The following is a 113690-nucleotide window of genomic DNA, read 5'->3' on the forward strand; positions in this document are numbered from 1 at the left end:
TTCTCCTATCGCACGCCTGCGGACGAGGCGCGTATGTTCATTGCAGCCAATCGCGCGCGGAAAGCAATGAACCGCCTTGATGATTTCTATGCGGCGCTGGCTGCGGGCGACGAGGACGCGCTGGAGATAAACCGTCTCGTCACCGAAGCTGGCCTTTCAGTCTCGCGAAGCATGTCGGTCGTTGCTCGAAAGCCCGGCGAAATCACGTTCACTTCATCGATTGCGACAGCCCTTCGGCGGCACGGTGATCAGGTGGTATCCGCGGCCCTGACGTCAATGGCCGAGGCATTCTCAGGTACCATGGTCGCCCAAGGGTCGTCAGTTTTCAACGCACTCATTCTTCTATTTGCCGAACCTCCAAAGGGATTTGATCCCGACGCGCTGGCGCCGGCGCTGCGCCGGGTGGATTCGGGTGGCTTCCGAAATATCATCCGTGATTTGCAAGGAAGCGAAGAGCGAGCCGTGGCGCTGCGAATTGCTATCGAAGCCGCAATGCTGTGTGAGCCGATCGTCGAAGCAGCATAGTCATAGGCAGGCGGCGTTTCGACGTCGCCTGCTTCATTCATCGACGGGAGGTAGTGCCCTCAGTTTTTGGCTTTCATCGTAGCGCTCTTCATCATCATGGACACCGGCCTGGCGTCTACTCGCAGCGATGCCCCCGCCAATATCGATCCCATCGTGCAGCGTAGCCATCACGGACCATCGCGCACGATATATCACCTGATTGCGGCGAGACGCAGAACGCAGCCGTTCGGTTACCGCCAGCGCCACCGGCAGATCGGCAGCGCATCGTTGGGCCCCTTACGGTGATATGGCCCGTCGAGCGCGTTCCCGTCGCCTTGCCTACCAAGCTGGCGAGATGATCCCGTGCCGCGCGCGGATCGGCGGCTGGGCACGGATGGCCGGGGCTGCACGATCCATCCATTTCACGCGCTGCGATTCCGGACAGCCGGATATGTGGCCCCTCGGCGCACCATACGGGCCCGTCGCCATCCCAAACGGCGGTCGGCGTGCAATTGAACGATTGACCGGCAGGCACGATGGAAGCGGCGAATAAGGTAGCGATAATCATAATTGGGAGACGCCTCAGCCAGCATGCGGAAGGTTGATTAAGATCGGAGCGAAGGTGCTCGATTGGATATTGGCGTCTAGCGGCAGGAGCAAGTATAGGCGACTCACTCTAGGGGGAGCAGATCATGAAAAAGTTAGTAGCGGTGGCTGCGGCTATCGCCGTTGTAGTGAGCGCACCGGCGGTGGCGCGTAAGAAGCCCGATGAGCCGACCGATCCGAATATGCTTACGCAGGGCATGGTTCAGATGACGCTTCGCGTAGGAACCACGACGCAGGCCGAGATTATCGAGACCTTCGGCGCGCCAAATATCACGACGATGGATGCAAGCGGCAATCAAATGTGGGTCTATGACCGGCATGCCACCGTCACCACCGATAGCTCGGGTGGGTTCTCGATCGGCATTTTGGCCGGGGGCGGGAGCGACGTTGGCGTTGGCGGCGGTCTCGGATTCGGCAAGCGCAAATCCAAGTCGACGACCTCAAGCCGAACCATGACGCTGGTCATCAAGTTTGATGGCCGGGGTGTCGTGTCAGACTTCAAGAGCCGTTCCAGCTCATTTTGATCAGGACCACGAACATGAAGAAAATTGCAATTCTCGCTGCCGGCGCGATGCTCGCGTTTGGCTCGGCTCCCGCGATGGCGAAAGACAAGATCGAGCTTTCGCCTCTCCAACTTCAAGCGATGCAGACGAAAGAATTTGAAGCCGCAAAGGAACCCGTCTTCGCATCGGTCATGTCGGTGCTCCAGGATGCCGGGTATCGCATCGAGAACGCGGACCTTGCGACTGGCTTGATCACCGGCATCGGTTCGTCAAAGGGCAAGATGGTTTACAGCCTATGGTCGGGGTTCGGTAAGTCGAAGAAGACACCGATTGTTTCGACCTATATCGAGCAAATGGGACCGATGACCCGCGTTCGCCTGAACTTCGTCATGGCTAAGGTGAAATCGTCGCTCTACGGCTCGCAGCCTCAGGACGAAGAACCGATCTTGGAAGCGGAAGTCTATCAGGACGCGTTCAATAAGATCGACCAGGCCCTTTTTATCCGGGCGAGCATGATGCAACCGGCTGCGCCAACTCAGCCTGAGCCAGTGCCAACCGCCACGCCTGCTGCGACCACTGCCGCGGTTCCGGCTGAGCCCACGCCGCCACAATAACGCGTCGAACGCCGCCAGTTCACAAGCTGGCGGCGTTCGCGTCTTCGATCGACCGCCTCAGACCTTCTGGCGTGACCCACCACAACGCGGCGAGCTTTTCGATTTCGTCGCCCGTAGGTTCTGCGTCATCGTTCAGTTCCTCAATCCGCGCGCGCGTGATGCCTGCCTTGCGCGTGATCGTCTCCCATGGCGTGCACATTTGCCCGAGCCATGCGTCCATCCAATGATCGCCATCCGCTATAGTTCTCGCGACCGGATGCTCGGGGGAGTAGTCGACCACCTGCTTTTCGACCGGGCGCTCGCCCTTTCGGTAGACCATATCAGGTGCTCGCGGAGAACAGGATGGCAAAGCCGACGTTGGCAGGATCGAGGCGAGAGATTTCTGCCGCAGCCGCATCCTTGGCGGCGTCGTGGGCATTGAGTGCGTGCAAGGTGGCGCCGTGCTCCCTGAAATGCTCGTCGGTGCGCTCGTCGGGCCCCAGCCCTTCCGCGAGTAGCAAATCGACAGCGGCAGCCTGCACCGCTTCCCGAGCCGAGATGCCTTCGCGGGAAAACACGGCATTGGCCTCCGAGATCGCAGCATCGCGCGCCTCTGGCGTCAATTTGTCCTGACCGTAGATCGTGAGGCCGCTCATCGTTCAATCCTCGTATAGCCGCGCGCGAACGTCCGAGGCCATTGTATCGGCCGTCGTGGCGCGGGTCAGCAATTCCGGGTTACCGGTCTTCGCAGCTCTATCCCGGTACCGGCGAGCGCGGTCCTCGATGAAGTCCGCTATACGGTCGGCATCGGGCTTTCCATTGTGTCCCGGCGTCACGCGTGCACCTGGTTGGGCTGGAACGAGATGATGCTGCCCGGCTGGATCGCGCCCAATTTCCGGGCAGCATTGAGCACGTCGAAAACCCGCTTGTTCGCGCGGACGTGGGTCGGGTCGATATTGAAGCGCTTATAATCTTCCGCCCGGAGCTGCTGCACGTCGATGCCGGACTCGCCCAAAATGCGATAGCGATGTGTGAGATTGTCCAGATCGGCCGCGGTGACGCCGTGCTTTTCAAGCACGCCCTCGACCTCCTCGCGGGCCTTGTCGACCGCCGCTTGGCTGACACCTTTCGCAACAAGTTTGAAGCCGCGAAAGCTGATCGCTTGCACGTCCATTTTCATTCTCCGACTCGATTCTCGATTGCACAAATGTTCCACCAATGTTCTCATTTGTCGAGTCATGAGTCGAGAGCTAGCGAACCCCATCGGCGACCTGTTCGATGCCGCCGTCCGGCATCGGACCATCAAGGCGTCGTGCCAATGCGGAAACGTCGGTATCTTCGATCCGCACGCGCTCTGGTTCCTGTTCGAGCGGAAGGGATGGAGCGACAAGCTACCCGCGGTGCGCAAGCGGATGCGCTGCCTGCAATGCTACTATGCGAAGCGAAAGCGCTCGCTCGCGATGCTGGAACTAACTTCCGAGGATCACACGCGACAATTGCCGATGCCAGACATTATCGAATGGAAGCGTCAGCTCAGGCGGCGCAGGTAGCCGGGCGAGCGTGCGCCATATGTCGATCAGCGAGATTGACGACGGGCTCAACTTCATGCCGGCTAACCGGTGTCGATTTGTCCACAGCAGTGGCCGGCAGCCAATATAGGAACCGCCGCACCAAAACCCCGACGATCGGCGCGCGCAATGAGTCGAAAAATAGCGCCGCGACGAAGAAGCGAACAAAGCGATCTTCCTGCTCCTTGTTCAGCTCGGAAAAGATCGATCCGCTACCGCGCTTACGCGACTTGCTCCGGAACAGCAGGGCAAAAAAGAAAGCCACAGTCAGCCACCCCGACCCGATGGCCTTTAGGATAAACTCGACCATGTCTCCCGCTCGCGGTGGTAGGTTGCGATCTTCCAGGAGAACGTGAGCGCTTTGCTCAACGAGAGGCCACACCGAATGGGCCCTTCTGAGCAGCTTCGTGTTGAACCGCAAATAGGCGGCGAAGATGAAGGGCGCGGCCAAAAGGGCTACGCCAATGAGTATGATCATTGCACCAACCCCGTCATCATTTTCCACGAGGGCGATTTTGACGCCCAGCAGCTAATTTTCTCTTACCTTCATTCATTCTGGCATCGAGCTTGCGCTTCTCTGTGCGACCGTCAATGTATGCCTTCAACGGTCCGTTTGGCAAGCAACAAAGGACTAAGGCAATGGTTGCCATAACGAACAGAAATACAAATGGGTACGCCTTCGCGGCCTGCAATAGGCCGATAAGAAAGTTCCCAGCCTTTTCGGCCTTTTCTAGTGATTCGGTCGCCCCCATTTGATTCGTCAATACAGAGATAGCCAGAGGTGCCAAGCCTCTACATGATAACGGATCACGCCATTTTGGAACCATTGACTCTGAGTGGCGGACCGTCATCATCTCCCGATGTGCAACCTCTACACCAACAAAACGGCGGTGCAGGAGATGGCGAACCTATTCGGAACGCCCGCCACCTACGGCTCCAACGCGCCTGAGGAAGTCTACCCGGGCTATCCTGGCATGATCGTTCGCGAGCACGAAGGCGCACGCGTCCTGCAATCCATGACATGGGGCTTCCCCGTCCGCCTCAAGGGCATGAAGCCGACCAGCAAGCCGAAGCCGGTCAACAACGCGCGCGATGACAAGTTGCTGACACCGTTCTGGAAGCACTGGTTCACGACACCGGCACACCGCTGCCTCATCCCGTTCACGGCGTTTGCCGAGGCCGAGGGGCCGAAGGGCAAGATGACGCGAACGTGGATCAGCGTCGACGATCAACCGACCGCGGCATGGGCGGGACTGTGGCGGCCGACCGACGAATGGGGCGACTGCTATACAGGCGTCATGGTGAATGCGACCGAGGAGCTATTCGACATTCACGACCGGATGCCGGTGATCCTGCATCCTGACGAGCACGATGCTTGGCTGAACTGTCCGGCAGAAGATGCCATAGCGCTGGTGCGCAAATACCCCGCGAGCAGACTCGTTGTCGATCGGACAGACGATCCGTGGTTTAAGCGGGCGGCGAAACCCGTTGAAGGGCCGACGCTCATTTGATGCCGCGACTTTGGCCTGATCCGCGCGACAATTCGCCCGAACCCAAATTCTTCCTCTGGGCCGTCGTGGTTAGCGGGATCGGCTATTATTTGCTGAGTTGGTGGCCGCGCTGAAGTGATTGCGAACGGCGGTGCACCAAAAACCCCGCCGCACCGAGGAGGAGCGACGGGGCTATCCTCGGGTCGCAAGAGGACGGCGCGCGAGTAGCAAGCTGTGGTCGAACTGCAACCCACTCCGATCGCGGCCTAAACTAAATTTGGGGCCGGACGGCGAGGTTAAGGGTCAAACCTTCCTGGAGATGACCAGTTTTGGCGCATCGGTGCAGCGCGCGCAGGCGCCGCGGTATCGTTGATACAATGGTGTTTCTTCCAAAGTGCCGGTCACTGCTTGCACCTGTTGGCGGCGGGCGAGGCCCAACGATTCCTGCAAGCAGTCATCGCACCAAGGGGCTGGCGTCGCGTCGATAAGCTCAATGATACGTCGGGCAATAGCTGTCATAATTTGGACCAATCGTTTGAACCGCAAGGGGAGCAGGCAGTGCCTACCCATCGCAAGCGCACCCCGGCGGCTGATGGCAGTTCTTATCCTTCGCAATGCAGCTATTCCCGCAGGCCTTCCCCTTGCTGCATGTCTTGCAGCACGCGAATGCCTGAGCCGATCCGCATAGCGGCGCATCGGCTGCTATCGGCACTACCAACAGCGCGATCGCTGCGAGCAAATGTTTCATGATGCCCTCCCCCGAGAAAGACGGGTGTAGCAGGAATAGGATCTAGAGGCGAATCTGAGCGCACTGGCTAGCCCGTCGTTGGTCATCGCGACGGTTCACAAGAAAGGGCTCCGACTTTGCAACCGAAGCCCTTCCGGCATTTAGCTCCCAGCGTCTCGGGGTCTCAAGAGACGCCGGTGGCGCATGGGAGAATATGCAGATCCCGTCTGGGGTCAACGAGCAGTTGGGTGGCCCCGCCGTCTGGGTCGATGGGACGGCGGGGTCGCCGACTCAATAACCATTGGCGGTAAAGGATGGGTGAAACTCTCAAATCGAGAGCAGTTCCGCTTGCTTCTCTGCCCCCCGTGATCGACACTTTTCCCACTGGTCGGCCGGGCGAATTGGGACGTCACGGCCTTAGGGCGGAAGCTTGAGACTACCCGCCCGCCAGTCGTAAATGTGAGCAGCCAGATCGCTCCAACGGTATCAGCTCACCAAACCTGCGAACTGCTCAGGGGCTCCAACCGAGATATGATCTCCAAACGGCGGATGTGAATAATCGATCAGATGATCCCCGCGTCTGGAATCGTGAATGCGAAACATTACCACCGTGAACCTCTCGACGCGGCTAAACACGGTTCGGTAAGCCGCTGCGATATACAGATGCGTCGCTGTGACTTTCTGCGGTTCACCGTCATGGTCGCACGACACGCGAGGGGTGAAGGGTCTATCCGGGAAAAGATCGCACTCCACCCAATCGATCCTTCCCGACAGAAACTGGGCAACGGTTTCGTCGATGTGGGCTTTGGGATCATCGCCAAATGCCAAGCCCGCGAAATATCGAAACCGCACTGCGGGCGTGGAGCCCATGTTCACAAATGCGACTTTGAAAACAAACCGGGGTGAACCGTTTTGCATCCGAAATCCGATCGGCTCAATGTTGTCTATCGCCACCCAAGCGCGACTTTGCGCTTCCATACTTTGGCGAGCGATCCCGTTGGCTCGATACGCGAGAAACAGCGCCACCAAGACGCCGGCGAAACTCAGGCCGCTAATTCCAGCCGCAAACGCTGACCATCTCACTCCTTCCGCTGCAGCATCTGCCGCCTTCCATTGAGCGCAAAGATCCGAAGATCTAACTTCTCTGCCCGCGGCGCAGCCACGGTCCGGTGTGCTGACGGCTGGGGCAATCGGAGAAGGAGAACCGATCCTTTCGGCTATGGTTCTCGCCGGTTCCGGGGCGGTTGGCGCCTTTGCAGCGAGTGCGAAAGACGCAAAGGCTGTAAGAATTGCAATCCGTCGTTTCTGCATAACTCCCCCCGACTAACGTTTTTGCGGCTGGCCAATCGCGATCTGATTTACAGAGTCGATCCCTCCCGGTGGTGCTGGAATGTCCAGTGTTTCCATGGTCAGTTTGGCGACGCCGCGGTCCAGAAGACGGAAAATGTGGTGCATCCGATCGTGAGGAAAAATCACAACTTGGCCGGGCCTGAAATATTCACCCAGCACTTCGAGACGTTTGTGGGACGCGCCACTCAGGACCCCGCCGTCATGGATTATCGCATGGCGCAGAAGTCGCAAATCACCAGCAATGGGTAGAAAGATTTCGTTCTTTTCTACACCGAGCGACAAGGCCAGCTCATGACGCGTCACGTAGTCCCAATAGGTGAAAACGAATATGATGATCGCTTGGCATATCTGCTGTTCATTGCTGCCGTTGCGGGAGTTGGCTTCGAGAAATTCCTTTGACAGCCGGGTGGTCTGCACCACGACATCCGGCGCTGTCGGATCCTTAACCGAGGTGTGAACGATCGATGGCACGCCCTTGCTGTCGAGCTTGCGTCGCGCGGTCTTCAAAACCTTCGAGACTTGAATGCTGATCTCCCGGTGGTTCGATTGATACGCCGCGCACGCATCGGTGTAGGCTCCCTTCTGCATCCGAAGGAAATCCTGAAACTTCTGCACCGCTGCAAGAAACGCCTTATTCTCTAGGCCCAAGCTGCCGCCCCCTTTGCGGCTTCATCTCATATCATTGAACTAACTCAAAGCCCTCCGGGATCGGTGCCATTTCAAATCCTGACGGAATTGGAGGATTCTTGACCTCACCGCCGCGAAGCAGTTCTCGCGCGATGGCCCGCGACGCCTTGGCCGTCTTGTCCAATTCGTCTTGCTTGCCTTCCTGATCCAGCTGCGACCACGACGGTTCGGCCAGAAGCATAGCGATCTCATCCCGCAAGACAGGACCGGCGAGCGCCTGATAGCGGTTATATTCCGCATCGGAGAGCTTCTGTCCGCCGACCTTCCGGCCCAGCTTTCCAACCTTCAGATTATCGGCAAGCAGCGCTGCCACGATGGGATCGTTGGTTTCTTTCGACGCCCAGATGGGCGAGAGAAAATCCGGCCCGACGCCGCCCTGGCTAACGATCGGCTGACCCCACATGTCGCGACGCGGAAGAAGATCATCGGACATGCCGGGAATGCGCGACTGGATATAGCTCATGGTGTCGGGAGCCTCGCGCATCGTCGGGTCCATCCACCGCGCGACCTGCGAAACCCCGGTCGGGACAGCAAGCGAACCAGCAAGCCGCTTCACGAACGTGCCGCCGCTGCGCTCTGGATCGTTGAGGGCTTCCATCATGTCCGACACGCCCGACAGCCACGTCTTGTTCGACAGGTTGCCAAGGATGCTGGCGACAATGAGGCCCGCGCCTTCCTCGCGCTCGGTTTCCGTCATCCCGTCGCCCAGCGTCGCCATATCAGCCGCGGCGCCAATGGTAAGCGCGAAGGGATCGAGCCGCTTGTAGCTGTAATAGGTGTCGCCAAGCTTCACGCTATATTCCTGCCAGCCCGACGCCCGAAGCTGGCGCAGACGGTTTTGATCGGACGGTGGCGAGCCGGTGATAAGCCCATTCACGGCCATCTCCGCAAAGGCCGCACCGAACCCGGAGCCGACCATAACCCGCGCAATCGCCAAGTCGCGCTTTGGCCCGCCCGCTGCAAAATCCTTCCGCCATTCCTTGAGCAGCGGGGCGGCAGGGGAGCGCTCGGCAGCAAACTTGAACAGGTTTGTCGGCGTGCGGACGAACGGCAGAATAAGCTTGAGGACGGGGGCGGCTTGTGTGGCGCGGGAGACAGGACCGGCAATTTCCCCCAGCGGGCGCTGGAACGTCACGTAGCGCCCATAATCCAACGCGGATTCGATCATGTCATCAGTCGGGTTCGCGAAAAGCTCAGCCGAACGAGCGCGCAGCGCATCGCCCTTCAATCCTTCTGCGTGCGCCTTCCTCATCGCAAGCCCGGTCAACTCCATGCGCCGCGCCATGCCTTTGAACAGCTCGTCTTCTGCGGTCAGCAAGCGCGTGGGCGTGCGGATAATCTCGCCCTTGAGGCCACTAATTGCCTTTTGCCCCTGATCCTCGACCTTGGACACGAAATCGGACGCCTCGCCCGTCCGCAGCGCGCGGGCAAATTCGCGCGCGCCTTCCTTGGCACCCTGCAACATGCCGACAGCGCGCGAGCCGACTTCCGAGAAAGTGACGCTATCAACGGCATCGCGGCTGGCGACGCGTCGGGCGGCACCCATCCCGGCAGCCACCGCATGTTCGGGAATCTGTGCAACGCTGGTCAGCGTGTTGCTGAGCATGTTGACGACATGCGTCTGCGGACCTGAGAGGAGCGAGTTGATCCACAGTTCGACCAGCTTGTCGCGGAACCGGGGCTTGCTCGCTTTCTCGATAAAGCGGTTTAGGTTCGCCGGGTCGGCTTCCAGATCGATGATGGCGTTCGCTGCGTCTTTCAGGCGGGACTTGCCGCCACCAGAGTTGACCAATTCCGAAAGCACACGGCCGGGAACATCACGGCTATCAGCCGCCATGCGGAAAGCCGACAGCGCGCGGCCTGCTTCTGCGGTAGCGCCCGCCACCTGTTCCTGAATAGCCGTATGGCGAACGAGGGCTTTGCGAAATGCCGCCAGCAGTTCGTCGCCCGGTTCATCACCCGCCCGCTGGATGCGGCGAGCCATGTTGACCAGCTCGCTTGCGGACTTCCCAAGGATGGCACGCGCTGCATAGGCTTCTTCGGCGTTGAACGCCTGCCCCTTGCGCCGGGTTAGCAAATCATCGGCGCTCATTCCCAAATCTTGGGCCAGTGCGCGCGTCTCGGCCTGTGAAATCTGCCCACGCCTGGCGGCATCGAATCCGCCCGCGATATTCTCCGCGATCTTGAGCGCCTGCCCGATGTCCTGGGGGGTGTCGAGTTTGTCGATGCGGACGTTGCCCACCTTCGACACGACAGCGTTATTCCAGTCGTCATAGGCCGTTGCCGGGGGAGTGTTTGCGATTATGTCGTCTAGGGTGGCCGGCTGCCCCATATCCTCTGCCAGAGGTGCGCCTTCCTGCCGTGCGCGCTCGACGGCAAGCCGCTGGTCGCGGGCCGCGTTGAACGCGTCAATCTCGGCAAAGTCATCGGGCCGGAACGTGCGATTGACCCCCCGGTAGGTATCGCCGAGCGCGGTCACAAATTCATCAACCGACGGGCGCGTGGCGTAATCCGGGAAATAGCCCGCTTCCCATGCCCGCTGCGCCATTTCGTCCAGCGTGGCGCCGCTTTCGTCATTGAGCAGTGGGCCTAGGCGATTCTCGCCTCCGGCAAAGTCATCGCCCCGGCGCGGCGCGTTCGACAGGCCAGCGGCTTTCAGCTCACCCCGGAAGTCGGCAACGCCGCCCTCAGAGCGCACATAGGCCACCAGATCGAGCGGGCCGCGACGATTGAGCATGTTGTCGGGATTGGCGCGCGAGGGGAATTGACGGGCTTCCAGAACAGCCCGTTCGTTCGGTGCGCGGACCTCAGGGTAAAGCCCGTCATTCGCCGCCGCAAATTCGTCGAGAGACTGGATTTCATTCGCGGGACGCGGCAGCACGTCGCCGGGGACAACCCTCGCCGTCGCGGCGTTAATCATCGCCTCTGTCGGGCCATCCATCATGCGCGTGGCCCGCGAGGCATTCACGTCGATGGTATCGGGGATGCGCGGGGACGATAGCGACGGCATAGCGTCCTCTGCGTCCATATTGGCGACTGAGGGGCGATCAAGGACGAAGCCGTCGGGGATCGGAGGCAGCGAATCATCAACCGGCACCGGTGCAGGCTCACCCAGCTTGGGGAGCGTCACCGGCTCGGCGGCTGCGGTTGGGGCGGGAGCGTTCGACAGGGATTCGGCGATAATCTGACTGGCCGATGGTTTCCCCGTCCGCCGCGACAGGAGGTCTCGCACCACCGGCGACGCGACATCTATCCCCTTGCCGAGCGTCCCGCCCACGACCGCGCCGCCCAAGGCATTCAGGGGGACATTTGCAAGTCGCTGGCCTAGCGTCCCATCGCCCGAACCGAAGCCGTAGATTGCGCCCTCAGCGGCGCCAGCCCTCGCCAACCCCGCAGCACCGCGCACACCTCCGCCGAACGGCAGGGCAAAGCCGCTGGCAAGCTGACCGCCAGCCCGCACATAAGGATGATTGGTTTCGTCGTAATCGATGATGGCGCGATTCTGGCGCAGGTTGTTTTCGTAAATGTCGCCGAACGACCGATCGCTGTTGAAGATGCTTTCGCGGTAAGGTGTCATGCCGAGCGCATCCGGCACGGCGCCCATTTCATCGAGAAAGCCCAAGGGATCGCCAAAGCCGCGCAAGCCAGCCCCTAAACGGCCATCGCCGGGATCAATGAGCGGCAGCGGGATCGGGGCGCTACCGCCCGTCCTGCGGGCCTCGAAGAAGGCCGACACGTCGCGAGGGTCGAACGTCATGCCGTTCACTTCCGCGAATTGTGCGAGGCTTTCCGGCGTGGCGTCAGGCGATGACAGGAGCGCGCCATAAGCTTCCTGCACTTCGGGCCGCATCCCGGCGAAAGCGTTCTGCTTCTTGAAATCTGCGAGGGTGGCGGCGTCCCAGCTGGAATAGTCGATATTGCCGATACGCTGACCCGAACGAATCGCTTCGATAAACTCCTGGTCGGCAACTTCCGATGCTTCGCGTCCTTTGGCTTTCCAATAGGCGTCAAGGTCAGCCTGGCTGAAATTGGGATCGCCCGACTTGTTGGCAAGGAAGCCGAAAAAATCGCGTTCCTCTGCGTCGGTGAGACGCTGAAATTCGGGCCGCAGTTCCGGCAGATCGCTGGTAAAGACCGCCTGTTCGTCGGGACCGATTTTCAGGTTCCAGCGGTCGGCCTTCCGGTGAACGTCCGGCGCCAGATATTGCGTGGCGTGCGCGCCCTGATTGTTCAGGCGGCCGAGCCGTTCCGCCTCCAGATATTCAGCACGGCGCTGCGGATCGTCGCCGAGATAGTCAGGTGCGGCGAGCCCCTGACCCTGCCAGAGCAGCGGCAGCACATTATCGAAGCCGCTATTCTCGGTGACGACGACCGGACGCCCGAATGTCTGTTTGCCAATGCCGCGCACGTCCGTCTGCGGGGTGATGAACCGGTCGAGCGCATTGGTGGAAAGCTGTCCAATCGGCACCGTGCCGCCATCGGGGCGATACCCGAGCTGATCGCTTTCGAAGGCGTCATAGCCATAGAGGCGAGCATTCGGGCCGCCCTGCAAGCGCAGCGTATCGCCGTCCACGACGCCGCCCGACGCGATGAAATCCATCAGGTCGCGCTTGGGGTCGGGCTCGTCCAGTTCCCAGCCGGGAGGAATCGGAGGACGGCTGTCGCTCACTGAACCGGCACCCACTGACCATTGCGCAGCGTCATCTTCTCGCCAGTCTTGGGGTTGCGGATCACCTGACCGCCGGCTGTGCCGCCGCTCCGAGGCTTCCCGGTGCGACGATAATAGGTGTCGAGCGCCTGCTGCTCGCCAGCCGTGAGCGGTTGACCCTGCGAGACCTTGCCCAAGATCGGGGCGATGACGCCTGCGATCGTCGGCTTACCCCTGCCTCCACGACTGCCGCCGGACGGCCGGGGGTTTGCCTGCAAATAGGTTGGTGTCTGACGAAGCTGGAGGCGGTTCTTCTGGCGCTCACCCTCCATCGACAGGCGGTTTTGCTGCCGCAAGTTTTCGAGGAACTGCCGACCATCGTTAGCGGTCGGGCCAGCCGTGCGCAGGACGTAATCCGCCATGGCGTCGTTATACTCGTCGGTCCCCGGCTCGAATCCCATCTGATCGGCATAGAGCTGGAAATCCTCGGGCGCGTCGTAAAGCACCTGGCTTTCGCCGCTCACCGGGTTGTAGCTCACCCGATCCTCGCCCGACATGAAGAACTGCGGTTTGCTCTGCTCAAATTCCTGCTGCCAGAGCCGATCGGCAAACGAGCGGATATTCTGATCAAGGTAGGGATTCGTCAGCGCCTCAATGATCGCGTCGCTCGGTCGATACATCTGCGTCGGCACCGCTCCATTCTGCGGACGCGCCATTAGAGCGCGGGCGATCTGGTTTTCCTGCTCTGTCCCGGTAATCAGGGCCGCGGCAACAGGATCGACAGCCACCGTCTCGCGCCACGCTTCGGGCGGCGGCGGGGCTTGATCGATCGAGGGTGGCACATCAGGCAGCATCGCCGAACCCGAAGGAGCGACGGAACTAGGCGGGATATCGACAGGAGCGATACCTGAACTAGCGGCCGGCTGGCCGTAACCCGGCTCGGACGGTGGTTGCGTCAGAAGCTCCGCGATCCGCCTGCCATCTGCGGCGTTGGCATCTGCGGCTTTTTGCGCCTTTCGATCCCGCAATGCTCCCAGCACGTTGTCAGCAACGCGGCCAAGCCCCTGCGACCAATGCTGCACCGGTGAGTAATCGGATTGCATCTGACGGGCGGCGAGCGCGCGCTCGCGGGCAATATCTTCCGGCGTCATGCGCCGACCGCCTTGGCCCCAGATGAACGGCTGCTCAGGCGGACGCGCCATCTCGGCCAAAATGTCAGGGTGGATTGCCATTAGAACGCCTTTCCTCGGAGACCGAAAAGCCCCCCGCCTGAAATTGGGGCGGGGTCTGAATTGAACCGTGCTTGCGCCGCGAGCGCCTGTGCCATGCGCGCGCCGTCCGCAGCGTTCGCCTCCGCCGCGCGGTTCGCGTTCCTCATCTCCAGCGCACCGTTGATGTTGCCCGCCACGCGAGCGAGGCCCTGCCACGGCGATTGAATTGGGCTATAATCCCCCTGCATCATGCCCGTGGCTCGCTTGCGCTGGGCGGCGATGTCCTCAGGCGTCATGCGCTGACCGCCGGCACCCCAAGTGAATGCCGCAGGCTGAGCTGCGGCTGGCTGGGTCAGAAGCGTAGCGATGTCAGGCGTGGCGGCAGGTAGACCGTAGGGCAGCATCTCAGTGGATCCTCACGCTATCGACGGCGGCATTGCCGTCAGATTGAGCGGCAAGCTGCCGGTCCTCTTCCATGACCCGCTCCATGACGGAGGCGGGCATGGCGGCTGCAATTCGTTGAAAGCACTGGTCGGCAACTTCATGGCCGGTCGACGCAACGCGCTTGTAAAGGCCGACACCCTCGATGAGGCGGACCTGCGCGAGCGGAAGAACGCCGGTCAGTTCGTAGAGGTCCGACGACCGGATCAACGCATCTGCCAAGTCCAGTGCGTCCTCAAGATCGCCGTGGCTCGCAGCGAGGCGCGCCATCATGACCTCACATTCGGCACTGCCGGTAAGCTCAAACAGCAACGACGCATCGCCACCCGCTATGACAAAACCCTGCTCTCGTTCGAGAGCTTCCTCAACCTCGCCGCAACGCGCCTATGGCTGAAGTCTTTTGTCAACACGACCTAGCGCGTCCACCATTTCCTTCGATCGCGTCAAGATGGCTCCTCGCCGACTTTGGACGGCGTGTTGGCGTCTTTCGGCCAGAAGCGCAGAATGAGATGCATCGGGTAATATCCGGCCCCCCCCCCGCCGCGGATCATCGCTGCCGGTGCCGAACGATATGGTCGACTACCGGCCCCGCGGTAAAGCCGTGAACCATGGTCGAAAGCAGGATCGTGAGCGCGATCGTCGCCCAAAGCGGCCCCTCGTTCACCAGTTCCAGATGGCTTGCAGCATAGCCGAGGTAGTAAATGGAGCCGATGCCCCGCACCCCGTAGAAGGCGATCACGAGCCGTTCGGCCTGGGGTAATCCGGTCCGGAGCAAGCTGACCCAGCCGGCCAACGGCCGCACAACGAACAGGAGGCCGAGCGCGATCGCGGCATGCGCCCAGTCGAGTTCGACGAACAAGCGGGGAAAGGTCGCGCCGATCAGCATGAGGAGCAGCGCCGTAAGCGCAAGCTCGATCGCTTCGTTGAAGCCATGGAGTTGGCCGTGAAACGCATGCTCGGCCTCGACGCGGCGTAGCACGACCCCGGCAACGAAACAGGCGATGAAGCCGTAGCCTTCGGCAAGTTCGGTCATGCCATAACAGAGCAGCACGCCTGCGATAGCCAAAAGCCCGGACGCCGTGTCGGCGAGAACATTGCCGCGCGGGATCACGAACAGGACGCGTCCCAACACCCAGCCAACGGCAGCACCCGCTGCACAGCCCACCGCGATGCGATACAAGACGTCCAGCAACAGCCATTCGCCCAGCATGGCGGCCGAGAAGCCCGTCGTCCCCGCCAGCAAACCCAGATAGACGAAGGGGAAAGCGAGGCCATCGTTGAGTCCTGCTTCGGTCGTGAGAGTAAAGCGCACCGGATGCTCGCCCCCTTCGGTGGGCGGTCCCACCTGCACTTCGCCCGCGAGCACCGGGTCGGTCGGGGCCAGTACTGCACCGAGAAGGAGTGCGCCCGCCAGTGTCATGCCGGCAAAGGCGAAACCCATGAAAGCGACAGCCGCTATGGTGATCGGCATCGCGATTGCCAGAAGCCGGATCGTCGGCCGCCATCGCCGATAGTCGGTGACATTGTCGATTCGGATGCCGGTCCCGAACAAGGCGACGATAACGGCAAGTTCGCTGGCGAGTTCCCAGAAAAGCGGTGCCTGCCGTGGATCGAGCGCCTGCGATATACCGGGGAATATCCAGTGGATTGCGATGCCGAACAGGATAAGTAACGCCGATGCCGCAGGCTCGCGTCCGGACAGGAAGCGCGGGAGCCAGAATGCGGCGATCATAACCGCGCCGACAAGCGCCATTCCGAGATGATAGCTGCTGAAATCAAAGAAGGGTTGGTCTTTCATCCGTCCTGCAATGTTGTCGTGGAGCAAAGGAAACGCTGCGGCGTCTGCCACCGTTCCCCTGAGCCCGCCCGTCCCTAAGCGGACGACTTTAAGCCGTGCGCGCCGACGCGATCGATGATGTGCACGACGAAACTCGGCAGACCGCGCGTGATTGCGCTGGCAGACAAAAGGAAGAGGCCGAGGCGACGCATGTCACCTCGGCCTCTCCCCACGGGAATCGCTTCTGATCGGGTCGCGTGATCAGAAGGCGATGCGCGCAGTGACCCTTGCACCATGGGCGTTGCGGTCCGATGCCAGCGTGCCTGTGTAGGCAGCACCGAGCCGGAACAAACCGGAGGTGAATTCGAAACCCGCTTCGACCTCGGCCGAATTTTTGGGGATCACGGTGCCGAGGATTTCGAACGCCGGTCCGCCGGCCGTAAAGCGCGACACGATCGGCGCGCCGCGGTCGCCCGATGCACGGTTCCATGCGGCCGAGACATAGGGCTGGAAGCCCGGTTTGCCCGCATTGAACTGCGCCCGCGCGCCAAGGCTGAAGAAGGTCGTCTTCTGATCGGCCTTGCCGACCGTCAGCGCCGCATTGCCGCCGGTTTCGGCAAAGGCATCGCTGCCGGTGTCGACATGCGCCAGCCGGGCAAAGGGCGTCACCGCCATGTTGCCTGTGACGAAGTCGTAACCGATTTCGCCGAAGATCTGCAGCGTATCAGCGTCGCGCTTCGATGTCAGCGTCTGCGCCAGCGGCGCGCCCGCGATGCCGCGGCTGGTGTCGATATCGTGCCAGGCATAGCTGACCCCCACGGTTCCGCGCAGCCCCTCGCCGCCGCCATAGGTGGCGTGCGCGGCAAGATATTTGCTGTCGACCTCGGCCCGGTCATTCCGGCCGTCGAACCGGAAGTCCGAACTGCCGATCCCTGCCGAAAGCGCCGCGGCGAAGCCGTTGCCGCCGATGCCGACCCCTGCGATCAGACCCTTGTGATCGGTATCCATCGCGAAATTGCCGCGATTGGCGTCGAAATCGCCCCAGCTGCCAAAGGCCGAGCCCCAGACGAAGGCGCCGCCTTCTGCGGGAGCCTTCATCCCCATCAGGCTGTTCCGCAAGTGCCGGCTGTCGTCGGTCAGGCCGCTGAGCGAACTGGCGAGGATTTCGCCCGACAGGTCGCCAAAGCTCGCCTGCGCGGTCGCGGCATTCTGCACCAGAACCGCTTCGTAAAGCGGGTTGTCGACCCCGAGCGCCTGGACCGCGGTCGCAACGCTCGTCTGATTGAAGCCGATCGCGATGTCGGCAAAATCGATGTCGTTGCGATAAAGCGACAGCGTCACCGAATTCATGCTGTAACGCAGCAGCGGATCGAGGAAGGCAAGGTCGCTCGTCACCGTCCCGAAGGTGCCGGTGATGCCGCCCGCGCCGGTCAGGATCACATAGTCGGTCCGCCCGTTATATTCGCCATTTTCGGCTAGAACGGCAACGCTGGCCGTGCTGTCGATCGTCACCGCACCGGTGGCGTCGAGGCGGTCGGCTTCGCCCGCGGCGTTGACTTCGACCTCATAGGTCGAACCGGCGGCAAATGCGAGGTTGCCATTAACCGTCAGCTGGCCGATCGAGTTGCCCGGCGCAAGCGTACCCCCGTCGCCGACCGTCGTCGAGCCCACGCTGCCGTTGCCGCCGAGCGTCCCGCCGCTGTTAACCGTAACCGGCGAGACGATCGAACCGTTGACTGCCAGCGTACCGCCGTTGACCGCGGTCGGGCCGGTATAGCTGCTGTCGCCGGTCAGGTTGAGCGTCCCCTCGCCTTCCTTGACCAGGCTGCCGCCACCCGAAATATCGCCGCCGAATTCGGTGTTTCCGCTCTGCGCCACGGTCAACTGGTTGTCGCCGATAACGACGCTCGCTCCCTCGTCGCCTTCGAGCCCGCCGATGGTCTGGTCGTTGCCCGTAATGTCGAGCGTGCCGCCTTCGCCGAGGTCGAAATTGGTCTCCGGGTCGATGATCCCGCCGATCCGCACCGATCCGCCGAGGATGTTCGTCACACCCTGAAAGGCATAATCGCCCATGAACGCCAGGACGCCGTCGCCCTTCTTGTCGAGCGTACCGCTGCCCGAAAAGGCGCCAAGGAAATCATAGTCATCGGACCGGTTGAAAACGAACCGGCCGTCGTTGACGATATTGCCCGCGAAGCTGCCCTCGGTCCCGCCGGCGCCCAGCTCGAAAAAGCCATCGCCCTCGGTCTTCACGTCGCCCTGAAGCACGCCGGTCAGCACCAGCCCGCCGTTGGAAATGACCGTGCCGCCGGTATGCGCGATATTCGCGGTATCGACGGTGAACACGGCATCGCCGATCAGTTGCAACTGCCCGGCCCCGTCGATCGTCAGTTCATCGAGCGCCGAGACGGTTTCGTCGGTGCCGAAATTGAGCACGAGCAGGCCGTCGGTCCGCACTGTCGAAGTGAGGATCGGCGACGAGGTGTCCCCGCCGCCAAGATCGACTTCGTTGACCTGGAGCGCGCCGCCCTCGGCGACCGCGACATTGCCGAATTCGCCGACGAAGCCGGAGGTCGACCAATAGCCGGCGGCGACATTCAGCGTCTCGAAACCGCTGGCCGCCGTAAGCTGCTGCGCCTCGGTCAGTTCGAGGATGTCGCCGTCGAGCGTAAGCGTATCGACGCCGTCGCCCGCATCGACAAGACCCGATATGCTGCTGCCTGTCTTCAGCGTCACCATGTCATCGAACGCGCCGAACAGCGCCGCGACGCCGTTGCCGCCGGTGATGGTGCCGCTGTTGACGAGGCTGGTCGCCGCCGCAGTCGATTCGATACCTGTTCCGGCGCTCTGGATCGTGCCGGCATTGATCAGGTCGAGCGTGCCTTCACCGCTGGCGAAGACGCCATAGGCCTCACCTTCGATCACCCCGCTCGCGCTGTTGTTGATCGTCACGTCGCCGAGGGTGCCGTGGAACACGCCGGCCCCCGCCACGCTGGTGATCGTCCCGCTGTTGTCGAGCGTCGCGGTCGAAAGATCGCTACCGAAACCGACGCCATAGCCGTTGAGGCCGTCGTCGCGGGTGCCGGTGATGGTGCCGCTGTTGACGAGGCTGGCGGTCAGTCCGCTGCGATCCTCGCCCGGGTCGGTGTTGATCGCGGTGCCCTGGATGAACATGCCGCCATCGACGCCGGTGATGTCACCGCCATTCTCGACCGCGCCGCCGCCCGAGAGGATGATCCCGAAACGCGTCCCGCTAATGTCGCCGCCTTCGGCGTTGACGACCGAGGCGCCGAAATCCTCCTTCGCCTGATCGGTGAAGGCATACATCGAGATGCCGTCGGAGAAGGTGGTGCCTTCGCCGCGGATCGATCCGCTGTTGGTGACGGTGCCGCCCCCGATCAGGCGCACGCCGTCGTTCCCCTCGCCCAGGATCGTGCCGCTGTTGGTCACCTGGGTGCCGATGGCGAGACCGACGAGCGTGCCGGCTTCCTCGTCGAACAGCGACGCGGTGGTGATACCCGCGCTCGCTCCCGAAATGGTGCCGCTGTTGGTCACGCTCGATGCCGCGGTGCCGATAGTGATCCCGGCGTCGGGCGGTGCGGCGAAGCCGTCATAGGTGCCGTTACCGCGGATGGTGCCCGCATTATCGACCGTCAGCGTGCCGCCCGCGCCGCTGTATATGCCCGATGTGGCGCCGGTGATGACCCCGCCGTCTTCATTGGTCACGCTGAGGTCGGCGAGCGAGCCGTGGCTGACGCCCTCGGCGAATTCGCTGCTGATCGTGCCGCTGTTGACCAGCGTTGCGGTCGACATGTCGCTGCCGAAACCAACACCATAGCCTTCGGTGCCGGTGCCGCCGAAATCGCCGAGTCCGGTAATCGTTCCGCGGTTGACGATGCTCGCGGTCAGCCCGCTGCGCTCCTCGTTCGGATCGGTGTTGAGCGCGGTGCCCTGGACATAGACGCCGCCCGAGGCGCCAAGGATTTCGCCGTCGTTCACGACATCGCCGCCGCCCGACAGGATGACGCCGAAGCGGACGCCGATGATCCGCCCCTCGGTCTCGTTGGTGACGAGCGCGCTATAATCCTCGTTCGCCTGGTCGGTGTAGGCGAACATCGACACGCCATCGGCAAAGGCGTCGATCTGGCCGCCGATCTCGCCGCTGTTCGTCACGCTGCCGCCGCCGATCAGGCGCACGCCATCGTCGTTATATCCGTAAATGGTGCCGCTGTTGACCACAGTGGTGCCGGTCGCGAGGCCCTGAAGCTGGCCGGTCGCGGGATTGAAATAATTGGCGGTCGTGATGCCGAAACGATTACCGGTGATGCTGCCGCTGTTGACGACCGAGCTGGGCCCGCCCGAAATGGTGACGCCCGCGTCGGGCGGCGCGTCGAAGCCCGGATTGACCCCGTCGCCATGAATGGTGCCTGCGTTGGTGAGGTCGAGCCCGCCGAGTTCGGCATGAACGCCCGACGCGGCGCCGGTGATCGTGCCGTCTTCAGCGTTTTCGATCACCGTCGTGCCATTGTTTATCGATGCATACACGCCGTCGCCGGCCGCGCCGGCGATCGCGCCGCTGTTGGCAACCGAGAAGCTTTCCAGATTGCCGAAACCGACGATCCCGTCACCCGCGAGGCCGTTGATCGTACCGCTGTTCGTGATCGCCCCGGTCAAGGGGGCTTCGCCATTCTGGATCAACACACCCAAGCCGTTGCCGTCGATCGCACCGGCATTGTCCACCGTGCCACCCGACGACAAAGCGACACCGGCGCGCACGCCGGTGATCTGCCCCTCGGCGCTGTTCGTGACGCTCGACACATAGGTAGCCGGATCCTGCCCGTCATAGGCGTACATGTTGACGCCGTCGGATTGGGCGTTGTTGAGGCCGCTGATCACGCCGCTGTTGACCACCGCGCCGCCGCCGACGAGCCGGACGCCATCATTATTGTTGCCCAAGATCGTGCCGCTGTTGGTCACCGCGGTGTTGGCTGCAATGAACGCCCCGGGACCCTGCGGCGTCGCCGGCTGCGCATTGGTGACGATCCCGAACTGCCCGCCGCGGATCGTCCCGCTGTTTGTGATCGCGGCATCGGCGGTCAGGATGTTGATCCCGTTCTGCGAATCGCTGCGGATCGTGCCTGCATTGTCGACCGTCAGCTTGCTGATCGCCGCCTGGATGCCATTGCCGCCCGATGCGATTTCGGCGCCTTCGCCATTGTTGACGATCAGTTCGCCGTTCGACTGTCCCAGGATCGCCCCGGCGGCCCCGTTGATGATACCTTCATTGTTGATCGTTGTCGTTTCCAGCGCGCCGCCCGCGAGCACACCGAAAAAGCCGAGGACGACGCCCTCGTTGTTCAACGTCGCGCTCCGCCCGGTCTGTTCGGGCGTCGCGCCCATGACGATCCCGAAGGGAACCTGGGCGCCGGGAATGGCCGGGTTGAACTGGCCGGTGGCCTGGATCCTGCCGCCTTCGTTGTTGATCGTTCCGCCGCCCTGCAAAACGACGCCAAAGGTCTGCCCCTCGATGATCCCCGTATCGATATTTGTGACCGTGCCAACGCCGGTGGCGTCCGCCGCGATGGCGTCGGGGAATTCGGTAATAACGACGCCGATCCCGTTGATTCCGCTGCCCGGCGCGCCGTTGAAGCCCTGGATCAGGCCGTCATTGTTTGTGACGCTGCCACCACCGGCCAGCGCGACGCCGTTGCCCGCGTCGCCGCGGATTATGCCCGTGTTGACGACCGTCGTGTTCGCCGCGCGGGGTTCGGGCGGCAATTCGTCGTCATTTTCATCCTCGCTGAAAAAATAGGACGTGGCGATACCGTTGGAACCGCCCGTGATGTCGCCGCTGTTGGTCACGCTCGATCCTGGCTGGGAGATGACGATCCCGCCGCTGGGCCGGCTTTCGATGCTGCCGATGCTGGTGCCGTTGCCCCGAATCTCGCCCGCATTGTCGACCGTTACCGGACCATTGTCGGCGTAGATGCCGATATCGCTCCCCCCGACTTCCTCGTCCTCGCCGACCACGACTTCCAGCAGCTCGGGCTGGTCGTTGTGGATGCCAAAGGCTTCCTGGGCGCCGGCGGACGAAATCACCTGTCCGATTGACAGACCGACGATCGCACTCGTGGCGAGCAGGCGAGATTTCGAAATGCGTGACATGATCTTTCCCCTTGACGTAGCAGGCAAGGCAAGAGGTTCGCCGGAGAGCCATCAGGCTCTCCGACTGGTCCACCCCGCCTTAGAAATTATGCGCCCCTCAAGCCCATCGGGTTCGATCACCCCCGGCTTTGTGCGCGATGACTAGAAGGAGGCGCGGCGTAGCGTCTACCCAATGTTTTTTAGGGTGATTTTGCGACAGGGCGTTGCTGCCCCCCTTGCGCACAGGCGCCCGGGACCGTTACGGAAGACGATCACCGGGGGGTGGGTCGCAAAATATGATGGGCGCGCGGAAGCGCACGCCCGCCGGGTGCTCGATGGCGCACCTGCTCCCCGCGCGGCGCGGGGTGCTGATGAAATTTTTATACGCGATTCTTGGCCTCCTGGTCCTTCTCGCCGCGCAAGCGGCGCGGGCGGAGGCGGGACAATTGCCGGTACTTGAGCTGCGGGCGCACGAAGACGCCCCGCCGCTCGCGCCTTTCGTGCGATTCGCCAAGCGCCCCGGCGAGACGCGCGCGCCTCAGCTAACCAGAATACTGGCCGGTCCATTGCAACGCATCGAGGGTCCGACGATTCATTTCGGACCGCCGGGCACCCGGACCGTCGTCCTGCTGAAGGTCCGGAATGCAAGCTCTGAACAGGGCAGCTGGATCCTGAGCACCGGCCGCGGATCGCTCAAGCATTTTCGGCTCTATGAGGCGCAGGGCGGCCGGCTCTCGCTGATCGTCGACGGCACCGATTCAGAGGCCGCGCGGCGCAACCTCGGTACCTATCAGGCTTTCAGCCAGGAACTCGTGCTTGCTCCGCGGCAGGAAAAGCTGGTCGCCATCGAGTTCGTCTCCGAAAATTCGACCTATATGCCGCTCCGAATCCAGAGCTATGGCAGCTTCTTCAAGGAACGGCGCGCCAATATCTCGATGGTGTCGGGCGTCGTCGTGGGCGCGCTGATACTGTTGCTGCTCAATTTCCTCTTCTTCTCGATCACGGGGTTCAGGGAATTTCTGTGGCTCGCCGTGGCGGAGGCGTTTTTCGCCCTGAATACCGTTCATTCGGAAGGCTATATCACGATCTTCTTCCTCTACGACCAACCGCAGACGGGCGTGGCGGTCGAGGATTTCATCAAATGCGGCTTCGCGGCGTCGATGGCGCAATTCTGCCGGAGCTTCGTCAACACGCAGGTCAATTTCCCCAAGCGCGACATGGCGCTGAAGGCTCTGGTCCTCTTCGCGGTCGGGGTCATGCTGCTCCAGCCGGGGCTCGCCGCCTATCCGGCGGGTATGCGGTTTTTTCTGCATCTGTCGGGGTGGCTCGTTGCGGTCGCCGTCGCGCTATTCCTCCCCTTCGTCGGCTATGCGGCGATGAGACAGCTCGGCTATCAGCTCTGGCCGCTTTTCGTGGGCTGGGCCAGCTTGGCCCTGTTCATCATCTACGCCGCCATTGCATCGATGGGCGTATTCACCTGGCTGCCGATCAACTGGCACCTCGCCGGTCCGGTCGGTCTGTTTGAATCGGTCATGGTCACGCTGGCGCTGGGGTTGAACCTCAAGAAAATCCAGCAGGAAAAAATTGCCGCCGACGCCAATTACGCGCGCTCGCTATCTGAACGGTTGGAAATGAGCGAGCAGGCGAAACGACTGGTCGAAGAAAAGGCATCGGCCCTGGAAACCGTGTATAGCCAGAATGCGCTGCTCCACGCGTCGGGGCATGACAGCCGGCAAGTGATCCTGGCGCTCAACAGCGCGGTCGACGTGCTCAAGCGACGCGACGGGGCCGGCGCCGACCGCGGGCTGGTCGAAATGCTCGAAAGTTCGGCGAGCTATTTGAATGAAATCGTTTCGACGACGATTTCGGGCGCCAATATCGCTACCGGCGATTCCGGTTTCGTCGCGCTCAGCAGCTTTTCCGGACACGCGCTCGTCGAACCGCTGTCGATGATGTTCAAAACGCTGTTCGCCGGCAAGAAGCTGTCACTCGATGTCCGTGTCGAAGGCGATATCACGATCATTTCGGACAAGCCGCTGTTGATGCGGGCGCTCGCCAACCTGCTCAGCAACAGCTATAAATTCACCCAGCGTGGCGGCGCGAGCATTGCCCTTTCCCTTTCCGGCGGACAGGCGGCCATCGTCATACGCGACAGCGGGAGCGGAATGCCGGCGGAGGTCGTCGCGGCGCTGAACAGCGGTACCGAAACCCGGATTCGCGCGGACGAAAAGGTGCAGGGCACCGGGTCGGGTTTCGGTTCGGCGCGGCGAATTATTCACAGATTGCATGGAACGCTGCAGATCGAATCATCGACAGCTGAGGGCACCCAAATCCGGATCCTGCTGCCGGCCGCCTTTGCAACTGCCACCCCGGTTTCCATCGAAGCGTTGCGCGCGCAGCTCAAGGACTGGACCTTGCTCGATTTCGACGACCGTCCGAGCTTTGAAGCGGGGTTGGCCGGCGTGGAGGGCCGCGTCGCCGCGCTGACCTACGACGACACGACGGTTACGCGCGGGCGGCTCAGCGAATTGGTCGATCTGGTCGCGATCAAGCCCCCGTGCCGCGAATTGCTCGCGCATCCGCTGTTCGCCGCGGACCGATCAGAGCAGATTTAGCTCGTTTGCGCGCTCGACGATCTTGCGGTTGTGCGGGGCGTCGAGCTTGCGCCGCAACTCGGCGATATGGAAGGACACCGTCGGCGGCGCGATCGACAGCCGATAGGCGATTTCCTTGTTTGTCTCGCCCTGCGCCAGATAATGGAGAATTGCCATTTGCCGCGACGACAGCGCAATCGGCGGCTGCTGAAACTTGCCGAGCGCCTCGCCGATATGCGGCGAGATATAGATGTCGCCCGCCAGCGCTGCGTCGCATGCCGCGACGATATGATCCAGCGGATCGGATTTGCTGACCACAGCACGCGCGCCAAGCTTCAGTGCCGAATGGATTTCGTTGAGGTGCGTTTCGCCCGTCAGGATGATCACCGTCATGTCGCGCGACCCGACGATTTCGGCAAGCACGTTAATTCCGCGAACATCGGGCAGGTTGAGGTCGAGGATCACAAGGTCGACGGGCTGCGACTGGACAAAGGGTCCCACCGTCGCCCCGCGATCGAGCGCACCGACGATCGCATAGCGATCGAGCGAATCAAACAGGAAACGCAGCCCGCTCTGGGTGATGCGATGATCGTCCACGATCAGAACATTATGCTTCACCGTCATGCCAGCGCCCCGCTCAGCCCCTGACAGCTATTCCGCCGATATCGCACCGGCCGCAACCCGAATAATATTGGGGTGACGCCGCCGTGATATTATCAAACCGGCGTCGCGACCCGGTCAGCGATCCGGGTTGCCGACACGAGAGGCTCAGTCGAGCAGCCGTTCGTTCACGACCTTGCCGCCCTGTGTCAGCCGCACGGCATTGCCGATTTCCTCGTCGAGTACAGGCCTGCCCGCTTCCTTGTCCCAGAAGGCCGAAAGGAAATTGAATAGGTTGCGGCTGAACAGCGCGCTGGTGTCGGCGGGCATCATCGCGGCGATATTCTTGGCGCCGATCACGGTGACGCCATGGATCTTCTTCGTTTCGCCCGGTGCCGATCCCTCGACATTCCCGCCGCTTTCGGCCGCCATGTCGACGATCACGCTGCCGCTGCGCATCGTCGCAAGCTGTGCGTCCGAAATCAGCCGCGGCGCGGGGCGTCCAGGGATCAGCGCGGTGGTGATGACGATGTCCTGCTTGGCGATGTGCGACGACACGAGTTCGGCTTGTGCCGCCTTATACTCGTCGGACATTTCAGTGGCATAGCCGCCAGCGCCCTCGCCCTCGATCCCCGCGACGCTCTCGACGAAAATCGGCTTGGCCCCCAGGCTGAGGATCTGTTCCTTGGTCGCGGCGCGGACGTCGGTCGCGCTGACCTGCGCGCCCAAGCGGCGCGCGGTCGCGATCGCTTGCAGCCCCGCGACACCGACGCCCATCACAAAAGCTTTCGCGGCGCTGACCGTGCCCGCGGCAGTCATCATCATCGGAAAGGCACGGCCATAGGCGTTGGCGGCGATCAGAACCGCCTTGTAACCGGCAAGGTTCGCCTGGCTCGAAAGAATGTCCATCGATTGCGCGCGCGTGATGCGCGGCATGAACTCCATCGCCAGTGCCTCGAGCCCGAGCTTCGCATAACCGTCGACGCGCGCACGTTCGCCGAAGGGGTTGAGCCCGGCGGCGAGCCAGGCACCCTCGGCAAAGCCCTTCAAAGTCGCCGGGTCGGGTCCCTGAATGCCCAGGATGATGTTCGCGCCATTCAGGACATCAGCACGCTTTCCGACGCTTGCGCCGGCAGCGCTATAATCGGCATCGGCAACAGACGCCGCCTCTCCCGCCCCCGATTCAACAGCAACTTCGGCCCCCAACCCAATGAATTTCTTCACGGTTTCGGGGGTCGCGGCGACGCGAGTCTCGCCGTCGGCGAGCTCTTTCAAGACGGCGATGCGCATCACGGTCCGGTCAGGACGCGATCAGGAGGACAACGCCGACGGTAACGATCGCCGTGATGATCGAACCGATCTTGAACAGGTTGATGAAACCCGCGTAGGTTTCCTCGGCCGACTTCATTTCCTGTTGTGCCATGGCTTTTCCCCTTCAGCGGCCGGATCGATGTCTTGAGCGCGCCGCGCCCGGTCCAGAATCGGCCTTCGCGCCGGTCTTAGCTACGCGCTCGCCTATGCTCAATAGCCGAAGGCAGCGATGCGCGGCAAAAGTCGAATGGCCTTAATCGCCCCTTTACCCCTATTGGGTAGACCTCAGATCATCCGCGGAACAAGCACATAAACTCATTGGTTCAGGGGCAGATTCGGAACGATGGCAAGCACGCGCGACACGCGAACAGTGATGATTGTCGACAGCGAGCCTGCTCAGCAGCGCTTTCTGGCGGCGTTGGTGTCGCGCGGCGGGTGGCGCAGTGTAATCGCCGCCGATACCGACACTGCGCTCGCCAAACTGGGCACGCAGGAAGGCATGGCGCTTGACGCCGTGCTGGTCGATCAGGGCGTGCCCGGCATGCCGGTCGCCGAATTCGTCGCCGAATTGCGCCGCTGGCGTCCCGCGCTGCCGCTCGTCGTCATCACGATGCGCAACGGGGTCGAAGTCGCGGTCGGCGCGATGCGCGCCGGGGCGAGCGACTTCGTTCAGAAGCCCATCGCCCCCGACCGCCTGCTCGAAGCGCTCGATCGTGTCGTGTCGACCAGCGGCCCCCAGGGCGAGCTGCGCCCGCTGACCGAAAAGCTTCGTGCTCCATTGGCGTTCGAGGAAATCATCGGGTCGAGCCCCAATTTTCGCAGCGCACTCGCGATCGCCGCGAAGGCCGCGCGCGCGCGGGTGCCAGTGATGATCAACGGCAAGCCCGGCACCGGCAAGGAAGTTTTCGCCCGCGCGATTCACAGCGCCAGCCCGCGCGCGCGCGGCGCACTGGTCATGGTCGATTGTTCGGCAGTCTCCCCCGGCCTGATCGGATCGGGGCTTTTCGGCCATGAGCGCGGGGCTTTTGCAGGCGCTTTCGATCGGCAGGTCGGCCGGCTCGTCCAGGCGGACGGCGGCAGCATCATCATCGACCATGTCGAATGCATCCCGCTCGAAACGCAGGCCAAGCTCGTCGAGTTTCTGAACAGCGGCGAAGTCCAGATGATCGGCGGTTCGATCCGGCAGAGCGTCGATGTGCGCATCATCGCGACGAGCGCCAGCCCGCTCGACAAGTTGATCGAGGCGGGCCATTTCCGCGAAGACCTCTTCTACGCGCTGTCGAGCGCGCAGCTCACCCTGCCCTCGCTGTCCGAACGCCGCGGCGACGTCGGCCCGCTCGCCCGCCACTTGCTTGCCCGCATCGGCGGGCTGCCGGGCATGGGGCCGATCGGAGTCACCGACGACGCGCTGCGCCTGCTCGCCGCCTATGCCTGGCCGGGCAACGTCCGCCAACTCCAGGACGTGCTGTTTCGCGCTGCGGTGGGCAGCACCACCGACGTCCTCACCGCCGCCGATTTCCGCGCGATCGAGGCGACGCTCGGCGGCGGCACGGCCAGCGACGGCGAGGTTGCGATCAACGGCGAGGCGATCGGTGTCACGCTTTACCTCCCCGACGGCAATCTGCGCCCGTTGGAGGAGATCGAGGCCGACGTCATTCGCCTCGCGATCGGCCATTACCGCGGCCGCATGAGCGAAGTCGCGCGCCGCCTCGGCATCGGGCGCTCGACGCTCTATCGCAAATTGAGCGATCTCGGCATCGATACCGCCGCCTGAGGCGGGCTTAGGCGGCCGTGATCGCCTGTTCGATCTGGTTCGTGTCGCTGTTGGTCAATGTCTTGGCGATTTCGCCAACCAGCCGCTTTTCCAGTTCACCGTGATAATGGCTGCGCATCACGCCAAGCGTATTCGGATCGGCGATGATCAGCAGCTTCTCGACCTCATTGCCCAGCACCAGTTTGTTCAGGAAGGCTGCGACACCCGCCGCATGTCCTCGCTCGTCGAGGTCGCGGGGTTCCGGTTTGGCGCCACCCCGGTTTGTCGTTTCGACGTCCGGACTGGAAGCATCGACCAAGTTGATCAGTTCCTCATCACCGTCGTTGCGAAACAGGACGAACCGATTGCCGTCGGCGACCGCGACATGGGTGTCGTGGGGCAGTTGCATGAAAGTCTCCTTTGCTACCGGCTGCCTGAAAAGGCCGCCCTCCTAAAGGAGACGCATCGATAGCTTCGGGGTTGCTTCTTTCGCCCGATCAGGCGGTCAAAGCCGCGTCACGCAGCCCGCGCCACACGCGCAGCCCCTGCCGGTTCTCGGCAACGTCGTGGACGCGCAGCAGTTGCGCCCCCTGCGCCGCCGCCTGATAGTGGAGCGCAACGGTGCCGCCGAGCCGCTGGTCGACAGGCGCCTCGTTGTCGAGCGCGCCGATCATCCGTTTGCGGCTGGCGCCGAACAGGATCGGGCAGCCGAGCGTGTGGAACAGCGCCAGCCCGTTGATCAATGCCAGATTCTCGCCGACACTTTTGCCGAAGCCGATCCCCGGATCGACGATGATCTTCGCCCGGTCGATCCCCGCCGCCAGGCAGGCTGCGACGCGTTCTGCGAGCATGTCGTATACGTCGAACAGGACGTGCGCGTAAGTCCCGTCCTCGTGCGGGTCACTTTTCGCCGATGGCGCGTGCATCAGCACCACGGGGCAACCGGCCTGCACCACTACATCCATTGCACGGTCGTCGTAGCGAAGCGCCGAAATATCGTTGACGATGTTCGCACCCGCGGCGAGCGCGGCCTCCATCACCGCGGCTTTGCGCGTATCGATCGACACCGCGACCCCGCCCTTTGCCAGCGCCGCAACGACACCTTCGACACGCACAATCTCGTCGCCTTCCCAAATCAACGGGGCGCCGGGGCGCGTCGATTCGCCGCCGACGTCGATGATCGCCGCGCCCGCCGCGCCCATCGCAAAGCCCGCCTCCGCCGCGGCGGCGGCATCGACATGCTTGCCGCCGTCCGAAAAACTGTCGGGCGTGACGTTCAAAATGCCCATCAGCTGTGGCTCGTTCAGCCGGATCGTTCGTTCGCCGAGCTGCAGATTACCGCGCGGTCGCGCGACGCCGGCGCGCTGCGCAATCGCCTCCTCGGCGAGCCGGTCGGGCATGGCGGCGATCCATCCGTCCCAATCGGAAACCGGAACGATCGTCGATTTGACGGTCAAACCATCGCGCAGACTGACGTACCATGCCGCGAACCACACCATGGAATCGGCGATCCGCAGGCAGTTGTCATCGAGCTCGTGCGGGCGGTCGACGAAGCAGGTCGGACGGCAATAGATTTGCGCATCCGCCGACACGGCGCCGAGGTCGGGCTTGGTCAGCGGCTGGAACATCAGGCCTCATTCGCCAACAGCCAGTCCTGCCGCACCGCGTCGATCACCCGCAATTCCTTGCCGTTATCGACGTGCCAGAAGGTCCAGCCGTTGCAGCTCGGCGCGCCCTGCACGCCCGCGCCGACCTTGTGGATCGATCCCGGCGCCTGCCCCTCGCAATCGAGGCTGCCGTCTACGCGCACCTTTGCCTTCCAGCGGCGCTTCGTATCGGTCAGCACCGTCCCCGGCGCGATCATTCCGCATTCGACGAGCGTGCCGAACGCGACGCGCGTCGCGGCCTTTGGCGCCATCATCGTCTTCACCGCGCTCTCGTCGAGCGGCAGCGCCAGTTCGATACGCTCGTTCGCCGCAGCGATATAGTCATCCTCGCGCTCGATGCCGATGAAGTGGCGGCCGAGACGCTTCGCGACCGCGCCCGTCGTTCCGGTGCCGAAAAAGGGATCGAGGATCACGTCGCCCGGGTTCGAGCAGGCGAGCAGGATACGATAGAGCAAGGCTTCGGGCTTCTGCGTCGGGTGGACCTTGGTCCCGCCCTTTTTCAGCCGTTCCTGCCCCCCACAGATCGGGATCAGCCAGTCCGAGCGCATTTGGAGCTCGTCGTTCAGCGTCTTCATCGCGCGATAATTGAAGGTGTAGCGCGATTTCTCGCCCATGGATGCCCAGATCAGCGTCTCGTGCGCGTTGGTGAAGCGCGTGCCCTTGAAATTGGGCATCGGGTTCGCCTTGCGCCACACTATGTCGTTGAGGATCCAGTAGCCATTGTCCTGCAGCGCGGTGCCGACGCGGAAGATATTGTGATAGCTGCCGATCACCCAGATGCTGCCGTTCGGCTTCAGGATGCGCTTCGCTTCCTTGAGCCAGGCGTGGGTGAAGCGATCATAGGTGGCAAGGCTGTCGAACTTGTCCCAGTCGTCGTCGACAGCGTCGACCTGGCTGCCGTCGGGGCGGAGCAGATCGCCGCCGAGCTGGAGGTTATAGGGCGGGTCGGCGAAGATCATGTCGACCGAAGCGGCAGGCAGGCTGCGCATCATTTCGACGCAATCGCCCTGCAATATGCTGTCGAGCGGCAGGTCCGCGGGATCGACCTTCGGCGTCCGCCGCTTCGTCGTCGGCGCCTTGACCCGTTCCATTACACCCATGTTTCGCCCCTGTCCTCGACTGAAAGAAGGCCCTGATGAGTCAGGCAGCAACCGCCGTCAAGCGCAGGACTCTAGGGATTCCGCGTGACTGATTGGTTAACGGGGTGAGAACGAAAGGAGTCTGACACAGCATATGGAGTCCCCGGAGAATCGCGGACTCAACCACTGGTGGTGTGGCGATGAGGACTCACCGGCGAAAAAAATTCGCCGCGACGGTTCAAAGCCCCGGATCGACCCCGGTCAGTTCGATCGACCGCATCCACAGCTCGCTCGCCAGCTTCGGATCGCGCGCCATGCGCGCCGCACGCGCCGGGCCCGAGCGGCCCGTTACCTCGCCCAATCCCTGTGGTCCCAGATAGTCGCCGCCCTGCACGCGCGCGCCCGTCGCCGCCTGTAACGTGGGCCACGCCCCTTGCGCCGCGCTGTTGAAGAAGGGCGAGGCGAGTGGCGTCATCGCGCGCAGCGGCAACGGCAGGTGCCGCTGCAATTCGGTGAGCGCGACGCCTGGATGGCAACCGATCGCCTGGGTCGCGCGGCCCGCGGCGCTCAACCGGCGGTCGAGCTCGAACAGGAAGAGCAGGTTCGCGAGTTTGCTCATCTGGTAACGCGCCCAGTTATTATAGCTGCGCGACGCCGACAGGTCGCTGTAATCCATTTCCCCGCTCTTGTGTGCGATGCTGCCCGTGACGACGATGCGATCGTCGACATGCGGATGGACCAGCCCTGTCAGCGCGAAGGTGCCGAGGTGGTTGACCCCGAATTGCAGCTCATACCCCTGTTTGGTCGGCGCTCGGGGCGGGATCATCACCCCGGCATTGTTCACCAGGACGTCGATCCGCGGCGCCGACAATATCGCCTTCGCGGCATCGCGAACCTGATCGAGATCGGCGAGGTCGAGCGGCTGGAACGATAGATCGGCCCCTGGCACGTCGACGCGGATACGGTTCATCGCCGCCTCCGCCCTTCCGGCATCGCGGCATGCGAGGACGACATGGGCGCCGCGTGCGGCCAGCACCCTCGAAACCTCGAACCCGATACCGGCGTTGGCCCCGGTGACGAGGAAGCGCCGGCCTGTTTGCGTGCCGACATCGTCGGCCGTAAATCCGCTGCGCATCGCCCTCTCCCGCCCGTCAGATCAGCGTCAGTTGCGCAACCGGGGCGAAACTGGCGCGGTGATGCGGCGTCGGTCCATGCTTTCGCAGCGCCGCGAGGTGATGAGCGGTGCCATAGCCCATATTGGTCTCCCAGCCAAAGCCCGGATAATCGCGCGCCACCGCGGCCATGAAGCGGTCGCGATGTTCCTTGGCCAGGATGCTCGCCGCCGAGATGCAGGGGTGCAGCGCATCGCCGCCGATGATCGCGCGCGCACTGTAACGCCATTTGGGCAATCGGTTGCCGTCAACCAGCACTTCATGCGGATCGAATCCCAGCGCCTCCACCGCGCGCCTCATCGCGAGGAAGGTCGCCTGCAAAATGTTGATGCGGTCGATTTCGGCGACGCTCGCCTCGCCGACGCCCCAGCGGCAGCGCGCCTTGATCTCGACCTCCAGCTCGCCGCGCCGCTTCGCAGTCAGTTTTTTGGAATCGTCCAGCCCGGTGATCCCGCCCTCGCACAGCAGCACCGCAGCCGCCACGACCGGCCCCGCGAGCGGCCCGCGCCCGGCCTCGTCGACGCCGACCGTCAAATACGCCACGGCGGATATCTCCGATATTCGGCCGCCTGATAGAGGCAAAGGCGGTTGCCCGCAGGGTCGGTCAGCCGCGCCTCGCGCCAGCCCCATTCTTCGTCCTTCGGCATCTGGTCAAAACGCACGCCCCGCCGCGCCAGATAGGCGACCCACGCATCGAGAGCCCCGCTTTCGAGATAGGTCGTCACGCCGCCCGCGGCTTCGTCGCCGCCACCGTCGCCGACATGGATCGACAAGGTAACTCCGTTTGCCGCCTCGAACCGCGCATATCCATTGCCGGGACTGTCGACGATCTTTGTCAGCCCCAATTGATTGTAGAAAGCGACCGACGCCGCATAGTCGTTCGCGGGCAAGGTGATCTGGTTGAGCGCGGGGCCGGTGAACAGCCCGTCGTTGCGCACAAACTGCTGACCCATCGGACCGTGCCCCTGCCCCAGCCCCGGCGCATCGTGCAGCGCCAGCCGCACGAAATCGCGCGCGCGCGCGATCGCGGGTTCCAGCGGCATGCCCTGCGCCAGCCCGGTCGCAATCGCGCTTGCCAGCGTGCAGCCGGTACCATGGCTGTGCGGCGTATCGATCCGCGGTGCCTCCCAGCGCGCGACCTCCCCCTCGCCGGCCTCCAGCAATCGATCGATCATCGTCTCGCCCTCGGCATGCCCGCCTTTGACGAGCAACGAGCAGCCGTGCGCAAGCACCGCTTCTTCCCCCCCGAGCGCTTCGAGTTCGGGCAGGTTGGGCGTGGCGACCGTCGCGCGATAGAGCAAGGCCTTGAACGCCGCGATCGTCGCATCGTCGGCCAGGACCGATCCGCTGGTCGCAATCATCACGGGATCGAACACGAGTCCCGCCGCCGCGAGATCGGGATGCGCCAGCCGGTCGGCGACCGCCGCCGCGATCTCGGCGCTGCCGATCATACCGATCTTCACCGCGTCGACGCCGATGTCCGACGCCACGCTGTCGATCTGCGCCAGCACCATCGCGGCCGGAACCGGATGGACGCCCTGCACCCCCAGCGTATTCTGCGCGGTGATCGCGGTGATCGCGGTCATCGCATGACCGCCTAGCATCGTGACCGCCTTGATATCGGCCTGGATGCCTGCGCCGCCGCCACTGTCCGAGCCAGCGATAATCAACACGCGGGCGGTCATGGAACAACTCCGTCGATGGGAGCCGATATCACAGCCTAGCCTCTCGCTCCCGGATGCCGCCGCTCGGTCGACGCAGGGAATTTAGCCAGCGCCGCGCCTTCGCGGAGCGGACGGTCGAGCAGGTCGCCGCCGCAATTGGGGCAGCGTTCGTCGAGCTTGTCAGCGCAGTTCGCGCAGAATGTACATTCGAACGAGCAGATGAAGGCGCCATGGATATCGGCGGGCAAATCGCGTCCGCAGCGTTCGCAATCGGGTCGCATCTCAAGCATGATGACTCTCTTTCATTTTCAAATACTGTCATTTACGCCGCCGCGCGCACGGCGTCGCAGATCATATCGACGACGCGCTCGACCTCGCCGGCATCGTCGCCCTCGGCCATTACGCGGATCAGCGGCTCGGTGCCCGACGGACGGATCACCAGGCGCCCGCGGCCATTCAGCGCCGCTTCGCCTTCCGCAATCGCCGCCTGGACCTGCGCGTCGTCGAGCGGCTTTCCGCCCGCGAAACGGACATTTTTCAAAAGCTGCGGCACCGGGTCGAACTGGTGCAGCAATTCGCTCGCCGGCTTTCCTGCGGTCACCAGCTCCGCCAGGACTTGCAGCGCGGCAAGCGTGCCATCGCCGGTCGTTGCATAGTCGGACAGGATCATATGGCCCGACTGTTCGCCGCCGACATTGAAGCCGCCCTCGCGCATTCGTTCGAGCACATAGCGGTCGCCGACCTTCGTGCGTTCGAGCCGTAGCCCTTCGCCCTCGAGGAAGCGCTCGAGGCCGAGGTTCGACATCACCGTCGCGACGACGCCGCCGCCTTTCAGCCGCCCCTGTCGCGCCCAGCTCGCGCCGATCAGGCCCATGATTTGGTCGCCATCGACGATCGTGCCCTTTTCATCGACGACGATCAGCCGGTCGGCATCGCCGTCGAGCGCAATGCCGATGTCGGCACCGCTCGCGACGACCGTTTCCTGCAGCAGCGCGGGCGCGGTCGACCCGCATTTGTCATTGATGTTGGTACCGTTCGGGGAAATGCCCACCGCGACCACATCGGCTCCCAATTCCCAAAACACCGTCGGCGCGCTGTTGTACGCCGCGCCGTTGGCGCAATCGAGTACCATTTTCAGCCCGTCGAGGCGGATCGATTCGGGCAGACTCTGCTTCACTGCATGGATGTAGCGCCCGCGTGCATCCTCGATGCGCTTTGCGCGGCCGATGTGCGCGGGGTCGGCGAGCGGCGGGTTTTGCGCGAGCAGATATTCGATCTGCGCCTCATCCTCGTCCGACAGCTTGTATCCATCGGGCCCGAACAATTTGATTCCATTGTCATAATAGGGGTTGTGGCTTGCCGACAGCATGACGCCGAGGTCGGCGCGCATCGAGCGCGTCAGCATCGCGATCGCAGGGGTCGGCATCGGGCCGACCTGCACCACGTCCATCCCGACGCTGGTGAACCCCGCGACGAGCGCATTTTCGAGCATATAGCCCGACAGGCGCGTATCCTTGCCGATGACGACACGATGCTTGTGGTCACCGCGCAGGAAATGGGCGCCCGCCGCCATGCCGACGCGCATGGCAACTTCGACCGTCATCGGGATCTGATTTGTCAGCCCGCGAATCCCGTCGGTTCCGAAAAACTTGCGCATGATACCTCTGCTACCTAAGCCGGGTCGAACAGACCGCCCCCGGCTGGCCGCGCTGGTCCCTTCGGAGACCTTCCTGGCCCAAAAACCGGTTCCCACTTCTTTCCGGAGGTGCTCTATGTCACCCTCTTTTGCTTGGCAAGCTGACCATAAAATTCGCCGGGAGAATCCGTCTTGAAATCCGCCTGGTTCATCCTTTCGGCGCTCGTCGCCGGCATGTTGCTGGGGATTGCGGTCGAACTGGCCTCGCCCGCCGCCGCCGCGGCGTCGCTCCCCTGGATCGAACCTGTCGGACTGCTCTGGCTGAATGCGCTCAAGATGACGATCGTCCCTCTCGTCGTCGCGCTGCTGATCACCGGCATCACCGCGACCGCCGACGCCGCACGCGCGGGCCGGCTCGCTTTCCGCGCGGTGATGACCTTTCTGGGCGCGATTTTCCTGTCCGGGCTGATGACCTTGCTCCTCGCCCCTTTGCTGCTCCGGCTCTTTCCGCTGTCGCCCGGCGCCGCCGAGGCGCTCCGTCACGGGCTCGGCGGCACGGCGGAGGCGGGGCCTTCGCCGACCTTCGGCGACTTCCTGCTTTCGCTGGTCCCGACCAATCCCATTGCGGCCGCCGCCGAAACCGCGATCCTGCCGCTGATCGTCTTCACCACCATCTTCGCCTTTGCGATCACCCGGCTCGAACCGCCGCAGCGCGCGACGCTGTCCGGCCTGTTCAAGGCACTAGGCGACGCAATGCTGATCGTCATCGGCTGGGTGCTCGCGCTCGCCCCGATCGGCGTCTTCGCATTGGGCTATGCACTTGCGGTCAAGGCCGGGGTCGCGGCCTTCGGCGGGCTTATCCATTATGTGCTGATCCTGTCGGCGGTCGGCACCAGCTGCATCCTGCTCGGATTGCTGCTCGCGTGGCTCGTCGCCGGCATCCCCGTCCCGCGCTTCATTCGCGCGATGATCCCGACGCTCGCGGTTGCTATCAGCACGCAAAGCTCGCTCGCCAGCCTCCCCGCGATGCTGAAATCGTCGGAAGAGCTCGGCGTCGATCCCAAGAAAGCCGACGTCGTCTTGCCCCTTGCCGTCGCCCTGTTCCGCTTCACCAGCCCTGCGATGAACCTCGCCGTCGTCGTCTATGTCGCCTGGCTGTTCGGGGTCGAGCTGACCCCGTGGGAAATGGCGGTCGGCCTGCTCGTTGCGATGGCGGCGGCGCTTTCGTCGGTCAGCCTGCCGGGCTCGATCAGCTTCGTGACCTCGATCGCGCCGATCGCGGTGTCGATGGGCGTTCCGGTCGCGCCGCTCGGCCTGCTCGTCGCGGTCGAGACCTTTCCCGACATTTTCCGGACGATCGGCAATGTGATCGGCGACGTCGCGGCGACCAAATATGCCGCCGACGGTGTCGAAGCCGAAGCCCCCGCAGCAGCAGGAGATAGCGCATGAAGTATCGCAAGCTCGGCCACGGCCTCGAAGTATCGGCGATCGGCATCGGCTGTATGCCAATGATCAAGGGCGGCAATATCCTTTATGGCGAGGCAGCCGACTTGGGCGAATCGACGCGGACGATCCACCGCGCGATCGATCTTGGCGTCACCTTCTTCGACACCGCGCAAATCTATGGCCCTTTCTCGAACGAGGAACTACTTGGGCAGGCGATTCGCGGCAAGCGCGACGGCCTCGTCATCGCCACCAAATTCGGCTTCCGTTTCGAAGGCAAGCAGATCACCGGCGTCGACGGATCGCCCGCCAATGCCCGCGCGGCGTGCGAAGGCTCGCTCCAACGGCTCGGCGTCGACACGATCGACCTCTTCTACCAGCACCGCGTCGATCCGTCGGTCCCGATCGAGGAAACCGTCGGCGGGATGATGGAGCTGGTGAAGGAAGGCAAGGTCCGCCACATCGCGCTATCCGAAGCCGGCGCCGAGACGATCCGCCGCGCCGCCAGCGCCGCGCCGATCACCGCATTGCAGAGCGAATATTCGATCTGGGAGCGTGACGTAGAGGATGATATCCTCCACGCCTGCCGCGAGCATGGCATCGGCTTCGTCCCCTATTCGCCGCTCGGCCGCGGCTTCCTCGCGGGCGCGGTACGCAGTCGCGACGAATTGCCCGAGAGCGACTGGCGGCGGAACGACCCGCGCTATTCGGCCGAAAACCTCCCTGCCAATCTTGCGATCGTCGATGCAATCGGCGCGGTTGCCGACCGGCACGGTGTGTCGAAAGCGCAGGTCGCGCTCGCCTGGCTGCTCGCGCAGGGAACGGACATCGTCCCCATCCCCGGGACCAAACGCCGCGTAACCATGGAGGACAGCGTCGCCGCCGCCGACATCGCGCTGACCGCCGACGACCTGGCCGCGATCGACACAGCCGCACCGAAAGGCGCCACGAACGGTCCGCGTTATGGCGAGACCGGAATGCGGATGGTACGGCTCTAACCGCCGACCTTTTGCGACAGGGTCAGTCGCAGGCGCGGTGGAGCTTGACCGCGAGCCAGGCGGAGATCAGGCACATCGCCGCGCTCATCAGCAGCTGGTCGACGACGCCGACCCCGGCGAAGCCAAGGCCCATCGCGAGCAGTGAGCCCGCGACCATTGCGCCCGAATTGACGATATTGTTGGCGGCGACGGTGCGTGCGGTCTGGTCCTTGGGGACGGTGGTGGTCAGGAAGGCATAAAGCGGAACGACGAACATGCCGCCGCTGATCGCGATGCCGAGCAGCGCGACGAGCAGCGGGATGACGTCGGCATGGCCGAGAAAGCCTTCGATCCCGTACATCACGCCCGACGGGTCATGTTCCCAGTTGCGGCACACCCAATAGAAGGCGACGACGAAGACGCCCATGACGACGACACTGGCGGGGCTGTAGCGCGCCGATACCTGCCCCTTGAGCAGGCGGTTCACCGCGATCGAACCGATTGCGATGCCGATCGAGAAGATCGCGAGGAAAAGGCTGGCGACGCTCTTGTCGGCGTGGAGGATATTCTTCACCAGCGGCGGAAACTGGATGAACAGCACCGCGCCGATCGTCCAGAAGAAGCTGATCGACAGGATCGCGAGATAGAGGCGCGGGATGTGCATCGTGCCGCGGACGAGTGCCACCGACGAACGGATGATGTGCCAGTCGATCCCCGTTTCCTCATGCTCGGGCGGAGCGGGGGGCACCTTGCGCCCGGTCCAGTAGCCGAGGCCCGCGACGAGCGCGACGCCGAGCGCCGCCCATTCGACGTCGATCACGCCGGCGAGGATCGTGCCCGCGAGAATCGCGATGTAGGTGCCCGCCTCGACCAGCCCGGTGCCGGCCAACACCTCGTCGCTTTTCAGGTGCTGCGGCAGGATCGCATATTTGATCGGGCCGAAGAAGGTCGAGTGGATGCCCATCGCGAACAGCGCGAGCATCATCAGCGGGATCGCGATCAGATGCACCGCAAATCCCATCCACGCCAGGACGAGCCCGAGCCCGCCGACGAGCATGATCAGGATTTCGCAGAATTTGACGATGCGGATGATCCGCGCCTTGTCGCGCGTATCGGCGAGCTGGCCTGCGAGCGCGGAGAGCAGGAAAAAGGGCAGGATGAACAGCCCCGTCGCGACCGCGCTGAACAAGGTTTCCGAGGCTTCGTCGTTGAACACGCCATAGACGACGAACAGCACCATCGCATTCTTGAACAGATTGTCGTTGAACGCGCCGAGGAGCTGGGTGACGAAAAGGGGCAGGAACCGGCGTTGCTTCAATAGCGCAAAGGAGCCGGTCATGCGTGGTCCAATCTTTCAAACTAGTTCGGTCAGCACGCAGGTCGCGGGCAATATGGTTGTCGCCCGGGGGGCTTATCGGCTAGGGCGGACAGGGTCAAAGATCATTTTGGACCGCCTATATCGACGGGGATCATGCTGAGCCTTCCCAACATTCTGACCCTTTCGCGGATCCTTGCGGTTCCCATCCTGCTTTTCCTTCTTTGGCCCGGGGTGCGTGCGGGCTCGCACCAGCCGTTGGCGATCGACTACGCGCTGGCTTTCGGCCTTTACTGCCTGATGGGCATTACCGACTATTTTGACGGTTATGTTGCACGCTCGCGCGGGATCGTGTCGCGACTCGGCGCCTTCCTCGACCCGATTGCCGACAAGATCATGATCGCGGCGGTGATCTTGCTGCTGGTCTTCACGCGCGACATCGCGGGCTATCATGTCATCGCCGCGCTGATGATCCTGCTGCGCGAGATTATCGTGTCGGGTCTGCGCGAATTCCTCGCGACGCTACAGGTGTCGATGCCGGTGACGCAGCTTGCGAAATGGAAGACGACGTTCCAACTCGTTGCGTTCGGCGCGCTGATCCTCGCGGGGGCCTTGCCCACGATGGCCTGGATCAAGACCATCGGTCTTGCCTCGCTGTGGGGCGCCGCGGTGCTGACGCTGATCACCGGCTGGGATTATCTGCGCGTCGGCCTGAAGCATATGGATTGAGGCCGGGACGATGGCACTGAACATCGCTTATTTTTCGTGGGTCCGCGAACGGATGGGCGTGGCGGACGAGATGGTCGATTTGCCTGCCGACGTCGGCGACCTTGGCGCGCTGATCGCGTGGCTGGCGGTGCGCGACGAGCGCGGCGCGCTGGCATTCGCCGAGCCGCACCGTATCCGTGCTGCGATCGACGGCAACATGAGCGGACGCGGCGCGCCGCTGGCCGGCGTGCGCGAAGTGGCGCTGTTCCCGCCGGTGACGGGGGGATGATCCGCGTTTCGGTCCAATCGGCGGCGATCGACATCGCTGCCGAGTTCGACCTGCACGATGCGGGGGGGCATGGCGCAAGCGCGAGCTTTATCGGGCGCGTGCGCGGCGACGATGGATTGGCCGAGCTGTTCCTCGAACATCATCCCCAAATGACCGAGGCCGGACTCGCCGCGCTCGCCCACGCCGCGTCCGATCGCTGGAAGCTGTCGGCGCTGACACTTGTCCACCGCGTCGGCACCATGGCGCCGGGCGAGACGATCGTGCTGGTGCTGACGAGCAGCGCACACCGCGCCGAGGCGCTGTCGGCGGTCGAATATCTGATTGACCGGCTAAAGACCGATGTGATGCTGTGGAAGCGCGAGAGCTTTGCCGACGGCCGGGTGGCGTGGGTCGAGGAGCGTGGAAGCGACCTGCGCCGCGCGGAGCGGTGGGATTAGGCTAGCAGTCGATGGCGGAGCGCCGCTTCGGGGTGGGGAACTGCCTAAGCTCCTCCCTGTCGCGCAGCGATGGGGGGTTGGCAGTGCGAAGCACCGACGGAGGGCTGTTGCGCTACCGTCGTGGCCCCTTCACCACCGCCTGCGGCGGCGGTCCCCCTCCCCACGGCTTCACCGCAGGGAGGATTTAACCACAGCTTCCGCTCGCTTTCTGACGAATATTGGGAATCCTAATTCGCCTGATGCTTGCGGAATATATCTGCGAGCAGGCGGAATTCGTCGGCACGCGGGCTGCCTTTGCGCCAGACGAGCGCGATCGTGCGCCAGTCATGCTCTGAATCGAGTGGACGCGTGTCGATATCGGTATGATCGAGGATTCCCGCCTCGATCGCCATTTGCGGCAGCATCGTGATACCGAGCCCATTGTCGACCATCTGGACAAGCGTGTGCAGCGACGTGCCCATCATCCGTGCGCCGGCGCGCAGTTCGGGACGGTTGCACGCGGCAAGGACATGGTCCTTCAGACAATGCCCGTCCTCCAGCATCAGCATCTGCGCCGGGTCGATCTGGTCGGCACTGACCATAGCGGGAAGATCCTCGCTCTGGTCGCCGGGGAAGGCGACGAAAAGCGCATCGTCGAACAGCTTCTCGCTCTCCACGTCGCCGCAGGCATAGGGAAGCGCGAGCAGCACGCAATCGACTGTGCCGTGGTGGAGCGATTCGCACGCCTGTGCGCTCGGCTCTTCGCGGAGGAAGAGCTTCAGCGACGGACGTTCCTTGCGCAGACGCGGGAGCAGGCCGGGGAGCAGGAAGGGCGCGATGGTCGGAATGACGCTCATGCGCAGTTCGCCGACGAGGGGTGCTGACGCGGCGGCGGCCATGTCGGCGAGTTCCTCGGCCTCGCGCAGCACGCGGTGCGCCTTTTCGACGATGGCGTTACCGAGCATCGTGAAGCGGACGACGCGGCGCGTACGCTCGACCAGCGTCTGGCCGAGCAGGGTTTCGAGTTCGCGGATCCCCGCCGACAGCGTCGATTGGGTGACGTTGCACGCGTCGGCGGCGCGACCGAAATGGCCGTGCTCATGGAGCGCGACGAGATATTGCATCTGCTTCAGCGAAGGGAGGTAATTGTGCATTGATCGGATATAGCAATTGACGCTGCGATTTTGAACAAGTCGGTCGATCAAAATTCGCAGCCATTATGGCGGCGTTTGTTGGCGCCCGCTCACGCGCCGTGATAGCTATGGCCGATCAACCGGCGCGGAGGGGCGGATGGCGGTTTCGCGATTTCTGATCGGTGGCGTGGCGAGCGCGCTGCTGCTGACTGGCGGGCTGTTCCTGTGGAAGGGCTATACGCAGGTCGCCGAGGAGGCAGTGCTGCCCGATCCGCCGCCCGCTTTGCCCGCCATCCCCGTCGCGGCCGCGAACGCGCCCAAGCGCGGGCCTGCGCCGCCGGCCTTGCCCGCCGCAAAGGAGGCCTCACGCGAGGAACGGCGCTTCAACCGCTTTGACCGCGACCGCAACGAACGGATCAGCCGTGTCGAGCTGATGTCGTCGCGCACCGCGGCGTTTCGCAAACTCGACAGGGACGGCAACAATCTGCTGACCTTCGAGGAATGGGCGGTCGCGACCGGGGAGCGGTTCGCCAAGGCCGATGGCGACAAGTCGGGCGATCTGACGCGCGCGGAGTTCGCGACGACGGCACCGAAGCGCACGGCGAAAGCGAAATGCAGTTGCTGAAACCGGTCGCAACTGGGCCCCGGCTTTCGCCGGGGTTCCCGAAGGCGCAGCTCACCACCTCAAAGCCGAGCTAGAGACACTCGAAACCGAGCTTTCCTACATTATTCTGATATGCCAGCACATGACTGGCTCTTTGACCGTGTCAATATTCCGCCCCTCTGCCTAATGCGGCACAGGAGACATTTTCGATGCGCATGGCAGCATCGCGTCCGCTTAAAGCCACAAAAGACACAATCTGGGTGCGCGCTTGCGGGGCTTTTGTGGCCTTATGCCGTGAACCGGCGGAATGTCCGGGTCGAATCAGCTGTGGAGGAAGTGCATCACGTCGCCGTCGTGGACAACATAGGCCTTGCCTTCGGCGCGCAGCTTGCCGGCCTCGCGCGCCTTCGCTTCGCCGCCCAGGGTGACATAATCGTCATAGGCGATCGTTTCGGCGCGGATGAAACCCTTTTGGAAATCGCTGTGGATCTCGCCCGCGGCCTCGGGTGCGGTCGCGCCGGTGTGGACTGTCCAGGCGCGCGCTTCCTGCGGGCCGACGGTGAAGAAGGTGATGAGGTGGAGCAGTTCGTAACCCGCGCGGATGACGCGCGCGAGACCCGTTTCGGTCAGCCCCATTTCGGCAAGAAATTCCATGCGGTCGGCCATGTCCATCGTCACCAGCTCGCTTTCGATCGCGGCGGATACGACCACGGCCTGCGCCCCCTCGGCCGAGGCCTTGGCAAAGACCTTTTCGGAGAAGGCGTTGCCGTTCGCGGCGCTGCCTTCGTCGACGTTGCAGACATAGAGAACGGGCTTCGAGGTCAGCAGCTGCGCCGTGCGCAGCACGCGAGCTTCTTCGTCATCCTTGGGTTCGACCAGCCGCGCGGGCTTGCCGTCGCGCAAGAGGTCGAGCGCTTGGCCGAGCACGGAAGCGGCGATCTTTGCTTCCTTGTCGCCCTGCGCCGCCTTTTTGGCGAAGGCCGGAACGCGCTTTTCGAGGCTTTCGAGATCGGCGAGCAGCAACTCGGTCTCGACCGTCTCGGCGTCGGCGACGGGATCGACCTTGTTCTCGACATGCTGGATGTCGTCATCCTCGAAACAGCGCAGGACGTGGACGATCGCATCGACCTCGCGGATGTTGCCGAGGAACTGGTTGCCAAGCCCTTCGCCCTTCGACGCGCCGCGCACCAGGCCCGCGATGTCGACGAAGGCGAGTTGCGTCGCGATGATCTTCTTGCTGCTGGCGATCGCGGCCAGCTTTTCGAGGCGCGCGTCGGGCACCGCGACATTGCCGATATTGGGCTCGATCGTGCAGAAGGGATAGTTGGCCGCCTGCGCCGCCGCAGTTTCGGTCAGCGCGTTGAACAGGGTGGACTTGCCGACGTTGGGCAGGCCGACGATCCCGCATTTGAAACCCATACAAACTCCGTGAGATTCGGCGCGCGATTAGGCGCGGCGCCACTGTTGCTGCGCCCCTAGCGCCAAGTCGCGTTCGATGCCAGCCTTTGCCGTTGCGCGCCGTTCAGACTTGCGGCCTTATCGCGCCGACATGACGCCGCGCTTCCTACTCGCCGCTGCTTTCTTCGTCGCGATCGGCGCGCCCGCCGCCGTCGCCGCACCCGACCGGTTCGAGGAAGGTGTTTTCGTCGAACTCAACCGCTTTCGCAGCGACCCTGCCGCCTTTGCCGAATATCTCGCCGACTATCGCCCGCGGTTCGAGGGCAAGCTGTTGATCGGCGACGACGACAGCGAAATCGATATCATGACGCGCGAGGGCGTCGCAGCGGTCGATGAGGCGATCCGCGACCTCAGGCGCGAAAAACCGTTGCCGACGCTGGAATGGAGCGATGCGCTGGCGCGGGCGGCCGCTGACCATGTCGCGGTCCAGTCGCGATCGGGCGCCGTCGGCCATTATACGAGAGGAAGCGGCCCCGGTGAACGGATGCGGGCGCGCGGCGGCGGTCCTTATGTCAACGAAGTCATCACCTATGGGCACCACACGCCCGCCGGGGTTGTCGACCAGCTGCTCATCGACGACGGCGTGCCCGACCGCGGACATCGTCACAGCCTGTTGCGTCCGTTGCATCGATATGCAGGCGTCGCATGCGGCAGACATCCGGTACACCGGACGATGTGCGTGATGCTCATGTCGCAGACCCGTGACGGATCGCCGCCGCCTCCGCCCAAACGAGCGGCGACGAAAGCCGACTGAAGCAAGGATGGCGGGGCCGGCCCGGAAGAGGGCCGGCCCGGCGCGATCAGTTGCCGACCGGCTGGTTGTCGGTCCGGCGCACCACGATCGTCGAAGAACGCGGCTTTTCGCCAGCGACCGGCCAGTCTCCCGTCGGATGCTGGATGTTGACGAAGAAGGTGGTGAGATCGGGCGTATAGGCAAGACCGGTGATCTCGCAGCCGACGGGGCCGACTAGGAACCGCTTCGACTGCTTCGTCGTCTGATCCACATAGAACATAGCATTATGGCCGAAGGTGCCGTCGATCGTCGTACCCGGAACGCCTGAGTTGCCCGGAACGCTGTGATCGGTCTGGATCCACATGCGCCCCTGCGGATCGATGCGGAGGCCGTCGGGACTGGAGAAGGTATCGCCGTTGATATCGCCGACGAGGTTGCTGCCGCCTGCCGAAAGCGACGGATCGCCGGCGGTCAGGAAGATTTCCCAGCTGAAGCTTGTCGCCAGCGGCGAATCGCCTTCTTCACGGAATTTGATGATATGGCCGTGAAGGTTACGGATCCGCGGGTTCGCCGGATCGGTGACGCGGCGGCCGCTGTTGTTGGTGAGCGTACAGAAGATCGCGCTGTTGTCGGGCGCGACGGTCAGCCATTCGGGACGGTCCATCACAGTGCCGCCCGCGACGCGCGCCGCCTGCTGGCATTTGATCAGCACGTCGGCTTGATTGTTGAAATCGACCGTCGTCGGCGTCGGCGGCGTCTCGCTTTGGCTGACATTGCCGGGATCGGACGCCCCCGCGGTCAGGCCGTTCTGACCCACGACCAGAGCGCGCCATTCGCCCGTGCCGTCGCCGTTGAAGCGCGCGACATAGAGCGTGCCATAGTCGAGCAGATCCGTGTTCGCAGCGCGATTCGTGTCGCTCCAGGCGCGGTCGGGAACGAACTTATAAATGCAGCCGGGGGTCGAATCGTCACCCATGTAAAAGGCGACGCGGCGGTCGCTGCTGGACATGAAGGCGACGTTTTCGTGGCTGAAACGTCCCATCGCTGTGCGTTTCGTCGGCTGCGCCAGCTCGCGCCTCGGATCGATTTCGACGACCCAGCCGTAATTGGCTTCGGGTTGCGTCGGGTCGAGATAATTGTCGGTGGTTTCTTCGCAGGTCAGATAGGTGTCCCACGGCGTCCGTCCGCTCGAGCAATTGTTGAGCATGCCCTTGATCGAACCCGACAGGAGGCCCGCGGCGGGGCCGCCAGCGCGATAGCTGCTGTTGCCCGTGTAGCGGCGATTGTAGGTCGATCCTTCCTTGACCGTCCATTTGCCGTCGCTGCCCTTGGCGATTTCGACAACCCCGATGCCGACCGCCGACAGCGCGATCGCCTTCTGGTCGGCGCTGGCGGTTGCGGGGTCGTAATTGTCCATCAGGATGTTGAAATCGGGATATTCATAATTCATCGCCAGCAGGCCGCCGACATTGGCGTCGACGTTGGGCAGGGCGAAATATTCCATCCCGTCATGATTGCCGCCGGCCCATTTCTCGGCAACGGCAGGGCTGGAGGGAAAGCTGCCCGAATAGGGCGTGCCGGCCTCGACCGAATCGCCCGCTTTCAGCAGCACGTCGACGGTGTAGCCGTTGGGAACGGTCACGGTGTCGTTCTGGTTGGCCGCGACGGCTGTGAAGGCAACGGCAAAGCTCGGCGGCGTGGGCGTCGGGGTGGGAGTCGGCGTCGGGGTGGGGGTAGGCAGCGTGACGGTGGGATCGCCGCTGGTGTCGTCGCACGCAGCGAGCGCCATCGCCGGCAGAACCGACAGACCGAAAAGGCCGCCGCGGAGGAGCGAGCGGCGCGAGGGGTTTTCCGCAACAATGGCTTCCAGGCTATCGGGCCCGGGAACAACGTCGGTTTCGCCGCGATAAGGCGCGCGGGCTTCGTCGGTAAGATGTGACATGCAGTTCCCCTGTTTTCGGTTGGGTCCCGGACTGGATATCCGGGGGAGGCGGCGCACCGATTGCAGAGGCAGGTGTCAGCGCGATGGCTTCACCAAGTCAGGAGAATGGGACTCTTGTGACGGTCTTGTTGCAGCGACCGTCCAGTCAGTCGTGTACAGCCTTGACGAGTGGGCCCAGCGGGGAGTTCCCGAGCCATGCCAGCTGGACCTCGGCTGCGACCTTGTTGATCGCTTCCTGCGGTTTGGCACCGGGATGGACCGCGCGGCGCAGCGGGCGCTTGCCAGCGGGAATCGCCATGATCTCCGCGATGGCGCGCGGCACGTCTGCGGGGTCGGCGTTGCGGCCGCTGCCATCCTCGGTTCCCATGCCGCGGGTAAAGGATTCATAAGCGGCGAGCAGCGCGGCGTCGCTGCGGCCCTTGAGTGCGCCGGTATAAATGTTGCGGTTGACCCATACCTTCGTCGGATAGCCGCCGGGCTGGATAATCGTGACGTCGATGCCGTGCGGTACCAGTTCGTAGGCAAGCTGTTCCGACAGGGCTTCGACCGCGAATTTGGTAGCCGAATAATGGCCGCCCCCGGGCACGATCACCCGGCCGAGCTGCGACGAAATGTTGAACACCTGTCCGCTCTTCGCGGCGCGCATCTGGGGCAGCAGCGCCCGGAGCATGCGCTGGATGCCGAGGACGTTGGTGTCGAAGATCAGCTTCGTCGCCTCCAAGTCCTGGACCTCGACCGGGCCCGTAATGCCGATGCCTGCGTTGTTGACCAAGGTGTCGATGCGTCCGGCTGCGAGTTCGAGCGCCTTTGCGGTCCCGCTCGCGACCGAGGCATCGTCGGTGACGTCGATTTCGACGATATGGAGGTCGAGTTTTTCCTTGGCGGCCTCTGCGGCAAGGCTCTCGGCTTCGGGCCGCGGCATGTTGCGCATCGTCGCGATCACCTTTGCGCCAGCCCGGGCATAGAGGAGCGCGCCAATCCGACCGAAACCGCTCGATGCGCCCGTGATGAGGATGGTGCGGCCGGTGAGTGATGGTGACGAAGCGGGGATGGCAGCATGAAGCAAGACAGGGGCGGCGGCGGTGATGGCGGCGGCACCCGCGATAAGGTCGCGGCGGCTGGGGTGACAGCGGTCGGGCATGGAGAAGGCTCCTTTCGGCGCCATCATGCCTTAGTTCGGGCGAGCAGCCAAATCGGCTTTGGAGTGGTAAGCGGACCTGGTCTTCGATTACCGCGCACCGAGCCGGTGATCCGGTTGGCGCGGCGGCTTCGCAGTCATTCCAAAGGTCAGGAAAGGTCAGCCCTATGCAGCCCCCATTTGTCGCGCCCTGCGGACATGCCGCGCCCGGTTCCTGTCCGCATCCGCAAACCGGGAAACGCCCGCTTTTGCTTACATGGAGAAAGAGCCGGGACGAAGGCTGGCACAGCCGGATAATGTAGGACAGCGTTTTTTTTCGCCTCGCGGATGGCGGGTATGGGGTGGGGAGCGGTTACAGTCAGCCCCCCCCATGGCTTCGCCACAGGGAGGATTAAGGACCGCAATCGGTCGCTAGCCGCCCTCTCCTCAATCCCCCCGCACCGCCGCCCGGTTCGCGTCGCCGAACATGTTCGACCATTCCTTGTCGTCGAGCTTTTGGCGCCGTCCGACATATTTGGCTGGCGTCTTCAGATCGTCGCGCACCATTGCGCGCGCGACGGCAGGCCGTTCGCGGACGAGTTCGAACCAGCGGCGCATCGCGGGCCATTCGTCGAGCCCCAAGCCCATGACGAATGCCGAAGCGCGACCGGGCCAGATCGCCATGTCGGCGATGCTATAATCGTCCCCCGCCACATAGGCGCTCTTTTCCAAGCGCTTTTCGAGAACAGTGAGAAGACGGGTGAGTTCCTTCGTATAGCGGTCGATCGCATAGTCCTGCCCCGCCGGAGCGTAACGGAGGAAGTGGCTGGCCTGCCCGCCCATCGGCCCCAGCCCCGCGACCTGCCAGGTCAGCCACGACAGCACCGCCGCGCGCGGCGCGCCCGACGCAGGAAGGAAGCGCCCGCTCTTTTCGGCAAGATATTGCAGGATCGCACCCGATTCGAACACGGTCACCGGGTCGCCGCCATCCACCGGATCCTGGTCGACGATGGCGGGCAATTTATGGTTCGGATTGATGCGCCCGAACGCGGCGGTCAGTTGGTCGCCGTCGAAGATGTCGTAGGGAATGACGCGATAGGGCTCACCGATTTCCTCGAGCATGATCGCGATCTTCTGCCCGTTCGGCGTCGCCGAATAATGTAGATCGATCATCACAAGACCTCGTGGATCACATGGCGCACGCCGTAATCGGTGCGCTCGCCGACGCCGACGGCGAGCACACCGTTGAGCCAGCCATATTTCTCGCTCGCGGTTTCGAACACCGGGGCGATTCGCAGATAATAGCGCGACGGATCGGCGTCGGGCACGGTCGCATCGGCAAAGGTAGCCCGCACATCGTCAGGGATGATGTTGCGACCCGTATAGCTCAGATAGATGAGGTCGCCGTCGTCGGTCTGCCACACGGCGCGGGCGTCGAATGTCCCGACCGAGGCACCCTCGCCAAGCCGTCCGCTGCGCGACCAGTTTCCGCCCCCCGGCAGGACTATTCCGTTGATCCGGGGACCGAAAAACCGACCGCCGCCAATATAGCCGAGCCGCTGGTCGCCAAAGGGCGACGCACCGATTCCGATGATCCCCCCGCCCACTTCGAACTCGGCCGTACAAAGGTGACGGGTCGCCAGCGGCGTATGCGAATATTCTTCGGCCATAATCGAATCCTCTTCCTGACTATGGACAAGCATAAAACAATTAGTATACTAAGGGTCAATCAGATTGACGGATCGGGAGCCATTCCGGGACCGGCGACAACAAGCTCTATGGGAGGGTGAAGATGAAGGCGCATAACCAGTTCCTGCTGTCCGGCGTGGCCGCGATCGCGATGCTTTCCAATGTCGCGCCGGCGATCGCTCAGACGGTCCCCGCCGCCTCGGCGGAGGTCGATGACAGCAATATCAACGAAATCATCGTGACCGCGCAAAAGCGCGAGCAGAATCTGCAGAATGTGCCGATTTCGATGGAAGTCGTCAGCGGCGCCAAACTCGCCGAGTTCAATACGAGCGATATCAAGGCCGTGATGAACTACACGCCGAACGTCTTTGTCCAGTCGACCGCGGGCAACGACGTCATCTATATTCGCGGCTTCGGTTCGCCGCCGGCGAACTTCGCGTTCGACCAGTCGGTGTCGCTCTATGTCGACGGCATCTACGCCGGCCGTAACCGGCAGGCGCAGGCGCCCTTCTTCGACCTTGCGCGCGTCGAGGTGCTGCGCGGCCCGCAGGGCGCCCTGTTCGGCAAGAATACCGCGGCGGGCGCCGTCAGCGTCGTGTCGTCGGGTCCGACCAAGGATTTCGAGGGCGCGATCACCGGCCTCTACAATTTCGACCATAAGGGTACCGATTTTTCGGGCTATCTGTCGGGGCCGGTCACCGACACGCTGGGCGCGCGCCTCGCGTACAAGATCGTCAACCAGGACGGTTATATCTACAACCGGGCGACCGATCACGACGATCCCGAGATCAAGTCGCAGTTGCTGCGCCTGACGCTGAAATGGGAGCCGTCGGCCAATTTCGATTATACCGCTAAGGTCGAATATGGGAACCGCGAAGTCATCGGCGGCATCACCGTGTCGAGTCCGCTGACCAGCGGGCAGGATCCGCAGACGAACCGCTATCTCGAGCGGTCGGCGCTGGGCGACGAGGGCAATGACAACAAGTCGGTGATGATCTCCGGCGTCGGGAACCTCGCCCTCGGCGATTTTACGCTGACCTCGGTCACCGGTTACAGCTGGTTCAAGTCGAAGATCGTCAACGGATTCGACCAGACGATCCCGAACAGCGGCGGCGCCTTTACCGCCAATTCGGTCTATAACGCCTTCCCCGAACGTTTCGACCAGATTTCGCAGGAAGTCCGCCTGTTGTCGCCGACCGGCAAGACGTTCGAGTTCATCGTCGGAGCCTATTACGACAAGTCCAATTACACGCTGGAGCAATATCAGGGCTTCAATATCCCCTACCTGTTCCTCACCATTCCCGGGGCGACCCCGACCGATCCGCGCATCCCGATCTTCGACGGCGCCTATTTCGGCCGCATCGACAGCGTTTTCAATCAGGAAGCCGAAAGCTGGTCGGTGTTCGGACAGGGCACGTTCAACATCACCGACGCCTTCCGCGCGATCGGCAGCCTGCGTTATTCGCATACCAAGAAGGATGGCGATTTCGCCGCGCGCCTTGCCTATGGTTCGAACGGTGTCAATGGCCAGCCCTTTGCCCTGCGTCCGATTTCGAGCGCGGTCGGCAAGATCAGCGAAGGCAATGTCGATCCGTCGGTGACGCTGCAATATGACGTCGCGCCGCGCGTCATGATCTATGGCACGTGGGGCCGTGGGTCTAAGTCGGGCGGTTTCGTGTCTAACACGCTCGGCACGACCAACGCGACCTTCACCTTCGAGCCCGAACGGTCGGAAAATTTCGAGGCGGGCGTCAAATCAACGCTGTTCGATGGCAAGGTCGTCGCGAACGTCTCGCTCTATCACACCAAATTCACGGATTTGCAGGTTTCGGTCTATCAGCCCGCAACGTCGAGCTATCTGACCGGTAATGCCGCCGCCGCGACGTCGAAGGGTGTCGAAGGATCGCTCAGCCTCTATCCGATCGACAATTTCGACATCAGCGCGTCGGCCGCCTATTCGGATATCAAATATGACGATTATCCGGGCGCGGCCTGCCTTGCCTCGCAGGTAGGCTGTACCCCCGCGACGAACAACCTCGCCGGCTATCCGGTCGCCTATTCGTCGAAATGGACGGGCAGCGTCACCGCGCACGCGCGTTTCGACATGTCGGAGGATTTGAAGCTCGACGTTACCGGCGTCGCGGCGGGCCGGTCGAAATATTTCAATTCGGACAATCAGAGCCCGATCTTCGGCGTCCAGGACGGCTATGTGAAACTCGACCTGCGCGTCCAGCTCGCCGATCGGGACAATAGCTGGCACCTCGCGCTCGTCGGCAAGAACCTGACCAACCAGAAGACGATCGGCAGCGCGTTCAACCTGCCCTCGCCGATCACGCCCGTTCCGCGCGCGATCCTCTACCTCGAACCGACGCGCAATATTTCGGTTGAGGCCGGGATCAAATTCTAGGTTCGATTACGATGTCCCAGGGATCGGCCGTCATCGATGTTTTCCTCGACAGGGAAGCGGCGATGGCGGTCGTGACCTGTTAGGCATCGGCGCTCGATGCGCGATTGTCGCCGAAGGAAACACCGCATGATCGACGTCTATTTCACGCCCACGCCGAACGGGCACAAGGTTTCCATCATGCTCGAAGAGATCGGGCTGGCGCATAATCTGATCGCGATGAACATGCTCGAGGGCGATCATCTGACCCCCGAATATCGCCGGATCAACCCGAACGGTCGCCTGCCCGCGATCGTGGATCATGACCCAGTCGGCGGCGGGGCGCCGCTGCCGGTGTTCGAGAGCGGCGCGATCCTGCTCTACCTCGCGGAGAAGAGCGGACAATTGCTTCCCGAGAGCCCGCGCCGCCGGTCGCAGACGCAGCAATGGCTGATGTGGCAGATGGCGAGTTTCGGCCCGATGCAGGGGCAGGCGCACCATTTCATCCGCTATGCGCCCGAGGGACAGACCTATCCCGTCGAACGCTATCGCAACGAGACGCTTCGCTTGCTCCACGTACTCAACGGGCGGCTGGCCGAGGCGGACTATCTGGCCGAGGAATATTCGGTCGCCGACATCGCGTGCTGGCCGTGGACGCGCGCGATCCGGGCGATCGGGCTGACGCTCGACGATTATCCCGCCGTCGCCGACTGGTTCGCGCGGATCGGCGGGCGCCCCGCGGTGATCGCGGGGACCGACGTCAAAAATGCCGCCAACCTGTCGAGCGCGCGGCCGGTGCTCACCGAGGAACAATGGTCGAATTTGTTCGGGAAAAATATGCTCGAGGCGCCGACGCGCTGAACAATCTCCCCTCCCGCCTGCGGGAGGGAATCAGACCGTATCCGCGTGGCCCCATTGATATTCGACCTGTCCGCCCAGCCGCCGCACCGCGACCCAGTCGCCGCCCGCGAGACCGTCGTCCTCGATCAGCGCCATGACGCCGCCCGCGATATCCTCGGGCGCGCACGCCTCGTTGTTCGCGAGCACGGTCTTCATCCAATCCGACTTGCCGCCCGCGCCGGTGGTGTCGAGGATCGGCGTGTCCACCAGCCCCGGCAGCATGCCCGCGACGCGAACGTTGCATTCTTCCTTCAGCGGCGCGCAGCAGCGCGTGAACATCATCACCGCTGCCTTGGTCGTCGCGTACATCGCATCGTAGAAGCCGGTGCCGAGCGCAACGGTCGAGACGGTGTTGACGATCACGCCACCCCCGCGCGCCTTCATCTTTCGCGCAACGACCTGCGTCGCGGCGACGAGCGAGGTGATGTTGACGTCGATGATCCAGCGGATACGCGCCGCATCGACGTCGGGAAATTGCGGCAGGCCCGACACGACCCCGGCGTTGTTGTGCAATATATCGACGTCGCCGTGCGCCTCGAACCAGCTCTCGACCGACGGGATATCGGCCAGGTCGAGGACGTGGGTCGTCGCTCGCGCGCCCTTCGCCGCGACAAGCCGCGCGGTTTCGTCGAGCGCCTCTTCCTTGACATCGACGAGCTTGATTTCCGTCGCGCCGCGCTCCGCAAGCATCACCGCGGTCGCGCGGCCAATGCCGCCCGCCGAACCCGTCACAATGGCTATTTTGCCCTTGATATCCATCTCTTCTCTCCCGTCGATCTTGTCGCTACCGTAAAGCACATTGACAGATAAACTTAAATATCTAAGTATTTTTCGGCCGGGAAGACTCGCGCGTTTGGGGAGAGATATGACCGAGGCCACCGCCTTCAGTGCAGGCAACGCAGCGCCGGCCCACGGCCATGCACTCCGCCGCAACGTCGCGCTCGCGATGCTCTTCGTCGTCGGTACGATCAACTTCGTCGACCGCCAGCTCCTGTCGGTGCTCGTCGAGCCGATCCGCGCCGAAATGAATTTCAGCGATACGCAATTCGGCCTGCTCACCGGCTTTGCCTTCGCGCTCTTCTATGCCGCCGCAGGCGTGCCGGTGGCGATGATCGCCGACCGCTGGAACCGGGTGAAGCTGATCGGTATCGCCTGCGTCGTGTGGAGCGGCTTCACCGCCGCGTGCGGGATGGTGTCGAGTTTCTGGCAATTGGCGTTGATGCGTTTCGGCGTTGGTGCCGGCGAAGCTGGTGGCACCGCGCCGTCGCTTTCCGTGATCGCCGACTATTATCCGCCGGCACAGCGGCCGTTCGCGATCGGAGCATTTACCTGCAACGGCCCGTTCGGCGTCTTTGTCGGCGCGACCTTCGGCGCATGGGCGGCCGCGAATATCGGCTGGCGCAATGCTTTCATCGTCATCGGGATCGTCGGCATTTTGATCGCACCCCTGTTGATCTGGCTGGTGCGCGAGCCCGCGCGCGGCCAGATGGACACGCACAAGCCCGCCGACGAAGCCCTGCCCTTCAGCCAGAGCCTCGCGATGTTCATCCGCCGTCCGTCGCTGCGCATGGTGATGATCGGCAGTGGTCTCGCCGCCTTTGTGAGTTATGGCATGCTCAACTGGATCCCCGCCTTTCTGATGCGGACGCAGAAGATGCCGCTGGAGGCGATGGCAACATATTTCGGTCCCGCGGCGGGCATCACCTTCGGTATCGGCATTCTCGGCGGCGGCTGGCTGGTCAGCCACCGTGCGAAAGTATCGGCGCGCGCCTATGGCACCATTCCTGCGCTGGCGACCGCGGTGCTGATCCCGACCTTCATCGCTGCGCTGCTCGTCGACAGCTGGCAGCTCTCGCTCGCACTGATGCTGGTCCCGATGGCCGCGTGTACCGCCTATGTCGCCCCCGCCCTCGCGCTGGTGCAGAACCTCACCCCGCCGCGCAGCCGCGCGACCGCCGCTGCCGTGTTGATGCTGATGTTCAACATCATCGGCCTCGGCCTCGGTCCGTTGTTTGCAGGGATCGTCAGCGACAGCCTGAAGCCCGATTATGGCGACGATAGCCTCAGGTGGGCGCTGATGGCCTTGATGCCTTTCGCCGCCGCCGCCGGGTTCGCGCAATATCGGATGACGCGCCACCTCGAAAAGGATTTCGCCGAATGACCGACGTCGCGGGCAAGACCGCCTTCATCACCGGCGGCGCCAGCGGGCTCGGGCTCGCGACCGCCCGGGCACTCGCCGCAAAGGGGGCCTCGGTGATCCTCGCCGACATCGACGCGGCAGGCGCCGAAAATGCTGCGGCGATGCTGCGCAGCGAGGGCGCCAGCGCGCTCGGCCTTCGCCTCGACGTCACGAGCGAAGAGAGCTGGGCGCAAGCCGGAGCGAAAGCCCGCAACTTCGGCCCGGTGCGCATCCTGTTCAGCAATGCCGGTGTCGGCGGCGGATCGGGCCCCTTCGAGCAATATGATACCGACGTCTGGCGCTGGAACTATGCCGTCAACGCGCACGCGCATCTTTACGCCTGCCGGACCTTCCTCGGCGATATGAAGGCGTCGGGGGAGGCAAGCCACTTCGTCATCACCAGTTCGATGGTCGCGATCGTTCCGCCGCCGATCTCGGTCGCCTATATCAGCTCCAAATATGCGACGCTCGGCATCGCGATGGCGCTGCGCAACGAACTCGCCGAAAGCTGCGTCGACATCTCGGTGCTGATGCCCGGCATGTCGGCGACGCGGATCGTCGAAACGACGCGCGAGTTGCGCCCGGTGGAAGTCGAGGTCGGCAAGGCCGCCGCGACGAGCCAGGCGATGCAAGGCGTGCTTGCCGGCGGCATGTCGCCCGACCGGATCGGCGCGCGCGTCGTGCAGGCGATCGAGAATGGCGAATACTGGATTTTCACCCATCCCGAATGGAAGGCGATGGCGGAACTGGTGACGCAGGACATGCTGGCGTCGTTCGGCCCCTCCGCCGATCCCGATTACCGGGGCGACGATATCGACGGGCTGATCGCGGCCAACGGCGGCCGCATGTTCGGCGCGAAGCTTTGAGGAGAGAGAGATGGCCGAGGAAAACGATATCCGCGAAATGGCGCAGCGATTTTTCGACGCGATCGAGGCGGGTGATATCGAAACGATGCAGGGCAGCTTCACCCCCGATGCCGAGATCTGGCACAATACCGACGAACTGATCGTCACTCCCGAACAGACCGCGCAGACGCTGACCGGCATGGTCGCGCGCATCAAGGACCGCGAATATGCCGACCGCCGCCTGACGGCCTTTCCCGGCGGCTTCGTCCAGCAGCATGTCCTGAAGGGCCGCCGTGTTCATGACGACGGCGAAGTCCGCCTGCCCTGCGCGATCGTGTGCAAGGTCGAAAATGGCAAGATCACACGGCTCGACGAATATTTCGACAGCGCGCATGTCGCCGAATTTCGCAAATTTGCGAACGCCTGAGGAGTCAATCATGCCCGTCCTGCGCCAGGTTCCCCGGTCCGAAGTCACCGACGAGACCGTCCTCGCCTATTACAACCGCCTGTTCGGCGAGCGCGACCCTGTCGCCGAGCCCGGCACCGCGACCGGCACGCCCGGCGACTGGTGGACGGTGTTCGCGCTGTCGCCCGACATCTTCGAACATGCGGTCAAGGGCTTCGCCGTGTACCGCAACCCCGCGCGCACAATCGACCCGGTGCTGCGCGAGCTCGGTCAGACGCGCGCCGGCTGGGTCAAGGGTAGCCAGTTCGTCTTTTCCCAGCATTGCAAGTCGCTCCGCGGCCTTGGTGTCAGCGAGGAAAAGATCGCCGCTATCGCGCACTGGCAGGTGGCGGACTGCTATGACGAACAGGAACGCACCGTGCTGGCCTATGCCGATTGCCTGAGCCAGGCGGGCGGGCGCGTGCCGCTCGAGGTGTTCGACAAGCTCAAGAGTTTCTGGAACGACGAGCAGATCTTCGAGTTCACCTACATCACCTGCCTCTACGACATGCACGCCGTGATTACGCGCGCGCTACGCATGGAATATGATGCGCGCGAGGATCCGATCGTCGAGGTCGCCGCGCCCGAAGGCTTCAACGCCGCCGACTTCCTGAGCGCCCCGCGTCCCGCAAACGGGTGATGAGCGGCTACGGCACCCCCGAGGTCGTCGCGACGGGCCTTCGTTTTCCCGAAGGCCCCGTCCCGATGTCCGACGGGTCGGTCCTGCTGGTTGAAATCGCGCGCGGGACACTGACGCGCGTCACTCCCGATGGCAGGCGATCGGTCGTCGCCGAGCCCGGCGGCGGCCCGAACGGGCTTGCGATCGGGCCCGACGGAGCCGCCTATGTGTGCAACAATGGCGGGTTCGAATGGATCGAGGCCGGCGACCTGCTGTTCCCCGGTCATGCCGCGCATGCAGAACCTTGTGGTTCGATCCAGCGCGTCGACCTGACCACAGGTGCGGCGACGACGCTCTACGACAGTTTCGAGGGCGAGCGGTTGAAGGGGCCGAACGATATCGTCTTCGATGGCGATGGGGGCTTCTGGTTCACCGATCATGGACAGGTTCGTGCAAACGGCCGCGATCATGGCGCCATCTATTACGCCGCCGCCGACGGGTCGCGGATCAGCCGCCAGCGCGCCGACATGATGGGACCGAACGGCATCGGCCTCTCGCCCGACGGCGCGACACTCTATGTCAGCGAGACGATGACCGCGCGCGTTTGGGCGATGGATATCGTCGCGCCGGGCGAACTGGCGCCCCCGCCGCCATGGGCCCCGGGCCGCTTCGTCGGCACGCCGCCCGCCTTTCGCCTGCTCGACAGCATGGCGATCGAGGAAAGCGGGAATATCTGCGTCGGCACGATGGTCGAGGGCGGGATCACCGTGTTCGACCCCGATGGCGAGGGATCGGAGTTCGTGCCGCTGCCCGACATCGGCATCACCAACATCGCCTTTGGCGGCGCCGACCGGCGCGACGCTTATGTGACGGGGTCGACAAGGGGAACGCTCTACCGCCTACGATGGCCGCGCCGAGGTCTAATCGTCAACTAAGTTGACGATTTGTTGGAAAAGCGATAAAAGAGTCGGGAGAGGACAAAATGAAATTCTATACCAGCGTCGGCCCGAACCCGCGCGTCGTGAAGCTGTTCATGGCCGAAAAGGGTATCGAGATCCCCGAGGTCAGCATCGACCTGCGCGGCGGCGAGAACCGGCGCGCACCCTATAATGTCGATGTGAATCCTGCGGGGCAAACGCCCGCGCTCGAACTCGACGACGGCCGTTTCGTTTGCGAGATCACCGCGATCTGCGAATATCTCGACGAGCAATATCCCGATCCGAGTTTGATCGGTTCGACCCCCGAGGAACGTGCCAACACGCGCATGTGGACGCGGCGCGTCGACCTCAAGATTTGCGAACCGCTGACCAACGGTTTCCGCTTCGCCGAAGGGCTGCCGCTGTTCGAGGCCCGGCTGCGCTGCCTTCCCGAAGCGGCCGAGGGGTTGAAGGCAACAGCGCAGGACGGGATCAAATGGCTCGATGCGCAGATCGCCGGGCGCGCGTTCGTCGCCGGCGACAGCTTCAGCCTCGCCGACATCATGCTGTTCGCCTTCCTCGATTTCGGCGCGTCGGTCGGTCAGCCGATCGACCGCGCCAACACGCACATTCTCGGCTGGTACGAGCGGGTAAAAAGCCGCCCCAGCGCTACCGCAAACTAAGGAGACGGATCATGGCTGCAACGAATAGCGAGTTCGAATTCTGCGGGGTCAACCACCTCGCGCTCGTGTGCAAGGATATGGCGCGGACGGTCGAATTCTATCGCGACAAGCTCGGCATGCCGCTCACCAAGACGATCGACCTGCCCGGCGGGCGCGGCCAGCATTTCTTCTTCGACATCGGTAATGGCGACAGCCTCGCCTTCTTCTGGTTCCCCGACGCGCCCGAAGCAGTCCCCGGCATTTCGGCCCCCGCCGCGCTGCCGACGCGCGGCAGCTTCGTGTCCGCGCACGGATCGATGAACCATATCGCGATTAACGTCCGCGCCGACAAATTCGACGAATATTACAACCGCCTGATCGAGAAGGGTATCGAGGTCACGCCGGTGCTCAACCACGACGACAGCCCCACCCAATCCTCGGCCGAATTGCACCCCGGCGTGTTCGTGCGATCGGTCTATTTCTTCGATCCCGACGGCGTCTGCCTCGAATTCGCCGCTTGGACCAAGGAATTCGACGAGAGCGACGTCGCGCACGACCCGGTGCAGGCCGACGGCACGAAACGCGACGGCTTCATCACCGGCCGGACGCCGGCGCCCGCCGAATAGACATCCCCAAATAGCTCGCTGAGAACTCCTCCTGACCCGGTCTTTTGGCCGGGTTCTTTTTTGGCGAGTGTCGAGATGGCGGGTTTCGACCGATTGCGGTCTTTAATCCTCCCTGTGGCGCAGCCATGGGGAGGTGGCAGCGCGAAGCGCTGACGGAGGGGTAAATGGCGCGAGGTCGCCGCCCCTCCACCACCGCCTGCGGCGGCGGTCCCCCTCCCCATCGCTTCGCGACGGGGAGGATTTTACCGTCCGCTCTCCACCCCTAAGCAGACCTTCTGCTACCCCACTGCGCGCTCGCGCCCTTCCCAATAGGGTGCGCGGAGTTCGCGGCGCAGCACCTTGCCCGATGGATTGCGCGGCAAGGCGTCGATGAACTCGATGCTTTTGGGAACCTTATATGCGGCAATGCGCTCACGCGCCCAGGCGACGATATCGGCAGGGTCGAGCGTCGCGCCTGCGGCGGGCACGATCAGCGCCTTTACCCCTTCGCCCCACTTGTCGTCGGGGACGCCGATCACGGCGACGTCGGCAACGCCGGGACAGCCCATGATCGCGCTCTCGACCTCTGCCGGATAGACATTCTCGCCGCCCGACACGATCATGTCCTTGATGCGGTCGTGGACATAATAGAAGCCGTCGGCGTCGCGGTAGCCGACGTCGCCGGTGTGAAGCCAGCCGCCCGCGAGCGTCTCCTCGGTAGCTTTTTCGCGGTTCCAATAGCCTTTCATAACGATGCCCCCGCGGATCGCGATCTCGCCGATCTCGCCGTCGCCGAGTTCATGGCCTTCGCCATCGAGGATCGCCATCGCGGCGCCCGGCCACGGCTGGCCGCACGAGGTCAGCTTGCCGGGCAAATCATGTGCGGCCGGCGACAGATAAGAACCGCCGCCCGCAGACTCGGTCATACCGTAGAATTGCACGAAGTCGCAGCCGAAGGTCGCCCGCGCGCGGCGCAACACATCCTCGGCGATCGGCGACGCGCCATAGGCAATCGATTTGAGCCGGGGATACAGGCCGTCGTTGGCCGCCGGCTGGAGTAGCATCATCTGGATCATCGCGGGCGCAAGGAAGGCGTGCGCGACATTCTCGTCGCGGAACATCCGCACCGCCTCGGCCGCGGCAAAATCCTTGACGAGCACAAGGCGCCCGCCCTGCGCGAGCCCCGAAAAGGCGACGTTCGTACCCGCGACGTGGAACAGCGGCATGACGATCATCACCGTCTCGCCCTCGCCATACGCAAAGCCATCGACCTCGGTCGCGGCTTCGAGGAAGGTGCGGTAATTGGCGTTGGTCAGCACGACGCCTTTGGGCAACCCCGTCGTGCCGCTGGTGTAGAGCTGGAGCACATCGTCGGCGAGTTGCGGCGGATCGGCTGGAGGTGCGTCGGACGCGGCCCCGAGCCACGAGTCGAAGGGCTCGAACGCCGGATGATCGCCATAAAGCGCGATCAGGCGGGGCGGCGCGGGAAGATTTGCGACCGCCGCGAGCGCGCAATCGAAAAAATCCTCGCCGACGAACAGCAGCTTTGGCCCGGCATCGTCGAGGATGAAGCCGATCTCGCCGGGTACGAGACGGCAGTTGATCGGCGCGAAACAGGCGCGGGCACGCGCCGTCCCGAAAAAGAGCGGAAACCAGCCGTCGTGATTCTTGGTGAGCGCCGATACACGGTCGCCCGGCGCGACGCCGGACGCGATCAATGCGTTGGCGACGCGGTTCGACCCCGCATCAAGCTGAGCAAAGCTGGTCTCGCGCTCTCCGAACTTCACCGCGGTTGCCTGACCCCGCGCACGCGCCTGCGCCGCCGGAATGTCCGCCAGCGTCCGGATGGCCTCCAGATCGATCATTTTGTTCTCCCAACCATCGTTTCGACTTGAATTAGATAGAATACTAAGCAAATGTTTGACCAGCCCAAAAATGCAAAAGGATTGGCCTTGTTCGACCGCCCCATATTGCCGACGACGATCGTCGGAAGCTACCCTCAGCCCGACTGGCTGATCGACCGTGAACGGCTGAAGACCAGCCTGCCGCCGCGCGTGCGCGCCGAGACCTTATGGCGTATCCCCGGACCCTGGCTCGCCGACGCGCAGGAGGCGGCGACGCTGATGGCGATCCGCGACCAGGAGGAACTGGGTATCGACATCGTTGGCGACGGCGAGATGCGGCGCGAAAGCTATTCGAACCGGCTCGCGACCGCCTTGTCGGGGATCGATACCGAGAAGCACGGTACCGCAATCGACCGCACCGGCAATGCCAATCCGGTGCCGCTTGTCTCGGGCCCGATCCGCCGCGTCGCACCGATCGAGGCGCAAGACGCAGCCTTCCTGCGCCGCCATTCGACCAAGCCGGTGAAGCTTACCCTGCCCGGCCCCTTCACGATGACGCAGCAGGCCGAGAACGGCTATTATCCCGACGCGCGGACGCTCGCGATGGATTATGCGGACGCGGTCAACGCCGAAGTGAAGGATTTGTTCGCCGCGGGGGTCGATGTCGTCCAGCTTGACGAACCCTATCTGCAAGCGCGCGCGGCCGAGGCGAATGCTTACGCAATCGAGGCGATCAATCGCGCGCTTGATGGGGTTGGCGGGACGACCGCGCTTCATATCTGTTTCGGTTATGCGATGGTGCATCACGGCGCGGGTGCAACGGGACCGAAGCCAAAAGCCTATGACTTCCTGGCCGAACTCGAAGCCTCCAGCATCGACGTGATCTCGATCGAGGCGGCGCAGCCGGGGCTCGACCCCGCGATCCTCGCCGAACTGCCGACCAAGACGATCATGTACGGGGTACTCGATTTGTCGATCCCCGACGTCGAAACGCCCGAAGTCGTGGCGGACCGCATTCGCGAGGCCTTGCGGTATGTCGACGCCGAGCGTCTGTGGGTCGCGCCCGATTGCGGCATGAAATATCACAGCCGCGAGCATAGCCAGGCCAAACTGAAAGCGATGGTCGAGGGGGCCGCGATGGTTAGGGCGGAGCTCAAATAGCGGTCCGTAATGTTCCCCGGCGAAAGCCGGGGTCCGTGGGGGCGTTTACTGAACCCCGGCTTTCGCCGGGGAACACTGACGGTCAGGCGTCGATAAACCCCGCCAACAACGGCACGACCACCTCGGGCGCCTCGACCGTCGGCAGATGCCCCGCGCCCGCGATCACTTCCAGCCGCGCGCCGGGGATCGCCTCCAGAATCTCGTCGTGATGCGCGCGACTGGTGATGCCGTCCTTTGCACCCCAGATGAGCAGCGTCGGTACCGCAATCTCGCCGAGCCGCGGGCGGCTGTCGATACGCGCCATGATCGCGCGCTGCTGCGCAAGAAAAGTCTCCGCGCGGGTGTCGGCGGCCATCTGCCGCGCAATGCCCACCAGGCGTTCGTCGCTGCGCTTCTCCTCCGGGAAGAGGATCGGGATGCGCTCTTCGACGACCTGATCGAAATTGCCGCTCTCGACGAGGTCGATATACCCCTGCCGTCGTGCGGTTTGCGCCGGGCCGTCGGCCGAGGCGAGCGTCGAGATCAATGCAAGTTTGACGATATGTTCAGGTGCGCGACGCATCACTTCGAAAGCGACGAAGCCGCCCATGGCGTGGGCGATAAGCGCAAATTTGGGCGGGGCATTGTCGAGGAGGCGCTGCGCGAAGCCCTCGATCGTGTCGTCGCTCTGGTTGTCGGCGATGATGATATCGCGGTCGGGCCAGGCGTCGAGCAGCGGCTGCCAGACGGCGTCGGTCAGGAGTTGGCCGGTGATAAGGACGATTGGGAGCGACATTAGACCACCTGATGCAGGAGCGGTTCGCCAGCGGCGAAGCGTCGGCAGTTTTCGTGAGCTACCGTCAGGCTGCGCACGAGCGTTTCGGGGGTGAGCCAGGCGATGTGCGGGGCTAGCACCGCTTGAGGCAGGCCGAGCAAAGGATTGCCGCGCGGCAGCGGTTCCTCGGCGAAGACGTCGAGGCCCGCGCCGCGCAGGTGGCCGCTGGTCAGCGCCTCGACCAGCTTGGCTTCATTGACGAGTTCGCCGCGCGCGGTGTTCACCAGCACCGCGCCCTTCTTCATTGCGAAGGGATCGATGCTCCCGCGCGTCGCGTCGGTCAGCGGCATGTGTAGCGAGACGATGTCACTGGTGGCGAGCAGGTCGTCGAGCGGCAGATATTCATAGGGCACGTCGCGCGGGCTGCGCGCGGTGTAGGCGACCTTTGCGCCGAGCGCGGCGAGCGCGGGTGCGAGCAATTGCGCCGAGTTTCCGAAGCCGACGAGACCGATGATGCGCCCGCCGATTTCGCCGACGCTGTCGAGCTCGGACGGGTCGGCGATCCAGCCCTCTCCCGCTCGCGTGCGCGCGTCGAAGAAGCAGGTGCGGCGCAGCACCGCCATCATCAGCGACAGCGCCATTTCGGCAACAGCCTGACTGTTGGTGCCGGGCATGTTGCACACTGCGACGCCATGGTCGCGCGCGGCATCAAGCGCGATCGTGTTCACCCCGACGCCGAGCTTCTGGATCAGCTTCAGTTTCGGCGCCGAAGCGATGAAGTCGGCGGTCACCGGGGTGAGCACATGAAGCAGCGCGGTGATCTCGCCCGCCACCGCGTCGAGCGGCGCGGCTTCATCGACATGCACGACAACGCCGGCGCCGAAGATCGCATCGACAGCCTCGCGGAAACCCGGACTCGGGCGTGCGTGAAGGACGATCATGCCGCGACCCGGCCGATCGAACCGGCGAAGGCGGAGAAACCCGCAAATTCGGCGTCGGCGCCCATCGCTTCCTCGATCCGCAGCATCTCGTTCCATTTCGCCATGCGTTCGGAGCGCGTGAAGCTGCCGACCTTCAGCTGCCCCGCGTCCCAGCCGGTCGCGAGATGGGCGATGGTGACGTCCTCGCTCTCGCCCGAGCGCGCCGAGACGATCGCGCCCCAGCCGCGGACGACGGCAGCGTCGAGCGCGGCCTTCGCCTCGGTAACAGTGCCGACCTGATTGACCTTGATCAGCGCCGCGTTGCACACCCTCGCCTTGCCGGCGCGCTCGACGCGCTCGGCATTCGTGACAAGGACGTCGTCGCCGATGATCTGCACGCGCTCGCCGATCGCAGCGGTAACCGCCGCCATCGTCGTCCAGTCGTCCTGTCCTGCGGGGTCCTCGATCGACAGGATCGGATAGCGTCCCGCCCATTCGACGATGCGCGCCGCCATCTGCTCACCCGACAAGCGCCCGTCGTCGAGCGCAAGATTATAGCCATCGGCGTCGCCCAGTTCGTTCGCGGCGATGTCGAGCGAAATGAAAACATCTTCGCCCGCACGATGTCCGCTTGCCTCGATCGCCTTGGTCAACGTATCGAGCGCATCCTCGTTCGACGCGAAATTGGGCCACCAGCCACCCTCGTCGGCGACGCCCGACAGCGGCCCTTTCGCCTCCATCAGCCTGCCCGCGGCGCGATAGACATCGTCGGTGATTTCGAGCGCGCGACGGAAGCTGCCTGCCGTGGGGCACATGATCATGAAGTCCTGCACATCGGTGCGCCGCCCGGCGTGCGCGCCGCCGCCGAAAATCTGGATTTCGGGGAGCGGGATACGGACTTTCGCGTCGCCCGCCAGATAGCGCCACAGCGGCAGCCGCGCATCGGCGGCGGCGGCGTGAAGCACCGCCATCGACGCCGCAACGATCGCGTTCGCGCCGAGCCGCGCCTTGTTCGGGGTTCCGTCGAGCGCGCAGAGCGCAGCGTCGACCGCCGCCTGATCGTGGGCGTCCATCCCGGCTATCGCGCCCGCTAGCTCCGACCCAATTCCTGCGACGGCGCGAGTGACCCCGAAACCGCCGAACGCGGCACCCCCGTCGCGGAGGTCGATCGCTTCATGCGCGCCGCGCGAGGCGCCCGCGGGGGCGATGGCGCGGCCAACGGCATCCGAGGCGAGCGTGACTTCAACCTCGACCGTGGGGCGGCCGCGCGAATCCCAAAGCTGGCGGCCGGTGACGGAGGCGATGCGCGAAGTCATTTCATATCCTTTTCCAATTGGTGGCAAGCGCGTCGATCGGTTGCGGCGCGGCAATCAGTGCGCGCGCCTGATCGCGCACGATGCGTCGGTGTTCAGGGTCAGTGAGATATGCCGCGGGCGACTTGCCCTTGACGCGGGCGAGCAGCAGCGCGGCGGTGAGCTTGCCCGCGCGGAGCAGCAGGTCGTCGGCATCCTCCCACCCGATGCCGGGACGATAGGCGTCGACCAGCGCCGCCGCCGCCGCGTTCAGCTGCGCGTCGCCTGACCACACCGCCTTCAGCAGCAAATGCGTGGTGCAGAAGGCAAGGTCGAAGGCCGGGTCGCCAAAGACCGCGCATTCGGCGTCGAGGAAGACGGGGCCGTCGGTGCTGACGAGGATATTCTTCGGACTGACGTCGCCATGAACGAGCGCGATCTTTCGCCCCGACAGGTCGGCCGCGAGCGCGTGCAGCGCAGGCGACAACCCGGCGTCGTGCTGCGCAACATAGAGCAGGAAGGGATCGACGCGCAGCGCACGGAACATGTCGTCATTGGGGAAGTCGGCGCGGTCGCCATCATTGTGCGCGGTTGCAGCGTGCACGGCGGCGATCCCCGTCCCCACCTGCGCCGCAAATTCGGGATCGACCCGCCCCGCCATCAGTTCATCCTTCCACACCGGGCAACCGGGAAGGAAGCGCATCGCGAAGGCGTGGCCCGGCAATTCGGCGAGCACCTCGGGTGCGATATGCGGATCGACGCCGCGGGCGCGGCGCAGCCAGCGCACCTCGCTGGTCCCGCGCTCGACGGGGGCAAGCCATTCGGCGGCGACGCGCAGTTGCGGCAGCGGGCGCTTGACGACGATCGGCCCCGACGGCGTTTCGACCTTCCACACATCGCACGACACACCGCCGGTAAGCGGTTCGAGAACGATATCGCCCTCGCCCGCCAAACCGGCCCCGCGCAGCCCGTCCACGATGTCGGCGTCCATCGTCACGTCACAGCTTCTCCCGAATCCAGCTTCCGACGAGGTCGGCGGCATTTTGCCGCTCCTCGTTCGAATCCTCGAAATAATGCGCGCCGGGGATCAATTCGAGCTTCTTGTCGGTGCTGCCAAGGAAATCGAAGATCTTGCGTGCGTCGCTGGGGAAGACGCCAGTGTCGGCCGTTCCCTGCACGACGAGCGCCGGGGTGTCGTGTTTGGCGAGATGCGGCTGTCCCTGACACGGCGAGGTTTCGAGGCTCCACATGTTGAGCCAGGTTTTGATCGTGTTGGCGCGCCCGATACTCGGCGTACGGTTCGCAATCGCCGGATCGCCGCGATAGCACCAGTTCGGCTTGCGGTCCGACGGATCGATCGTGGGATCGACGCAGCGGATGTCGCCCCAGCAGCGGAACATCGGGAAGATGCGATCGGGAATGCCCGCATCGTTGAGCCGCTTTAGTTCGGCCTTTGCCCAGTCAGTGATCCGCTGGTTGCGCGCGCGCTGCGCGGCGCGATATTTCGCGATGAATTCGTCCGAATAGGGCGGGCCGTTGTCGGGGTTGAACGGGTCGAGTTCGGGATCGGTGGCCACGGGGTCATTTTCGTCGATCACAGACGCGTCCATCCAGTCGGTCAGCACTTCGGGCCGGCCCTGATGCGCGTTGAAGCTGATGTAGAGGTCGCCCTTCACCAGTTCTGCCAGCTCATCCTGCCCCGCCGACGGCAGCCGGTCGGTCAATGTTGGCGCGATTGCCTCTGCCTGATAGGCGCCCATCAGCGAACCACCGCCCGAATTGCCGAGGATGACGATCTGCTCGACGCCGGCCTCCTCTTTCAGCCATTTCATGCCGACGCCGATGTCGAGCACTGCATGTTCGAGCAGGAACTGATCCTCTATCCCGCGATAACGCGTGTTCCAGCCGAGGAAGCCGAAGCCCTGCCGCGCAAAATAGGGAGCGATGTAATGTTCGGTGAAATCGACGTTATAATGGGTCGCGATGATCGCGACCTTCGGGCGCTTGCCGCTTTGCGTCCAGTAGATGCCTTGGCACGGATGCCCGCCCGCCTGAATGCGCGGCGCCGTCGGCGACACACGCCCGATGAACTTTGCGTCCAGTCCTTCGATCCCGTTCGGGTTCATCATCGTCTCTCCTGTTTCGATTATCTTTAGCGGGTCACGTCGAAGGGCAGCTTGTAGCCCTCCAGGCCGGCGCGAATGGCCTTTTTGTCGATCTTGCCCGTCGGTCCCAGCGGAATCGCTTCGACGAACAGCACGTCGTCGGGCATCCACCAGCGCGCGATCTTGCCGTCGAGATAGGATTTGAGGTCGTCGGCAGAAGCGCTCGCGCCATCCTTCAGCTGGCAGAGCAGGATCGGCCGTTCATCCCACTTCGGATGCGCAACCCCGACCACTGCGGCGTTGGCGACCGCGTTGTGCCCCATCGCGATATTCTCGATCTCGATCGAACTGATCCACTCGCCGCCCGACTTGACGACATCCTTCGCGCGGTCGGTGATCTGCATATAGCCTTCGGTGTCGATCGTGCTGACGTCGCCGGTGTCGAAAAAGCCTTCCTCGTCGAGCACGTCGCCGCCATCGCCGCCATAATAAGCGCCGGCGATCGTCGGCCCCTTGATCATCAACCGCCCCGGGGTCTTGCCGTCGTGTGGCAGGCGGCCTCCCGCATCGTCGACCAGCTTCATTTCGAGGCCGCAGAGCAGCCGCCCCTGCTTGAGCTTATACGACATCTGTTCGGGTTCGGATTTCGCGGCGACCGACGCATTGGGCACCGACACGGTACCGAGCGGCGAGGTTTCGGTCATGCCCCAGCCCTGGATGACGTCGACGCCATAATCATCGCGGAAGGTACGGATGATCGATTCGGGGCACGCCGAACCGCCGATCGTTACGCGCTCCAAGGTCGTGAAGCGTTTCCCATTTTCCTGCATATACTGGAGCAGCATCTGCCACACGGTCGGGACCGCAGCCGAATAGGTCACGCCCTCCTGCTCGATCAGATTGTAGATCGACTCTCCGTCCATCCGCTGCCCCGGCAGGACGAGCTTGGCGCCGACCGCGGGCGCCGAATAGACGACGCCCCACGCGTTGGCGTGATACATCGGCACGACGAGCAGCACGGTATCGCGCGCCGACAGCGCGAGCGCGTCGCGCTGCAAGGTCATCAACGCGTGGATATAATTGGAGCGGTGCGAATAGAGCACGCCCTTCGGATTGCCCGTCGTCCCGCTGGTGTAGCAGAGCCCGCACGCGGCATTTTCATCGAAGCCGCCCCAGGCATATTCGGCCGGATGCCCGGCGATCCAGTCGTCGAAAGCGACCGCAGCAAAGGCTGTTTCCGGCATCGATGCGGCATCGCAAAAGAAGATTACCTTTTCGATGCTCGGGACCTGCGGCAGCAACTCCCCCACCAGGTCGACGGTCGCGGGATCGGCGATCAGCAGCCGGTCGCCGGCATGGTTCGCGATATAGGCGATCTGTTCGAGGAAAAGCCGCGGGTTGAGCGTGTGAAGCACCGCCCCCATTCCTGCCGCGCCATACCAGGCGGCAAGGTGCCGCGCACCGTTCCAGCCCATCGTCGCGACTCTGTCGCCCGCCTCGATCCCCTCGGCGGCGAGCGCGTTCGACACGCGTCGCGCGTCGGCATGGACCGATGCATAGGTTGCGCGCGTGACGCGCCCCTCGGCATCGCGCGAAACGACCTCGCGCGCGCCGTGCCAGGCCGCCGCATGATCGATGATCCGGTCGACCGTCAGCGGAACATTCTGCATCAACCCGTCCATGCGGTCGTCTCTCCCTGCGCCTTGCCAATATAGATAGTATGCTAAGTATTTTGCTTTTGCAATATCGGGGAGCGTCTTGCCTCGCCCCTGTTGCTCTTCTAGCGTGACGGGCCGGCTGGGCTGCCGGCAACAGGATTGTCACCGGCATAATGCGCACCAACCAGTTGATCATTGCATTGTTCCAGCGCTTCTGCTGGCTCGACGAAGGCCTTCAGGCGCGGTTGCACGATGGCGGCTGGCCCGACGTCAGCCGCCCGCAATCAATGGTCATGACCAATATCGTCAGCGGAATCGTCCGGCCGTCGGACATCGCGCGCAACCTCGGCGTATCGCGTCAGGCGATCCACAGCACGATCAACCAGATGATCACACTGGGCATCGTCAAGCTCGACCCCGATCCTGACGACCGTCGCCACATGGTCGTTTCGCTGACCGATACCGGCGCACGGATGCGCAAGGACGCGCAAGCCGCGATGGACGAACTCGCGGACCAGCTTTCGGCGAAGCTCGGCAAGGATCGTTTCGACGCACTGCTCGCGACGCTCGAAGCCGATTGGGGCAATAATATCGGGGCGTCGCGCGAGACGAAGCGACACGCCTGATCGTCCGGGCGGCCCATAGGTCGCCCCGGCTTAGCCGCCTTGCTTTTTCGCGCGCGCTGCCTTGACGCCTTCGACGAATTGTTTCTGATTGACCTTCACCGCCAGCCCCTTTTGCGACAGAAAAAAGGCCGCCCGGGGTATAGTGATATTGCCTTCGCCGGTCGTCAGCACCGCGCCCTGCGGCGCCACGGCCTTGACCGTGCCGAGAATTGCGGCGCCGTCGGCGCTGCGGACTTCCGCTCCCGGCTTCAATGCCCCGTCGACCGCCGCGGCATCGGCCTCGGCTTCCTTCAACACCGCCAGGATTTTCTCTTTCGGCGCCTTCAGCGCCGGCCCTTTTGCGGTCTTCAGAAAATCGCTCTTCGACACCACAAGCCCGCTGCCGCCGACCGCCACGGCAACTTTGTCGCCGGCGATTTTGACGATCTGCCCAACCTCCTCGCCGCGTTCGTCATAGACTTTGGTGCCGGGGGTCAGCGACGCGGCCGGCGCCACCTGCTGCGCTTGCACCGAGGAGGTTACAACGAAGGCGGGCGCGGCAAGGCATAGCCCGGCGAGCAGGCCGGAAGGCTTGGACATAAGGACTCCTGTGAAAGACCGTGCCAGCCGTGCCGCACCGCGCCGCGTCGCGCCAAATGCCATGTTGCCGGGCCGTGCAACCGACGCGGCGAGCCGATGAGCCGGGGCCTTCGCCCTATCCGATCGCCTTCGCCACCGCGACCAGCCGCGCCGCGGTCGCGTCGACGAGCGAGGCCGGGAGCGCGTCCTTCAGATTTCCCGATTCGTCGAAAGCGGCGTGCGCGCCGGGCACCAGCACCTGCTCGGGGATGACGAGCGTCTGGACGGTCGACAAGATCTGGCGCAGGTGCATCAGCCCGCGCAGTCCGCCGAACGGACTGATCGACGCCGACATGACCGCGCTCGCCTTGCCGCGATAGGCGGTAAGCGCGACGAGCGATTCGTCGCCAGTAGGACGCGATGCCCAGTCGATCGCATTTTTGAGCAGCGGCGAAACGGAGCCATTATATTCGGGCGAGACGAAGAGTAGTCCCTGCTGCGCGCTGAAAAGCTCTTTCAGCCGCACCGCGTCGGGCGGAAAGGCATTGGCTTCGAGCGCGGCCGAATAGAGCGGCAGGTTGAACGCCGAGAGATCGACGTCGGTAACGGTCGCGCCCTGCGCTTCGAGCGCGCGGACCGCAAGCCGCCCCAATGCGCGGTTGAACGACCCCTCGCGCGTGCTCCCGACGACGACTGCGATGCTGGTCAATTTTACCTCCCCAACCATTTAGTTAGTAAACTAACTATTATCCGGCAGGATCGCAACCGTCTTTGCGTTTTCAGGCCTTGATGTCCGAAAGCGTCGAGAGCTTGGCGGTCTCGTCAGCAAGGTTGTCGATCACACGGCGCAGCAGCGCCTGCAGCATTTCCACCTCCTCGTCGCTCATCCCGCGCGTCGCCACCTCGTGCACCTCGGCATTCATCGGCGCGAGGATGAGTTCGAGTTTCTTCGCGTGCGGTGTCAGGTGGATGAAAGTCTTGCGCCGGTCGTCGGCGGTCTTCTTGCGCGTGATGAATCCGGCCTTTTCAAGACCCTTCAGCGCGACGACCGTCGTCGGCTCGCGCATTCCTACCCGCTCGCTGAGTTCGCGCTGTGTGATCCCGTCCTCGCGCCACAGCTGGCGCAGGAAACGCCACTGGCCCGCCGACACGTCGTGGATCAGCGTGCCGCGTTCGAGCAGGCGCGAAAAGGAACGGAAAACAATACGCGCCAGATAGCCGATGCTGTTGTCCGGGTTGGTGTAATATTCGGCCGGATGCCGAAAGCCCTCATTCTTCTTGGCCAAGATTTTTCCCCTTCGGCGCCTGCGGGTCGAGCCGCGTCGCCATGGCGCAAACCTTAGGGCTCTATGATTCGCGCCGCAAGTTGCTTCGGCACCGCGATATCCTTGGACAAACGGTTTTTTACATTATACTTAGATATCTAAGTTATTGGATAGGCCCAATGGAAAAATTCGACCGGCTGACCGCGATCGCGGCGCCGTTACCCCTCGCCAATGTCGATACCGACATGATCCTCCCGGCGCGCTTCATGAAGGGGCTGACGCGCTGCGGGCTCGGCGCCCACCTGTTCCGCGAGCTTCGCTACACGCCCGATGGCGCCGAACGCGCGGACTTCATCCTCAACCATCCGGCGGGCCGGCAGGCGCGCGTTCTGGTCGCCGAGCGCAATTTCGGCTGCGGGTCGTCGCGCGAGCATGCGGTGTGGGCGCTCGCCGATTTCGGAATCCGCTGCGTCGTCGCGCCAAGCTTCGGCGACATTTTCGCCGGCAATGCGCGCAAGAACGGCCTGCTGCTCGTCCGCCTGCCCGACGGGATCTGCGAACGGCTGCGCGCGGACATCGCCCGCGCGCAATTCGCGCCGCTGACGGTCGACCTGATTGAACAGCGCATCCTTCTCGCATCGGGCGAGGCGATCGGTTTCGCGATCGATCCCGACGACCGGCGCACGCTGATCGAAGGGCTCGACGACATTACGCGAACGTTGCGGCACGACGCCGCGATCGCGCGCTACGAGGCGCGCCTCTAGCCGAGGCTTGTCGGGTCGGCGATGCATCCCGCGATCGCGCTTGCGGCTGCAAGTGCCGGGCTCATCAGATGCGTACGCCCGCCGCGCCCTTGGCGGTTTTCGAAATTGCGGTTCGACGTCGCTGCGCAGCGTTCGCCGGGTTGCAACCGGTCGGCATTCATCCCGACGCACATCGAACAGCCGGGTTCGCGCCAGTCGAACCCCGCCGCGCGCAGCACGCGGTCGATCCCTTCTGCCTCGGCCTGCCGCTTGACCAGCCCCGAACCCGGTACGACCATTGCGCGGATGTGCGGCGCGACGGTTCGCCCGCGCACGACGGCGGCCGCGACCCGCAAATCCTCGATCCGGCTGTTCGTGCAACTGCCGATGAAAATGCGGTCGAGCGGGATTCCCGCAACCGCCTGTCCCGGCGTCAGGCCCATATAGGCCAGCGCCCGATCGGCGGCGACGCGCGCGTCGCCCGCGGCCAGCGCCCCCGGATCCGGGATGCGCGCATCGATCGCGACCGATTGTGAGGGGTTCGTGCCCCAACTGACCATCGGCCGCACATCGGCGGCGTCGAACACGATCTCCCGGTCGAATAGCGCCCCGTCATCGGTGGGCAAGTCGCTCCAGCGAGCAAGGGCGGCGTGCCATGCCGCGCCCTGCGGTGCCGCGGGACGCCCATCCAGATAGGCAAAGCTCGTTTCGTCGGGCGCGATCAGCCCGGCGCGTGCGCCCATTTCGATGCTGAGATTGCACAATGTCATGCGCGACTCCATCGACAGCGCTCGGATCGCCGATCCCGCATATTCGATGACATGCCCGGAGGCCCCGTCGACACCGATCGCCGCGAGCAGGTGCAGCGCCAGATCCTTGGCATGGACATGCGGCCCAAGCTGCCCGTCGACCGTGATCCGCATATTACGCGACTTGCGCTGCCGAATCGTCTGCGTCGCGAGCACATGCTCGACCTCCGACGTGCCGATGCCGAAGGCCAACGCACCGAACGCGCCATGCGTCGAGGTATGACTGTCGCCGCAGACGATGGTCATTCCAGGCTGCGAGCGCCCCTGTTCGGGCCCGACCACATGGACGATGCCGCCGCGCGGGTCGCCCATCGGGAAATTCTCGATCCCGAAACGGCGCGTGTTGGCGACCAGCGCCTCGAGCTGCGCGCGCGCTTCGTCATCGTCCACACCAGCCGGCCCCGCCGCCTGCCCCGTCGTGGGGACATTATGATCGGACAGCGCGAGCGCGCGCGCCGGCTGCCGAACGGTCCGCCCCGCCGCGTCGAGCCCAGCGAACGCCTGCGGCGAGGTAACCTCGTGCAGCAGATGCAGGTCGATATAGAGCAGGGTTTCGCCGTCGTCGTCAGCGACGGCGTGCTTGTCCCATATCTTGTCGTAAAGCGTGAGCGGGGCTTTCACAGTCCCCCCAGCGTTTCTTTCCTCGGCCCCATGAACCCGAAAAGATAAGCTGCGACTTTTCGCATTTGGATTTCCTCGGCGCCTTCGGTGATGCGGTATCTCCGGTGGTGGCGATAGATATGTTCGAAGGGTTTGTGGCGCGAGTATCCAATGCCGCCATGGACCTGCATGGCGCGGTCGGCGGCATCGCAGACTAGGCGGTTCGCCCAGTAGTTGCACATGCTGACCTTGTCGGAGAGCGTGCGTTCGATCTGTTTGTGGGGGGTGTTGTCGATGTCCCACGCGGTCTTTCGGATGAGCAGGCGCAGCATCTCGGCCTGCGTCGCGAGCTCGACGAGTGGGAACTGGATCGCCTGGTTCTTCGCCAGCGCTTCGCCGAACGGCTTGCGCTGCCTTGCGTATCGGACGCTCTCCTCGATGCAGTAGACCGCCGCGCCCAGTGAGCTTGCCGCCTGACGGATGCGGTTCTGGTGGACGAAGCTCTGCGCGATCGCGAGGGCGCCGCCCTCGGGGCCGAGCCGCGCGCTGTCGGGCACCCACACATTGCTGAACGTCATCCTTGGATGGTCGGTCGGCATGTTGAAGGTCCACATATATTCATCGACCGTCATGCCCTCGGTCCCCGTCGGCACGAGCAGGCAGGTAATCCCCTTCGCGTCGCCGTCGTCGCCGCTCGTGCGCGCGAAGGTCGCGCAATGCGTCGCGACATGCATGCCGGTGATCCACATCTTACGCCCGTCGATCCGCCAGCCGTCGATACCGTCGCGGCTCTCGCGCACGGCGCGCGTCTCCATGTGGGTGGCATCCGATCCGTGATCGGGCTCGGTCAGCCCGAACGCCGTGCGGCGCTTGCCCTCGAACCCCCCGAGGATGAACTCGGCCTTCTGTTCCTCGCTAGTAGCGAACTGCTCGAACATTTCGACGAACGGGAAGTTGCCGACGATGCTGTGCTCGTTCTGCAGGTCGTTGTGCAGCCCCAACCCCTTCGCCGCCAGATGCTCGCGGATCACCGCCATCCACAGATTGCTGCCGTCCTTGCCGCCATATTTCTTCGGTGCCGAGAAGCGCCAGTGGCCCGCCGCATCGGCCTTGCGCGTCGCCGCCTTGAGCAACTCTTCCCACTCGCGGCGCGGCAGCCCCTGATTGTCCCAGTCGGTGCGCGCATGCTCGCGGCGATGGTCGAAGAAGCGGATATTGTCGTCCGCCAGCTCGAGCGGCCGGATCTCGGTCTCGATGAACGCGTCGAGCTCGTCCAGATACGCCTGCAAATCGGCGGGCATCGCAAAGTCCATGTCTCTCTCCCTGTTATCGCTATCCGCGCCAGCCGGCCCGCGCCGCCGCCAGGGGCGCATATTTGGGGCTGTCGACCATGCATTTGTCGAGCACTTCACGCCGCAGCCTTGCGAGCAGCCCCGGCTCGTCGAGCGTCGCCTCGCCCGACAGCAGAGCATCGGCCAGCGCCTTGTCTTCGGCGCGCGCCCCCGCATCAAGATCGCGCAGCACGATGCCGAGCGCGTTCATCGCCACCACCGCCTCGAACTTGGCATGCCCTTCGGCACCCGGCTTGATCGCGCCTTCGATCCAGTCGCGCACCGCCTCGACCACCTCGCGGTTCGTCGGCTCGCCCGTCGGTGCAGGCGCAGCACCGGGCGAGGGCGGCAGCGCCCGCGCCCGCTCGCTCTCGGGCGCTTCTTCCTCGAGCAGCCGCACCAGGTCGAGTTCCTGCTCGGCCGTGCGCCGCCCGATCACGACGCGTTCGACCGTGCGGTCGGCGCCGCTCCGCCACGCCTGCCCCATCTGCAGGCACCCCAGCGCCCACCACAAGGTCCGGTAGACCAGCCAGAAACGGAAGCGGGCGGGATCGACCCGGACGCCGCCCGCCGCCTCATAAGCGGCAAAATAGTCCGCAAGGCTGCCCACCCCGAACGCGGGCCGCTCCAGGTGGCCGAAGCACCACACGCTCATGCAGCCGAACGCCAGGTCCTCGTGCGCGTCGCCCCGGTGCGCGAGCTCCCAGTCGAGCACTGCTGCCAGCCCGTCTTCATCGACCATCACATTGCCCATCCGGTAATCGCCATGCACCAGTACCGGCGCCGCCGCCTCGGGCAGATGATCCTCGCACCATTTGATCGCCAGCGCGATCACCGGCCGGTCGCCCCCGTAGGACAGAAAGCGCGACCGAAGCTCCGCCAGCGCCGCGCGCGTGTCCATCAACGGGATCGCATCGGACACACTCGCCAGCGGCACGGCGTGAATGCGCGCCAGTTCGCGCCCGAGGTCGTCCAGCAGCGACCGCGGCGGCGACCTCAATATCTTCGCCGGCGACACCTCGCCCGTCACCCGCCGCATCACATAACCCGTCCCCAGACCGTCGCCCGGCGCCAGCACCCCCACAACTTCGGGCGCCTTAACCCCCGCCGCAAAAGCCGCCATCACCAGCGCCGCCTCGTCGCCATGACCGAACGGACGGTCCGCCATATAGGCCGCCGACGGAGCGCGCCGCAGGACAAATCCTTCGCCCTCGCCACCCGCGCCCCAATCGAACGACCAGCTCTCCATGTTTGCTCCGCCAGACAAACGGCACAAGTTCGACACGGCCCCGGCGCCAACCGTCCGCAACATAAACAAGGCGAGAGAGTCGGATATATCGGTCATGCGAACGATCTACCGCGCTTAGTCCCACCCGTCGAACGCCCTTTCCCCAACGCCAGTCGAAATCGCCGCACCATATACCCCGATTGCAATTTACTTAGAATACTAATCTATATAGACGGGAGCCGTCGGGCAAGGACGAAAACGGGGAGAGAGACGATTCTGTACATTGCCGCGACGGCCTCCCTTCCCCGCGGACGGCAAGCATGAACCCGATCTGGCTTCCTGCCTCGCTGCTCGGTGGGCTGTTCCAGGCGTGGCGCACCGCGCTCCAGCAACGCCTGCGCGCCGAGCTCAGCGTAAGCGGCGCGGGGCTGGTACGCTATTTTTACGGCTTGCCGTTCGCGCTGGCTTTTGCCGCGGTCTGGTTGTCACTAATGGGTGCCGGGGTACCGCGGCTGTCCCAAACCTACCTCGGTTTTGCGGCCGCCGGCGCAACCACCCAGATGGTCGGGACGATCCTTTTGATCACGGCATTCGGCCATCGCGGTTTCATCGTGGGCACCGCCTTTTCCAAGACCGAAGCGATGCAGGTCGCCCTGGTCACCGCCCTGTTGCTCGACGAGCATTTGCCGCTGCTCGCATGGACCGGAATTGTCGCGGGCGTCGCCGGGGTGCTCATCCTCGCGCTCGCCGGGCGCGGCATCACGGTGCGCCAGATATGTGGCGCGCTCGCGCAGCCCGCCGCGCTTTGCGGGCTCGGCGCCGGATCGATGTTCGCCTGCGCCGCGATCGCGATCAAGCTCGCCACCGCCGAGCTGCCGGGGTTCGACCTGATATCGTCGGCGCTGGTCACGCTGGTCGTCGTGATGGCGATGCAGAGCGTCCTCCACTTGGCATGGATCGTCGCGCGCGACCGCCCCACCCTCGTTTCCGCGCTGCGCTCGTGGCGCACATCGAGCCAGGTGGGCCTGCTCTCGGCGCTCGGTTCGGCATGCTGGTATATCGGCTTTGCCGCCGCGCCCGCCGCGCTCGTGCGCATCGTCGGGCAGGTCGAGGTGATCTTCACCGTCGCCTTCGCGCATTTATACCTCCACGAGCGCGTTCGGTGGCACGAGATCGCAGGCCTGCTGCTCGTCGCCGCGGGGGTGATCCTCGCACTGCTCGCGACGGTCTGACCGGCGGCGCATCGCTAGCCGGCCGGGGTCGGCAAGCCATAACCCGCGCCTATGGGGCTCGGCACTTTTCGAGATGTTTCGTACAGCCGCAGGCGCATAGGGAGCAGCTTCGTCCAGCCGCCGGGAGAATGATCCATGTCCGCATCGCCCACATCCCTACCGCCCCTGTCCGCCGCCCGCACCGCCGGCGAGCTGGTCTTCACATCGGGCCAGCTGGCGCGCGGCGATGACGGCGCCATCGTTCCCGGGGGGATCGAAGCGCAGGCCGAACGCGTGCTCGCGAACCTGGTCCGCGTGCTCGCCGACGAAGGCTGCACCCCGCGCGACGTGGTCAAAGTGACCGCCTGGCTGACCGATGCAGCCTTCGGCGCCGCATTTAACCACGCCTATCGCTACATATTCGAAACTCCCTACCCCGCGCGTTCGACCGTCGTGTCGGCGCTGCTGGCGCCCGGTGCGCTGATCGAGGTCGAAGCCGTCGCGAAGCGCCCATGAGCGCAAACACCGTTGGCCCGCAGCTTCTGCGCGGGTACACACGGGTCATGCGCTTTTGCCAGATTGAGGTTTTTCACGCCGTTTACACCCATGGGTCGATCAGCGCCGCCGCGCGCGCGCTGGGCGTATCACAACCGTCGGTCTCGAAAACGCTGCGGCATGCCGAGGACAGCCTGGGCTTTCCCTTGTTCCAGCTTGCGCGCGGGCGGCTCGTTCCGACCGACGAAGCGCACGCGCTGATCCGCGAGGCCGGCGACGTGTTCGACCGCCTCGCGTCCTTACAGCAGACCGCGCGCAACCTGTCGCAGGCGGGCGGCGGGCACATCCGGCTCGGCATCGTCCCGAGCCTCGCGCTCGACGTCGTACCGCAAGCGATCGCCCAGTTCCGCCGCGACTGGCCGCGCGTGACCTTCGAGGTGCATACCCATCACCACGATGATCTGGTCCGGTCGCTGATCGAGCGCGAAACCGACATTGCGATCGCCTATACCCCGCCGGCGCACCCCCGGCTGACGCGCGCGCTGCTGACGGAGGGCGAGCTGGTCGCCTTTGGTCCGACCGGCGCGTTCGGCCAGGTCGGGGATCGCCTACCGCTCGGCGAGCTTGCCGACCGTGACCTGATCGGCGTCGCGGCGACCGGACCGATCGGGGATGTGCTGACCCGCGCGGCGCGCGAACGCGGAATCGCGTACCGCGAAGCCGTGTCGGTGCAGACCTTCTTCATCGCAGCGCGCCTCGCGCAGCTCGAGGGTGGCGTCACCGTGGTCGACGAATTTACCGCTCGCGCCTGGCAGGCACCGGGCTTTTCCTGGCACCGGACCGAGCCGCCGCTCGGCTTCACGATTTCCTGGGTTACGCTCGAAGACCGTCCACCGTCGAAGGTAGCGCGATTGTTCCTGCGCACGCTGGAGGAAGTCCTCGCCGCCAGTCGCACGGCAAAGCCATAACCTGAGCCTATATCATTCCCAAATGATTACAGCTTTGCGACAAGTGTGCGCTCGATAATCTGTCCCCAATGAGGCGCGCACCTGCATGGGCAAGGGCGCGACCCCAGGGGGATCGAGTCGAAACACGCGGGCAGAATTTCGCCTTGGCGAAACGAAGGCGACAGCGCGGCCGCAGGATATGGTCCTCGTGGGCGCCGGCATCGTCGGCATGGCGACCGCGCCCACCCTGTCGGATCGCGGGCACCGCGTCACCGGCATCGACTAGGCCGACGAGCCGGGACGCGGCACCAGCTTCGCCAATGGCGCGCAATTGAGCTATTCCTACACTGACGCGCTCGCCAGCCGGGCGTTTGCCATCGAATCGCGCCGCGCGCTTCATGCGCTCGCCCGCCGCCATTACATCGACTTCGCGCATGGAAGCGCCGCCGACGACACCATAGAGCGGGTCTGGGGCGGCGAAACTCGCTCAGCCTAGGTTCAGCGTCGCGGACTTAGGAACAGGCATCAAATGGCTCCAATGGCGGATTGCGCTGGACCATCAGGCGTGTCCGCTGATACGGAGCGTGCCGGTAATTCTCGAATAGGGTAGCAATGACCAGATTTTCGACCATGATTGGCCTGATCGCGGTGGCCGCAGGCATCACGCCCGTGCTGGCCCAGACCGTCGCCGACAGCGACGTTCCGACGACCAGCCTCAATATTCCGGGCAACGTCCAGATTTACGGCGATGCCAAGGGCAACGTCTATCGCCCCTCCGCGACGGTGAACGGCGAGATCATCACCGCAACCGATATCGAACAGCGTATGGCGCTGATCCGCATCGCGAACAGCGATGCGGTGCTGCCACCCGAAGAGTTGCAGCGGCTGCGCAGCCAGGTCTTCAGCAATCTGATCGACGAGAAATTGCAGATTCAGGAGGCGAGGGCCGCCGACATCGCGATCGACGAGAATGTCGTGAACGAGCAATATGCCCGGCTGGCCGCGCGCTTCAAGCAGACGCCCGAACAATTTTCGGCCTATCTGGATTCGAAAGGATCGTCGGCTGCCGCGGTGAAGCAGCAAATTCGCGGCGAGTTTGCCTGGGACCGCTTGCTGTCGCGCAATATCCAGTCGACCACCAACGTATCGACCGACGAAGTGCAGGCGGTCGAAAAGCGGCTGAACGAGGCAAAGGGCCAGGATGAATTCCATCTTGGCGAAATCTATCTGTCGGCGACACCCGAAAATGCCGCCGCGGTGATGGAAAACGCGCAAAAGATCATCCAGGCCTTGCAGTCGGGCGGCAGCTTTGCCGCCTATGCGCGCCAGTTTTCCGAAGCATCGACGGCCAGCGTCGGCGGCGACTTGGGCTGGGTCCGCCCCGCGCTGTTGCCGCAGTCGATGGCCGATGCCGCGATGCAGATGCAACCCGGCCAGCTCGTCGGCCCGATCGAGGTGCCCGGCGGCATGTCGATCATGCTGATGATCGACCGGCGCCAAGTGCTGACCGCCGATCCGCGCGACGCGATTCTGAGCCTGAAGCAAATCTCGCTCGATTTTCCGGTCGGCACGACGCAAGCCAGGGCGTCCGAACTGGCAGGCCAGTTTGCCGAAGCGACGCGCGGCATCGCGGGTTGCGGCGCCGCCGACGATGTCGCCAAATCGCTGGGCGCCAGCGTCGTTTCGCGCGACAATATCGAAATGCGCCAATTGCCCGCGCCCTTGCAGGCGACTTTGGTCAACCTTCAGGTCGGGCAGACGACGCAACCGTTCGGCGCCGCGAACGAGGGCATCAGCGTCCTTGTCCTCTGCGGCCGCGACCTGCCCCAGTCCGCCACGACAGCGGACAGCGAACAGATCGAACAGCGTTTGCTCGAAGAAAAGGTCAACAAGCGGGCCCAGCGCTATCTGCGCGACCTGCGCCGGGATGCCGTGATCGAATATAGCTGATGCCTGATCCTCACAATCCGCGGCCGATCGCGGTCACCATGGGTGACCCGGCCGGCGTCGGACCCGAAGTCACGGCCCGCGCCTGGGCGGCGCGCCGCGAGAATGCCCTTCCTCCCTTCGTTGCCATCGGCGACGCGGCCGCCATCGCCGCCGTTTGGGACGGTCCCGTCGCGCGCGTCGGCGAGATGGACGACGCGGCCAGGATATTCGGCGACGCCCTGCCCGTCTGGCACCTCGAAGATAGCGGCCCGCTGACGCCCGGTGTCCCGACCCCGGCGGGCGCGACCTGCGCGCTCCATGCGCTCGAAACCGGGATCGGGCTGACGCGCAATCAGGCGAGCGCAGCGCTCGTCACCGGATCGGTGTCGAAATACGCGCTGCACGGCATCGGTTATACCCATCCGGGACAGACCGAATTCATCGCCGAACGTTGCGGCGTCACCGCGACCAACGCGGTGATGATGCTCGCCGGTCCCAGCCTGCGCGTCGTGCCGCTGACCGTCCACATACCGCTCGCCGACGTGCCCGAACGACTGACAAGCGAGTTGATCGTCGCCAAGGCGCGGATCGTGATCCGGGGGCTACGCCGCGATTTCGGCATCGAGGCTCCGCGCATCGCGATCGCAGGGCTGAACCCGCATGCGGGCGAAAGCGGTCAACTCGGCAGCGAGGAAGAGCGGATCATCGCGCCCGCGGTCGCACAGCTTGCCGGAGAGGGGATCGTCGTCGACGGCCCGGTGGCGGCCGACAGCCTGTTCGCCCCCGCGGTGCGCTCGCGCTACGATGCTTTGCTTTGCGCCTATCACGATCAGGCGCTGGCGCCGTTCAAGGCGCTGCATTTCCACGACGGGGTCAACCTGACGCTCGGCCTGCCGATCATCCGCACCTCGCCCGACCATGGCACCGCGTTCAACATCGCCGGCACGGGCCAGGCCGATCCCGGACCGACGATCGCGGCAATCGCGATGGCCGGGCAGATGGCGCTCGCGCGCGAACGCAACTTCGCCCCCGCCAAGTGACTGTCCAGCCGCTCACGCCGCTGCCGCCTCTTCGCGAGACGGTGCGCGTCCACGGGCTGTCGGCAAGCAAGGCGCTGGGCCAGAATTTCCTGTTCGACGAACAGTTGCTCGATCGGATCGCGGCGCTTCCCGGCGATCTCGACGGCGCGACAGTGTTCGAGGTCGGCCCCGGCCCCGGCGGACTGACGCGCGCCTTGCTGCGCGCCGGAGCAAAGGTGATTGCGGTCGAGCGCGACGATCGCTGCCTGCCGCTGCTCGCCGAGCTGGGCCAGGCCTTCCCTGGGCAGCTGACGGTGATCGCGGACGACGCGATGGCGGTCGATATCGACGCGCTGACGGGCGGCGCGCCCTATCATATCGTCGCCAACCTGCCCTATAACGTCGGGACCGCACTGTTCACGCGCTGGCTGGAACCGGCGGCATGGCCGCCGCGCTGGCTGTCGCTGACGCTGATGTTCCAGCTCGAAGTCGCCGAACGCATCGTCGCGCCGGTCGGAACGAACGCCTATGGCCGGCTCGCGGTGCTCGCGCAGTGGCGCTCGAGCGCCAGGATCGCGATGAAGGTGCATCGCTCGGCCTTCACGCCGCCGCCGAAAGTGATGTCCGCAGTCATCCACGTGACACCCGCCGAAGAGCCCGCCGGCGTCGATCCGAAGCGCCTGTCGAAACTGACTGAAAAAGGGTTCGGCCAGCGACGCAAGATGCTGCGCCAGAGCCTGAAGGGCATCGAGGGTGCGGTCGATGCGGCCGAGGCGATCGGCATCGATCCGACGCGGCGCGCCGAGACGGTCAGCGTCGCCGAATGGGTCGAGCTGGCACGGGAACTTGGTTGCTGACGCAAATCGTCTGTAATGTGGGCTGACGGCGGTTTGCTGCCGCCGATACCGTCCAAAGGTCAGTAAAAGTCAGCCTTGTGCACCGCCCGATTTAACGCCGCGCGGATGCGGGAGGTGCCCGGCCGCGATCCCTTGTTTCTAGGGGATGAAGGTAGGCATAGCCGGATATTGTAGGAAAGCGTTTTTTTGCACGTGTCTGCTTTGGGGTGGCGAGCCGTCCCACCAGCCCCCCTCGTCACCCGGGACTTGATCCGCAGTCCATGACTTCGACGCCGCGATGGATCCCGGATCAAGTCCGGGATGATGATGAGTGGAATATGCTCCCCATGGCTACGACACAGGGAGGATCTTATGACAACTATCGGTCGAAACCGCCCGCCCCATTCTGCCCCCCAACGAAAAAGGGCGCCGCGTTTCCGCAGCGCCCTTTTCACGATCAGGATCCCGAACGGGAGACGGTCCTACTTGATGCCGTCGCGCTCCATCCGCTTGCGCTCCATCTTGCGGGCGCGGCGGACAGCGGCGGCGCGTTCACGGGCACGCTTTTCGCTGGGCTTCTCGTAGTGACGGCGCAGCTTCATTTCGCGATACACGCCTTCACGCTGCAGCTTCTTCTTGAGCGCGCGAAGGGCTTGGTCGACATTATTGTCGCGAACGATGATCTGCATACGCCGTGTCGTCTCCTGTTCGTCAAAACGATTGGGTCACCGGGCACCCGGTTTGCCGTAAATCGCCGATATTCGGGCAATAAGAAGAGCGCCGCGAAAACGCGACGTTCCGATGTGAAGGCCAACTAGAAGGATTCGCGCCGAAATGCAAGCCCAAAGGGAGCACGCGTGTCAGTCGCGCGACGGGGGGCCATCGCACCCACGCGGGATTGTGCCCGCCCCGCCCCTTGTGGCATAGGTAGCAGGACGAAACCAATCAACATGTAAGGGACAGGCCATGGCGACCCAGCTCAAGCGCAACAGCAAATATAGCGAAGCCGAATGGACGGCGCGGCAGGAGCTTGCCGCCTGTTACCGCATCTTTGCGATGATGGGCTGGGACGAGATGATCTTCAACCACATCACCGTGAAGGTCCCCGACGAGGACGGCGCCTTTCTGATCAACCCTTACGGCCTTCATTTCAGCGAAGTCACCGCATCGAACCTGATCAAGATCGACATCGACGGCAACAAGGTCGACGAGGATAATCCCTGGCACGTCAACAAGGCGGGGTTTGTCCAGCACAGCCTGTTCCACCGTGTCCTGCCCGACGCGCACGCAATCATCCACACCCACACCACCGCGACCACCGCCGTCTGCGCGCTCGAAGGCGGGTTGCAGCCGGTCAATTTCTACGCCTGCAACTTCATGGGCCAGCTCGGCTATCATGATTTCGAAGGCGTGACGGTCCGCGAGGAGGAAGGCGAGCGTCTCGTCAAAAATCTCGGCGACAAGCGCATCCTGATGCTGCGCAACCACGGCCCTGTCGTGATGGGCAAGTCGCTGACCGAAGCCTTCATCAAATATTGGGCGCTCCAGCGCGCGTGCGAAATCCAGCTCGCGACGATGAGCATGGGCAAGCCGATCACCGTCCCCGACGAAGTGATCGCGGTCCACCAGCGCGACCTGTTCATGGCATCGATCCCCGGTCAGGCGGGCAAGGCCGAATTCGACGCAATGGTGCGCAAGGTCGACAAGATCGACACGAGCTGGCGTGACTAATCCGGCGACTGCGCTAACAGGGGCGGCATGACGCGATTCTCGGTCAACGACCGCCCGGTCGAATATCGCATGGAGCCCGACACGCCGTTGCTCTGGGCGCTGCGCGATGCGTCGAACCTGACGGGAACCAAATATGGCTGCGGCACCGGCGAGTGCGGCGCCTGTACCGTCGATATCGACGGCGAGGCGATCCGCAGCTGCATGGTCACGATTGCCGAGTGCGAAGGGCGCTTCGTCACGACGATCGAGGGCCTGTCGCGCGACCGCAGCCACGCGGTGCAGCAGGCGTGGGCCGCGCAGCAGGTGCCGCAATGCGGATTCTGCCAGTCGGGGATGATCATGGCCGCGGCGGCGCTGCTGCGCGCCAACAGCAACCCGAGCGACGCAGAGATCGACGCCGCGATGACGAATATCTGCCGCTGCGGCACCTATCCGCGCATTCGCACCGCGATTCGCCTCGCCGGCCGCGTGCTGCGCGGCGAGGAACGGATCGCCGCCGCCCCGCCGCCCGGTATCCGCCCCGACGATGCGGCGCGCGCAGTCCCCGCACTCCGCCTGCCGCCGGGCAGTTGACTGCCTCGTTCATCTAGCTGAACCGCAGGCAACAATGCGGTCAGCGACCGATCATCTTGCGGAGCGTAAGAATCAGTTCATCATCCCGGCTGGCGTCTCCAGCAAACGGGACATGAGTTGGAGAATGGCGAGATGAAAAAGATGTTCGGAGGGTTGCTGATCGCCGCGACGATCCTGACCCCCATCGCCCCCGCGGCCGCGCAGGCATCGGGCGAGCGGTTCCAGGTCGCGCAACGCGGCGATCGTGGTGACCGGGGCCCGCGCGGTCCCGAAGCGCGCCGCGGCGGCAATGGCGGCGGCGAGGCCCGCCCACAGCGCCAGCGTGGCGAACCGCGGCAGGTCCAGCGCGAGCAGCGCCGCGAAACCCGTCAGCGCGGCTCGGATCAACCGCGTCAGGCGCAACGGCAACAGCGCAGCAGCGACCAGCAGCGCCAGCAATGGCAACAACGCCGTGATCAGCAACAGCGCACCGCGCAGGCCCAGCGCCAGCGCGGCAGCAATTACGACCGCAATCGCGACGGCCGCACCGACCGGCGGTGGGACCGGAATCGCGACGGCCGGGTCGATCGCCAGTGGGACCGCAACCGCAACGGGCAGGTCGACCGGCGTTACGACCGCAACCGCAACGGCGACCTTGACCGCCGCTGGGACCGCAACAACGACAACCGCGTCGACCGGCGCTACGACCGCAACCGCAACGGCTATGTCGACCGGCGCTATCGCGACGGCCGCCACGACCGCTACGATCGCAACCACAGCCGCTGGAGCCGCGACTGGCGCAGCGACCGCCGTTACGACTGGCGCAGCTATCGCGACCGGAACCGCAGCTATTACCGCATGCCGCGCTATTACAACCCGTATCGCGGATATAACTACACGCGGTTCAGCATCGGCTTCACGCTCGGCTCGCTCTTTTACAGCCAGCGCTACTGGATCAACGATCCGGGCTATTACCGCCTGCCGCCCGCTTATGGAGGCTATCGCTGGGTCCGCTATTATGACGACGCGCTTCTGGTCGATACCTATTCGGGCGAAGTGGTCGACGTGATCCACGATTTCTTCTGGTAATATTCCTTTCGGTTACCCGAAGACAAACTGAGGGGCCGGCTTGACCGGCCCCCTTTTTTTGCACGCTTGCCGCCGTCAGCCGCCACTCCCGAAAAGCCCGGCCAAGCGCGCGGGCGATCAGTTCTGATTGCTGGCGCCAACGGTCGCGACGACCGGCTTGGGAACCAGCACCTCGGCTGCGACGACGCGCTTCGACGCGCTGGCCGCGATCGTTTTTTCGAGGCTCGCGACCTGCGGACAGTTCGCCTTGCAGACCCGCTGCGCTTCGGCGAGCTTTTCGCGCGCAAGTTCGAGGGCGCCCTTGTCGGCGAGCGCCTCGCCCTGCCCGGTCAGCGCGACGATATCATTGGGTTCGAGGACCAGTGCCTCGCGGTACAGGCCGATAGCCTTGCCCGGTAGCCCCTGCGCGCGCGCGACCTGCGCCAGCGCGATGATCGCCGAGCGGTTGCGCGGATCGGCGGCCAGTGCCGATTCATACAGGTCGATCGCAGAATCGAGTTCGCCGGCCTCTTGCGCCCTCTGCCCTTCGTGCTGGAGCGCGATCGAGCGGGGGAAAATATCATTGTCGGCGCGTTGCGCATCGGATGCAGTGGGCAGGCTGGCAAGAATCGCACCCGCAGTTAGAGCCAAAAAGCCGACGCGCATCGCATTCTCCCATCGCTTCATTGCAGGCGATGCTAACATGGCGAAGTCAGCCGTGCGAGAAAAAATCCGTCGCAGCCGTCGTGCGCCGGCGTCAGCAGATAACCCGCCCCCGCGGCGCGGCCGATACCGTCCGGCAGATAGGCCGCGTCGGCCGTCCAGCCCGGATGCCGGTTCAGAAAATCGTCCACCTGTGCCCGCCCCTCGCGCGTGATGACCGAGCAGACAGCATAAAGGAGTTTGCCGCCCGGCGCCACAAGATCGGCGCCGATGTCGATCAGTTTTGCCTGATCGGCAAGGTGGCGTTCGAGCCGCGCGGGAGTGACCCGCCAGCGCAGTTCGGGACTGCGCCGCCAGGTGCCGCTGCCCGAGCAGGGCGCATCGATGAAGACACGCGCTGCCCCCCCCTGCCAATCGGCGAGCATCGCGCTTTCCTGTCCCGGATTGAGCAACCGCGTTTCGATGCGCGTCGCGTCGGCGCGTCCGGCGCGCGGCGGCAATTGCTGGAGCCGCGCGCGGTTGGTGTCGCAAGCGAGGATAGCCGCGTCGTTCCCCGTCAGCGACGCGATGGCGAGCGTCTTGCCGCCGCCGCCCGCACAGAGATCGACGATCGCCTGTCCCGGTGCAGCATCTAGCGCGGCCGACGCATATTGGCTCGCGGCGTCCTGCACCTCGAACTGCCCGTCGGCATAAGCGGGATGCTGGGCCGCCGCCGTTTCGGGCGGCAAGCGCCAACCGTCCGGCGCGCCGGGGATCGCGCCGCCTTCGGGAAAGAGCGTAGCGAGCTCGTCGCGTGTCGTCTTGATACGGTTGGCGCGGAGATCGAGCGGCGCACGCCTCAGCATTGCGTCATGCTCCTCGTTGCCGACGAGCGGGTCGAAGAGATCGATCAACGCCTGCGCGGCGAGCCCGGTTTCGGCGCGCGGTTCGTCGGCTGCAATCGGCGCGGGACCGTAGGGCGAGCCGTCGAAAAGCGCCGCGAGGTCGGGCTTCGCACCGGCGAGCGCAAGCATTGCAGCCCGCCCCGACGGGGGCGCCGAGCGCACCGTGCGGATCGCATCATAAACATGGGCGCGGATCGCTCGCCGGTCCTTCGACCCCGCATAGCGGCGCGCGCGCATCGCTTCGGCGAAAATGGCGTCGGCTGGCGCGCCTCCATCACGCGCGGCTGCGGCAATGGCGTCGATAATCTCGATCGCGGCCTGGATACGCGCTGCGGGCGTCATCGGCCGGCCTCAGCCCGCCGGATAGTTGGGCGCCTCGCGCGTGATCGCGACGTCGTGGACATGGCTTTCGCGCAGACCCGCGTTGGTGATGCGCACGAACTTCGCCCGCTCACGGAAATCCTTGAGCGTGCGGCTGCCGGTGTAACCCATGGCCGCCTTCACCCCGCCGACCATCTGGTGGATGACGTCTTTCGCAGGGCCCTTGAACGGCACCTGCCCCTCGATGCCTTCGGGGACCAGCTTCATCTGGTCCTTGATGTCCTGCTGGAAATAGCGGTCGGCACTGCCGCGCGCCATTGCGCCGACGCTGCCCATGCCGCGGTAGCTCTTATAGGTGCGCCCCTGATAGAGAAAGGTCTCGCCCGGCGCCTCGGCGGTGCCCGCGAGCATCGATCCAACCATGACGCTCGACGCGCCCGCCGCCAGCGCCTTGGCGACGTCGCCCGAGGTGCGAAGGCCGCCGTCGGCGATCACCGGAACGCCCAGCTTCGACGCGGCCTCGACGCTGTCGAGGATGGCAGTGAGCTGCGGCACGCCGACGCCCGCGACGATCCGCGTCGTGCAGATCGAACCGGGGCCGATGCCGACCTTCACCCCGTCAGCGCCCGCATCGATCAGCGCCTTGGTCGCATCGCCGGTGGCGACATTGCCCGCAAGCACCTGCACCCGGTTCGATAATTTCTTGATCCGCTCGACGGTGATACCGACGCCCTTGCTGTGGCCGTGCGCGGTATCGACGACGATCAGGTCGCACTCGGCCTCGAGCAAGGCCTCGGCACGCTCGACTCCGCTGTCGCCCGTGTTCGTCGCCGCCGCGACGCGCAGGCGGCCGCTGCCGTCCTTCGTCGCGTCGGGGAAATTGACCGCCTTTTCCATATCCTTGACGGTAATCAGGCCGATGCAGCGATAATCATTATCGACGACAAGCAATTTTTCGATACGGCGCTGGTGCAGCAGCCGACGCGCCTCGTCCTGCCCGACCCCGGGGCGAACCGTGGCGAGATTTTCGGCGGTCATCAGCTCGCGCACCGGCTGGCCCGGATTGTCGGCGAAGCGTACGTCGCGATTGGTAAGAATGCCGACGAGCTTGCCGCCAGTTTCGACCACCGGAATGCCCGAGATCCTGTGCTGCGCCATCAGCGCGGTGGCATAGGAAAGCGGCGCGTCGGGGGCGATGGTGATCGGGTTGACGATCATGCCGCTTTCGAAGCGCTTGACCTGCCGCACCGCCGCCGCCTGTTCCTCGACGGTCAGGTTGCGGTGGAGGACGCCGATGCCGCCGATCTGCGCCATCAAAATCGCCATATCGGCCTCTGTCACCGTGTCCATCGCCGACGACAGGATCGGAATGTTGAGGTTGATCTCGCTGGTGAGCTGGGTCGACAGATTGGCATCCGACGGCAGGATATCCGACGCCCCCGGCACCAGCAGCACATCGTCGAAGGTCAGGCCGGTGATGATTTCCATGGGGTGCCACTTTCTGCTGCGGGCGGCGCCTGTCCCGGTTTTCCGGGCGGCACACGCGAATCATTTGGTGGCGGCCCATGTAACCAGTCGGGCCCGCGCGCGCCAGTGGGTGGCGAACGATTATTTCGCGCGATCACCGATCAATTGCGCTGGCACGGAAAAAGGGAGGCACAGCGGCCAATTGTAACCGGTTGCATTGCCCTCGGCGTCCCGTTAGACCGCAGGCATAACATAGTTTCGGCGAAGAGGATATTCCTGCATGAACGTGCCCAGCCAGGCGTCAACGAATGGCGGTCGGCCGACCGCCATGGCGGCCTTTGCCGCGGTGACCGTCCTCTTCTTCGCCTGGGGCTTCATCACCTCGCTGATCGATCCGCTCGTCGCCGCGGTGAAAGGGATTTTCACGCTGAGCGATGCCGAGGCGCAATTATCGGCCTCGGCCTTTTTCATCGCTTATGGTCTGATGTCCTTCCCCGCCGCCGCGTTGATCGCGCGCTTCCATTCGGTGCCGTCGATCCTGACCGCACTGTCAACGATGGTCGTCGGCTGCCTCGTGATGCTCGCCGCAGCCAACCTCGCGGTCTATCCGCTCGTGCTGGCGGGCCTGTTCATCCTCGCGAGCGGCATCACGATATTGCAGGTCGCAGCGAACCCGCTCGCCGCGGCGCTCGGCGACCCGAAACGCAGCCATTTTCGCCTGACTTTCAGCCAGACCTTCAACAGCTTCGGCACCTTCCTCGGCCCGCTGATCGGCGCGCATCTGTTCCTTGAGGGCGTCGAGGTCAAGGAAGGCACGGTGGTGACCGAAGCCGTGCGCGCGCAGGCGCTGGCGGGCATCGACGCAGCCTATTTCTGGATCTGCGGACTCATTATCGCGCTGCTCCTCTTTTTCTGGGTCAGCCGCCGCATCGTCAACGAGGCGGTGCCGCCCGCCCCGATCGGCGCGCGCGCCGGGATGGGCGAGCTGATCCGCGAGGCCTTTTCATCGCGCTGGGCGCTGCTCGGCGGGCTCGCGATCTTCCTTTATGTCGGGGCCGAGGTCGCGATCGGAACGCAGATGACACTGTTCCTCAACAGCGATGCGATCTGGGGCCGGTCGGATGCCCCCTTCGGCATCCCACTGCTCGGCTGGTTCATGGGCAGCGACGGCGTTTCCGGCGTATCGCTGCAGGAAGCGGGCAAAGCCGTCGCCTTTTACTGGGGCGGCGCGATGGTCGGCCGCGCGATCGGATCGGTCCTGCTCGCGCGTTTCTCTGCATCGAAGCTGCTGACGCTGTTCACCGCGATCGCCGCGCTGCTCTGCGCGTATGTCGTGCTCGTCGGCGGGGTGAGCGCGGGCTTTGTCGCCCTGTCGATCGGCCTGTTCAATTCGATCATGTTCCCGGTGATCTTCACGCTGACGCTCGAACGTTCGACCGCGCGGGCGGAGGCGACGTCGGGGCTGCTGTGCACCGCGATCGTCGGCGGCGCGGTCATTCCCTATTTTATCGGGCTGCTGTCGGGGACAGTCGGCTATGCCGCTGCTCTGATCCTGCCCGCCGCCTGCTATGTCGCGCTGTGCGTCTTCGCCATCGCCGCCGGACGCGCACCGGCGCAGCAGGCGAGCGCAGGCGTGACGGTTCACTGAGAGCGCCGGGGCCGAGGAGACCATGACCGGACTGTCGATCCGCGACGCGCGCAAGAGCTTCGGCGCGACCAACGTCCTGAAAGGCGTGTCGATTGACGTGGCTGACGGCGAATTCACCGTGATCGTCGGCCCCTCGGGGTGCGGCAAATCGACGCTGCTCCGTGCGGTCGCGGGGCTCGAGGAATTGACGAGCGGCCATATCGTCATCGGTGACCGCGATGTCACGGATCTCGCGCCGTCGGAGCGGGGGATCGCGATGGTGTTCCAGTCCTATGCGCTCTATCCGCATCTGTCGGTCTACGAAAATATGGCGTTCGGACTGCGCATCGCAAAGGCCGACAAGGGCGCGATCGACACGGCGGTTCGCCGCGCCGCGGCGATATTGAACATCGAAGCGCTGCTCGAGCGCAAACCGGCGGCGCTGTCGGGCGGCCAGCGGCAGCGCGTCGCCATCGGTCGCGCGATCGTGCGGCAACCCCGAATCTTCCTGTTCGACGAGCCGCTGTCGAACCTCGACGCCGACCTGCGGGTGCGGATGCGCTACGAATTTGCCGAACTCCACCGCATGCTCGGGACAACAACGCTCTATGTCACGCACGATCAGGTCGAGGCGATGACGCTCGCCGACCGGATCGTCCTGCTGCGCGACGGGCGGATCGAGCAGACGGGATCGCCGCGCGAGCTCTACGAACGGCCGGCGAACATCTTTGTCGCGCAGTTTCTGGGCACGCCCCGGATGAACATCGTCGCGGCCACCGCTGCCGAGAACGGCCGCGCCGCGCTGGCCGACGGGCGCAGCATCGCGCTGCCTCCGCTCGCGAAGCCGCTCGTGCCGGGGGCGCCACTGTCGATCGGTATCCGCCCCGAGGATATCGCGATCGGCGACCCTCCGGACGCGCTGGCCTTCTCCATTCGTTTTATCGAACGCCTTGGCGGGCTGGCGACGGTGCACCTCGGGGGCCGCGAAGGCGATGTGATGTTGGCGTGCCAACTGCGCGACGACGGGCGTTTCGATGAGGGCGACAGGGTCCACGCCACCTTCCCCCCCGCGCTTTTGCATCTGTTCGACGCCGACGGCCAAAGACTGGGAAAGATGGGGGAATGACCTTGCATTTCGCCTGTGTAACCGGTTACGCTGTGAACGTTTCCGCGCCCGGTATTCGGAGGGACGGAGTCGCGAAGGCGGCCCGGCGCCATAGGAGGGAAAGGGGCCCAGCGGCATGGCTACATTGAGGGACGTCGCCCGCGAAGCGGGGGTTTCGGTGGCGACGGCATCGCGGGCGATCAACGGGCTCGGCAATGTCACCGCGCCGACGAAGGCCGCGGTGATGGCGGCAGTCAAAAAGCTGAACTTCGTCCCGCACAGCGGCGCGCGCAGCCTGACTCGGCGCAAGACCGACACTGTGGGCGTCATCCTGCCCGACCTGTTCGGCGAATTCTTTTCCGAAATCATTCGCGGCATCGACCTGGTCGCGCATGAATCGGGCATGCACCTGCTGCTCGGCAACATGCACGGCAGCACGCACGAGACCGCCGCGGCCATCGCCGCTATGCGCGGGCGCGTCGACGGGCTGCTCGTCATGCCGCCCGATCTCAAGCCCGAGCTGCTGTCCGACTATCTCGACCCAACCTTGCCAACGGTGCTGCTCAATTACGACGCGGGCTCGCTCGACCTGCCGTTCGTCGCGGTCGACAATTATCGCGGCGCCTATGCGATGACCGAGGCGTTGCTGGCGGGCGGCGCGCGGCAGGTCGTCCATATCGCGGGCCCCAAGCACAACCGCGACGCGCGCGACCGCCAGCGCGGCTTCGTCGACGCCATGGCACAGGTCGGCGGCGTACGAAATCCGGCGATCCTGCCGGGCGATTTTTCGGAAGAAAGCGGCGTGAAGGCCGCACGACTGCTCGTTGAGGGACAGCTCCCCGCCGATGCCGTGTTCGCCGCGAACGACCAGATGGCGGTCGGGCTGATCGCCGGGCTGGCCGAATCCGGCAAGTCGGTTCCCGGCGATATCATGGTCGCGGGCTTCGACGATATTCCGCTCGCGCGGCACCTCAATCCCTCGCTGTCGACGATGCAGGTGCATATCGACCGGCTGGGATCGACCGCGATGATGCTGTTGCTGCGCATATTGCGCGGCGAGACGCTCGGCGCTGCAAGCGCGACGATCCTGACCCCGGCGCTGGTCGCGCGCGGCACCACGGGCGGGGTGGCGGCGGCCCGCACATCGGCATGACGCCCGCTTGCGCCCGATGCGGTTGACGCGGCGCCAGTTGACGGGCGCGCTTTCGGCGCTGCCCCTGTTCCCGATCCTCGCGGGGTGCGGCGCGCGCGCGGACGGGACGCTCACCGTTTGGGCGATGGGCAATGAAGCCGCGGCGCTGCCCGTGCTGCTCCAGAAGATCGACTGGCCCGCAAACGCGCCGCCGATTTTTGTGCAACCCCTGCCCTGGACCGCGGCGCACGAGAAATTGCTCACCGGCTTTGCCGGCGGCTCGCTGCCGAGCGTCGGGCAGGTCGGCAACAGCTGGATCGCCGAGCTTGCCGCCATCGGCGCGATCGCGCCGGTGCCCGCGCATGCCACGGCGTTGCTGGCCGACCAGTTCGGCGCAGTAATCGACACCAACCGCATCGCGGGCAAGAGCTGGGGCGTACCCTGGTATGTCGACACGCGGCTGCAATTTTATCGCAAGGATCTGTTCGAGCGCGCCGGCTACGCCGGGCCGCCGGCCGACTGGACGGGATGGAAGGTCGCGCTTCACAAGGTCAAAAAGGTCGCTGGGGACGGCAATTTCGCCCTCCTCTATCCGCTGAACGAATATGAGCAGCTGACGACGCTTGCGCTGTCGGCAGGCGCGCGGATGTTGCGCGACGACGGCGGACGCGGCGCCTTCTCGGAACCCGAGTTCAAGGCCGCGCTCGCCTTCTACAAATCGCTTTTCGACGAAGGGATCGCGCCGCGGATATCGATGACGCAGATATCCAACGTCTGGACCGAATTCGGCCGCGGTTATTTCAGCCTGTTCCTGTCGGGTCCGTGGACGATCGGCGACATGAAGAACCGCCTCGCGCCCGAATTGCAGGATGCGTGGGGCACCGCGCCGAACCCCGGCCCCGACGGCATCGGATCGGCGGCGCCCGGCGGGTCGAGCCTCGTCGTCTTTGCGGACAGCGCACATAGCAATGCGGCGTGGGATCTGGTCGCGCGGCTGATGGCGCCTGGCGCACAGGTCGCGCTGCACAAGGCGACGGGCGACTTGCCCGCGCGACGCTCCGTATGGGACGCGGCCGGGCTGGCGCTCGACCCGGCGGTCGCGCCCTTCCGCACCCAGCTCGAGCATGCGACCGCGCTGCCCAAGGTGCCCGAATGGGAACGCATCGTCACCGAGATGCAGATCGTCGCCGAACGCATGGTGCGCGGCCAATATAGCGTCGACGAGGCCGCGAAGGAAATCGACGCGCGCGCCGATCGGCTGCTCGAAAAGCGGCGCTGGATGCTGGAGAAAGGGCGCGCGCTGTGACCGCCGCTGGCCGAACGAGCGAAGCGCGCGCGGGCTGGGCGATGACGTCGCCCGCACTCGTGGCGATTGTGCTCTTCTTCGTGCTGCCAGCCGTCGCGTCGCTGTTCCTGAGCTTCACCGATTTCGACATTTACGCGCTCGCCGACATCGGCAACCTGCGCTTCGTCGGCTTCCAGAATTATGAAAGGCTGACCCAGAACCCGCTGTTCTGGAAAGCGATGGCAAACACCCTTCTGTTCGTCGCGGTCGGCACGCCTTTCATCGTCGCGCTGTCGCTGTTTGCCGCCATGCTCGTCAATTCGCGCTGGCTGAAATGGCGACCCGTATGGCGCGTTGCGCTGTTCGCGCCCTATGTGACGACGCTGGTCGCAACCGCGGTGGTGTGGCGCTACCTGCTCCACACGCGCTACGGGCTGCTCAACTATCTCCTCTCCTTCTTCGGAGTGCCGCCGATCGACTGGCTGGGCAGTCCGACGGCGTCGCTGCCCGCAATCCTGATCTTTGTAGGGTGGAAGACCTTCGGCTATAACATGATCATCTTCCTCGCCGCGCTCCAGACGGTGCCGCGCGAGCTCGACGAGGCGGCGCGGATCGACGGTGCAGGCTGGTTCGCGCGATTGCGCCACGTCACCCTGCCCGCGATCGCGCCGACGGTGCTGCTCGTGTCGGTGCTGACCGTCGCAGGCATGTTCCAGCTGTTCGCCGAACCCTATGTGATGACGCAGGGCGGCCCCGCGCAGTCGACCGTGACCATCCTCTATTTCATGTATGAGGAGGGGTTCAAATGGTGGAACCTCGGGTCGGGCGCGGCGGTCGCCTTCCTGCTCTTCCTCTGTATCCTGGCGGTGACCTTGGTACAGATGCGGCTCGCGAAGCGGAGCGGCGCGATATGAACCTGCGCCGCTGGTCCGTTACCCTGCTCGCTGCGCTCGTCGCGCTGATCACGGTCGCGCCCCTGCTGTGGATGATCTCGGTCAGCTTCATGGCACGCGGCGAGGCAGCGCAGTTCCCGCCGCCGCTGTGGCCGGCGAACCCGACGCTGGAAAATTATCGTGAGCTGTTCGGGACCTTCGGCGTCGGACGCTTCCTCTTCAACAGCATCCTCGTCTCGACGCTCGCCACGGCGCTGGCGCTGCTTTTCACCATCCCGGCAGGCTATGCCTTTGCCAAGCTGAGGTTCGGGGGCGGCGATCCCATCTTCCGCATGCTCGTCGCCGCGCTTGTCGTACCAGGGCAGATCGGGATGCTGCCGCTGTTCCTCGAACTCAAGGCGATGGGGCTGGTCAACAGCTATGCCGGCGCGCTGGTACCGTGGCTCGCGGGAATTTTCGGCATCTTCCTCGTGCGCCAATATTGCCTGTCGATCCCCGACGAGATGCTCGAGGCGGCACGCATCGACGGCGCGAGCGAGGCGCAAATCCTCCGCCGCATCGTGCTGCCGATCCTGACGCCGGTCATCGTCACGCTCGCGCTTTATGTGTTCCTGTCGAGCTGGAACGATTTCATGTGGCCGCTGATCATCCTCGCCGATCAGGATCTTTACACGCTGCCCGTGGCGCTCGCCGCGAACAGCCGCCAGAATGTGCAGGATTATGAAATCATGATGGCCGGCGCGGTCGTCACCACCCTTCCCGTGCTCATCCTCTTCCTCGCGCTCCAGCGTTATTATCTGAGCGGGCTTCTGGCGGGGAGCGTCAAAGGATGAGCCGTTCAACCAAGGAAAAACGTATGAGATACTGGACCGTGGCGCTGCTGGGCCTCGCCCTCGCCACCTCTCCCGCCGCCGCAAGGACGAAGACACCCGCGCCGGTCGAAGGCCAGACGCCGCAGCAGCCCGTTGCGCCGGGCAATTATCCCTATCAACTGTTCATCCCCAAAGGCTATCTGACCGATACGGCCAAGCAATATCCGCTGCTCATCTTCCTCCACGGCTCGGGGGAGCGCGGCGACGATGTCGCGAAGGTCAAGGTGCATGGCCCGCCAAAGATCGCCGACCGCGATCCCGACTTCCCCTTTATCACGATATCTCCTTTGCTCGGTACCGATCAGGACTGGGATACCGAAAAACTCGACGCGCTCGTCGATCATGTCGCAAAGGCGTATCGCGTCGATCGCACGCGCATCTACCTCACCGGCCTCAGCCGCGGCGGGCATGCCAGCTGGCGCTGGGCGATCGCCGAACCGAAGCGCTTTGCCGCGATGGCAGCGGTCGCTGGGCGCGGCAACCCGGGCGAGGCCTGCCGCCTGATGGACCTGCCCGTCTGGGCCTTTCACGGCGACCGCGACGATGTCGTCGCGCCCGAAGGCAGCTTTGCCATGGCGCGCGCAATCCGCGCCTGCGGCGGCCGGAAGGTCCGCCTGACCATCTACCCCGACCTTGGCCACAATGCCTGGGATCCCGCCTATGACGACCCGGCGCTTTACGCTTGGCTGCTCGAACAGAAACTTCCCTCTCCCACGAATGCCGACAAGGACAAGAAATGACGCAGACCGTTTTCCCGGACGATTTCCTGTGGGGCGCCGCGACCGCGGCCTATCAGATCGAGGGATCGCCGCTCGCCGACGGCGCGGGCGCGAGCATCTGGCAGCGATTCAGTCACGACCCGCGGTTGATGGCGGCAAAGGGCGACACCGGCGACATCGCCTGCGACCACTATAACCGCATGCCCGCCGACGTCGCGCTGATGAAGGAGTTGGGGCTGAAAGCCTATCGCTTCAGCGTCAATTGGGGCCGCGTGCTGCCCGAGGGGACCGGGCGGGTGAACGAACCCGGCCTCGGCTTCTACGAGCGGCTGGTCGACGAATTGCTCAAGCACGACATCGAACCTTTGCTGACGCTCCACCATTGGGACCTGCCCGCGGCGCTCGACGACAAGGGCGGCTGGCTGAACCGCGACAGTGCCGACTGGTTCGCGGAATATGGATCGGTAATGTACCGCCGCCTCGACGGCCGCGTGAAGAAATGGGTGACGTTGAACGAACCCTGGGTGATTACCGATGGCGGCTATCTCCACGGCGCGCTTGCACCCGGACACCGCAACCTGTTCGAAACCCCGATCGCGAGCCACAATCTGATGCGCGCGCACGGCCGCGCGGTGCAGGCCTATCGCAGCGAGGGAGCGCACGAGATCGGTCTCGTGGTCAACATCGAGCCCAAATATCCGGCGAGCGATCGCGCGGAGGATGTCGCCGCAACGGCGCGGGCGCACGCTTATATGAACCGGCAGTATCTCGATCCGGCGCTGAAGGGCTCCTACCCCCACGAACTCGCTGACGTGTTCGGCGAAGCCTGGCCGCGATGGCCTGCGGAGGACCTTCAGGACATCTGCCAGCCACTCGATTTCATCGGGATCAATTATTACACGCGCAACGTGGTCAAGGCCGATCCGAACCAGTGGCCCGTCGGCGCGTCGCCGGTGCGGCAGAATGCGACGCACACGACGACCGATTGGGAGGTTCATCCCCCCGCGCTCACCGACATGCTGATCTGGTTCCGCGACACCTATGGCGATATTCCCGTCTATATCACCGAGAATGGCGCTGCCTTTTACGACCCGCCGACGGCCGGGCCCGACGGGATCGACGATCCACTGCGCTGCGACTATCTTCGCACGCACATCTCGGCGATCGGCGATGCGATCCGCCAGGGCGTCGATGTGCGCGGTTATATGGCGTGGTCGCTGCTCGACAATCTCGAATGGTCGCTCGGCTTCTCCAAGCGGTTCGGCATCGTCCATGTCGATTATGAAACGCAGGTCCGCACGCCCAAGCGCAGCGCGCGCTTCTACAGCAATGTCATTGCGACCAATGGCGGGAATCTCGGATGACCCGCTGGCTGCTGATCCTCGCCGCGGCGCTGCTCGCGCAGCCCATGACGGCGAAGGAACGCGCCGACCGCTACAGCGCGATGACGTACAATATCCGCCTCGACCTCGCGTCGGACGGCGACAATGCGTGGCCGCACCGGCGGAGCGCGTTGACCAGCCTCGTCGCTTATTATGCCCCCGATCTTGTCGGGATGCAGGAGGTGCTGCTGCACCAGAAGCAGGGTGTCGAGGCCGACCTGCCCGCCTATCACTTTATCGGCGCCGCGCGCGACGACGGGAAGGACAAGGGGGAGTTTTCACCGCTCGGCTTCCGCCGCGACCGCTTCGCGCTGATCGCGTCGGGGACCTTCTGGCTGTCGCCGACCCTCGACGTGCCCGGCAAGGGTTGGGACGCCGCGTACCCGCGTATTGCGAGTTGGGCGCGGCTTGAGGACAAGGCCTCGCGCCGCCGGTTGCTGGTTGTGAACACCCATTTCGATCATGTCGGCGCCACGGCCCGCCTCGAAAGCGCGCGGCAAATCCGCCGCTGGATCGCCGATCAGCGAAAGGCGCGCGAGACGGTGGTGCTGATGGGCGACTTCAACAGTCCGGCCGACAGCCCCGCGCACGCGGCGATCACCGCCCCCGCGCCCGGACCGGCCGCGCTGCACGACACGCTGGCGATCAGCCGAACGCGGCATTTCGGGCCGCTCGGCACCTTCACCGGCTTCGATATCGGAAAGAACGAGCCGAGCCCGATCGACCATATTTTCGTGAGCGACGGCGTTGCGGTGCTCCGCCATGCGACGCTAACGCAGCAGACGGGAGGCAAGCTGCCGTCGGACCATTATCCGGTGCTCGCGGATCTTTGCGTCGGCAAGGGGTGCTGAGCCAGGGCATCCCCGCGAAAGCCGGAGCTCATGGCGCGCGGATGGCTTGGGCCCCCGCTTTCGGCTGTACCTATTCCGGCTTCGCCTGATTGAGCCAGCCGCCCTTGAAGCCGATGCGCTTCAATCCGCGGACGATATGCGGATTCCCCCGCATCACCTTCCAGACAAGGCCGCTGCGATGATTTTCCATCATCGCTAGGATCGGTCCCTGATCGATGCCGAGATAGTCATTCGCGACCCAGCCATGCACCGGATCGACCGCGCCGCTGCGCGAGCCCGCGTCGGTAAAGGTGAAGCTGGGGTTGAAGGCGTCCTTGAAGCCGTAGCGCGTATAGAGCCGTTCGCCATATTTTTCGCGCATCGCCATCAGCGCGGGGATCGTCACCTCGGGCGCGAAGGCGACCGAGCCGCCCGCCGCGGTGGGGACGATTGTCCCGTCGTCGACGACGCGGATCGCGCTGACCCCGCGCGCCATATAGCCGTTGAAATCGCGCGGCGTGCCGTCGACGCTATATTGACCTTGCGAATAGCCGGGTCCGTCGGACGCGGTCCATCCCCAGATATCGGCGCTGTAGCCGACCCATTTGTTCGGATTGTCGGCGCCATAGGCCCGCTGCGCCAGCGTTGCACGGCGGCTGTTCTCGAAATAGTCGATGCCCTTGCCGCGCATGAACTCGTCCTGGATGCCGCGAAAGTCGACCCAGACATGGCTGTACTGATGCCCGAACAGCGGCTCGAACTGGAGATGCTGTTGCCCGTAATAGCTGCCCCAGTCCTTTTCGAGGTCGCCCGCCCAGCCCGTATCCCACGCATCCTTGCCAACGGGGTGCGTCGGCGAACCCATCGCGAGGATATAGACGAGCATGCCCTCGTTATAGCCGACCCAATCGTGCGTGCCGAAATCGCCGCCGTCGCCGCGTTCGGGATACCAGCCCATCGCGATCGCCTTGCGCCCGCCGCCATTGGCCGACGGAATCCGGCTGTTCTCGCGCTGGACGAAGGTCCAGTCGACGCGGCGGTAGATTTTCTCGGCAAGGTCGCGGATCTCGGCCTCGACCGGCGTGTCGCGGTCATAATAGCTTTGTGCGAACAATATGCCGCCGAGCAGCAGCGACGTATCGACGGTCGAAAGCTCGGTTTTGCCGCGCCGCGTTCCATCTTCATTGTTCAGGAAATGATAGAAAAAGCCCTTATGGCCGGCCATGCCGGTCGCGGCAGGCCCCTGCGGCGCAGTCCAGTAGAAGCGCAGGCAATCGCGCGTACGCTCCGCCGCCTCGGCGCGCGTCACATAACCGCGCTCGGCGCCAATACCGTATGCGGTGAGCGCAAAGCCCGTCGAGGCGATCGACGAGAAGGGGTTGCTCGGCCAGCGGTCGGGCGCAAGACAGCGCTGCGTATCGGTCGTGTCCCAGAAATAACGGAAGGTGCGCTGGGTCAGCTCTTCGGAAAAGGCGGCTTTCGTCATCGGCGCAACGGATGCCGGCGGAGGAACGGCCGCTCGGGGTGCGGGCGCGGCGGTGCAAGCGGCGGCGAGCGCCACGAGGGGCAACAGCAAAGCCCCGGTCCGGAACGACATTCGATACTCCAAAATTTGGGCGCCCGGCCGCGGGAGGGGGGATGCGGCCGGGCGCCTGGTCAGCCGGTCAGAAAGAGAACCCGGCCGATAGCTTTACGGTGCGGGGGGGACCATCAATCGCATAATCGGTCGGATTGCGAAGCCCCGTGACCGAGTTGAAGCCGCTGAAATTGCGGTCGTTGAACAGGTTGATGATGTCGAGGCGCAGGCGAATGCGCGTTTCATCGGCAACGAATTTGAGCGGGATATTCTTGGTAATCGACAGATCCATCTGGCGATACCCCCACAGGTCGCCGTTGCCCTTTGTCTTGGTCGAGACAATGTCGCGGCTGAGCGGGTCGCCCGGGGTGAATACGAAGGCCGCAAGATATTTGGGCGAAGCGATCTGGAATTTACCCGACAGGGTGATCCCATAGGGGATATCGACCGAACCCGCCATGACGAAGCGATGCTTGCGCACGCCCGTCGAGGTGATGAAGGGATAGGCGTCCATGTTAGGGAAATCGAGGCTGAAGGTTTCGCCGAACTGCCTGTTTTCTTCGGCGTCGGTGAAGGTGTAGGTCGCATCGAGGCTCCACGGCGAGAACTCGGTGTATCGCTTGGTCAACTTGAAATAGGCCGTATTGGCGCGCGTTTCGATACCGTTCGTCCCGATGATGATGCTGCCGAACGGCGCGGGCGGGCTACCGAAAGGCGAATCCGGGTTGCCCGTCGCCGGGAAGAAGCTGCCGTCCGCCCGGCGGTTGCCGAGCAGGTAGACGAAACCGTCCTTGCTCTCGACATAGGAATAGCCAAGTTCGAGGTCGAGCAGGTTGAATTTGCCCCGCACGCCCAGACTGAACTGGTCCGAATAGGGAATTTTCAGGTCATTCTTGATAAAGCGCAGTTCGCGGCCGGCCCCCACTGGCAGCCCCGCGATCAACGCCGCACGGCCTTCGGGGGTCAGATAGGCCGGATCCCATGCGATGCAGGTCGCGCTGGGTACGCATGTGTTGAGCGTGTCGCCGCGATTGTTGAAGTTGAACGTGCGGGTCGCGAACAGGCCCTGGGTCAACTCCTGCTGGATATTGTCGAACTGCGTACGATCATAGGAACGGCCGTAACCGCCGAATATCGCGAACCTCTTGTCGTCATCGAGCGAATAGGTGAAGCCCAGGCGGGGCTGCCATGCGCCCTTGAACGCCTTCCGCTCGCTTCCCGTCGAGATATAATCGTCGATGTTATAATCGGCGTTGACGAGATTCGTATAGGGCGGGGTCACGGTGCCGTTCGGACCCGTATAGGACGCCCGGCCCGCCACGAATTCGGCGATCGCGGGGTCATGCTTGTAATTCAGGAAGGCCGGGGTCCGCTCATAATCCCAGCGCAGGCCGATATTGAGCGTCAGGCGGTCGTCGAATTCCCAATCGTCCTGCGCATAGATACCGAATTGGAAATTCTTGGACGTGATATTCGGGTCGCCCCCGGACACCGGCGCACTGAAGACCATGCGGTACGGGATATCGTCGTTGAACGTGCCGCCGTTGGGGTTGTAATTCACATTATAGGTGAAGACCGGGTTCACACCATTCTGCGTGTTGGTGTTGAGTTCGACCCACTTGCCCTTCACGCCGACCTTGAAGGTGTGCCCTTCAAGCCCCGTGTAGGTGAAGTCGTTCGACACCTGCCAGCCGTTCTGCCCCTTGTCCTGGAAATTGCTGCCCGCGCCGATGCGCAGGATATCACCGCGGCGGCTGGTGGTTGCTGGCGGGGGGTTAGGCACCGTCGCGTTGAAAATGGACACATTACCGAAATTGAGCGGCCGCGGTCCCCAGGTCACGTCTTCATAGGCGACCTTGAGGTCGTTGATCCAGGTGTCGGCGGTATGTTCCCAGCGCGCAAGGCCGCGCCATTCCTCGACCTTGGCGATCGTCCGCGTTTCGAATGAAGCAAAACCGCTGTTAAACTGCTCGCCGCTTTCATCGCGATATTTGACCGAAAATTCGAACAGGTCGTTGTTCGTCGGCGTGAAATTGATCTTCCCGAAATAGAGGTTTTCGTTGAAGGTTTCCTTCGCCGATCCGAAAACATCCTGATATTCGCTCGGGAAATAAGAAATGGGCAATTCGAGACCCGGAGTAATGTCGCGCGGATTGACGCGGCGCTTGCCCTCGTAAGTCACGAAAAAGTGGAGCAGATCCTTGACGATCGGGCCGCCGAGAGCGCCGCCGAACTGGATATCCTTTGACCGGACTTTCGGAATATAGCGCGGAAAATTCTCGCTCGGGCGCCGGTCGCGCAGGCTCTGGTTGGTGAAATCGATAAAGCCTTCGCCGTGGAACTCATTGGTACCCGACTTGGTCACCGCGGTGACCGCGACCGAGCTCACTTGGTCGAACTCAGCTTTATAGTTCGAGCTGATGACGCGATATTCGCCGATCGCGAGCTGCGGGAACGGGTTGCCCTGCGTCGAATCCTGGCCGGTCACGCCGTTTTTGAGCACATAATCCTTCTGTCCGATGCCATCGATGAAGATGTTCACGGAATTGCTTCCCTGCGCGCCCCCCTGAAGGCGCGATTGGTCGCTGCCGTTGGTGATGAACTGGACGCCGGGTGCGAGGTCGGCGAAAGCAAGGAAGTTGCGATTGTTTTGCGGCAGCACCTCGATCAGCCGCTGCGAGATATTGGTGCCGACTTCGCCGCCCTCCATCGAGCGGATACGGCTGCCGGTGACGATGATCGCATCGTCGCCGCCCGAAGCGATGTCCGGCTGCGAAAAGTCGAAGTCCAGAACCGCACTCTGCCCGACCGAGAGGGTGAATTCGTCAGTGCGACGCACCCCGCCGGGGGTGGTCAGCTCGAGGCGATAGGTGCCAACCGGAAGCGACGCGATATTGTAGCTGCCATTTTCGCCGACGGTGACGCTGCGCGTCAGGCCCGTGTTGACGTTGATCGCGGTGACCTGCGACACCCCGCCATCGGCCTTGACCGTCCCGCGCAGCGAAGCACTCGACACCTGGGCATGGGCGGGAACCGCGACCGCGACGGCCAGCGCGCCAGCCGCGCTGCTCCATGCCAGCGCCGCGGCGAACGAACGTGCGCGCGACCGGCGTGCGAAAACGGTTTGAAAATCATGCGATAACTTCACGGCATCCTCCCTTTTTGTGCCCCGACATTTCCCGCCCTCGCTGATTTCGCCGACCGGCCTTGCCACCGCTCAACGACGAGTCGCGGGAAATCGCGTCGTGTTTTTTTGATTTGTAACCGGTTTCACGATCACTGTATAGAGAGAAGCGACGCAGATGGATGCAATCGGGGGCCAGCCGGTTTTCCGCCGAAATTCGGCCCATCCGCGTGACAATGTATAAGCAAACCCGACTGGGAAGGACGAATCATGCCGCCGATGAAGCGCAATCTCACATACCTGACGCTGGCCACCCTGATGGTGGCAGGACAGCTCGCCCCAACCCCGCTGCTGGCGAAGCCGGCGACGAGCGCGAGCGAAAAGGCGCCAGTCGATTCGGCGGACTGGATGCGCCCCGATGCGAAAATGGACCGCTTTATCGCCGACCTGATCGCGAAGATGACGCTGGACGAGAAAATCGGGCAATTATCGCTCCTGACCAGCGACTGGGATTCGACCGGCCCCACGATGCGCCAGGGCTATCAGGACGATATCCGCAAGGGCCGCATCGGATCGATCTTCAACGCCTTCACCGCCAAATATACGCGCGATCTGCAACGGCTCGCGGTCGAAGAGACGCGGCTGCAAATCCCCCTACTCTTCGGCTATGACGTCGTCCACGGTCATCGCACCATCTTTCCCATCTCGCTGGGCGAATCGGCGAGCTGGGACCTGAATGCCATTGAAAAGGCAGCGCGAATTTCCGCGACCGAGGCCGCCGCCGAGGGCATCCACTGGACCTTCGCGCCAATGGTCGACGTCGCGCGCGACCCGCGCTGGGGCCGCATGTCCGAAGGCGCAGGCGAAGATGTCTTCCTTGGCAGCAAGATCGCGGCCGCGCGCGTGCGGGGGTTCCAGGGCGACGACCTGAAACGCGTCGATACGGTGCTCGCGACCGCCAAGCATTTCGCCGCCTATGGCGCGGCGCAAGCGGGCCGCGATTACCATACGGTCGATATTTCGGAGCGCACGCTGCGCGATGTCTATCTGCCGCCGTTCAAGGCGGCGGCCGATGCCGGCGCGGCGACCTTCATGACCTCGTTCAACGAATATGACGGCGTGCCCGCGTCGGGCAGCCACTATCTGCTGACCGACGTGCTGCGCAAGAAATGGGGTTTCAAGGGTTTTATCGTAACCGATTACACGTCGATCAACGAAATGGTCGCGCACGGCTATTCGAAGGATCTGAAGCAGGCCGGCGAACAGGCGATCAACGCCGGTGTCGACATGGATCTGCAGGGCGCGGTGTTCATGGACCAACTCGCGCAGTCGGTTGCCGAGGGCAAGGTCGACGTGAAGCGGGTCGATGCTGCGGTGAAAGCGATCCTCGAGATGAAATACCGCCTCGGCCTGTTCGAGGATCCCTATCGTTATTCGGACGAGGCGCGCGAAAAGGCGACCGTCTATCGCGCCGATTTCCTCGAGGCGGCGCGCGACGTCGCGCGCAAGTCGATCGTGCTGCTGAAGAACAAGGACGGCGCCCTTCCGCTCGCCGCATCGGCAAAGTCGATCGCCCTGATTGGGCCGCTCGGCAACAGCAAGGAGGATATGATCGGCAGCTGGGCCGCGGCAGGCGACCGCAAGACGCGGCCGGTCACGCTGCTCGAAGGCCTGCAGGCGCGCGCGCCAAAGGGAACGACGGTCGCCTATGCTAAGGGTGCGGGCTATCAATTCGCCGACGCGGGCAAAACCGACGGTTTCGCCGAAGCGATCGCGCTCGCGCAGAAATCCGATGTGATCGTCGCCGCGATGGGCGAGCATTGGAACATGACCGGCGAAGCGGCGAGCCGCACCTCGCTCGACCTGCCGGGCAACCAGCAGGCTTTGCTGGAGGAACTCAAGAAAACCGGCAAGCCGATCATCCTCGTTCTGATGAGCGGACGGCCGAACAGCATCGAATGGGCCGACGCCAATGTCGATGCGATCCTCGAGGCCTGGTATCCTGGGACGATGGGCGGCCATGCCGTCGCCGATGTCCTTTATGGCGACTATAATCCGTCGGGAAAATTGCCCGTCACCTTCCCGCGCAACGTCGGACAGGTGCCGATCTATTACGACATGAAAAACACCGGGCGGCCGATCAAGCCCGAGGATCCCAACGCAAAATATGTCTCGCGCTATCTCGATACGCCGAACACCCCGCTCTACCCGTTCGGCTATGGCCTCAGCTACACCAGCTTTACCTATTCGCCGGTGACACTCGACAAGGCAAAGATCCGCCCGGGGGAAAAGCTGACCGCAACGGTCACCGTGACCAACAGCGGCGCGCGAGATGGCGAGGAGGTCGTCCAGCTTTATGTCCGCGACCTTGTTGGATCGGTGACGCGCCCGGTCAAGGAGCTCAAGGGCTTTGAAAAGCTGATGCTGAAGAAGGGCGAGAAACGAACGGTCCGCTTCACCCTGACCGACGCCGATCTCGCCTTTACGCGGCAGGATATGAGCTGGGGCAGCGAACCCGGGCAGTTCAGGCTGTGGGTCGGCCCCTCGTCGGCCGAAGGACAGGAAGCCAGCTTCGAGCTGACCGAATGACGATGCGATTTCGCCTTCCGGTTGCCCTCGCCCTCCCGCTCGCTTTCGCTGTTGCGGCGGAAGCGCAGCCGGAGGGGCGTCCGAACATCGTCTATATTATGTCCGATGATCACGCCTATCAGGCGATTTCGGCCTATGGGTCGCCGCTGTCGAAGCTGGCGCCGACGCCAAATATCGACCGGATCGCCAAGAATGGCGCGATCTTCACGCAGAGCTTCGTCGGCAATTCGCTTTGCGGCCCCAGCCGCGCGACGCTGCTTACCGGGCGTCAAAGCAACGCTCACGGTTTCACGCAGAACGGCCAGCGCTTCGACAACCATGTCTGGGTGTGGCCGCGCGCGCTGAGCCAGGCGGGCTATGCCACCGCAATGTTCGGCAAATGGCACATCAACTACTCGCCCGACGGCATCGGCTTCGACGATTGGAAGGTGCTCGACGATCAAGGCGAATATTATAATCCCGACATCATCACGCCCAAGGGGCGCAGCATCGCAGAAGGCTATGCCACCGACCTCATCACGCAATACAGCCTCGACTGGCTGAAAAACGGGCGCGACAAGTCCAAACCCTTTGCGATCCTGATCCACCACAAGGCGCCGCACCGCAATTTCATGCCCGCGCTGCGCCATGTGCAGAAATATCAGGGCGTGACCTTCCCCGTGCCGGACAATTATTTCGACGATTATGCGGGCCGCGTCGCGGCTGGCACACAGGAAATGAACATCTACCGCGACATGTATGAGGGGCACGACCTCAAGATGACCGTCGCAAAGGGATCGGCGCAGCTCCGCTACAATCGCTGGCCCGGCGCGTTCGACCGCATGACGCACGCGCAGCAGGCCGAATGGGACGCGGCGATGCAGGCCGACAACGACCGGCTTAACGCGGCGGCGCTGTCGGACCGCGACCTCGCGCTGTGGAAATATCAGCGTTACATGCAGCAATATCTGGGCACGATCGCTGCGGTCGACGAAGGCGTCGGCGCGGTGCTCGACTATCTCGGCGAAAGCGGCCTCGATCGGAATACCATCGTCGTCTACACCTCCGACCAAGGCTTTTATCTGGGCGAGCATGGCTGGTTCGACAAGCGCTTCATCTATGAAGAATCGATGCGCACCCCCTTCCTGATCCAGTATCCGGGGCATATCCGCCCGGGCACGCGCATCGCGGCACCGATCCAGAATATCGACTATGCGCCAACCTTCCTCGACTATGCCGGGGTCAAGGGTCCGGCGACGATCCAGGGTCGGTCGATGATGCCGCTGCTGACGGGCGGCACCCCGCGCGACTGGCGCAAGGACGTCTATTATCATTATTACGAGTTTCCGGGATTTCATGCGGTACGTGCGCATTATGGCGTGCGCGGCGAGCGATATAAGCTCGTGCGCTTCTACGGCGAAGGCCTCGACGCGTGGGAGTTTTACGACCTGAGGACCGACCCGCACGAGATGGACAACCGGATCGCCGACCCCGCGATGAAGGGCGCGATCGCGCGCATGAAGCGGCGGCTGATCGTACTGCGCCGCGAATATCAAGATACCAGCGGCCCCGCCATTTCCTGAGCGGGTTGCGATGACCGCGGGCGAGCGGTAGGCGCGATGGCGTGAGCCCTGAATCGCCCTCCGCGTTCGCGCCCTTCCGTTACCCTGCGTTTCGCGCGATCTGGATCGCGAACCTCGCGTCGAACATGGGGTCGATGATCCAGTCGGTCGCGGCGGCGTGGCTGATGACCGAGCTGACCAGCTCGCACCTGCTGATCGCACTGGTTGCGGCGAGCACGACGATTCCCGTCATGCTGCTCGGAATCTTCGCGGGGGCGATCGCCGACAATTTCGACCGGCGGCGCGTAATGCTCGCGGCGCAGACGGGGATGCTGATTGTTTCGGCCGCACTGACGCTGATCACCTATATGGGCGCGATCACGCCGCTGACCCTGCTGTTCTTCACGCTCGCCGTCGGGTGCGGCACGGCGCTCAACGGCCCCGCATGGCAGGCGTCGGTGCGGTTGCAGGTCGGGCCGAAGGATCTGCCGCAGGCGATCGCGCTCAACACCATCGCGTTCAACCTTGCGCGCAGCGTCGGCCCCGCGCTCGGCGGTCTGTTGATCTCGATCGTCGGCACCGCCGCCGCCTTCGGGCTCAACGCGCTGAGCTATATCGCGCTGATCTTCGTGCTGCTGCGCTGGCACCCCGAGACGGTGCCGCCTCGTCGCACCCCGATGCTGGCCGCCATCGCGGCAGGCCTTCGCTTCTGTGCGCAGTCGGACCCGGTACGCCGCGTCCTGATCCGCGGTTTCGCCTTCGGCTTCGGCGCGGCGGGGTTCCAGGCGCTGTTGCCCTCGCTCGTCCGCGACCGGCTGCACGGCACCGAAATCGTCTATGGCCTGTGCCTTGCCGCTTTCGGTGCGGGATCGATTTTCGCGGCACTTTGGATCGGCGCCGCGCGCCGCCGCTGGGGCAGCGACCGCGTCGTGACCGCCGCGTCGCTCATCTTTGCTGCCGCGATGCTGCCCGTCGCGCTGACTGCCAGCCTGCCGCCGACGATGCTCGCCGCATTTGTCGCCGGCGGCGCGTGGGTTTCGACGCTGACGACGCTCAACGTCGCAATGCAGCTCCGCTCGCCCGAAGAGATCCTCGGCCGCTGCCTGTCGATCTATCAGGCGGTGACCTTTGGCGCGATGGCGCTCGGCGCCTATACGCTCGGGCTGGTCGCCGACCTCACCTCGCTGCCCGCCGCGATCCTCGGCTCGGCAGGCTGGCTGCTGCTCTCGGCGCTGGTCCTGCGCTTCGTCGCGCCGATGCCGCGGCGCGACGAAGGCAGGCTGCTTCCCTAGGCCCGCCGGCCTCCATAGCGCGCATAGAGCGTCGGCAGCACGAACAGCGTCAGCAGCGTCGCCGTAACGAGCCCGCCGATGACCACTGTTGCGAGCGGCTTCTGCACCTCCGCCCCCGCGCCCGTTGCGAGCGCCATCGGCACGAAGCCGAGCGAGGCGACGAGCGCGGTCATCACGACCGGCCGCAGCCGTGCAAGCGCCCCCGCCCTTGCCGCTTCGGCGCGCGCGCTGCCTTCGGCGATCAGTTGCTGGATCGATGTCACCATCACCAGCCCGTTGAGCACCGCGATCCCCGACAGCGCAATGAAGCCAACCGCCGCCGAGATCGAGAAGGGCATGCCGCGCAGCGCCAGCGCCAGCGTTCCGCCGACCAGCGCGAGCGGGACGCCGGTGAAGACGATCGCCGCGTCGCGCACGCTGCCGAGCGCGCCGTAAAGCAGTAGCAGGATCAGCGCGAAGCACGCCGGAACGACAAGCGCGAGCCGATCGCGAGCCGAGGCGAGATTTTCGAACTGCCCGCCCCATTCGACATATTGCCCCGCGGGCAGGCGCACCTGTTCGCGAATCGCGCCTTGCGCATCCTCGACCACGCTCGCGACGTCGCGGCCGCGAACATTCGCCTGCACGACGATCCGCCTTTTACCATTCTCGCGGCTGATCTGGTTTGGCCCGTCGGCGACGGTCAACTCAGCGATGCTTTCGAGCGGTACGAAGCTGCCCCCCGGAGTCGGCACCGGAACCTGACCCAGCGCGGCAAAATCGGCCCGCGCCGCATCGGAGAGCCGAATAGTGACCGCAAAACGCCGGTCGCCTTCGAAGATCACCCCGGCATCGCGCCCGCCGACCGCCGCAGCGACCGTTTCCTGCAATGCCGCCGCGGTGATCCCGAGGCCGGCCATCGCATCGCGCTTTGGCCGGATGTCGAGCATCGGCAGCCCTTTGGTCTGCTCGACGCGGACGTCGGTCGCCCCCTCGGTCTTGCGCAGCACTCCCGCGATCCGGTCCGCGGTCGCCGCCATCGCATCGCTATCGTCGCCGAAGACCTTGACCGCGACGTCGCCGCGAACCCCGGCGATCAGCTCGTTGAAGCGCATCTGGATCGGCTGGCTGATCTCGAAGGCGTTTCCGGGCAGGCCGGCGAGCGTCTTTTCGACCTTTGCCGTCAGATCGGCCTTCGAAAGCCGCGGGTCGGGCCAGTCCTGCCGCTTCTTCATGATGATGAAGGTATCGGAGATGTTCGGCGGCATCGGGTCCGACGCGAGTTCGGCGGTGCCGGTCTTCGAAAAGACGAACTTCACTTCTGGCAGCGCGGCAAGCGCGCGTTCGGCGCGAAGCTGCATCGCCTGACTCTGATCGACCGACGTCCCGGGAACACGCAGCAATTGTGCGGTGAGATCGCCCTCGTCGAGTTGCGGCAGGAATTCCTGCCCCAGCGTGACATAGGCGCCCGCCCCGACGACAAGCGCCGCGACCGCAGCCAGCATCGTCTTCCGCGGCTGCCCCATCGCCCGGTCGAGCCCGGGTTCATAGCGCGCGCCGAGCCAGCGCATGATCCGCCCTTCCTTTTCCTCGACCGGCTTCGACAGCCAGATGGCGAGCATTGCCGGGACGAAGGTGAGCGACAGGACAAATGCCGCGGCGAGCGCGACGATCACGGTCATCGCCATCGGGGTGAAGGTCTTTCCTTCGACGCCCGTCAGCGTCAGCAGCGGGACATAAACGAGGATGATGATCGCCTGCCCGTATACCGACGGCCGGATCATCTCGCGCGCCGCGGCAGCGACAACGCCGAGACGTTCGTCGCGGTCGAGCGTACGCCCGAGCCGATGTTGCCGTTCGCCGATGCGGCGCAGCGCATTTTCGACGATGATGACAGCGCCGTCGACGATCAGCCCGAAATCGAGCGCGCCGAGACTCATCAGGTTCGCCGAGACGCCACCCTTGAGCATGCCAAAGCTCGTCAGCAGCATCGTGATCGGAATGACGAGCGCCGCGATCAGTGCTGCGCGGAAATTGCCGAGCAATAGGAAGAGGATGACGATTACGAGCAGCGCACCCTCGGTGAGGTTTTTCGCGACCGTCTTGACCGTTGCCTCGACGAGGCCGGTTCGATCGAGCACCGGCTGGATGACGATATCGGTCGGCAGCGACGCGTTGATCTCGTCGAGACGCTCCGCCACGCGGCTCGCCACATCTCGGCTGTTCTCGCCGATCCGCATGATCGCGGTGCCCACGACCACCTCGCGTCCGTTTTCGGACGCCGACCCCATACGGATCGCCTGTCCGGTGCGCACGCTCGCAACCTGATCGAGCCGGATCGAAACGCCGCCGCGGGTCGCAATCACCGTCTGCGCGAGCTCTGCCGCGCCGCCGATGCGCGCGTCGGAACGCACCGCGAGCCCCTCGCCGTTGCGGTCGACGACCCCGGCGCCGATCGCCCGGTTGTTCGCCTCGAGCGCGGTCGCGAGATCGCCGAGGCCAAGGCCGAGCGCGGCAAGTCGCTGCGTATCGGGGACGACCTGATATTGCTTCACATAACCGCCGATCGTGTCGACGCCCGCCAGCCCCGCCACGGGCTTGAGCAGCGGTGTCACGATCCAGTCCTGCGCGGTGCGCAAATAGGTCGCCATTTCAGCGTCGGTGACCAGCCGGTCGCCCTCGGGCGTGATATAACTGCCGTCGGGCTGCATTCCCGGTTCGCCGGGCTTGTGCCTGTCATCCTTGCGATGCGCCATATGGACCGTCCACATGAAGACCTCGCCCAGCCCCGTGGCGATCGGCCCCATTTCCGGGTCGACGCCTTCAGGGAGCGCACGTTCGGCCTCGCGCATCCTTTCGGCGACCTGCGCGCGCGCGAAATAGATGTCGGTCGCGTCGGTGAACACCGCGGTCACCTGGGCAAAGCCGTTGCGGCTCAAGGAGCGCGTGCTTTCAAGCCCCGGAATGCCGGCGAGCGCGGTTTCGATCGGAAAGGCGACCTGCCGTTCGACCTGTTCGGGCGAGAGCGCGGGCGCGCGCGCACTGATCTGCACCTGATTGTTGGTGATGTCGGGGACGGCATCGATCGGCAGGCGGCTAAGTGCCCACGCGCCGATCAGCGCCGCGATCGCGGTGAGGAGCAGGATGAACCAGCGGCGCGCGACGGCGAAATTGACGATGGAGGCGATCATGTCAGTGCCCCCCATGTTCGGCTTCGCCCTTGGCGAGTTCCGCCTTCAGGGTGAAACTGCCCTCGCCCGCGATGCTCTCGCGGCCCGAGAGGCCGGTGACCGTGGCCATGCCGCCGACCCGCGAGATGACGGTCACGGGAACGGCGCGGAATCCTTCCTTCGTGCGGACGAAGACGCTCGTGCGGCCCTCGACCGTCTGGATTGCGCTGTCGGGCACGCTCACGGCGTCACCCGCAGCACCGATCCGCAAGTTCGCGGTGACCGGTTCGCCGGGGCGCCAGGTGCCGTCCGCATTTTCGAGCAACGCTACTGCGGGGACGAGCCGTGTCGCGCTGTCGAGCACGGGCGACACGAAATGGACGCGCGCGGCGGCCGTGCGCGCACCCGACCGGACCTCGACGGGCGTGCCCACGCGGATGCGTCCGGCGTCAGCCGGGGTCAGCGACAGATTGATCGCGACGCGCCCGAGATTGGCGACGCGGAACAATTCGGCATCGGGCGCGACGGTCTGCCCGAGTATGACGCTGCGCTCGGTCACCTGCCCGCCGATCGGCGCGACGACGCCGATGCGGTTGAGTGCCCCGCCGCCGACGCCCGCCGCCGAAAGCTGCTGTCCGGCGAGGCGCAGCGCGATATTCGCCTCGGTCATCGCGGTGCGTGCCGCGATCAGGTCGCGTTCGGGCGAGACCTTGAGCGCGAACAGCCGCTCCTCGCGCGCGAGGTTCGAGCGAGCCAGATTGGCGCGCGCCTGCGCCGCCTCGACCTCGGCGCGCAATCCGGCGGCGTCGCGGCTTTCGATCACCGCCACGACTTCGCCCCGCCGGACGCCTTCGCCGAGATTGCGGTTGAGCGCGACGACGCGGCCGCCGATCGCCGCCGAAACGACCTGCGTCGCCTGCGGGTCGCTTTCGATCGTCGCGGGCAGGCTGAGCACCCCCGCGCCGGCAGTCGGGCTTACGAGGGCGATCCCCGCCGCATCGATCTGTTCGGCAGTCAGAAGGACAACTCCCTCGGCCTCGATCTCTTTCGCTTCGGCCTTTGCGGTGGGCGCCGCCGTCTGCTGGCCGCAACCGGCCAGGATGAGCGTCAGCGCGAGCGGCAGCGCCGCCCGATATCGGAACAGGATGGTCATTGATTGTCTCCCTCGGCAGGCAGCCGGGCCGTCAGCCGCGCAAGGCGCGCGACGGCATTATGATAAGCGGCGCGCGCGTCGATGCCGGCGCGGCGTGTTTCTATCAGCGTTCGTTCGGCGTCGAGCAGGATGATCTGGTCGAACTTGCCTTCGGCATAGCCGAGCCGCGCGATCCGTGCGGCTTCGGTCGCGGCGGCCAGCGCCGGTTCGGACGCCCGTACCGCCGTGGCCGCACGATCGCGCTCCGCCTCGGCCGCCGTGATCGCGCGTTCGGCGTCGAACAGTGCGATCCGGCCTTGC

The 113690-nt window shown here is 64.2% G+C and carries 102 protein-coding genes (2 of these 102 cut by a window edge); 49 read left to right on the forward strand and 53 right to left on the reverse strand.

Annotated elements, in window-relative coordinates:
- A protein-coding gene (locus HDC35_RS04300; RefSeq protein WP_184644097.1) for a ParB/RepB/Spo0J family partition protein crosses the window boundary here: on the forward strand, window positions 1-525 show its 3' portion. 594 nt of this gene lie to the left of the window's left edge; 525 of the gene's 1119 nt are visible here — the last part of the coding sequence; its start codon lies off the left edge, out of view; the stop codon is at window positions 523-525.
- A 115-nt stretch (window positions 526-640) separates the two neighbouring features.
- On the opposite strand, the gene HDC35_RS19565 is transcribed toward HDC35_RS04300, so the two are convergent.
- Complete coding sequence (locus HDC35_RS19565) at window positions 641-1072, reverse strand: thermonuclease family protein (protein ID WP_260397521.1); 432 nt, start codon at window positions 1070-1072, stop codon at window positions 641-643.
- Between the two features lie 124 nt (window positions 1073-1196).
- Here HDC35_RS19565 and HDC35_RS04305 point away from each other — a divergent pair, with 124 nt between their 5' ends.
- Both HDC35_RS04305 and HDC35_RS04310 read left to right on the forward strand, forming a co-directional pair.
- Window positions 1197-1634: a hypothetical protein gene (locus tag HDC35_RS04305; RefSeq protein ID WP_184644099.1), complete on the forward strand. Its 438-nt coding sequence runs from the start codon at window positions 1197-1199 to the stop codon at window positions 1632-1634.
- Between the two features lie 14 nt (window positions 1635-1648).
- Window positions 1649-2227 (forward strand): hypothetical protein, encoded by a 579-nt coding sequence (locus HDC35_RS04310; RefSeq protein WP_260397522.1) that lies wholly within the window; start codon window positions 1649-1651, stop codon window positions 2225-2227.
- Window positions 2228-2246: 19 nt separating this feature from the next.
- Here the strand turns inward: HDC35_RS04310 and HDC35_RS04315 are convergent, their stop codons facing one another.
- From HDC35_RS04315 to HDC35_RS04330, 4 genes are all read right to left on the reverse strand, one after another.
- Entirely contained in the window at window positions 2247-2546 is a 300-nt protein-coding gene (locus HDC35_RS04315) for a hypothetical protein (RefSeq protein WP_184644101.1), read from the reverse strand.
- 1 nt (window position 2547) lies between these two features.
- Window positions 2548-2862, reverse strand: a complete 315-nt coding sequence (locus tag HDC35_RS04320) for a hypothetical protein (protein ID WP_184644103.1) — start codon at window positions 2860-2862, stop codon at window positions 2548-2550.
- A 176-nt stretch (window positions 2863-3038) separates the two neighbouring features.
- A complete protein-coding gene (locus tag HDC35_RS04325; RefSeq protein ID WP_184644105.1) occupies window positions 3039-3425 on the reverse strand; it encodes a hypothetical protein in 387 nt (128 codons plus the stop codon).
- A gap of 314 nt (window positions 3426-3739) precedes the next feature.
- Window positions 3740-4252 carry a hypothetical protein gene (locus HDC35_RS04330; RefSeq protein ID WP_184644107.1) on the reverse strand — a complete coding sequence of 171 codons (513 nt, stop codon included), beginning with the start codon at window positions 4250-4252 and terminating at the stop codon, window positions 3740-3742.
- Between the two features lie 382 nt (window positions 4253-4634).
- Between HDC35_RS04330 and HDC35_RS04335 the strand changes: the two genes are divergently transcribed.
- On the forward strand, window positions 4635-5285 hold the full coding sequence (locus HDC35_RS04335; protein WP_184644109.1) for an SOS response-associated peptidase: 651 nt from the start codon (window positions 4635-4637) through the stop codon (window positions 5283-5285).
- Window positions 5286-6477: 1192 nt separating this feature from the next.
- Here HDC35_RS04335 and HDC35_RS04340 read toward each other — a convergent pair.
- The 5 genes from HDC35_RS04340 to HDC35_RS04360 form a co-directional block, all read right to left on the reverse strand.
- Window positions 6478-7017: a hypothetical protein gene (locus HDC35_RS04340; RefSeq protein ID WP_184644111.1), complete on the reverse strand. Its 540-nt coding sequence runs from the start codon at window positions 7015-7017 to the stop codon at window positions 6478-6480.
- A 297-nt stretch (window positions 7018-7314) separates the two neighbouring features.
- Window positions 7315-7989 carry a hypothetical protein gene (locus HDC35_RS04345; protein WP_184644112.1) on the reverse strand — a complete coding sequence of 225 codons (675 nt, stop codon included), beginning with the start codon at window positions 7987-7989 and terminating at the stop codon, window positions 7315-7317.
- Between the two features lie 31 nt (window positions 7990-8020).
- A complete protein-coding gene (locus HDC35_RS04350; protein WP_184644114.1) occupies window positions 8021-12697 on the reverse strand; it encodes a thermonuclease family protein in 4677 nt (1558 codons plus the stop codon).
- Window positions 12694-13908, reverse strand: a complete 1215-nt coding sequence (locus tag HDC35_RS04355; RefSeq protein WP_184644116.1) for a hypothetical protein — start codon at window positions 13906-13908, stop codon at window positions 12694-12696. The genes HDC35_RS04350 and HDC35_RS04355 overlap by 4 nt, the downstream gene beginning before the upstream one ends.
- Window positions 13908-14291: a hypothetical protein gene (locus tag HDC35_RS04360; RefSeq protein WP_184644118.1), complete on the reverse strand. Its 384-nt coding sequence runs from the start codon at window positions 14289-14291 to the stop codon at window positions 13908-13910. Before HDC35_RS04360 ends, HDC35_RS04355 begins: the two co-directional genes overlap by 1 nt.
- 4 nt (window positions 14292-14295) lie before the next feature.
- Between HDC35_RS04360 and HDC35_RS19925 the strand changes: the two genes are divergently transcribed.
- A complete protein-coding gene (locus HDC35_RS19925) occupies window positions 14296-14745 on the forward strand; it encodes a hypothetical protein (protein WP_409437931.1) in 450 nt (149 codons plus the stop codon).
- A 130-nt stretch (window positions 14746-14875) separates the two neighbouring features.
- On the opposite strand, the gene HDC35_RS04370 is transcribed toward HDC35_RS19925, so the two are convergent.
- Together HDC35_RS04370 and HDC35_RS04375 are read right to left on the reverse strand one after the other, a co-directional pair.
- Window positions 14876-16126: a sodium:proton antiporter gene (locus HDC35_RS04370; RefSeq protein WP_184644120.1), complete on the reverse strand. Its 1251-nt coding sequence runs from the start codon at window positions 16124-16126 to the stop codon at window positions 14876-14878.
- Between the two features lie 240 nt (window positions 16127-16366).
- The gene (locus tag HDC35_RS04375) at window positions 16367-22270 is read right to left on the reverse strand and encodes an autotransporter domain-containing protein (RefSeq protein WP_184644122.1); all 5904 of its coding nucleotides are present in this window, start codon (window positions 22268-22270) and stop codon (window positions 16367-16369) included.
- A gap of 314 nt (window positions 22271-22584) precedes the next feature.
- On the opposite strand from HDC35_RS04375, the gene HDC35_RS04380 reads away from it, so the two are divergent.
- On the forward strand, window positions 22585-24864 hold the full coding sequence (locus HDC35_RS04380; protein WP_184644124.1) for a sensor histidine kinase: 2280 nt from the start codon (window positions 22585-22587) through the stop codon (window positions 24862-24864).
- Here HDC35_RS04380 and HDC35_RS04385 read toward each other — a convergent pair.
- The 3 genes from HDC35_RS04385 to HDC35_RS04395 form a co-directional block, all read right to left on the reverse strand.
- Window positions 24850-25467, reverse strand: coding sequence for a response regulator transcription factor (locus HDC35_RS04385; protein ID WP_184644126.1), 618 nt, complete (start codon window positions 25465-25467; stop codon window positions 24850-24852). The genes HDC35_RS04380 and HDC35_RS04385 overlap by 15 nt on opposite strands.
- Window positions 25468-25611: 144 nt before the next feature.
- Window positions 25612-26733, reverse strand: a complete 1122-nt coding sequence (locus HDC35_RS04390; RefSeq protein ID WP_184644128.1) for an NAD(P) transhydrogenase subunit alpha — start codon at window positions 26731-26733, stop codon at window positions 25612-25614.
- A 10-nt stretch (window positions 26734-26743) separates the two neighbouring features.
- A complete protein-coding gene (locus HDC35_RS04395) occupies window positions 26744-26866 on the reverse strand; it encodes an aa3-type cytochrome c oxidase subunit IV (RefSeq protein ID WP_184644130.1) in 123 nt (40 codons plus the stop codon).
- 231 nt (window positions 26867-27097) lie between these two features.
- Between HDC35_RS04395 and HDC35_RS04400 the strand changes: the two genes are divergently transcribed.
- Entirely contained in the window at window positions 27098-28528 is a 1431-nt protein-coding gene (locus HDC35_RS04400; RefSeq protein WP_058803879.1) for a sigma-54-dependent transcriptional regulator, read from the forward strand.
- A gap of 7 nt (window positions 28529-28535) precedes the next feature.
- Here HDC35_RS04400 and HDC35_RS04405 read toward each other — a convergent pair whose 3' ends face one another.
- The 8 genes from HDC35_RS04405 to glmM all read right to left on the reverse strand — a co-directional run bounded on the left by HDC35_RS04405 (window position 28536) and on the right by glmM (window position 35749).
- Window positions 28536-28916 (reverse strand): host attachment protein, encoded by a 381-nt coding sequence (locus HDC35_RS04405; RefSeq protein ID WP_184644132.1) that lies wholly within the window; start codon window positions 28914-28916, stop codon window positions 28536-28538.
- Window positions 28917-29004: 88 nt separating this feature from the next.
- The gene (gene folP, locus HDC35_RS04410; RefSeq protein WP_184644134.1) at window positions 29005-30135 is read right to left on the reverse strand and encodes a dihydropteroate synthase; all 1131 of its coding nucleotides are present in this window, start codon (window positions 30133-30135) and stop codon (window positions 29005-29007) included.
- Complete coding sequence (locus HDC35_RS04415; protein ID WP_184644136.1) at window positions 30135-31274, reverse strand: site-specific DNA-methyltransferase; 1140 nt, start codon at window positions 31272-31274, stop codon at window positions 30135-30137. The genes folP and HDC35_RS04415 overlap by 1 nt, the downstream gene beginning before the upstream one ends.
- A 217-nt stretch (window positions 31275-31491) precedes the next feature.
- The gene (locus HDC35_RS04420) at window positions 31492-32388 is read right to left on the reverse strand and encodes an oxidoreductase (protein ID WP_184644138.1); all 897 of its coding nucleotides are present in this window, start codon (window positions 32386-32388) and stop codon (window positions 31492-31494) included.
- A 16-nt stretch (window positions 32389-32404) separates the two neighbouring features.
- Window positions 32405-32959: a ribonuclease HII gene (locus tag HDC35_RS04425; RefSeq protein WP_260397595.1), complete on the reverse strand. Its 555-nt coding sequence runs from the start codon at window positions 32957-32959 to the stop codon at window positions 32405-32407.
- Window positions 32956-34110, reverse strand: coding sequence for a bifunctional hydroxymethylpyrimidine kinase/phosphomethylpyrimidine kinase (gene thiD / locus HDC35_RS04430; RefSeq protein ID WP_184644142.1), 1155 nt, complete (start codon window positions 34108-34110; stop codon window positions 32956-32958). Before thiD ends, HDC35_RS04425 begins: the two co-directional genes overlap by 4 nt.
- 35 nt (window positions 34111-34145) lie before the next feature.
- Entirely contained in the window at window positions 34146-34379 is a 234-nt protein-coding gene (locus tag HDC35_RS04435; protein WP_011541267.1) for a DUF1272 domain-containing protein, read from the reverse strand.
- Between the two features lie 32 nt (window positions 34380-34411).
- A complete protein-coding gene (glmM, locus tag HDC35_RS04440; RefSeq protein WP_184645169.1) occupies window positions 34412-35749 on the reverse strand; it encodes a phosphoglucosamine mutase in 1338 nt (445 codons plus the stop codon).
- A 168-nt stretch (window positions 35750-35917) separates the two neighbouring features.
- Between glmM and HDC35_RS04445 the strand changes: the two genes are divergently transcribed.
- Both HDC35_RS04445 and HDC35_RS04450 read left to right on the forward strand, forming a co-directional pair.
- Window positions 35918-37174: a dicarboxylate/amino acid:cation symporter gene (locus tag HDC35_RS04445; protein WP_184644144.1), complete on the forward strand. Its 1257-nt coding sequence runs from the start codon at window positions 35918-35920 to the stop codon at window positions 37172-37174.
- Window positions 37171-38166: an aldo/keto reductase gene (locus HDC35_RS04450; RefSeq protein WP_184644146.1), complete on the forward strand. Its 996-nt coding sequence runs from the start codon at window positions 37171-37173 to the stop codon at window positions 38164-38166. Before HDC35_RS04445 ends, HDC35_RS04450 begins: the two co-directional genes overlap by 4 nt.
- A 22-nt stretch (window positions 38167-38188) precedes the next feature.
- Here HDC35_RS04450 and HDC35_RS04455 read toward each other — a convergent pair whose 3' ends face one another.
- Entirely contained in the window at window positions 38189-39484 is a 1296-nt protein-coding gene (locus HDC35_RS04455; RefSeq protein WP_184644148.1) for an MFS transporter, read from the reverse strand.
- A gap of 132 nt (window positions 39485-39616) precedes the next feature.
- Between HDC35_RS04455 and pgsA the strand changes: the two genes are divergently transcribed.
- From pgsA to HDC35_RS04470, 3 genes are read left to right on the forward strand one after another with little or no spacing between them, the layout of a single operon-like run.
- The gene (gene pgsA, locus HDC35_RS04460) at window positions 39617-40189 is read left to right on the forward strand and encodes a CDP-diacylglycerol--glycerol-3-phosphate 3-phosphatidyltransferase (RefSeq protein WP_184644150.1); all 573 of its coding nucleotides are present in this window, start codon (window positions 39617-39619) and stop codon (window positions 40187-40189) included.
- A 10-nt stretch (window positions 40190-40199) separates the two neighbouring features.
- A complete protein-coding gene (locus HDC35_RS04465) occupies window positions 40200-40457 on the forward strand; it encodes a MoaD/ThiS family protein (protein WP_184644152.1) in 258 nt (85 codons plus the stop codon).
- Window positions 40454-40894 carry a molybdenum cofactor biosynthesis protein MoaE gene (locus tag HDC35_RS04470; RefSeq protein WP_184644155.1) on the forward strand — a complete coding sequence of 147 codons (441 nt, stop codon included), beginning with the start codon at window positions 40454-40456 and terminating at the stop codon, window positions 40892-40894. The genes HDC35_RS04465 and HDC35_RS04470 overlap by 4 nt, the downstream gene beginning before the upstream one ends.
- A 227-nt stretch (window positions 40895-41121) precedes the next feature.
- Here the strand turns inward: HDC35_RS04470 and HDC35_RS04475 are convergent, their stop codons facing one another.
- Complete coding sequence (locus tag HDC35_RS04475; RefSeq protein WP_184644156.1) at window positions 41122-42027, reverse strand: hydrogen peroxide-inducible genes activator; 906 nt, start codon at window positions 42025-42027, stop codon at window positions 41122-41124.
- Between the two features lie 136 nt (window positions 42028-42163).
- Between HDC35_RS04475 and HDC35_RS04480 the strand changes: the two genes are divergently transcribed.
- A complete protein-coding gene (locus HDC35_RS04480) occupies window positions 42164-42631 on the forward strand; it encodes a hypothetical protein (protein ID WP_184644158.1) in 468 nt (155 codons plus the stop codon).
- A gap of 300 nt (window positions 42632-42931) precedes the next feature.
- Here HDC35_RS04480 and ychF read toward each other — a convergent pair whose 3' ends face one another.
- A complete protein-coding gene (ychF, locus tag HDC35_RS04485; protein WP_184644160.1) occupies window positions 42932-44029 on the reverse strand; it encodes a redox-regulated ATPase YchF in 1098 nt (365 codons plus the stop codon).
- A 130-nt stretch (window positions 44030-44159) separates the two neighbouring features.
- Here ychF and HDC35_RS04490 point away from each other — a divergent pair, with 130 nt between their 5' ends.
- Window positions 44160-44822: a CAP domain-containing protein gene (locus tag HDC35_RS04490; RefSeq protein WP_184644162.1), complete on the forward strand. Its 663-nt coding sequence runs from the start codon at window positions 44160-44162 to the stop codon at window positions 44820-44822.
- Between the two features lie 46 nt (window positions 44823-44868).
- Here HDC35_RS04490 and HDC35_RS04495 read toward each other — a convergent pair whose 3' ends face one another.
- The 4 genes from HDC35_RS04495 to HDC35_RS04510 form a co-directional block, all read right to left on the reverse strand.
- Window positions 44869-46743, reverse strand: a complete 1875-nt coding sequence (locus HDC35_RS04495) for a PhoX family phosphatase (protein ID WP_184644164.1) — start codon at window positions 46741-46743, stop codon at window positions 44869-44871.
- A 145-nt stretch (window positions 46744-46888) separates the two neighbouring features.
- Window positions 46889-47884, reverse strand: a complete 996-nt coding sequence (locus HDC35_RS04500) for an SDR family oxidoreductase (protein ID WP_184644166.1) — start codon at window positions 47882-47884, stop codon at window positions 46889-46891.
- A 423-nt stretch (window positions 47885-48307) separates the two neighbouring features.
- Window positions 48308-49033 carry a glutathione binding-like protein gene (locus HDC35_RS04505; protein ID WP_184644168.1) on the reverse strand — a complete coding sequence of 242 codons (726 nt, stop codon included), beginning with the start codon at window positions 49031-49033 and terminating at the stop codon, window positions 48308-48310.
- The gene (locus HDC35_RS04510; RefSeq protein WP_184644170.1) at window positions 49033-49530 is read right to left on the reverse strand and encodes a DUF3237 domain-containing protein; all 498 of its coding nucleotides are present in this window, start codon (window positions 49528-49530) and stop codon (window positions 49033-49035) included. Before HDC35_RS04510 ends, HDC35_RS04505 begins: the two co-directional genes overlap by 1 nt.
- A 122-nt stretch (window positions 49531-49652) precedes the next feature.
- Here HDC35_RS04510 and HDC35_RS04515 point away from each other — a divergent pair, with 122 nt between their 5' ends.
- A complete protein-coding gene (locus HDC35_RS04515; RefSeq protein ID WP_184644172.1) occupies window positions 49653-51956 on the forward strand; it encodes a TonB-dependent receptor in 2304 nt (767 codons plus the stop codon).
- A 126-nt stretch (window positions 51957-52082) separates the two neighbouring features.
- A complete protein-coding gene (locus HDC35_RS04520; protein WP_184644174.1) occupies window positions 52083-52793 on the forward strand; it encodes a glutathione S-transferase N-terminal domain-containing protein in 711 nt (236 codons plus the stop codon).
- 30 nt (window positions 52794-52823) lie between these two features.
- On the opposite strand, the gene HDC35_RS04525 is transcribed toward HDC35_RS04520, so the two are convergent.
- Entirely contained in the window at window positions 52824-53591 is a 768-nt protein-coding gene (locus HDC35_RS04525; protein ID WP_184644176.1) for an SDR family NAD(P)-dependent oxidoreductase, read from the reverse strand.
- A 106-nt stretch (window positions 53592-53697) separates the two neighbouring features.
- Between HDC35_RS04525 and HDC35_RS04530 the strand changes: the two genes are divergently transcribed.
- Genes HDC35_RS04530 through HDC35_RS04560 form a run of 7 tightly spaced genes read left to right on the forward strand, consistent with a single transcriptional unit; the run spans window position 53698 to window position 59125 of the window.
- Entirely contained in the window at window positions 53698-54993 is a 1296-nt protein-coding gene (locus HDC35_RS04530; RefSeq protein ID WP_184644178.1) for an MFS transporter, read from the forward strand.
- The gene (locus HDC35_RS04535) at window positions 54990-55877 is read left to right on the forward strand and encodes an SDR family oxidoreductase (protein ID WP_184644180.1); all 888 of its coding nucleotides are present in this window, start codon (window positions 54990-54992) and stop codon (window positions 55875-55877) included. The genes HDC35_RS04530 and HDC35_RS04535 overlap by 4 nt, the downstream gene beginning before the upstream one ends.
- A 10-nt stretch (window positions 55878-55887) precedes the next feature.
- Complete coding sequence (locus tag HDC35_RS04540) at window positions 55888-56283, forward strand: nuclear transport factor 2 family protein (protein WP_184644182.1); 396 nt, start codon at window positions 55888-55890, stop codon at window positions 56281-56283.
- 10 nt (window positions 56284-56293) lie between these two features.
- Entirely contained in the window at window positions 56294-56941 is a 648-nt protein-coding gene (locus HDC35_RS04545; protein WP_184644184.1) for a carboxymuconolactone decarboxylase family protein, read from the forward strand.
- Complete coding sequence (locus tag HDC35_RS04550) at window positions 56941-57855, forward strand: SMP-30/gluconolactonase/LRE family protein (RefSeq protein WP_184644186.1); 915 nt, start codon at window positions 56941-56943, stop codon at window positions 57853-57855. The genes HDC35_RS04545 and HDC35_RS04550 overlap by 1 nt, the downstream gene beginning before the upstream one ends.
- 47 nt (window positions 57856-57902) lie before the next feature.
- Complete coding sequence (locus HDC35_RS04555; RefSeq protein WP_184644188.1) at window positions 57903-58520, forward strand: glutathione S-transferase family protein; 618 nt, start codon at window positions 57903-57905, stop codon at window positions 58518-58520.
- Between the two features lie 11 nt (window positions 58521-58531).
- Window positions 58532-59125 carry a VOC family protein gene (locus tag HDC35_RS04560; RefSeq protein WP_184644190.1) on the forward strand — a complete coding sequence of 198 codons (594 nt, stop codon included), beginning with the start codon at window positions 58532-58534 and terminating at the stop codon, window positions 59123-59125.
- A gap of 278 nt (window positions 59126-59403) precedes the next feature.
- Here the strand turns inward: HDC35_RS04560 and HDC35_RS04565 are convergent, their stop codons facing one another.
- Complete coding sequence (locus tag HDC35_RS04565; RefSeq protein WP_184644192.1) at window positions 59404-60969, reverse strand: long-chain-fatty-acid--CoA ligase; 1566 nt, start codon at window positions 60967-60969, stop codon at window positions 59404-59406.
- 51 nt (window positions 60970-61020) lie between these two features.
- On the opposite strand from HDC35_RS04565, the gene HDC35_RS04570 reads away from it, so the two are divergent.
- Complete coding sequence (locus HDC35_RS04570) at window positions 61021-62109, forward strand: 5-methyltetrahydropteroyltriglutamate--homocysteine methyltransferase (protein ID WP_409437932.1); 1089 nt, start codon at window positions 61021-61023, stop codon at window positions 62107-62109.
- 82 nt (window positions 62110-62191) lie between these two features.
- On the opposite strand, the gene HDC35_RS04575 is transcribed toward HDC35_RS04570, so the two are convergent.
- From HDC35_RS04575 to HDC35_RS04600, 6 genes are read right to left on the reverse strand one after another with little or no spacing between them, the layout of a single operon-like run.
- Window positions 62192-62884 carry an alpha/beta fold hydrolase gene (locus HDC35_RS04575; protein WP_184644196.1) on the reverse strand — a complete coding sequence of 231 codons (693 nt, stop codon included), beginning with the start codon at window positions 62882-62884 and terminating at the stop codon, window positions 62192-62194.
- Entirely contained in the window at window positions 62884-63804 is a 921-nt protein-coding gene (locus HDC35_RS04580) for an NAD(P)-dependent oxidoreductase (protein WP_184644198.1), read from the reverse strand. Before HDC35_RS04580 ends, HDC35_RS04575 begins: the two co-directional genes overlap by 1 nt.
- Complete coding sequence (gene eno, locus HDC35_RS04585; RefSeq protein ID WP_184644200.1) at window positions 63801-65099, reverse strand: phosphopyruvate hydratase; 1299 nt, start codon at window positions 65097-65099, stop codon at window positions 63801-63803. Before eno ends, HDC35_RS04580 begins: the two co-directional genes overlap by 4 nt.
- A gap of 1 nt (window position 65100) precedes the next feature.
- Window positions 65101-66066, reverse strand: a complete 966-nt coding sequence (locus tag HDC35_RS04590) for a phosphotransferase family protein (protein WP_184645171.1) — start codon at window positions 66064-66066, stop codon at window positions 65101-65103.
- Between the two features lie 7 nt (window positions 66067-66073).
- Window positions 66074-67204: a lysophospholipase gene (locus HDC35_RS04595; protein WP_260397525.1), complete on the reverse strand. Its 1131-nt coding sequence runs from the start codon at window positions 67202-67204 to the stop codon at window positions 66074-66076.
- Between the two features lie 23 nt (window positions 67205-67227).
- Window positions 67228-68862, reverse strand: a complete 1635-nt coding sequence (locus tag HDC35_RS04600; protein WP_184644202.1) for a long-chain-fatty-acid--CoA ligase — start codon at window positions 68860-68862, stop codon at window positions 67228-67230.
- Window positions 68863-69011: 149 nt separating this feature from the next.
- Between HDC35_RS04600 and HDC35_RS04605 the strand changes: the two genes are divergently transcribed.
- Complete coding sequence (locus tag HDC35_RS04605) at window positions 69012-69464, forward strand: MarR family winged helix-turn-helix transcriptional regulator (protein ID WP_184644204.1); 453 nt, start codon at window positions 69012-69014, stop codon at window positions 69462-69464.
- A 30-nt stretch (window positions 69465-69494) separates the two neighbouring features.
- Here the strand turns inward: HDC35_RS04605 and HDC35_RS04610 are convergent, their stop codons facing one another.
- From HDC35_RS04610 to HDC35_RS04620, 3 genes are all read right to left on the reverse strand, one after another.
- Window positions 69495-70043 (reverse strand): hypothetical protein, encoded by a 549-nt coding sequence (locus HDC35_RS04610; RefSeq protein WP_184644206.1) that lies wholly within the window; start codon window positions 70041-70043, stop codon window positions 69495-69497.
- Between the two features lie 115 nt (window positions 70044-70158).
- Complete coding sequence (locus HDC35_RS04615; protein ID WP_184644208.1) at window positions 70159-70731, reverse strand: NADPH-dependent FMN reductase; 573 nt, start codon at window positions 70729-70731, stop codon at window positions 70159-70161.
- A 70-nt stretch (window positions 70732-70801) separates the two neighbouring features.
- Window positions 70802-71308 (reverse strand): MarR family winged helix-turn-helix transcriptional regulator, encoded by a 507-nt coding sequence (locus HDC35_RS04620; RefSeq protein WP_184644210.1) that lies wholly within the window; start codon window positions 71306-71308, stop codon window positions 70802-70804.
- 158 nt (window positions 71309-71466) lie between these two features.
- On the opposite strand from HDC35_RS04620, the gene leuD reads away from it, so the two are divergent.
- Entirely contained in the window at window positions 71467-72051 is a 585-nt protein-coding gene (gene leuD, locus HDC35_RS04625; RefSeq protein WP_184644212.1) for a 3-isopropylmalate dehydratase small subunit, read from the forward strand.
- On the opposite strand, the gene leuC is transcribed toward leuD, so the two are convergent.
- From leuC to HDC35_RS04640, 3 genes are read right to left on the reverse strand one after another with little or no spacing between them, the layout of a single operon-like run.
- Entirely contained in the window at window positions 72048-73460 is a 1413-nt protein-coding gene (gene leuC / locus HDC35_RS04630; protein WP_184644214.1) for a 3-isopropylmalate dehydratase large subunit, read from the reverse strand. The genes leuD and leuC overlap by 4 nt on opposite strands.
- Window positions 73457-74752 carry an acyl-CoA dehydrogenase family protein gene (locus HDC35_RS04635; RefSeq protein WP_184644216.1) on the reverse strand — a complete coding sequence of 432 codons (1296 nt, stop codon included), beginning with the start codon at window positions 74750-74752 and terminating at the stop codon, window positions 73457-73459. The genes leuC and HDC35_RS04635 overlap by 4 nt, the downstream gene beginning before the upstream one ends.
- 19 nt (window positions 74753-74771) lie before the next feature.
- Entirely contained in the window at window positions 74772-76115 is a 1344-nt protein-coding gene (locus HDC35_RS04640; protein ID WP_184644218.1) for a phosphotransferase family protein, read from the reverse strand.
- Window positions 76116-76318: 203 nt separating this feature from the next.
- Between HDC35_RS04640 and HDC35_RS04645 the strand changes: the two genes are divergently transcribed.
- The 8 genes from HDC35_RS04645 to rsmA all read left to right on the forward strand — a co-directional run bounded on the left by HDC35_RS04645 (window position 76319) and on the right by rsmA (window position 82456).
- On the forward strand, window positions 76319-77230 hold the full coding sequence (locus HDC35_RS04645; RefSeq protein WP_184644220.1) for a DMT family transporter: 912 nt from the start codon (window positions 76319-76321) through the stop codon (window positions 77228-77230).
- Between the two features lie 135 nt (window positions 77231-77365).
- Window positions 77366-77725: a RidA family protein gene (locus HDC35_RS04650; RefSeq protein ID WP_184644222.1), complete on the forward strand. Its 360-nt coding sequence runs from the start codon at window positions 77366-77368 to the stop codon at window positions 77723-77725.
- Entirely contained in the window at window positions 77722-78672 is a 951-nt protein-coding gene (locus HDC35_RS04655) for a LysR family transcriptional regulator (RefSeq protein WP_184644224.1), read from the forward strand. Before HDC35_RS04650 ends, HDC35_RS04655 begins: the two co-directional genes overlap by 4 nt.
- An 85-nt stretch (window positions 78673-78757) precedes the next feature.
- Entirely contained in the window at window positions 78758-78937 is a 180-nt protein-coding gene (locus tag HDC35_RS04660; RefSeq protein WP_184644226.1) for a hypothetical protein, read from the forward strand.
- Between the two features lie 45 nt (window positions 78938-78982).
- Window positions 78983-79147 carry a hypothetical protein gene (locus tag HDC35_RS04665; RefSeq protein ID WP_184644228.1) on the forward strand — a complete coding sequence of 55 codons (165 nt, stop codon included), beginning with the start codon at window positions 78983-78985 and terminating at the stop codon, window positions 79145-79147.
- 116 nt (window positions 79148-79263) lie between these two features.
- On the forward strand, window positions 79264-80601 hold the full coding sequence (locus HDC35_RS04670) for a peptidylprolyl isomerase (protein WP_058805350.1): 1338 nt from the start codon (window positions 79264-79266) through the stop codon (window positions 80599-80601).
- Window positions 80601-81620: a 4-hydroxythreonine-4-phosphate dehydrogenase PdxA gene (gene pdxA / locus HDC35_RS04675; protein ID WP_184644230.1), complete on the forward strand. Its 1020-nt coding sequence runs from the start codon at window positions 80601-80603 to the stop codon at window positions 81618-81620. Before HDC35_RS04670 ends, pdxA begins: the two co-directional genes overlap by 1 nt.
- Window positions 81617-82456, forward strand: a complete 840-nt coding sequence (gene rsmA, locus HDC35_RS04680; RefSeq protein WP_311770711.1) for a 16S rRNA (adenine(1518)-N(6)/adenine(1519)-N(6))-dimethyltransferase RsmA — start codon at window positions 81617-81619, stop codon at window positions 82454-82456. The genes pdxA and rsmA overlap by 4 nt, the downstream gene beginning before the upstream one ends.
- 461 nt (window positions 82457-82917) lie before the next feature.
- Here the strand turns inward: rsmA and rpsU are convergent, their stop codons facing one another.
- Window positions 82918-83124 (reverse strand): 30S ribosomal protein S21, encoded by a 207-nt coding sequence (gene rpsU / locus HDC35_RS04685; RefSeq protein ID WP_003047635.1) that lies wholly within the window; start codon window positions 83122-83124, stop codon window positions 82918-82920.
- 277 nt (window positions 83125-83401) lie between these two features.
- On the opposite strand from rpsU, the gene HDC35_RS04690 reads away from it, so the two are divergent.
- The 3 genes from HDC35_RS04690 (at window position 83402) to HDC35_RS04700 (ending at window position 85807) form a co-directional block, all read left to right on the forward strand.
- Window positions 83402-84166: a class II aldolase/adducin family protein gene (locus HDC35_RS04690; protein WP_058804798.1), complete on the forward strand. Its 765-nt coding sequence runs from the start codon at window positions 83402-83404 to the stop codon at window positions 84164-84166.
- A gap of 27 nt (window positions 84167-84193) precedes the next feature.
- On the forward strand, window positions 84194-84739 hold the full coding sequence (locus HDC35_RS04695) for a (2Fe-2S)-binding protein (protein WP_184644232.1): 546 nt from the start codon (window positions 84194-84196) through the stop codon (window positions 84737-84739).
- 132 nt (window positions 84740-84871) lie between these two features.
- Window positions 84872-85807 carry an RcnB family protein gene (locus tag HDC35_RS04700; protein ID WP_260397526.1) on the forward strand — a complete coding sequence of 312 codons (936 nt, stop codon included), beginning with the start codon at window positions 84872-84874 and terminating at the stop codon, window positions 85805-85807.
- A gap of 117 nt (window positions 85808-85924) precedes the next feature.
- Here HDC35_RS04700 and HDC35_RS04705 read toward each other — a convergent pair whose 3' ends face one another.
- From HDC35_RS04705 to guaB, 3 genes are read right to left on the reverse strand one after another with little or no spacing between them, the layout of a single operon-like run.
- Complete coding sequence (locus tag HDC35_RS04705; RefSeq protein ID WP_260397527.1) at window positions 85925-86473, reverse strand: tetratricopeptide repeat protein; 549 nt, start codon at window positions 86471-86473, stop codon at window positions 85925-85927.
- A gap of 11 nt (window positions 86474-86484) precedes the next feature.
- The gene (locus HDC35_RS04710; RefSeq protein ID WP_184644234.1) at window positions 86485-87675 is read right to left on the reverse strand and encodes an RsmB/NOP family class I SAM-dependent RNA methyltransferase; all 1191 of its coding nucleotides are present in this window, start codon (window positions 87673-87675) and stop codon (window positions 86485-86487) included.
- A 9-nt stretch (window positions 87676-87684) separates the two neighbouring features.
- On the reverse strand, window positions 87685-89142 hold the full coding sequence (guaB, locus tag HDC35_RS04715) for an IMP dehydrogenase (RefSeq protein ID WP_184644236.1): 1458 nt from the start codon (window positions 89140-89142) through the stop codon (window positions 87685-87687).
- A gap of 259 nt (window positions 89143-89401) precedes the next feature.
- Between guaB and HDC35_RS04720 the strand changes: the two genes are divergently transcribed.
- The 9 genes from HDC35_RS04720 (at window position 89402) to HDC35_RS04760 (ending at window position 98987) form a co-directional block, all read left to right on the forward strand.
- Window positions 89402-90769, forward strand: a complete 1368-nt coding sequence (locus tag HDC35_RS04720) for an MFS transporter (RefSeq protein WP_260397528.1) — start codon at window positions 89402-89404, stop codon at window positions 90767-90769.
- A 22-nt stretch (window positions 90770-90791) separates the two neighbouring features.
- On the forward strand, window positions 90792-91874 hold the full coding sequence (locus HDC35_RS04725; RefSeq protein ID WP_184644238.1) for an ABC transporter ATP-binding protein: 1083 nt from the start codon (window positions 90792-90794) through the stop codon (window positions 91872-91874).
- A 115-nt stretch (window positions 91875-91989) separates the two neighbouring features.
- Window positions 91990-93006 (forward strand): LacI family DNA-binding transcriptional regulator, encoded by a 1017-nt coding sequence (locus tag HDC35_RS04730; RefSeq protein WP_184644240.1) that lies wholly within the window; start codon window positions 91990-91992, stop codon window positions 93004-93006.
- 16 nt (window positions 93007-93022) lie between these two features.
- Window positions 93023-94291, forward strand: coding sequence for an extracellular solute-binding protein (locus HDC35_RS04735; RefSeq protein WP_184644242.1), 1269 nt, complete (start codon window positions 93023-93025; stop codon window positions 94289-94291).
- Window positions 94288-95184 (forward strand): sugar ABC transporter permease, encoded by an 897-nt coding sequence (locus HDC35_RS04740; protein WP_311770712.1) that lies wholly within the window; start codon window positions 94288-94290, stop codon window positions 95182-95184. Before HDC35_RS04735 ends, HDC35_RS04740 begins: the two co-directional genes overlap by 4 nt.
- A complete protein-coding gene (locus HDC35_RS04745) occupies window positions 95181-95996 on the forward strand; it encodes a carbohydrate ABC transporter permease (RefSeq protein ID WP_184644244.1) in 816 nt (271 codons plus the stop codon). Before HDC35_RS04740 ends, HDC35_RS04745 begins: the two co-directional genes overlap by 4 nt.
- Window positions 95997-96019: 23 nt before the next feature.
- On the forward strand, window positions 96020-96775 hold the full coding sequence (locus tag HDC35_RS04750; protein WP_184644246.1) for an alpha/beta hydrolase-fold protein: 756 nt from the start codon (window positions 96020-96022) through the stop codon (window positions 96773-96775).
- Window positions 96772-98118 (forward strand): GH1 family beta-glucosidase, encoded by a 1347-nt coding sequence (locus HDC35_RS04755; RefSeq protein ID WP_184644248.1) that lies wholly within the window; start codon window positions 96772-96774, stop codon window positions 98116-98118. Before HDC35_RS04750 ends, HDC35_RS04755 begins: the two co-directional genes overlap by 4 nt.
- Window positions 98115-98987 carry an endonuclease/exonuclease/phosphatase family protein gene (locus tag HDC35_RS04760; protein ID WP_184644250.1) on the forward strand — a complete coding sequence of 291 codons (873 nt, stop codon included), beginning with the start codon at window positions 98115-98117 and terminating at the stop codon, window positions 98985-98987. The genes HDC35_RS04755 and HDC35_RS04760 overlap by 4 nt, the downstream gene beginning before the upstream one ends.
- Window positions 98988-99057: 70 nt before the next feature.
- On the opposite strand, the gene HDC35_RS04765 is transcribed toward HDC35_RS04760, so the two are convergent.
- Window positions 99058-100563 (reverse strand): glucoamylase family protein, encoded by a 1506-nt coding sequence (locus HDC35_RS04765; RefSeq protein ID WP_184644252.1) that lies wholly within the window; start codon window positions 100561-100563, stop codon window positions 99058-99060.
- A gap of 67 nt (window positions 100564-100630) precedes the next feature.
- The gene (locus tag HDC35_RS04770; RefSeq protein WP_184644254.1) at window positions 100631-103690 is read right to left on the reverse strand and encodes a TonB-dependent receptor domain-containing protein; all 3060 of its coding nucleotides are present in this window, start codon (window positions 103688-103690) and stop codon (window positions 100631-100633) included.
- A gap of 246 nt (window positions 103691-103936) precedes the next feature.
- Between HDC35_RS04770 and bglX the strand changes: the two genes are divergently transcribed.
- Genes bglX through HDC35_RS04785 form a run of 3 tightly spaced genes read left to right on the forward strand, consistent with a single transcriptional unit; the run spans window position 103937 to window position 109088 of the window.
- Entirely contained in the window at window positions 103937-106255 is a 2319-nt protein-coding gene (bglX, locus tag HDC35_RS04775) for a beta-glucosidase BglX (RefSeq protein ID WP_184644256.1), read from the forward strand.
- Between the two features lie 2 nt (window positions 106256-106257).
- Window positions 106258-107817 (forward strand): sulfatase, encoded by a 1560-nt coding sequence (locus HDC35_RS04780; protein ID WP_184644258.1) that lies wholly within the window; start codon window positions 106258-106260, stop codon window positions 107815-107817.
- 41 nt (window positions 107818-107858) lie between these two features.
- A complete protein-coding gene (locus HDC35_RS04785; RefSeq protein WP_184644260.1) occupies window positions 107859-109088 on the forward strand; it encodes an MFS transporter in 1230 nt (409 codons plus the stop codon).
- On the opposite strand, the gene HDC35_RS04790 is transcribed toward HDC35_RS04785, so the two are convergent.
- The 3 genes in view from HDC35_RS04790 to HDC35_RS04800 are tightly spaced (at most 1 nt apart) and all read right to left on the reverse strand, a layout consistent with a single transcriptional unit that may run on beyond the window.
- A complete protein-coding gene (locus HDC35_RS04790; RefSeq protein WP_184644262.1) occupies window positions 109085-112258 on the reverse strand; it encodes an efflux RND transporter permease subunit in 3174 nt (1057 codons plus the stop codon). The genes HDC35_RS04785 and HDC35_RS04790 overlap by 4 nt on opposite strands.
- Window position 112259: 1 nt before the next feature.
- Entirely contained in the window at window positions 112260-113390 is a 1131-nt protein-coding gene (locus HDC35_RS04795; RefSeq protein ID WP_184644264.1) for an efflux RND transporter periplasmic adaptor subunit, read from the reverse strand.
- Window positions 113387-113690, reverse strand: partial view of a TolC family protein gene (locus tag HDC35_RS04800; protein WP_184644266.1) — the final stretch only. 959 nt of this gene lie beyond the right edge of the window; the window shows 304 of its 1263 coding nt (coding positions 960-1263); its start codon lies off the right edge, out of view; its stop codon occupies window positions 113387-113389. The genes HDC35_RS04795 and HDC35_RS04800 overlap by 4 nt, the downstream gene beginning before the upstream one ends.

Origin of the sequence: Sphingopyxis sp. JAI128, assembly GCF_014207235.1 — a bacterium.
Taxonomy (GTDB): domain Bacteria; phylum Pseudomonadota; class Alphaproteobacteria; order Sphingomonadales; family Sphingomonadaceae; genus Sphingopyxis.

What these genes read in the sequence shown, in the direction of transcription:
- HDC35_RS04650 (WP_184644222.1), top strand. Translation starts at nt 77,366, where the DNA reads ATGTCCGCATCGCCCACATCCCTACCGCCCCTGTCCGCCGCCCGCACC.
- HDC35_RS04790 (WP_184644262.1), bottom strand. Translation starts at nt 112,258, where the DNA reads ATGATCGCCTCCATCGTCAATTTCGCCGTCGCGCGCCGCTGGTTCATC.
- HDC35_RS04705 (WP_260397527.1), bottom strand. Translation starts at nt 86,473, where the DNA reads ATGAAGCGATGGGAGAATGCGATGCGCGTCGGCTTTTTGGCTCTAACT.
- HDC35_RS04600 (WP_184644202.1), bottom strand. Translation starts at nt 68,862, where the DNA reads ATGGACGGGTTGATGCAGAATGTTCCGCTGACGGTCGACCGGATCATC.
- HDC35_RS04385 (WP_184644126.1), bottom strand. Translation starts at nt 25,467, where the DNA reads ATGACGGTGAAGCATAATGTTCTGATCGTGGACGATCATCGCATCACC.
- pdxA (WP_184644230.1), top strand. Translation starts at nt 80,601, where the DNA reads ATGCCTGATCCTCACAATCCGCGGCCGATCGCGGTCACCATGGGTGAC.
- HDC35_RS04395 (WP_184644130.1), bottom strand. Translation starts at nt 26,866, where the DNA reads ATGGCACAACAGGAAATGAAGTCGGCCGAGGAAACCTACGCGGGTTTC.
- HDC35_RS04495 (WP_184644164.1), bottom strand. Translation starts at nt 46,743, where the DNA reads ATGTCACATCTTACCGACGAAGCCCGCGCGCCTTATCGCGGCGAAACC.
- HDC35_RS04780 (WP_184644258.1), top strand. Translation starts at nt 106,258, where the DNA reads ATGCGATTTCGCCTTCCGGTTGCCCTCGCCCTCCCGCTCGCTTTCGCT.
- HDC35_RS04525 (WP_184644176.1), bottom strand. Translation starts at nt 53,591, where the DNA reads ATGGATATCAAGGGCAAAATAGCCATTGTGACGGGTTCGGCGGGCGGC.
- HDC35_RS04455 (WP_184644148.1), bottom strand. Translation starts at nt 39,484, where the DNA reads ATGACCGGCTCCTTTGCGCTATTGAAGCAACGCCGGTTCCTGCCCCTT.
- HDC35_RS04355 (WP_184644116.1), bottom strand. Translation starts at nt 13,908, where the DNA reads ATGGCAATCCACCCTGACATTTTGGCCGAGATGGCGCGTCCGCCTGAG.
- HDC35_RS04370 (WP_184644120.1), bottom strand. Translation starts at nt 16,126, where the DNA reads ATGAAAGACCAACCCTTCTTTGATTTCAGCAGCTATCATCTCGGAATG.
- HDC35_RS04415 (WP_184644136.1), bottom strand. Translation starts at nt 31,274, where the DNA reads ATGGGTGTAATGGAACGGGTCAAGGCGCCGACGACGAAGCGGCGGACG.
- HDC35_RS04765 (WP_184644252.1), bottom strand. Translation starts at nt 100,563, where the DNA reads ATGTCGTTCCGGACCGGGGCTTTGCTGTTGCCCCTCGTGGCGCTCGCC.
- HDC35_RS04545 (WP_184644184.1), top strand. Translation starts at nt 56,294, where the DNA reads ATGCCCGTCCTGCGCCAGGTTCCCCGGTCCGAAGTCACCGACGAGACC.
- leuD (WP_184644212.1), top strand. Translation starts at nt 71,467, where the DNA reads ATGGAAAAATTCGACCGGCTGACCGCGATCGCGGCGCCGTTACCCCTC.
- HDC35_RS04330 (WP_184644107.1), bottom strand. Translation starts at nt 4,252, where the DNA reads ATGATCATACTCATTGGCGTAGCCCTTTTGGCCGCGCCCTTCATCTTC.
- HDC35_RS04735 (WP_184644242.1), top strand. Translation starts at nt 93,023, where the DNA reads ATGCGGTTGACGCGGCGCCAGTTGACGGGCGCGCTTTCGGCGCTGCCC.
- HDC35_RS04755 (WP_184644248.1), top strand. Translation starts at nt 96,772, where the DNA reads ATGACGCAGACCGTTTTCCCGGACGATTTCCTGTGGGGCGCCGCGACC.
- HDC35_RS04595 (WP_260397525.1), bottom strand. Translation starts at nt 67,204, where the DNA reads ATGATGAACCCGAACGGGATCGAAGGACTGGACGCAAAGTTCATCGGG.
- HDC35_RS04380 (WP_184644124.1), top strand. Translation starts at nt 22,585, where the DNA reads ATGGCGCACCTGCTCCCCGCGCGGCGCGGGGTGCTGATGAAATTTTTA.
- HDC35_RS04565 (WP_184644192.1), bottom strand. Translation starts at nt 60,969, where the DNA reads ATGATCGATCTGGAGGCCATCCGGACGCTGGCGGACATTCCGGCGGCG.
- HDC35_RS04390 (WP_184644128.1), bottom strand. Translation starts at nt 26,733, where the DNA reads ATGCGCATCGCCGTCTTGAAAGAGCTCGCCGACGGCGAGACTCGCGTC.
- bglX (WP_184644256.1), top strand. Translation starts at nt 103,937, where the DNA reads ATGCCGCCGATGAAGCGCAATCTCACATACCTGACGCTGGCCACCCTG.
- HDC35_RS04400 (WP_058803879.1), top strand. Translation starts at nt 27,098, where the DNA reads ATGGCAAGCACGCGCGACACGCGAACAGTGATGATTGTCGACAGCGAG.
- HDC35_RS04590 (WP_184645171.1), bottom strand. Translation starts at nt 66,066, where the DNA reads ATGGACGCCGACATCGTGGACGGGCTGCGCGGGGCCGGTTTGGCGGGC.
- HDC35_RS04320 (WP_184644103.1), bottom strand. Translation starts at nt 2,862, where the DNA reads ATGAGCGGCCTCACGATCTACGGTCAGGACAAATTGACGCCAGAGGCG.
- HDC35_RS04480 (WP_184644158.1), top strand. Translation starts at nt 42,164, where the DNA reads ATGGCGGTTTCGCGATTTCTGATCGGTGGCGTGGCGAGCGCGCTGCTG.
- HDC35_RS04660 (WP_184644226.1), top strand. Translation starts at nt 78,758, where the DNA reads ATGGGCAAGGGCGCGACCCCAGGGGGATCGAGTCGAAACACGCGGGCA.
- HDC35_RS04710 (WP_184644234.1), bottom strand. Translation starts at nt 87,675, where the DNA reads ATGACGCCCGCAGCGCGTATCCAGGCCGCGATCGAGATTATCGACGCC.
- HDC35_RS04515 (WP_184644172.1), top strand. Translation starts at nt 49,653, where the DNA reads ATGAAGGCGCATAACCAGTTCCTGCTGTCCGGCGTGGCCGCGATCGCG.
- HDC35_RS19565 (WP_260397521.1), bottom strand. Translation starts at nt 1,072, where the DNA reads ATGATTATCGCTACCTTATTCGCCGCTTCCATCGTGCCTGCCGGTCAA.
- HDC35_RS04360 (WP_184644118.1), bottom strand. Translation starts at nt 14,291, where the DNA reads ATGCTGCCCTACGGTCTACCTGCCGCCACGCCTGACATCGCTACGCTT.
- HDC35_RS04580 (WP_184644198.1), bottom strand. Translation starts at nt 63,804, where the DNA reads ATGATCGTCCTTCACGCACGCCCGAGTCCGGGTTTCCGCGAGGCTGTC.
- HDC35_RS04540 (WP_184644182.1), top strand. Translation starts at nt 55,888, where the DNA reads ATGGCCGAGGAAAACGATATCCGCGAAATGGCGCAGCGATTTTTCGAC.
- HDC35_RS04795 (WP_184644264.1), bottom strand. Translation starts at nt 113,390, where the DNA reads ATGACCATCCTGTTCCGATATCGGGCGGCGCTGCCGCTCGCGCTGACG.
- eno (WP_184644200.1), bottom strand. Translation starts at nt 65,099, where the DNA reads ATGACTTCGCGCATCGCCTCCGTCACCGGCCGCCAGCTTTGGGATTCG.
- HDC35_RS04645 (WP_184644220.1), top strand. Translation starts at nt 76,319, where the DNA reads ATGAACCCGATCTGGCTTCCTGCCTCGCTGCTCGGTGGGCTGTTCCAG.
- HDC35_RS04730 (WP_184644240.1), top strand. Translation starts at nt 91,990, where the DNA reads ATGGCTACATTGAGGGACGTCGCCCGCGAAGCGGGGGTTTCGGTGGCG.
- pgsA (WP_184644150.1), top strand. Translation starts at nt 39,617, where the DNA reads ATGCTGAGCCTTCCCAACATTCTGACCCTTTCGCGGATCCTTGCGGTT.
- HDC35_RS04535 (WP_184644180.1), top strand. Translation starts at nt 54,990, where the DNA reads ATGACCGACGTCGCGGGCAAGACCGCCTTCATCACCGGCGGCGCCAGC.
- HDC35_RS04450 (WP_184644146.1), top strand. Translation starts at nt 37,171, where the DNA reads ATGAAGTATCGCAAGCTCGGCCACGGCCTCGAAGTATCGGCGATCGGC.
- HDC35_RS04725 (WP_184644238.1), top strand. Translation starts at nt 90,792, where the DNA reads ATGACCGGACTGTCGATCCGCGACGCGCGCAAGAGCTTCGGCGCGACC.
- HDC35_RS04550 (WP_184644186.1), top strand. Translation starts at nt 56,941, where the DNA reads ATGAGCGGCTACGGCACCCCCGAGGTCGTCGCGACGGGCCTTCGTTTT.
- HDC35_RS04310 (WP_260397522.1), top strand. Translation starts at nt 1,649, where the DNA reads ATGAAGAAAATTGCAATTCTCGCTGCCGGCGCGATGCTCGCGTTTGGC.
- HDC35_RS04575 (WP_184644196.1), bottom strand. Translation starts at nt 62,884, where the DNA reads ATGTCGCTCCCAATCGTCCTTATCACCGGCCAACTCCTGACCGACGCC.
- HDC35_RS04505 (WP_184644168.1), bottom strand. Translation starts at nt 49,033, where the DNA reads ATGATCGATCTACATTATTCGGCGACGCCGAACGGGCAGAAGATCGCG.
- ychF (WP_184644160.1), bottom strand. Translation starts at nt 44,029, where the DNA reads ATGGGTTTCAAATGCGGGATCGTCGGCCTGCCCAACGTCGGCAAGTCC.
- HDC35_RS04635 (WP_184644216.1), bottom strand. Translation starts at nt 74,752, where the DNA reads ATGGACTTTGCGATGCCCGCCGATTTGCAGGCGTATCTGGACGAGCTC.
- HDC35_RS04555 (WP_184644188.1), top strand. Translation starts at nt 57,903, where the DNA reads ATGAAATTCTATACCAGCGTCGGCCCGAACCCGCGCGTCGTGAAGCTG.
- HDC35_RS04465 (WP_184644152.1), top strand. Translation starts at nt 40,200, where the DNA reads ATGGCACTGAACATCGCTTATTTTTCGTGGGTCCGCGAACGGATGGGC.
- HDC35_RS04500 (WP_184644166.1), bottom strand. Translation starts at nt 47,884, where the DNA reads ATGCCCGACCGCTGTCACCCCAGCCGCCGCGACCTTATCGCGGGTGCC.
- HDC35_RS04605 (WP_184644204.1), top strand. Translation starts at nt 69,012, where the DNA reads ATGCGCACCAACCAGTTGATCATTGCATTGTTCCAGCGCTTCTGCTGG.
- thiD (WP_184644142.1), bottom strand. Translation starts at nt 34,110, where the DNA reads ATGACCGCCCGCGTGTTGATTATCGCTGGCTCGGACAGTGGCGGCGGC.
- HDC35_RS04470 (WP_184644155.1), top strand. Translation starts at nt 40,454, where the DNA reads ATGATCCGCGTTTCGGTCCAATCGGCGGCGATCGACATCGCTGCCGAG.
- HDC35_RS04670 (WP_058805350.1), top strand. Translation starts at nt 79,264, where the DNA reads ATGACCAGATTTTCGACCATGATTGGCCTGATCGCGGTGGCCGCAGGC.
- HDC35_RS04420 (WP_184644138.1), bottom strand. Translation starts at nt 32,388, where the DNA reads ATGCGCAGCGGATTTACGGCCGACGATGTCGGCACGCAAACAGGCCGG.
- HDC35_RS04700 (WP_260397526.1), top strand. Translation starts at nt 84,872, where the DNA reads ATGAAAAAGATGTTCGGAGGGTTGCTGATCGCCGCGACGATCCTGACC.
- folP (WP_184644134.1), bottom strand. Translation starts at nt 30,135, where the DNA reads ATGTTCCAGCCGCTGACCAAGCCCGACCTCGGCGCCGTGTCGGCGGAT.
- rpsU (WP_003047635.1), bottom strand. Translation starts at nt 83,124, where the DNA reads ATGCAGATCATCGTTCGCGACAATAATGTCGACCAAGCCCTTCGCGCG.
- HDC35_RS04530 (WP_184644178.1), top strand. Translation starts at nt 53,698, where the DNA reads ATGACCGAGGCCACCGCCTTCAGTGCAGGCAACGCAGCGCCGGCCCAC.
- HDC35_RS04745 (WP_184644244.1), top strand. Translation starts at nt 95,181, where the DNA reads ATGAACCTGCGCCGCTGGTCCGTTACCCTGCTCGCTGCGCTCGTCGCG.
- HDC35_RS04435 (WP_011541267.1), bottom strand. Translation starts at nt 34,379, where the DNA reads ATGCTTGAGATGCGACCCGATTGCGAACGCTGCGGACGCGATTTGCCC.
- HDC35_RS04760 (WP_184644250.1), top strand. Translation starts at nt 98,115, where the DNA reads ATGACCCGCTGGCTGCTGATCCTCGCCGCGGCGCTGCTCGCGCAGCCC.
- HDC35_RS04695 (WP_184644232.1), top strand. Translation starts at nt 84,194, where the DNA reads ATGACGCGATTCTCGGTCAACGACCGCCCGGTCGAATATCGCATGGAG.
- HDC35_RS04640 (WP_184644218.1), bottom strand. Translation starts at nt 76,115, where the DNA reads ATGACCGATATATCCGACTCTCTCGCCTTGTTTATGTTGCGGACGGTT.
- guaB (WP_184644236.1), bottom strand. Translation starts at nt 89,142, where the DNA reads ATGGAAATCATCACCGGCCTGACCTTCGACGATGTGCTGCTGGTGCCG.
- HDC35_RS04655 (WP_184644224.1), top strand. Translation starts at nt 77,722, where the DNA reads ATGAGCGCAAACACCGTTGGCCCGCAGCTTCTGCGCGGGTACACACGG.
- HDC35_RS04510 (WP_184644170.1), bottom strand. Translation starts at nt 49,530, where the DNA reads ATGGCCGAAGAATATTCGCATACGCCGCTGGCGACCCGTCACCTTTGT.
- HDC35_RS04720 (WP_260397528.1), top strand. Translation starts at nt 89,402, where the DNA reads ATGAACGTGCCCAGCCAGGCGTCAACGAATGGCGGTCGGCCGACCGCC.
- HDC35_RS04750 (WP_184644246.1), top strand. Translation starts at nt 96,020, where the DNA reads ATGAGATACTGGACCGTGGCGCTGCTGGGCCTCGCCCTCGCCACCTCT.
- HDC35_RS04335 (WP_184644109.1), top strand. Translation starts at nt 4,635, where the DNA reads ATGTGCAACCTCTACACCAACAAAACGGCGGTGCAGGAGATGGCGAAC.
- HDC35_RS04490 (WP_184644162.1), top strand. Translation starts at nt 44,160, where the DNA reads ATGACGCCGCGCTTCCTACTCGCCGCTGCTTTCTTCGTCGCGATCGGC.
- HDC35_RS04560 (WP_184644190.1), top strand. Translation starts at nt 58,532, where the DNA reads ATGGCTGCAACGAATAGCGAGTTCGAATTCTGCGGGGTCAACCACCTC.
- HDC35_RS04570 (WP_409437932.1), top strand. Translation starts at nt 61,021, where the DNA reads ATGTTTGACCAGCCCAAAAATGCAAAAGGATTGGCCTTGTTCGACCGC.
- HDC35_RS04610 (WP_184644206.1), bottom strand. Translation starts at nt 70,043, where the DNA reads ATGTCCAAGCCTTCCGGCCTGCTCGCCGGGCTATGCCTTGCCGCGCCC.
- HDC35_RS04475 (WP_184644156.1), bottom strand. Translation starts at nt 42,027, where the DNA reads ATGCACAATTACCTCCCTTCGCTGAAGCAGATGCAATATCTCGTCGCG.
- HDC35_RS04315 (WP_184644101.1), bottom strand. Translation starts at nt 2,546, where the DNA reads ATGGTCTACCGAAAGGGCGAGCGCCCGGTCGAAAAGCAGGTGGTCGAC.
- HDC35_RS04375 (WP_184644122.1), bottom strand. Translation starts at nt 22,270, where the DNA reads ATGTCACGCATTTCGAAATCTCGCCTGCTCGCCACGAGTGCGATCGTC.
- HDC35_RS04305 (WP_184644099.1), top strand. Translation starts at nt 1,197, where the DNA reads ATGAAAAAGTTAGTAGCGGTGGCTGCGGCTATCGCCGTTGTAGTGAGC.
- HDC35_RS04520 (WP_184644174.1), top strand. Translation starts at nt 52,083, where the DNA reads ATGATCGACGTCTATTTCACGCCCACGCCGAACGGGCACAAGGTTTCC.
- HDC35_RS04690 (WP_058804798.1), top strand. Translation starts at nt 83,402, where the DNA reads ATGGCGACCCAGCTCAAGCGCAACAGCAAATATAGCGAAGCCGAATGG.
- HDC35_RS04405 (WP_184644132.1), bottom strand. Translation starts at nt 28,916, where the DNA reads ATGCAACTGCCCCACGACACCCATGTCGCGGTCGCCGACGGCAATCGG.